Source organism: Deltaproteobacteria bacterium (assembly GCA_016874755.1).
In the GTDB taxonomy this organism is placed as follows: domain Bacteria; phylum Desulfobacterota; class Binatia; order UBA9968; family UBA9968; genus DP-20.
Genome location: VGTH01000003.1, coordinates 114,344 through 227,507, shown reverse-complemented (window position 1 = coordinate 227,507; position 113,164 = coordinate 114,344). Strand labels below are relative to the sequence as shown.

Below are 113,164 nucleotides of genomic sequence, written 5' to 3'. Positions count from 1 at the left end.
GCCTTCCTTCTTCGCCGCCTCAACGGTGGCTTCCCACTCGCTCTGCCAATTGGCCGCGGGAACCGCCGCCGTCGCATCACCGAGCCATGACGCAAACAGGAAAGAGCCGATTAGCAACCTAAGACGACCGGAGTTAGCCATCGCGCCTCCGCGAGCGTAAGACGATGAATCAATGGTTCATAGAATCGAAATTTGTTTAGCTTTGAGCCGATTTCGGAACTTTAGAGCCGCGCAGCGGCGCTATTCCCAAGACGCCGTTTGGTGCTTCATCATGATTTCTTTGCCGGTCTTGCCCGACTCGACGATGGCCAGGCAGACCTCTAAGGTCGCTTGGCCCCAGCGGCCGTCGTGTGACACCGGGCGATTGTTTTTTACAGCTTCATAGAGCTCAGTCACTTCCGCTTGCCGCCCGCGCATGACTTTTTCCAGCGACACTTCCCATTTCGTGTCCTCGCCGTAGACGTAAATGCCGTCTTGGGATTGCCGCATGTCGCCCTTTTCGCAGGAAACCACGGTTAAGCCGAAAAACGATTGGTGATGCACCGGGGCGTCATGTCCGGCGCCCCAGATTTGCCAGATCGACGGCCATTTGTCAGAGCGTTGGCCATAACGCATCTGTTCTTTTTGTTCTTCGAGCACCTTGTCGACATTAGGTCCGCCAATCTTGGTCAGGTTAGCGCGCATCTTAACGTTCGTGTCCGGGTTGCGCGGTTGTCCGCCTTCGCCAGTCCACCACATCAACTCCGCGGTGTCGAAGAAGCCGTAGCCGTTGTAGACCAACGTCGCCGGTACGCCGCCGTCAAATTCCATGAAGCAGGAATAGGCGCCAACGCCGGGTCGGATCTTGTCCCAGGCTCCGGTCCAGGCTCTGACCGACTTCACTTTGCCTCCGCCGATCAAGCGTACGACGTCGACCTGGTGCGGCGTTTGGTTGAAGATCAAGCCATTGCTGGTTACCAGCTCTGGCGTCGGCCAGGGGCGGTACATGAACTCATTGTAGTTCCAGGTGTTGATCATGCGCAGCGGGCCTAGCTCGCCGCTCTTGACGATCTCGCGCATCTTACGCACCGGCGCATCGAAGCTATGGGTGTGGCCGCAGAGAAGCTTGATCTTGTATCTGTCCGCGGTCTCGTTCATGCGCTCAGCATCGTCGATGGTGAGCGCCATTGGTTTTTCAACGATGACATGTTTGCCGTGCTTGGCGGCGATCAGCGTATGCTCGGCGTGCATCTCCGGCGGCGTAGCGATATAGACCGCGTCGATGTTCTTGCTCTTACAGAGATCTTCGATGTTGTTGTAGGTCTCGGCATTGAACTCCTTCTCGAAAACGTCGAGCGCTTGGCTACGCGGGTCAGCGGCGCCCGAGCGACGAGCCTTGCAAGATCCTTTTCGGCACCAACATGCCCCAGGCGATCAACCAGTATCACAATCTGGAATTCGTTTTTGATAGTAAGTTTCAGTTCAAAGACCGCTACTCGTATTATATGGATGATTTCTTCGCCAGCGAAGGCAAGGCTTGGAGCCTGCGCGTTTATGAGACAAACTTCATTCCCAACATCAAGACTCTCAAGCTCGATCCTTACCCGGAGCGGGGCAACCGCACCGCGATCATGCGTTTGTCCATGGCGAGCTGCTCGGTGGGCATGCATGTCATGGAAGCATCGGAGGGCACTTATGTGACGGCGCACCGCCATGGCCCCGGCGCTCATGTCATCGTCATCGACGGCGATGGCTATGAGCTGTTGTTCTGGCCTGGCGACGAGAAAAACCGGCGCAAGGTGCCGGCCAAGCCCTACGCAGTCGTGTCGCCCTGTCTCAACGAGTTTCATCAGCATTTCAACACTGGCAAGGGCGGCTATCGCATGCTCGCCTTTCGCGGCGGCGGCATCCGCTACGGCAGCGGCCTCAAGCACGACCCGGCGCGAACGGCGCAGAGCAAAGATCCGTTCGCGCAATGGTACAAGATTCCCTACGAGCAAGAGGATTCATTGATACGCGAAGAGTATTACAAAGAGCTGGAGAAAAACGGCATATCGCTGCGCCTCGCGCCGCTGGACCAAGGGCGGGGGTGACCTCGCTTACGCTCGGAATCTCGGAGTGCAAATTTCAGATTTCAAAGACTAGGGCATCTGCGACTTGCGATTTGAGACGCCAAAGACAGGGCTAGGCCTGCATAGAAAAATTCAATGAGACTAAGGAGGAACTCAGTATGGCACGCCGCGAAGTCGTTAAAGTTACCAACGCGCCGAAGCATGGAGACAACCCGATCCCCATCTGCACGAAGCTCGGCAATCTGATATTACCCTCGGTGATCTCGGGTCGAGCGCCCGATCAAACCGAGCAGTCCGCTGATCCGGAGAAGCAGATCGCCCAGGCTTTCATCAACATGAAAAACATCATCGAAGCCGCCGGCGGCAAAACGGAGAACATCGGTAAGATCACCGTGTATTTGAGCGATATCAAATACCGCAGCTTGGTTAATAAAGAATGGGTGAAAATGTTCCCCAATGAAAACGATCGCCCCTCGCGCCATGTCGTCGACATGCCGCTGCGTGGCAAGACCGTGATTCAACTCGATGTGGTCGCGATGGTATGAGCCGATGTTCGAGGTTGCCTTCCGTTCCTCTGTCAAGATTTTTGGCGTCGCGGATACCGTATTACGGTTGGCTGGTATCAGCCGAGTGAGACGAGAAGTAACTTGCTTGGCGTTGCCACTGAAATCCTTTCACGGCGGTCAGTCGCAAGGACTACTTTCCTTACCTCGCGCAGGGAAAGTCAGTAAAGATAACGAGCATGGATCTCTTTGGACTCAGTGGGACATCCTTGACCTGGTTGACGAGCCCATTTGGGAATTAGGCCCTATTTTGGGCACGGTGTTTTCCTAGCTTGACTAACTCGCCTTCGGCCCAATTAGGCTATGCGCGATGACTATATTACCATGCGGGACGGCGGGTACTGGATTGGGGAGAGCCGCATCGCCCTCGATGCCGTCGTCTATCGCTTTCTGGAAGGTCTCTCCCCCGAGAGCATGGCGGAGAGTTTTCCCGTGCTCACATTAGAGCAGGTTTATGGCGCCATTACGTATTACCTGGTCCATCGAGCGGCCATTGATGCGTATCTCTAAGCCCAAGACGCGGACTATGCCACTTTCCGGCAGCAGCTCCGCGCGAGCTATCCGCGCCCGAGTCAGCGGCTGGATGCGCTGCTGTTAACGGAGCTGAATCTTTAACCTGGAACTCGAAACCCGCAACTGATGCGACACACCAAACAACCACGACAAAGTACATGCGGGCGGTGGAAGAACGTATGCGTCACGCCCGCCGTTAAAACCTTGGAGGCCAATCTGGAGGCCAATCAAAGGCGGTCAAAGGCCAGGAGATGCTCGATCTGGCCAACTTGGAAAAAATCCGAGAAGCTGCGAAAGTCCTCGAAAGTCTCGGATTTTTAAGAGAAAAAGTTGGTGGCGATCAAGACCATTCGGCGAGCGTTCGAGCTCGCGCGCGAGAAAGTGGGTGTTAAGGACCTGCACTTACACGACCTGCGCCACACCGCGATTACTCGGTGGGCCATGGCGGGCGTACCGGTCGGGGAGATCATGGCCGCCGCTGGTCACCACTCAATCGAGATGCACAATCGCTACGTCAATTTGAACGAAAATCACCTCAAAGAGGCCTTCAAATTGTTCCCGAGGTGTTCCCAAGACACTTTTTCGACCCCTTCTGTTGACTCCGTAATCAATGTAAGTCATTGATATTCCTCACGGAGAGGTGGCCGAGCCCGGCTGAAGGCGCTTGACTCGAAATCAAGTTCACGGGGAACCGTGACGGGGGTTCAAATCCCTCCCTCTCCGCCAAATCTTTTTTGAATCAGTCCTCCTTCTTGCGGTGTATTCTCAAGTTTATCCCCCCGCCCAGGTGTCAACCTAGTTGGCAAGCTAGCGAGCCTGCGTTGCCAAATCGATTCGTCCACCCAAGCGAAAAGCGCTGTTAAAGCTCTGGTAGCAGCTCACTTTCGGCGAAATTCGGTGGCTGGGGTCACTGACTTGGGGGGCTGGCGTCATGAGATTGCGCCAGCGGTGCGCTAGCGTTCATGGTCCGTGTTTTGCGTTTTAGAGAACTCAACGTAGCGTTTCTTCGCAGGCAACTGGAAATGGAGGTTCTTCATGAGCGCAGAACGGAATCGTCATCGGACTTTGAGCACCTGGCAGCTGATCTTTAGCCAAAGCAAAGTCAACGGTGCTCCCTACGACGAAAATCAAATGCCAGTTCATAAATGGCATTGGCCGACGGGCACGTATTTGCAACGGCGTCGATCTGAACGATCGCGATTTCCCATGGGCTTCTCGCGCAACCGGGAGGTTGGCCAAGCGTGATCGCTGGCGTGGTGAAGAAACAAAGACTCACGGACATCGGCCAAGCTAAGCCTTTGCAAATGAAATAGCGACGGTGCCGAGCACAACCAGAACCGCGCCGATGACGATGCGAGTGGTGATCTTCTCCACGTCGTTGAGAAAAAGCTTGCTGCCGATCACCACCCAGAGAGGCAGCGTCGCTGTCAGGGGCGTGATCATTACCACCGGTCCATAGGTGAGCGCGTAGAGCACCAGCAGGAGACCGAGCGATTCGAAAGCGCCGCCGGCGATGAAATACCGCAAAGATTCGCGATTCCAGATGAGCTTTTCTTTGGTGGTGGGCAGCGCCAAATAGGCAGCGGTGCAAGCCCATCCGACAATGCCGACCACGGCGCCGAAGAAAATCGGCTCGTCGGAAAAGCGCAGCGCATAGCGGCGAATCGGATACACCACGCCGCCCAGAATCGACGCGAGCAACGGCGCGATGATGTACCAACGGCGAAAGTCTTTGACATGCTCGTCGGCGCGCCACGAGATCAGCAAAATCCCTACAACGACGAGAACGGTCCCCAGGGCGATGGCCGTTGTCATCTCTTCGCCAAGAAAAAAGATCGCAATCGCCGCGCTCCAGAAAGGCACCGAAGCGCGGATCGGCCCGCTGCGCGCGGCGCCGATCTTTTCGATGCCGATGTAAGTCAACTGGCGCACCACGGCCTGCAACACCCCGGCAATGGCGAACAGCATGAACACGAAAGGCGTCACCGAGGGAATGCCGGTGATCGTCAGCGCGATGGAAAACAGCGTCACCGTTTGGATCAGCAAGGAGATGAAGGTGATCGTGATCGGCGAAGAATATTTGAAACCGCGCTTGGACAGAATGAAACTCAGGGCGTAGGCGACGGCCGCGCTAAGGGCGATGATCTGGGGCATGTAGGAAAAGACTCACCGCACAGACGCGGAGCACGCAGTGTTCGGGCTGATTCGTATACTCATTCTGAACATCTCTCCTCGGAGCTCTGTGTTCTTCGCGCCTTAGGTGGATTTTCGGTGTAGGTTGGTTCAGTGAGGCGTAACCGAGCGATTCTCTGGCCGCGTTGTGAATTCCGTCGGGTTACGCTGCGCTAACTCGACCTACGGGTTTGCGATCTTCCTTCACAAACAGCAGCAACAGCATGCCGGCGATGTAGGTGCCGCCGGCGATGTAGAAAGCCGGCGTGAAACCATGGTGCTGCATGACGTAGCCGATGATCAGCGTCCAGATGGGTCCCGAGATGAAGCCGACGAAGTAATAGATCGAAAACGCCGCGTCGGTCAACTCCGGCGTGGCGAAGTCGCCGATCATGGTTTGGGTCAGCGAGCCGCGCGCCTGGACGACCGCGCCGTAGAGCAGAAGATTGGCGTAGAACCATATCGTCAGCGACGAATGCTGCACCAGAAAAAACGTCATGATCGCCGAGAGCAAAAGCGTCAGCTGAGTGATGCCTTTGCGCTTCCCGGTGCGATCCGAATACCAGGCGATCGCCAAGGGCCCGACCAAACCAGCGGCCTGCATCAAGGTTAAAATAAATCCGCCGGTGGAAGCGGTGACGCCGAACTTGTCCATGAAAAACGGCACGAGATACGTCATGTTGACGCCGGTGCCGCGGCCGGCGGCGCCGACCATCAAGACGAGCGACGTAAACAGGATGTTGCGATTTTTCAAACACTGCACGTAGGCATCCAAGCCGACTTTGGCTTTCTTTCGGCCGCTCGCCGCAGCCTCGGCGCCGCGCGAATGGTCCTGCACCCAAAATAGAGTGAGTCCCATGACCAAGCTGAACGCGCCGAAGATCACAAAGGCGGTCTGCCAGCTAAAATAAAGTAGCGCCAGCGATGCCGCCGCCGGGCCGATGAACGATCCCAAATTGCCCGCCGAATGGTGAAACGTCAGCGCCCAGCCGCGCGACTGCGGATAGTAGCGCGAAAGAATACTCGATCCCAAGGGATGCTGCGGGCTCGAGCCCGCGTCGATGGCGACGCGCGCGGCGACAAGCTGCGGATAGCTGCTGACGAAGTATTGCGACATCGCTGTTAGCCCCACGACCACGTTGCCGACCGCGAGCATGGTGGTGCGGCGAAAAAAATTCGACAAGAACCCGTAGATCACCTGCAGCCCCTGGCCGACGAAGCTCGACAGCGCCGAGATGAATCCCAGGCCCACCAGACCGAAGCCCAGCTCGGTCATCATCACCGGAAACATGACCGAGGTGATGCTGTATTGCAGATGATTCAAGACATGGCAGCCGCTGATTAGCCCAAGCGCCATACGCTTCTGCTGGATCGACGCTTCGAGGGTGGGTGTCTCCGATGACGGAGTATTTGAATTGAGGGTCGTCGCCTGATCGCTCATGAAACAAGTCCTTGGAGTCAGGGAGTGTTGGAGTAATGGTGTATTAGGATCATCTGTTTTGTGTATAGCAACTCGTGTTTCGAGTCTAGCGTTGAGCGCCAGACTTGGGCCCGACGCCCAACGCTAGGCCCTAAACGCTAGACGTTTTGCCGGGTCTCGCCGTATCCGCCGGGGCGTAGTTGCCCATCTTTAGACTCGCGATCACGCCGACGAGCATCAATAGAAATCCGGTGAGAAAGGCGAACCATAAGGAGTCAGCCAGGCTGGCAATCAATTTGGGCAATAGGTCGCTGGGAATCTGTGCTCGCGTCGTCGGCTCCAAAAGATTTTGCGGATTGGCGAGTTTGTTCCAGAGCTCGTTGCTGATCGATGTGTTGCTCGCTTTGATTGTGTTCACCGCGCGTTGCATGTGGCTCAACATGACCGTTCCCATCAGGCTGACGACGAACGCCGCGCCGAACGTGCGAAATAACATGATTGTTGAAGTCGCCACGCCGATGCGCTGTTGCGCCACGGTGGATTGGGCGGCGACCAGCGTCGTCAGGTTGGCCAGGCCCATGCCGACGCCGATCACCAGCGCGCTGACGACGATGGCGGCGATGCCCAGGTTTACGTGCGGCAGCACGAAGATCGCATAGCCGAGCGCCAACAGCGTCATGCCGGCGCATGCGACCCAGCGGTAGCCGATGCGGTTGATGCCTTTGCCGGCCAGCAAGCTGCCGCCGGTCCAGGCGACGCTCAAGACGAGCAGCGTGAGTCCCGCGCGCGAGGCGGCGATGCCGCTGACACCCTGCAAATATAGCGGCATGTAGCTGATGGCGCCGAAGACGCCCATGGCGCTGAGTGTCGCCACAGCGGCGGCCGATCGATAGAGCGGCACGTGGAAAAGATCGAGCGGAATGATCGGTTCGGCGGCGCGCTTCTCGATGAAAAAAAACAGGATCATGACCGCGACGCCGGCGCCGACGTAGACCAGCGATTCGGCGTTGAGCGGATGGTGCGCATGGGCGCTGCGCGACAGGGCGTAGAAAATCAACAAAAGGCCGATCAGCAGCGCCGCGCCGCCGGCAAGGTCGAGTTGGGGTTTGCGCCTCTCGCTCGGTTGCTCTTTTAAGCCGATGACGATGAGCGCGGTTGCGATGGCGATCAGCGGCAGGTTGACGAAAAAAATCCAGCGCCAGCTCCAGTTCTCGACGATGATGCCGCCAGCTACGGGGCCGAGGATCGACGCCAACCCCCAAATGCCGCTGATAAACCCCTGGACTTTGGCGCGCATCTCCGCCGGATAGAGCACGCCGACGACGATGAACGACAGCGCATATATAGCGCCGCCGCCGAGGCCTTGGATGGCGCGGTAAAGCACCATCGCTTCCATGCTTTGGGCAATGCCGCACAGGATCGAGCCGAGCAAGAACACGCCGATGCCGATTAGCATCAGGCGCCGCTTGCTGAACAGGTCGGCGAGTTTGCCGAACACCGGCGTGGTTAGCGCCGAGGCCAACATATAAATCGAAAACACCCAGCTGTAGAGCTCCAAACCGCCGAGCTGAGCGACGATGGTCGGCATGGACGTCGCAACAATCGTCGCGTCAATGGCGAAAAGAAAGATCACCAGCATGACGCCGACGGCGGCAAGGGTGCGTTTCGATGTGTCGGTAGAACGATCGGAAGAAATATTCATGAAGAGCAGCGCGTGTCTAAAGGCATCCTTCTTGAGTCGCCCAGATCGCTAACAGAGTCAAGCTTGGGCACCGTTATTGACCCTCCGCCTTGCGGCAGCTAAAGAGTATGTACTTTGAGGAGGGGGGCTACGATGGCTTGGCGAAGACGGGTCTGCCGATTGGCTTTCTTAGCGGCATTGTTACCGCAATTGGCGCTGGCGCAAATCACAGCGGCGATGCCACCGAACTGATCAATCGTAGCTTGGCCGAGGCGCGCGCCGGCAAACCGGCCTTCGACATGACCCTTGGCAACGAAGTGGTGATGACAGCGCTCGATGAGAAGGGCTTGCTCACGGTGTTCGAGCCGCCGGCTGCCAAAGCCTAGCCGAAGCAGTTTCTCGATCGACCAGATCGCGGTCATAAAGCTGCCGAGCAATGAAGAGTTGAATCAGTGGAGCCGAAAATTTCGCGAAATGTTTAGATAATAGCGGATCATCAAAAATGGAGAATGGAAGGTTGAAAACTTTGGTCATGAAATGCCTTGTCTCGCCGATCGCTTTGGCATTTGTTTTCGCGGCCGTGGATGCCGGTGATGCACAGGAATCGTTCTTCAAGGGCAAACAAGTCCGTATCGTCGTCGGACTCAGTGCTGGGGGCGGTTACGACCGCGCGGCGCGGATCGTTAGCCGGCACATTGGCAAGCATATTCCCGGCAATCCGGACGTGCTGGTGCAGAACATGCCGGGAGCGAGCTCGGCGATCGCCGCCAACTACGTCTGGGGTGTTGCCAAGCCGGACGGTCTGACGATCTTGGCGTCGCACAACAATCTCTATCTCAGTCAGATTGCGGGTTACAAAGAAGTGAAGTTAGATTTGACCAGATTCAATTGGATCGGTTCGCTGGAAAACGACGACATGATGATCTTCGTGCGCGGCGACTCGCCGTTCAAGTCCATGGGCGACGTCGTGCGCGCCAGCGAGCTGCCGAAGTGCGGCTCCACGGGGGCAGGCAGCGCCGATTATGTGATGTCGAAAATTCTGGCCGAAACCATCGGCGTCAAGGTCGAGCATGTGCTGGGTTATCCAGGCAGCAATGAGATTGGCCTGGCGCTGGAGCGCGGCGAGATCAATTGCATGGGGCTTACCATCGCCAACTATTTTGCCAGTGACCGCTACGTCGGCTGGCACAAGAATAAGTTCGTGCGCATGCTGGCGCAGGGCGGACACAAGCGCGACCCGCGTATTCCTGATGCGCCGACTATCTATGAGTTGATGGATGAATTTAAAACGCCGCCGACCAAGCGGCGCGTCGCCGAAGCGATGAACCAGGGCGCGGAATGGGCGCGGCCGTTCTTGGTGGCACCAGCCGTGCCAACGGATCGGGTTGCCACTTTGCGTAGCGCGTTTGAAAAAGCGACCAAAGATCCAGATCTGCTTGCCGAAGCGAAGCGGCTGCGCGTTGAAGTCACGCCAGTGCGCGGTGAACAACTGCAGAAGTTGGCTAAAGAAGTGTTGAGCCAACCGCCGGAAGTGACTGAGCAGATCAAGAAGCTTTTCGTGCAATAGTTCTCGCGCAGGGACGCTGAGCACGCAGAGTTCGGAACTTGTAGGGTGCGCCGTGCGCACCAACCCGGCGCTTGTAGGAACAGATCGCGACCAGCCCCTACGGTTGTGCTGAGAGAATCTTCCACGCGATCCACGTCAACCATGCGGCGGCTCCTAGCCAAATTGCAATGATTGCGATCGCAGCTGTCCGGCTACGTGGCAGCTTGGTTGAAAGCGTCGCGGCTGCTCGTGTTTTGCATTCGCACCAAATGTCGTCTGGGATCAGCTTGATCGCCAAGGCAATTCCCAACGGAATTAGAAGCAGGTCATCCAAGTAGCCTAACACTGGAATGGAATCGGGAATCAAATCGATTGGGCTGAACGCGTAGGCCAGGACGATAGCGGCCATGATCTTTGCCGCCCGGGGCACGCGCGGGTCGCGCGAGGCTAAATAGAGCGCAAAGGTGTCGTGCTTGAGTTGGACGACGCGGGTTTTCCATTGCCGCCACATATGATCCGGAAAAGCTACCGAGATTGCGTACGAGCTGTCTCGACCCGTTGCAGCAGGCGATCGAGCCGCTCTGCGGCAAGTGATTCCATCCGATAGTCGGCGTGATCGAGGCGTAAACGTTCTGTGATGGGATTTGGTACCGCTACGGTGAATATCCCCGCCGCTTTAGCGGAAGTGACGCCGTTCGGAGAGTCTTCGAACGCCACGGCTTCAGGCGGCGCGACACAGAATTCTTCAAGTACCGCCAGGTAAGGTGTTGGATCAGGCTTGTGCGCGGCCGTGTCCTCGAAACATTTAGTCGTATGGAAATAGTCAAGTAATTCGAGCCGCGCGAGATGGCCGTGAACATGGTGGCGCGATGAGCTTGACGCCAAGCCGATCTTCATGCCGAGCTCGGATGCCCCGCGCAAATAATCATGCACGCCGGGCAACACCGGCTGTTGCTGCGTCAACGCTACGACGCGTGCACGCCTTTGCAAGCGAAACTGTTCTAGATCGACGGATGGATTCACGTGTTCTTGGTAGTACGCGTAGAGATCGACATGCGTATGGGGCCGGCCAACGATGTCAGCCCAAAAGTCCATGTGCAGCTCACGCCCATGCTCGGCAAACACTTCGCGCCAAACTTGGTACTCGGGGCTTTCGCTGTCGATGATCAGTCCGTCGAAGTCGAAGATCAGGGCTTTGATGAGCATAGGTGAAAAAGAGCCCTCACCTCTAACGCTCTCCCGCAAAGCGGGCGAGGGGACCGGATCCCTTTCCTTCCGACTCCCTCGCCCATGCCTGTGGGAGAGGGCAGGGGTGAGGGCAACGTTTTGAGTATTGCAAGTCGATTATCCTCGTATCAAGGCACAAGTGTTTCCCGCCGAGCCCAAACGTTGAACGTTGAACCTTGAACCGCCAGCTACGGCTCGCCCCGCAACCGCCCAAACGCTTTCGGCGGCCGGCGATGTTTGGTTCCCGCTTCGTAGGCCGACGCGATTTCGAAGAGGTTCGCTTCATCGAACGGGCGGCCGAGGAATTCCATGTTCACCGGCAATTGTTTCGCGATCGGACCGACCAAAATACTGCCGTTGGGATCTTTCGTGTCGGCGACGCGGTCGTAAATCTCGCGGGTGAATCCGGCGGGCACCACGATGGTCGGGAAGCCGCTCAGCGGGCTAATATTGACACCCCAGCTGCCGCCGGCGCCGCGATTGAGATCGATGTCGGTTTTTAACGTTTGCTCACCTGGAAGAAAATCAGCATTCGATAGTGTCGTCCCGGCTTTTAGGTTGCGCGGCTCGGTGCGGGTGTTGTAGTTGGCCGGTTCGCGGCTGACCAACACCGGATGCGCCGGAATCGTGCTGTAGGGAAAAATCAGCGCGTCGAGTTTGTTGTCGGCCATGACTTTGAGAAGAATCTGCTGCAGCGTGTAGCGGCGCAGCGTGTGGTTGGTGTGCGCCGCTGTGTCGAGGGTCTTGGCGTCGGGGCTAAACTGATTGCGCAAGTTGGCCTGGTTGCCGGCAAAGGTCGGCGCGGCAAACATGTCGACGGCGTTTTTGAATTTCGCATCGCCGCGCTCACGCAGGTAGCGGTTGATGCCGTACTTGCCTTCGTCGCCGCGGCGCGGGCCGGCGACTACGCGCAAGTTGACGCCGCGCGGGCCGCCGGGCATGAGCTTCGGGTTGGCGGCAATGGCAACGGCATGATCGATCGGGTTTACGCCTTCAGGCACCAAGGATTTAAAGTTCTGAGTCAACAAACTGGGCTCGATGTAAGGGACTAGCTCGGCGATGGCGTCGTGAAAATTGACCGGATCGACGATGGTCGCGCCGAGTTTCTTAAGATCGGCAATCGCTTCGTTGGCGACGCGGATACTGTCGCGATCGGCCAGTGTCGCTTCGGCCATGAGCTCGCGCACGACGCCCAAGCGTTTACCGGCGAGGGATTTTTTGTTGGCGTGACGGCTATAAGCGACCTGCTCGCGATTGTACGCCGGCGTGGTGATTTGGTCGCGCGGGTCATAGCCGGTGATGACTTCGATGATGCGCGCCGTATCCTCGACGGTGCGGCACAATGGACCGCCGCGGTCGCGCGAAAACGAAAGCGGCATGATGCCGGCGCGGCTGATAAGGCCCTGGGTTCCGAGCATGCCGACGACGTTGTTGGCCGACGCGGGGCTGCGCACCGAGCCGGACGTGTCGGTGCCCATGGCGCACATGGCGAGGTTTGCCGCCACGGCAGCGCCGGAACCGCCGCTCGATCCCCCTGGCGCACGCGTGGTGTCGTAGGGGTTGCAGGTTTGGCCGCCAAAGCCGCTGCGACCGATGCTCGCGGCGGCGTATTCGTCGGTGTTGGCCTTGCCAAGAATGATCGCGCCGGCGGCGCGTAGCTTGGCAACAATGGTTGCGTCGGCGGGCGCCTTGTCGTTGGCGTAGGGCGCTGCGGCGCCGCCCGTGGTGCGCAGATCGACGGTGTCGAACACATCTTTGATCGCCAGTGGAATGCCGTGCAGCGGCCCGATGAATCTACCGGTGCGGGCGAAATGTTCGTCCTGCGCTTTGGCGACTTCCAAGGCGTCGGGGAATCTTGGATCGTTGTCTGTGGTGTCGGTCTGGGAGCGCCTGCCGCGGATGTTGAGCGTGATGAAGGCGTTCAACTGCCCGGCGTTTTCAATCGGCGTGATGGCGCCGAGCATCGATCCGGTTGCCGGATCGACGTCGCCTTTGACGCAAGTGCCGTTATAAGCTTCGATGCGCTTGAAGTAGAGCTGCACGAGCTGCGTTGCGGTGAGCTGGCGCGCGCGGATCGCGCGGTGGACGTCGGCGATGGTCGCCTCTTCGAGATGAAAACGCCACGCCTGCGCGGCAGCGCGGAGCTGGTCGACGCTCAGTACAACGGCGAGAAAGGCAGAGCAAAAAATCACAAGATAATTACGGCGCATGAACGGTGCCTCCATGGACAAAATCAATCTTACATCGTGTCGGGTGGGTTAGCCGTCTGCGGCGTAACCCGCCGTGTCTCGGATCGATAGGTATCGCTGTGCTCAACCCATCCTACGGTTCGCCCCGTAGCGGCCCAAATCCTTTCGGGGCACGGCGATGTTTGGTTCCCGCTTCGTAAGCTGACGCGATTTCGAACAAAGTCGCTTCGTCAAATGGGCGCGCGAGAAATTCCATGCTCACCGGAATCTGATCCGGTTTCGGTCCTTCGAGGCGGCTGCCGTTGGGGTCTTTCGGATCTGGCACGCGGTCGTAGACTTCGCGGGTAAATCCCGCCGGCACGACGATCGCCGGGAAGCCGCTCACCGGACTCAAATTGACGCTCCAACTGCTGCCCGCGCCGCGCCAGAGATCGAGATCGGTTTTCAACACCGGCTCGCCGGGCACCAAGTTGGCATCGGACATCGGCGTGCCGGCTTTCAATAGACGCGGCTCGGTGCGCGGGTTGTAAACCTCCGGAGTGCGATTGGCCAACACCATATGCGGCGGAATCGTGCTGTACGGATAGACCAACGCGTCGAGATTATTATCCGCCATGACTTTGTAGAGAATCCGCTGCAGGTTCTGCATGCGCAGCATGTGGCTGGCGTGGTCGGGTGTATCCAAGGTCTTGGCTTTGGCACCGAAGGCATTCTGCAAAACCGGCAAATCGCCGGCAAATGTTTTGGTCGCGAACATGTCGTCGACGCTGCGAAATTTCGCGTCGCCGCGCTGCTGTAAATAGACGTTCATGCCGTATTTGCCTTCCTCGCCGCGGCGCTGCCCGGCGATTACACGCAGATTGACGCCGCGCATGCCGGTGGGAAGACTTTTGGGATCCATGGTGAGTGTCACCATCCGGTCGATCGGATCGGCACCGGCGGGAATCGCCTCTTTGAAAGTTCGCGTGAAGAAGCTCGGTTCGTAGGACGACATGATCTCGGCGATGGCGCCGTCGAAATTCACCGGGTCGACGATGGTGGCGCCGAGCCGTTTCAAATCGGCGATCGCCTGATGGGCGAGGCGAATGCTGTCACGGTCGGCGATGGTCGCTTCGATCATGAACTCGCGGACGACACCGATGCGTTTGCCGGCGAGCGATTTCTTGTTGGCGAAATTCCGGTAGGCGACAGGCTTCTTGCCGTGGGCGACGGCCGTGACGTGGTCGCGCGTGTCGGTGCCAGTAACTGCTTCGAGCACCAGCGCGGTGTCCTGCACGGTACGGCACATGGGGCCGCCGCGGTCGCGCGAGTAAGACAACGGGATAATCCCGGCGCGGCTGACGAGGCCCTGGGTCGCCACCAAGCCGACCAGCGCGTTGGCCGTCGACGGAAAGCGCACCGACCCAGATGTGTCGGTGCCAAGGCCGCAGATGGCTAAGTTTGCCGCCACCGCGGCGCCGGTTCCGGCGCTCGATCCACCGGGCACGCGTTTGGTGTCGTAGGGGTTGCAGGTCTGGCCGCCGAGCGCGCTGCGCGCGATGCTCGCCGGCGCGTATTCATCCAAGTTGGTTTTGCCAAGAAAAATCGCGCCGGCAGCGCGCAGCTTGGCGATCATGGTCGCGTCCTGCAGCGGCTTGTCGTTGGCATACGCTGCCGCGGCGCCGGCGGTGGTACGCATGTCGACGGTGTCGTAGTTGTCTTTGATCGCGAAGGGGATGCCGTGCAGCGGCCCGACGAAGCGGCCGGTGCGGGCGAAGTGAGCATCCTGCGCACGCGCGACTTCCAAGGCGTCGGGCATCTTCGGATCGTTGTCCGACGCGTCGGTCTTCGAGCGTTTGCCACGAATGTTAAGCGTGGTGTAGGCGTTCAACTGGCCAGCGTTTTCGATCGGCGTCAGATCGCCGAGCATCAAACCGGTGGCCGGATCGAGATCGCCTTTGACGCAGGTGCCGTTGTAAGCCTCGATCCGTTTGAAATAGAGCTGGACGAGCTGTGTTGCGGTAAGTTGATTGGCTCGAATCGCTCGGTGCACATCGGCGATGGTCGCTTCCTCGAGATGGAAGCGCGGTGATTGGGCTCGCGCGTGATAGGGTGCGTGCGCCGACAGCGCTAACATCACGATCATCAACCCCACGGGCGGACGCAGATTTTCAAGGTTCACGGCAGGTCCTCCAAGGTTTGTGATTGGCGTATACTAACTTCGGTGCGAAGGTTTCGTCAACAGAAAATCTCAGAGACTGTGCGACGTTTGTTGTAGGGGCAGGTTGAAACCTGCCCTGGCGGTGGCCGGCGGGCGATCCGAACGGGCGGGTCTGCGGCCCGCCCCTACGAGAAAACACTGATGGACCAATAGGGTTGTGGCCGATTGCGTTGTTGTCGTGTTAGGAAGATGCAAGGGGAGAAAACCATGAAGCGCCTAGCGGAAATACCATTTACCGAGGCTGACGCCCTAGCGAAAACGGGCAAGGCTCTTGTGATTCTGCCGGTCGGGGTCGTCGAAGAACATGGCGCCCATCTGCCGTTGGGTTTGGATTCCTTTGCAGCGGAAGTGTATACCGCGGCCGCGGCGCGACATTTGGAAGCAGCCGGCTACGAAGTGGTGGTCGCACCGACGATCAACTACGGTGTAGCACGCGCTGCGATCGATTTCCCTGGGACATTGTCGCTGGAGCCGGACACGTTGCGGTCTCTAGTTGTCGACATCGGCCGGTCATTGGTGCGCCACGGATTTGAGCGACAAGTTATTCTAAACGGCCATCGCGATCTCCATCACATGAAAGCCTTGGATGACGCGATGAAGACTCTGGTCAATGAAAATGCGGCTAAAGTGCTCTGCGTGGGGTTTGCCAGCGATCCGGCGATCACCGAGGCCAGTTACCGCAAGGACGCCAAACAGCACTACAAAAGCCCGCGCCCCGATGTCGAAGGCCATGGCGGCGAATCGGAAACTTCGGTCGCGCTGCACAGCTTTCCGCAGTTCGTCAGGAAAGAAATCATCGGCTCGCTGGACCCTAACTTCGACTACGACATGAACGCGTTTCGCAACGAAACCAAAGACTACGGCAGCCTGAGCGGTGGCCGTGGGTACTTCGGCTGGCCGCAGGCGGCGACCGCCGCAACGGGTGAGAAGTTGGTGTCGGTGCGGGGCAAGAACATCGCCGAGGTGATCTTGAAAGCGTGGGGACGACCGTGATCGTGCCCGGTGCTCGTGTTCGTGACTCTTTGTTGGTTCGGCGGGCGAAAAGATGAGCACGAGCCACGAACACGAATCACGACCGTACCTGGGAGATGGCGACGATCCCGGCGACGACGCAGATCGTGCCGATGACGCTGGCGGTGTTGAAAGTTTCTAACTCGCGCAGGAAGATCGCGCCCAAGATCAGCGTCCAGATCGGCACGGTCGCAGCGATGGGCGAGACGATGTAGACCGGCCCGGCGGAAAACGCGATCAGCATGAACAGCACGGCCATGGTTTCAAAAAATCCCGAGCCGATGAGCGACCAGGCGGCGCGCCGGTCCCAGACTAGCTTTTCTTTGCAAGCCGGCGAAACGTAGAACAGCGCGAAGGCGATCAACGACACCGGTCCAACCAGGGCGGCGAAAAACAACGGCTCGTTGGATTGCAGCATTGCGTAGCGCCGCAGCGGGTGCACCAGCGTGGTCAGTAGGACCGTGGCGATCGGGTAGAACAAATAGCTCCAGCGAAACTGCGGCACGTTTTTGTCGATGCGCCATGAGATCAGCGCGATGCCGATAACGACCAGAATAGTTCCGAGCATGCCCAGCAAGGTCAGGGGCTCACCGAGAAAAATAATCCCGGCGATGACGGTGAGAAAAGGGTAAGAGTTGCGCAGCGTCACGGCGCGCGAGGTGCCGATCTTATGAATGCCGGTATAGTGAAAATGGCGAATGCCCGGCTGCATGATGCTGGCGACGACGATGGCAACAACCGCCGCGGTGGCCACCGGCGGTATTCCACCTCTGAGAAATACCGCCGCCCAGAGGACGATGCTGTGAATCAGTAATGATACAAAGGTCGCCGTCATCGGCGTAGAGTAGCGGAAGCCAGGTTTTACGGAAACGTTCGAGCAGGCAAACGACAGGGCGGTGAGCAAGGCGAAGAGTTCGGCAGTCATGGCAAACAAATTATGAAAGCGGAAACGCGGAAAACGGAAAGTAAGAACTCCCGTACCATATATTCCCGTTAACTTACATGAGATGGGAGCTGCGTGAAAGGGTAATTGAAGTTACTTGCAACACGGCGGCTTGAGAGAGTAGAAGTCAGCCATTCGAAGAGGAGGACGTCATGGGCTTTCGAATCAATCATCTCCATCTGAAATCTCCCGACCCAAAGAAAACCGCGGACTTCTACGTGCAATACACTGGCGCCAGGGTCGCCAAAGAAACCAAGCGGCCCGATGGCAGCGCGGCGTATCGGCTGGATCTTCACGGCGTCGAGCTCAATGTCACGCAATTTCTCGAAGAGCAAGAACTCGATCAGTTCATGGGTTTAGAGCATGTTGCCATCGACACCAACAACTTCGACGGCGAAGTCGCCAAGATCAAATCCGCCGGTGTGAAGATTCTCGAAGAGCGCACGCTGCCCGACGGACGACGGGTTTGCTTCTTCGAAGGTCCGCAAGGGGTGCGCTTGGAGTTTTTGGAGTGGAAATAGTGGACAACGGAAACGCGGAAAACGGAAAGCGAAAATTTCAAAGGTAACGAACGGGCTCGCGATTGCCGCTTTCAGTTTTTCTCGCGCAGCGCGCGTTCCAGCGGACCGTTCTCGCGGAACGGTTCGGGCCAATTGATGTATTCTTTGAAATCGGGGCGAGCCTTGATCAGGTCGAGGACGACGTTCTGAATGCCTTTGTCGGGGACTCGTGGGTTGTTTTTAAATAGCTTACTGTAGGCGCGCACCGTGCTTTTGGTGATCTCTCGATCCTTCTCGCGCATCCACTTGGCAAAGGATGCCTCGGCGAAGTGCGGGTTCTTTTTGATGAGTTGTATGCCCCCCACATAGGCGCGGAGAAAATCTTCGGCGAGTTTCGGCTCGGCTCTGATGAACGCGCGGCTGCTGGTGACGCACGAGGAAGGGTAGACGAGATCGGTGCTGCTCAGGTCGACCAACACCGGCCAGCCGCGCTGCAGGAACGGCAGGGCATAGCGGGTGGTTAGGGCCGCGGCGGCGATGCGACCGGCGTCCAAAGCGGCAACCATTTCCGGGCCCGCGCCAAGCTGCAAAATGATCATATCTTTATCCGGGTTAAGGCCGACGTGGCGCAGCGCGGCGCGCAGATAAAAATGGGTCGTGGAGCCGTAGCGCGTTACCGCCGTTCCCTGGCCCTTGAGTTCAGCCACCGATTTGATCTCCGGACGGGTGATCAAATAGACCGGGTCAGCGTCGACAGGGCATGCGAGCAAGACCACGTCGCCGCCGGCGGCACGCGCCGCGACCACGGACTCGGCGCCGGCGCCGGAAAAAGGCAGATCGCCGGTGATAATCGCCAGCGTGATCAGCGACCCGCCGCGGATCTGCACAGGCTCGACGTTCATGCCGGCTTTTTCAAATAGACCGGCATCTTTCGCGACCCAGACTGGCAGGTGCGAGGGCGACGCCGTGGTGCCGTAAAGGATGCGGCGGAGCTCCTGGGCGCGGACTGGCTCGGGGGATTGGACGGCTCCGACGGATAAGACTGATCCGACCAATAGCGCGCGCACGACGCGCGAGAAACTCGCTCTCATCTGATGACTAATTCTTGAAGTACTTCGCTTCGGCGCCGTCTTGGTCGAACGGCACAAACTTGTTCACGCCGGGGCCGCGCAAATTGGGCGTCTCGCCGTCGTCGAACAGCGCCTCGGCGGCGGAGCCAGCCTGTACACCCAAGAGCGCCGGCGCGTGGGCTTCGGCCACTGTGCAGTCCTGGTCCGATCTGTTGTAGGCCCAGTGCACGGTGTTGGCGGGGATGCGATGAAAGTCGCCCTTTTTGCAGAGAAAGCCGCGGTCTTTGACGAAGAACCAGATCTCGCCATCGAGCACGTAGTTGATCTGCTCGGATTCATGTTCATGGGGCTTGGTGTGATAGCCGGGCTTGCGCGTGGCGATCATCAGGCTGCACTCGTTGCCGTAGCCTTTTTTGACGATCATGCGGCCGGTGCCGGCCTCGCCGGACTGGTCGCGCTGATAGCCCTTGATAGCTTCTGCTTTGACGTGAAGGGGCACGGCTGGGGTCCTCCTGCTGGCGATTGCTGACGCACTCTTACGTACGCTAGCTACGCCAACGCGTCAAGCTCGCCCGGCGTTTGACTTGCTTTTTTCCAGGCGGTAATCCAGAGTCCACACAGTTATGAAGACGCCTAGCGTTCTTGCCGCGCTTCTATTCGTCCTCGTTGCTCAATCCGCCGCCGCACAAAAGTTACTTTTATCCCACGTCGCCATCAATCCCGGCCAGGGGCTACTCTGGGTCGTAAAAGACGGCGGTTTCCTCGCCAAGCATGGTTTCACCGGCGACGTCGTCTACATTCCCGGCAGTCCGCGCACGGTCCAGTCAATGCTCGCCGGCGATATTGACTATGCCGTGGCCGGCGCGCCGGCCTTTCTGCGCGCGCGCATGCAAGGCGCGGATGCAGTGATTCTCACCTCAGTGTCGGGCTTCGTATCGCAGCGACTGGTCCTGCGGCTCGACTCGCCCATGACCAGCATAAAAGAGCTGCGCGGCAAGACCATCGGCGTGACTCAATACGGCTCCGCCGGCGATTCTTTTCTGCGTGCGGCGCTGCGCACGGCGGGCGTCAAAGAATCCGAAGTCGTGATCCTGCAGATGGGCGGCACCACCAACGTCGCCCAAGCGCTGGAGGCCGGCAAAATGGAGGTCGGCGTGCTCGGCGACTCGAGCTCGCTGCTTTTCTATCGCGGCAAGGCCAAGCCGCTCAAAGGCGGCAGCGCGCGCGACTTGGGTTTCATGGGCTTGGATGCGCCGCTCGGCACGACGGAACGAAAGATCAAAACCGACCGTGGCGCCGTGATTCGGTTCATGCAAGCCTATGTCGAGGCGATACACTACGTTAAAACCAATCGGGCGGGCGCCGTGCGCATCTTGCAAAAATACATGCGCGGCTTGAGCGAAGAGCATCTCGGTTTATGGGCTGACGAGCTGCGCGGAAATATCAAGCCACTGCCGTATCCTGACGAAAACGGTTTGCGCGCCGAGCTGGACCTGATCAGCACGACGCGGACGCAGCCGGATAGCTACTTCGTCAATACTTCGATTCTCGACGAGATCAAGAAAAGCGGCTTTGTCGAAAAGCTCTACAGACAGTAAAAAAGAAAAGGGGAGGCCCGTCATGGCAAAGATCAAACACATAGCGATCAAAGTCGAAGACCAGGAAAAAGTCGCGACGTTCTACAAAGAAACCTTTGGCATGACCGAAGCCTGGCGCGGCCCGGTACGCGCCGACGGCAAGCGCGCGATCTATCTGACCGACGGCTACATCAACATGGCGGTGCTGCCGGCCCACGGCGGCCGCGAGGGCATCGACCACTTTGGCTTTCAGGTCGAAGACATGGACGGCACGCTAAAAACCGCCATGACCACCGGCGCCAAGAGCGAGGCTGATAAAAAACCGCGCGATGGCCGCTTTGCCGAAATGGGCGTGCACGACCCGGTGGGGCAGTTGGTGGATGTGTCGGTGCATGGGTGGAAAGCGTAAGTAGGCAATAGGCACGAGGCAACAGGCAACAGTTCTGCAAGTAAACGCGGAGTTCTTAATGCGGAGAACGATTTTCGCTTTGGCGATTTGTTGGTTCGCGCTCAGTACGACAGCGGCAAGGGTGCGCGCCGCCGAGCCGGCCAAGTTGCTGATGGCGCATGGCGCTATCAGCAACAACGTCGCGCCCTGGTGGCTGGCCAAGGAGCAAGGGATTTTTCGCAAGTACGGGATCGATGCGGATTTGGTTTTTATCATCGCCGGGCGGGCGATGCAGTCCATGTTGGCGGGGCAGGTGCTGGTCGGGATGGTCGGCGGCACGCATGTGCTGAACGCCAACAGCGGCGGCGGCGAATTTGCGATGATTCTCAGCGTGGAGAATCGGCTCGACTATTTATTCGTTTCAAAGCCGACCATCAAAAGCGGTGAAGATCTCAAGGGCCGCAAGGTCGCCATCGGCACGCCGGCGGGTTCGGCGTCGATGGCGGCCTATGTTGCACTCGATCATCTCGGTTTGGTGCCGCGGCGCGACAATATCGTTCTGTTGGGCGTCGGCGGCGTGCCCGAGCGCATGGGCTCGTTGCGCGCCGGTAGCGTAGAAGCCACGGTGCTGTCGCCGGAGTTCGGTCAGGTAGTGGTGAGCGAGGGATTTCGAGTGTTGGTGGCCCTCGGCAAAGAGAACGTGCCGTTTCAGTCTTCTGGCATCGTAGTGCCGCGCAGCTTGATCAAGACTAATCCGCAGCTTGTCGAGAACATCGCCAGGGCGACCGTCGAAGGCGTGGCTTTCGTGCACAAGCCGGCGAACAAGGAAGTTGTGGTCAAAAGCTTAGCGCGTAATTTGCGCCTGGCGCAGGATCGTGCTGAGAATGCTTATCAAGGATTGATCGCCGCACTGCCGCGCCGGCCCTGCGTGTCGATGGAGGGGATGAATTCGATGCTCAGGCTCATGGCGCAGCATGGGCTCAATCCCAAAGCGGCGCAGACTAAAGCGGAGGACTTGGCCGACGTGAGTTTTTGCAAAAAAATGGATGAAACCGGTTTCTTCAAGGCTTTTTACCAATAGTGCTGGCACGTTACCGGGGATCGACTCAATACGTTTTTTGTTCGTGGCTTGATCATGCACCAGGGTAAGATCGACGCAACGCTAGTCAGCCCGGACAATCTTTACGAAGCGGAGCAACGATAAATCGATTCTCACCGATCTCGACCGCGAAGGGTTTTTCACGCAGCTCGCCAGCAAGTACGGCAAAGCCCAGTGATACCAAAAGGCGGATTTTCCGCTTTCCGTTTTCCGCGTTTCATCCTTTCCCGGTCCCCCGTTGACGGCGCCGGATTCATCGGATATTTGAAACAGATTGTTTGCGCATAGGAGGAATCAGTAACGGTATGGCGTACTTCGATTTACACCAGCACCTCAAGAACCTTGAGGAGCATGGTTTACTGAGACGCATCACGCGGCTCATCAACAAGGACACCGAACTGCATCCATTGGTTCGTTGGCAGTACCGCGGCTTGCCCGAAGAAGACCGCCGGGCTTGGCTGTTCGAAAATGTCACCGATGCCAAGGGCCAGCGCTACACCATGCCCGTGGTCGTGGGCGCGCTGGCGGGCAAACCGGAAATTTATTATCTCGGCATGGGCTGCAACAGCGCCGAGGAAATGGACGAGCGCTGGAAGAAAGCTTTGGCGGAACCGATTGCGCCGAGAGTTATTACCCAAGCGAAGTGCCAGGACATCGTTATTCAAGGCGACGAGCTGGACAAGGAAGGGGGCGGCCTAGATCGCTTTCCAGTGCCGATCTCAACTCCCGGTTTTGACAACGGGCCGTACACCACTTGTTCACACTGGATCACGGCGGACTTGGACACCGGGATTCAGAACATCGGCAATTACCGCGGCGAGATCAAAGCCGGACGCCGCGTTGGTGTGTTTCCGTCGGGCTTGGGTCAGGATGTTTATTTGCATTGGCAGAAGGCGGTTGAGAAGAAAGTCCATCTTCCCGCGGCACTGGTCATCGGCGCGCCGCCGATCGTTTCTTACGTCTCGGTGCAGAAGATTCCCTACGGCGTCGACGAGATGGGCGTTGCCGGCGGCCTCGCTGGCGAAGCCATCCCGATGGTCAAATGCAAAACCAACAACATCATGGTGCCGGCGGACGCGGAGATCGTCATCGAAGGTTTCTTGAATACCGAATACATCGAGCCCGAGGGGCCCTTCGGCGAATCGCACGGCTACATGCATCCACGCCAGTTGAATCCGTTCATGGACGTCACCGCGATTACCTATCGTAAAGACGCAATCTACACGTCTTGGTTGAGCCAACTGACGCCCAGCGAATCGTCGGTCATTCGCAAGATCGGCTACGATCGTTTGATGCTGGTGCACCTGCGCGACGAGTGCCGCATCACTTCCGTGCTGCGCGTCGAGATGCACGAGCCGCTGACCAACACCTACAAGCTCGTGATCATTCAAATGCGCAAGCCCAACGAAGCCGAAGTATGGCGCGCGCTGCACGCCGCCTGCTCGTTTCATCCCGGTGTCGGCAAGATCGTGGTCGCGGTCGATGAAGACATCGACCCCTCCAACGAAGCAGCAGTCTTTTGGGCCATGTGCTACCGCATGAAGCCGCACAAGGATGTTCACATCGTCCCGGGCATGGAAAAGGGCCATGCTCCACCGTTTCTCTACGAGCACGAAGTCAAAGGCACCGACGTGGTGTCTTATCATTTGCCGGCCGACGAATCGGCGATGCTCTGCAACGCGATTCTCAAAGAACCGTTCCCGCCGGTGTCGCTGCCCAAGCGCGAGTACATGGAAAACGCGCGCAAGATTTGGGAAGAGCTGGAGCTGCCGAAACTGCGGCCGCAGTCGCCATGGTTCGGTTACTCGCTCGGCCAATGGAGCGACGAGCTCGACGAAGAAGCCAAGCTCGCGGTCCAAGGCCGCTATTTTGAAACGGGCGAGAAGTTGAAGAAGGGGCGGGTGAAAGTGCGCTGACCATTAGCTCCGTGGCTGAAAAACCCGCTGTCGCTCTCATGGAGCGCAGCGGGTTTTTTGTTTGACTAGAATGATATATTGTCATAGCGGGCTCTCACATGAAAACCATTGTTCAACACAGCAACCCCTCGGTTACAAATGGCCGAAAGGTTGTGCTGCATAAGAATATCGGCGCAAAAGCCACCGCGGCTGCCCAAGCAGCCTCAATCAAGAAATGGGCACGCAAGATAAGAACCCGTGGGTTTTCGGGACGAGACTATGACAAAATTCTATACTAGGATTCCCAGTACCGAGAGCAAATGATGGCTATTTTGAATAGTCAGGTCGTGCCGAAAAATTCCGGCGCGGCGTTTGAACTTAAGAAAGGGCAGCGCATTCGCATTGCGGGGAAAAGCATTGTCGACTTCGTGGCGTTCAATCTGCACGATTTGACCGAGCGTTTCGATCAGGCGCGCACCAAGACCAATCAAGTGAAAATTTTTATCAGCACCGGCGACGTGCTTTATTCCAAGCGCAACAGTCCGTTGATGACGATTGTCGAAGACACGTTCACAGAGGGGCGGCACGATTTGCAGAAGGGGATGTGCAGCCGCAGGCGCTTCGAGATGGTAGCGCAGGGGCAGTCGAAGAGGGTGTTCGCCGAGGGAGTTGATATCAATCCGAAGAAAGCTGAAGAGATTCCGACCCACGGCTGCTGGGAGAATTTGAGCGCTGCGGTGAAGCCTTGGAACATCGCGCCGGACGATGTGCCAAGCCCGTTCAATATTTTTCAGTGCATGCGCATCGACCCCGACACCGGCGTGATGTACGACACCATGGTACGGCCGCAGAACGAGGCGCATGTGGACTTTCGCGCCGAGATGGATTTGCTCGTCGCGGCGAGCGCGTGTCCGGAGTCGGGGCGCGGGCAGGCGATCCGGGTTGAGATTTATGAAGAGTGAAGAGACTTGAACAAAAAGAGCACAAGGGTTCACAAAGGGCGCTGCACGCCGGGATGCGGAATCGGATGATTTAACCGCAAAGAACGCAGAGAACGCAAAGAAAAGACAAATTTTTCCTCTGCGACCTCCACGTCTCTGCGCGAAGTATATCATCATTGGTGAGATCACATGGCAGGAACTTCATTTATATTTAACAATCCCAGAGTCGAGCGTGTTATCTCGGGCCAAGGCTCGCTCGGAAAATTATCCGAAGAATTGGAACGGCTCGGCGGTAACCGGGCGATGGTGTTGATATCGCCGTCGGTGGCGAAGACGTTTTTGCTTGGCAAGGTCAAAACTGCGTTGGGCGAAAAATGTGTCGTGTTCGATCAGGTGAAGCCGCATTCGCCGACCGATTCGATCGAACAAGCTGTGGCGATGGCGCGCGATGCTAAAGTCGACGTGCTCGTCAGCGTCGGTGGCGGCAGCGCCATCGACACCGGGAAGGGCGTTGCCGCGCTGCTGGCCGAGGGTGGTTCGTTGCCTCGGTTTGGCGTGCGTTTTACGCCACCGAACAAAAAAGAAGTGCCGCCGATGCCGGCGCCGAAAATTCCCCATATCGCGATTCCGACGACGTTGTCGGGCGGCGAGTACAGCTATTCGGCGGGGATCACGGAAGGCGGCAAGAAGTTCATCGTCGCCGATCCCAAGCTCGCGCCGAAGACGGTGCTGCTCGATCCCGAAGCCGCCGCGACCGCACCCGCACGCTTGCTTGCGGCGTCGGGGATGAACTCGCTGGCCCACTGCGTCGAAGCGGTTTATTCCACGGAAACCCAGCCGCTGACCGCGGCCTATTGCTTGACCGGAGTCGGACTCTTGGCGCGCTATTTGCCGCGCGCGGTGGCCAATTCGTCGGACCTCGAAGCATTGAGCCACGTGCAAGTGGCTGCTTGTCTTTCCGGCATGGGTGTTTACAGCGCCTGGACAGGCATCCATCACGCGGTCGTCCACGTGATCGGTGGCCGCTATAGGGCGCCACACGCGGAAATTCACGCGCTGATGCTGCCCTACGGCATGCGCTGGAATCTGGACGTCGTCGAAAAAGATTATCTGCGCATGGCGCGCGAGATCGGCATCGATGGGAAGAGCGAGAAAGAGCTGGCCGCGGCGGTGCCTGAGTACGTCTATGGCATGAATCAAAAAATGGGCTTGCCGCTCAAGCTGCGCGAACTCGGCGTGCCGCGCGATGGCTTGAAGCAGTTGGCGGAAGATGCACTGGGCGATTACAGTATCCACACCAACCCGAAGCCGGTGCGCAGTGCCGAGCAGGTGTTGGAAGTGCTCGAAGCGGCCTGGTAGGGGGAGCGAGATGCCTCGCGCAGAGACCGCAGAGGGCGCAGAGGTGTCTTGTTGTAGGGGCGACCGGTTGGTCGCCCGCCGGTTCTCCAATGACCTCCCAAGAAGCAATTGACCTCGTCAATCGAATCGCCGATGACGGCGAAATCGATCAGCTGCTGATCGATCTGCTGCGTGCCCCGTCGCCGCAGACGTCACTGCAAGAAGCCGATCCTGCTCTCAAGAAATTCATCGCTGACTTTATCGCGCCGCGTCTGCAAAGCTTGACCGGCGACGCCGGTGTGGTCGACGGCATGGGCAATCTTCTCTGGCAGACTCCCGGCGCTGGGCGCGAGCTGGGGTTGTTGTTGATGGGCTACGCGATGACCTTTCCGGCAGGCGGCATGAAGGAGCCGTTTTCGGGAGCGATCGTCGATGGGGCTCCCTTTGGCATCGCCGGCAACTGCGCGGTCGGGCGCGGCGCCTGTGAGCAAAAGGGCGCGTTGGCGGCGATGATGTACACGGCGGCGCTGCTATCGCGCGCGAAGTTGAAGCTGCGTGGGTCGCTCTATTTGGCGGTGAGCTTGGCCGGTGAAACTGGCCGCCATGATGCGGCAAAGTTTATCCTCGAAGACAATTCCATTCGCGCACAGGCCGGTATCGTCGGTTTGGGCACGACCAATCGCATCTGTCTCGGCAACAAAGGGCGCATCGATATTGAAATCACCGTGCGCGGCAAATCGGCGCACAGCAGCATGCCCTGGGACGGCGTCAATGCCGTCGATGGCGCGCGCAAAGTACTGGAGCGGCTCGACACGATCGCTCTTGGTGCCAAGCACGCGGGTCTTGGCGGCGCGACGTTGACAGTGACACAAATTAAAAGCGCGCCGGAGATCAGCCACACCGTGCCGGACGGTTGCAAGATTATTCTCGACCGCCGGCTCTTGCCGGGGGACGATCCGGATTGCGCGTTTGGCGATATTCAAAATGCCGTGAGAGACTTGGCGCCGTGGTCGATCGAAGTCACGCGCGGTGCGTTCATGTATCCGTCCGAGGTGAGCGCCGATTGTGCGGCTGCACGATCTTTGCGTGATTGCAGCCAGGCTTTAAGCGGAACAGCATCCGGCGTATTTTACTCGCCCGCTGCGTTGGACGCCGGCTTTCTCAATCGGTGTGGTCTCGAGACAATCATGTATGGCCCCGGCGACTTGCGCTTTGCCCATACCGACCAGGAGGTTGTGTCATTGCGGGAGCTGCGACAGGCGGCGCGCGTTATGGCCGCGGCGGCCCTGACGATGTTGGTCTAGCCTAGCGGGCTCCTGAAAAGCTCTTCGGAGCCCTTCGACGGGCTCAGAGCCTGCCCTGAGCCTGCCGAAGGGCAGACGAGGTCGATAAAGATAAGAGACGCTCGTTCTAGAATGATGGGCAGGCCGCCAAGCGCGGTGATTTGAATCGTTTGCTTGGCGGCTGCACTTGCGTATGCAGCCGAAAAGCCATAGGGTCTTGCCATCACTTCGAATTATTTCACAATTTTCTCTCTCCCAATCAGGTTCCGCAAAATAGCGACGTCGGTTCGCTAGGAAGGTTTTATGTACAGGATTTTGTGCGACCGCGTGCCGGCTCGTGAGCTCGGCTCGGGGCTGACTTGGTTCAAGCAAGACGGCAAAGTCGTCGAGTTTGCCACTCCGGAGGAAGCTGGCGACATGGTGAAGCAGTTGAACAACGGTCCGAGGGCCGCAACGGTCAAATACTCAGCGATAGAATTTAATCTGGAGTAGATGTAGCTCGGTGGTTGGCTTCTGCCGCGCGCCAGCTAAGGTGATGAGGTCTTTGCCGATTTGCCGGCGAGGTCGTGATAGGACTCGCCCAACAAGCCAAGGCCTTCATGGATGAGTGACACACCCTGGGGCAGCAGGGCGTCGACATGTTTGAAGTGCGGCTTGTTAGGCGTTGCCGGCGACAGGAGCCCCAGCGTAATTGGTCTGCTCGTCGCTATCAGTTGCCTAACGACGCCATCAACCGTCCGAAGCCTGGCACCTCTTGTTTCACCTTGGCTTGTTTCAATGCGTACCAGATATAAGCCTGGCAGCTGGTCACCACCGGCTTGCCGATTTCGCGTTCCAACAAATCCACGTCGGTGATCGTCGGCCAGCGCGGGCAGGGGACGAAGACGCCGTCGGCGTCGGGGGCCTGTTCGTAGAGGCGCTTGGCGATTTTGTAGGCGGCGTGCTCGTCCATGTCGGTGATGTCGGCGTTTTTGCGCACGCCGTAGCCTTGGATTTTTAAGACTTTAAAGCCCGACGCTTCGAGAAACGCTTTCATGCGCTCGTTGAGTGTGTCTTCATGCGGCGTGGCGACCACGACTTTCTTGATGTTGAGCGAGCGCAGCGCCTCCATCTCGCCGGTGATGCCGGGGAAAACCGGCACGCCGAATTTCTTGGTGAGCCGCTTGCCCATTTCGGTGTCGCTGCCAAAGCCCATTTTGGTAAACAGCGGCGAGCCGCCGATGATCACCGAGTCGCATTTGTTGTCGACTAAATCGGCTGCCGCTTCTTCGATGCGCTGCAGCTGCCGGTCGATGTCGGCGTCGACCAATTGACGGATGGTCCCGGTGCTGTTCAGGATCATAAATCCTGATGGCAGCATTTGATAAAACTCATAGACCAAAGTGTCGCCGCGCGACGGCGCGACGTGACCGACTCTAACTCTCCAGCCGTACATGAAACCTCCGTTTAGTGTCTAGCGTTTAGCGTCTGGCGTTTTTGTCGGAGCGTTCTTTCTGCAAACGCCAAACTCTAGACGCTAGACGCTAGACTCTAGACTCTAGACTCTAGACTCTAGACGCCCGATGTTGCTACCAGTTCAACCACGCGCCATTCACATGAACGGTCTGGCCGGTGATGTAGTTGTTTTCATCTTGCACCAAAAAGATCGCTGCGCTGGCGATGTTTTCCGGTTTGCCGGTGCGGCCCATGGGAATTTGCGCTTCGGCGGCGGCCCAGGCTTCGTCGGAGTAGTGGCCGCGCACCGCCGGCGTGGCGATGCGGCCGGGCGCGATGGCGTTGATGTTGATGCCGTCTTTGACGTGTTCGAGCGCGAGTGACTTGGTGAAAACAGCGACGCCGGCTTTCGCTGCGGCGTAGCTGGCGCGGGTGGCATTGCCGGCAAAGCCGTAAATCGACGAGATGCTGACGATCTTGCCGTATTTGGCTTTGAGCATCGTCGGCAGCACGGCTTGCGAGCAGAGGAAGACCGACTTTAAGTTCATGTTGACGATCTTGTCCCACTCTTCAGCAGTGGTGTCGACAACGTTCTTGCGCATGGCGCCGCCGGCGACGTTGACTAAAATATCGATCTTGCCCCAACGGTCGAGCGCCGCTTTGACCATGTCTTGAACCGATTGCTTGTTGGCGACGTCCGCTTTAACCGCAATCGCGTCAGTGCCTCGGTCGGCGATCTCTTTGACACGAGCCTGAGCCGTGTCGGCGTTGATATCTGCGACGGCAATTTTCGCCCCTTCGCGGGCGAAGCGTTGTACGATGGCGCCGCCGATGCCGCCCCCGCCGCCGGTGACGATGGCAATCTTGTTGTCGATGACTCCCATACCGTTACGACCTCCTGGGTTATTAGAAGCCCTAATCTAGGCAAAAGCGTCGACAGCGTCAACATAAATGACTGTCGCGATATTGAGTCAATTCGTTGTGATTGTTAGCTTGGGTGTGCTAGAAAAAAGCCTTAACCCAATTCACCAGAGGAGCTTTTAATGGAACAAGAAGTGTTAGAGCAGGTCGATCGTGAACGGATCGTTGAGTTGGCGTGCAATCTCGCCAACATCGTGAGCATCACCGGCAGCGAAGAGAACGTCGCGCGTTATTTGGGCGGTGAATTCGAAAAGCTCGGCATGGAAGTCGAATATCAGTACGTCGAAGAAGGGCGGCCCAACGTGGTCGGGCGTTTAAAAGGCACGGGTGGCGGCGCCACGTTGATGTTCAACGCGCACATGGATCATTTCGATGCGCCGCAGGAAACGGTGGTCGACGAAGATCGTATCTACGGCCGTGGTCTGGTCAACATGAAGGCAGCATTTCCTTGCTACATCGAAGCGGTTGCAGCGCTGCAAAAAGCCGGTGCGCAGCTCAAAGGCGATCTGATTATTTCCGGTGTGGTCGGCGAGATCGAAAAAGCCCAGATCGGCCGCTTCCAGGGTAAAGAGTACCGCGGCGCCGGCGTCGGCGCGCGTTATTTGATGGACCATGGCGTGATGGCCGACATGTGCATCATCGGCGAGCCCACCGGCCTGCAGCTGCAAATCGGCAACTCGGGCCTGCTCTGGGCGCGCGTCAGCGTCGATGGCAAAGCCACCAAGTTTGTCCTCGCCGCCTGCAAAGTGGCTCAGGCGATCCAAGAATGGGAAAAAGAATATCAACGCAAAAACCCGCACAAGTTCATGCTGCCCACCGTGCAAATAGGGGCTATTGACGGCGGCAACGCATTTAAACCAGGCACGCGGCCCACCACCGATATTTTTGTGATTGTGAAAATGCTGCCAGGCGCGGTGCCGCTGGCGATCAAGCGCGACATCGAAGCCGTCGTCGAAAGAGTCGCCAAGCGCGAAAGCGATATTCTCGGTTACCGCGTCGAGCTTTATCTGACGACGCCGGGCTACGAGATTCCCAAGAATGAGCCGTTGGTCAAGTTCATGGAGAGCTCGCACAAAAAAGTTTTCAACAGTCCTGTGCCCTACGCCAAGCCGATCCGCTACGGCATCACCAGCGACGGCTCACGCATCGCGCAGTACGGCGTGCCGGCCATCACCTATGGCCCTGGCTTCGGCACTCACTTGGTCGACCCGACAGAGACGAAAGCCGGCGCGGAGTGGGATTCGCCCACCGGCGTGCGCCGCGGCGTCGGCATTACCAACATGGTGAATTGCACAAAAGTTTATGCCATGGCGGCGTTGGATATTTGCAATCGGAAGAAGGAAGAAGTGGCGAAAAAATAAAGGATCTCACCACGAAGCACACGAAGTTCGGAAAATAAATTCTTTTCTTACCTTCGTGATCTTCGTGCCTTCGTGGTGAATATTTTGTATGGACTTAACATTTGCTCACTATCGTAATCGCTTTTGCATGTTCCGCACCTACTACGCGCTGGCGATCGGCGCGGTGAAGATGGACGGCATCAACCTCAAAGTCATCGAGATGCCGGACCCGCCGAGCCGCGACCAGGAGGAGGCGTTGATCAAGGGCGACGTGCAGGCGGCCAATCTTTACTTGCCAAATTTTATTCAACGCAAGCTACAGGGCGCACCGATTATTGGGCTGTGCACCGAATGGAAATCGACATTCAAGGGCAACGGCATGTTCGTGCGCCAGGATTCACCGGTGAAAACGCCCAAGGATTTAGCTGGACGCGTGCTGGCCTCGCATCAGGGGCCGCACGCGTTTCACCGCTATCTGTTGCGTCACCAATATGGGGTCGATGACGCAAAACTCACTTGGCAGGCGCATCGCCAGGAGCAGCTTTTGAACGTGCTCAAAGAGGGCAAGGTCGAAGCTTCGGTGCTGCTCGATCAATTTTTCTTTCGCGGCGAGGAAGATAAGGACGTTCGCTGTTTGTACACCGACGGCGAAGTTTGGCAGGCGCTGCGCGGCTTTCCCGAGATGATCAAGCATATGGTTGCCGTGCGCGAGGATTTGCTGCGCGACAATCCCGGCGTTAAAGAGGTCTTGCTCAAGGGGTTCCGTGCATCGATTGCTTGGAGCGACCAGCACCTGCCGGAATGCGCCGATGCGTTTTTAAAAAAATATCCCGGCGATCGCGATGCACTGCTCGCCTCGGCGCGCTACCCAAAGATCGAATTTACTATGACCGAGCAGGAGCAGAAGCTCGCCGACGCTGAAATGGACATGATGGTGGAAGTCGGTTGGATTCCGCGCAAGGCGCCGGTGGACACGCTCTTTGCTTTGTAGCGCGGGCCGCGAGTTTCGCGTCCGACGTTCCGCGTCCGAGTCGGTGACAGACTCACCAAGGTTTTATTGTCCCATTGCGAATTTACACTTGATCATAAGCCGGGTAGTCCAAACCAGGGTTTTAGCGGCAGTCACGATCGGCGTGCTCCTTGCGGTTGTTGGCTGTGCTGCCAATCCCACGACCGAATCAACAGGGACGCAGCGCTTGCAAGAAACTTCGCAGCTAATCAAAGACGTCAAAGCGTTCGGCAAGACGATCGGCATCGAGCCCACCGAAGCGCTCACGCGCACCAGCCAGGAAAGCGCGCCACTATCGATGCTCTGGTTGTGGATGCAGCGGGTCGGCACCTTGGCGCTGCAACAGCCGATGGATATTCACATGGCGATCGGCTTTGGCGCCGAGCGCGAGCGTTTGAAAATCGAGCAGGTTTATCGCGTCGAGGGCTACAGTGTGTACTATCGTCAGGGCAATGAATTTGCCGACGCGCGCTCGGCGGCGACCCTGGCCTTTGCCGAGGAGCCGCTGGTTCGCAGAGTAAAAGTCATTCTGCACGAAGATCTTCACGGCGATCAGAATTTTCCGCAACGTTGGGAGATCGAAGAAGCGCTGGTGACGCCGCTCGGGTCGCTGGCGGCGCTAGATTATTTTCGCTTCACCCAAGACGAGAAAAATTTAGCCAACGCGCTGGCGTCCTTCGAGGAAGAGCGGGCTTTGTCGCGCGAGTTGCTCGACTTGGTCTCTCAAGCGGCGAAAGTCTTTGCGCAGGAACAAGCGGAGAAGGGCAAACAGAGAATCTTGGAGCTGCTGCCGGCGTATCGAATCTACGCGAGCCATTTTGAGAGCCAAGTCGCAGGGCAGCACCGGCCGACTGTGCTGGAAGCGAAGCTGAGCCACGATCTCGCTTACTTCCGCTACTTTGATCGAGTGGCTCGGTTGGCCGAAATGACGCCGCTCAAGACCCTCATCGAAGATTTGCGCCGCTTGCCCGCCGATGCTGACCATCAAAGCACCGATCGCTACCTCGAAAGCCTGGCAGCGAAGTACTCGAAGGGCGCCCTCTAGTTGAGGCGTGCAGTGAGCGCTACGGCAAATCCGCAAGTCACCGTCCGTGGAATTGTCGCCCTTTATGCCAGCTCGTTGTTGTCCGGCTCCTGGACGATGCTGATTCCGACCATTCCGGTTTTAGCTAAGCATTTCGGTATTTCCGCCGGGGCCGCGGCGCAGATCGTTACGGCGATGGCGGTGGGCCGGTTTTGCGGCACGCCGATCAGCGGCGTGCTGCTCGACCGTATGGGCGGGCGCGCCGCCATGCTTGGCGGCGCCGCGTTGGCCAGTGCGGCGGCGCTAGCCGGGGTCTTCGCACCGTGGCTGTCGGTGATTCTCATCTTGGCGTTTGTCATGGGCATGGGCGACAGCGTGTGGGCGCTTGGCCGGGAAGTGGCCGGCGTCGACCTGGCGCGCGAAAATCAGCGCGGCCGAGTCCTTTCGACCTTGCATGGCACGCATAACGCCGGCACGGCGCTCTGTCCCTACATCGGCGGCTTGTTGACCGAAGCGTTTGGTTTTTGGAGCGCCTTTGCCGGCTACGGCATATTGACTGGAATATCGGTGCTAATGGGCTGGTTGGTTCCTGAGGTGAAATCGTCTCACGCGGTGCATTGGCCCGCGGCGGAGAAACCGCGCGGCGCTGTCGGGCTGCGCCAACGGCTGCGCGGCTTTCGTGAGCTGTTTTATCAAATCCATCCCGATCTGCGCTCGACCTACGTCGCCCTTGTGGTTGCGACCTTGGCGAGCCATTCCTATCGCATCACCATGCAGAGCATGCTGCCGCTCTATGCCGGCACGGTGCTCGATTTTTCGCCGTCGCGCATCGGTTTGCTGTTTACTATCTCCGGTGCCTTCGTGTTCGTGATGATCATCCCATCGGGATATTTGATGGACAAAGTCGGGCGCAAGTGGGCGACGGTGCCGAGCACGGGCCTACCGGCGCTGGCGTTCTTGCTGATTCCATTTACAGATAGTTTTGCCCAGCTTGCTGCCTTGGTGGCGCTCACCGGAGTTTGTAACGGGCTGTCGCTGGGCTCGATGTCGGTGTCGACTTTCGACGTCGTGCCGGCGAGCGCGCGCGGCAGATTACAGGCCGCGCGCCGGACGATTGCTGAAATGGGCGGCGCGCTGGCGCCGGCGCTGGGCGGTTTTCTCGCCAACATGTTCAACCCCGGTGTGCCGTTTTTGGTTTACGTGCCGATCTTGATTGCTGCCGCGTGCTTCTTGGGTTTTGTCGGCAAGGAAACGCGGCCGGGCTAGTATCCGAAAACTCATGTCCGATTCCGCAAACGTTCAGGTCAACTTTGGCGCTCTCGCGCCGCTTTACTCGGCCACGTTTCTCTCCGGCGGCTGGGCGATGATCATACCGACCATTCCCGTGCTCTCAAAAGAGTTTGGCGTCAGTGGCGGCGGCGCGGCGCAGGTGATCACCGCTTTTGCCGCGGGTAAGATGCTCGGTACGGTGATCGGCGGTGTGGTCTACGATCGTCAGGGCACGCGCATCGGCCTCGTGCACACGCCCGCTATTGCCGCGCTGGCGGCGTTGGGCGCGGTGGCTGCGCCGTGGTTTTGGCTGCTGTTGCTGATGGCATTGGTGCTCGGCGCGGCCGACACCTTGGGCGCGGTGGCGCGTGAAATGGCCGCCATCGATCAAACCAAGGCGAGCCAGCGCGGTCGGCTGATCAGCAGCCTCCATGGCACGCACACCATCGCCATGGCGCTTTGTCCGTTCCTCGGCGGCTGGCTCACCGAACTGTTCGATTATCGCGCGGCGTTTTTCGGCTACGCCGTGATTAGCGCGTTGGCGGTGGTGCTCGGCTATTGGATTCCCGCCTCGGCGCCGGAAGTGGAGCCGGGCAAGGCCGCCAAACGCGCCGGCAAGAAAACCAGCATGGCCTCGCTGCGCGAAGGTCTGCGCGGATTGAGTGCCGTGTACCGTGAGATCCGACCGGACCTGCGCGCGACCTATCTGTCGCTGGTTTTCGCTACCATGGTCAATCAGTCACAACGGATTGTCGTCCAAAGCATGCTGCCACTTTATGCGACTTTCTTTCTGAACCTGAGCCCATCTCAAGTCGGCATGTTGTTCACGGTTTCGGGTATCGTGGTTTTTTCGATGATGATTCCGGCCGGCTATCTGATGGACCGCGTCGGCCGCAAATGGTGCACCGTGCCGAGCACCGGCGTGCCGGCGCTGGTCTTCTTGTTGATTCCGATGACGACGAGCTTCTATCAGCTTGCCATACTGATCGGCTGCGCCGGTATCGCCCAAGGCTTATCGCTCGGCTCGCTAGCGACGTCGACCTACGACGTCGCGCCGCCGCATGTGCGCGGCCGCTTGCAGGCGATGCGCCGAGTGACCGCTGAACTAGGCAGCGGCGCCGCGCCGATGATCGGCGGCTTTCTCGCCAACGCATTCAACCCCGCCGTGCCGTTTTATGCCTACGTGCCGCTGCTGCTGATTTCCGCCGTGTTGTTAGCGCTGGTGGGGAAGGAAACACTCGAGAAATAATTATGAAAGCGGAATTATGAAAGCGGAAGCCAAATACATGCAGAGTGAAACCGGAAGAATGAAAGGCGACTTACGGGAGCGAACCAAGAAGTTTGCTCTCCGGATAGTTCGGCTGTTTACCGCCTTGCCTCGCAGAACCGAGGCTCAAGTTATCGGCCGTCAACTGCTTCGATCGGGGACTTCGGTCGGCGCGCACTATCGCGAGGCGCAGCGCGCTAAGTCCGTTGCAGACTTCATAAGCAAACTGGAAGGTGCCTTGCAGGAATTGGACGAGACGAGTTATTGGTTGGAATTGCTAGAGGATTCCAAAATCGTGACAGTGGAACGATTGCGAAACCTCCGAAATGAGTGCGATCAGCTGACAGCGATCCTGGTTACGATTGTGAAAAACACAAAGGCCAAGCGCAGATAGTGCAAAGCTTCTGTTTAAGCCGGGTTTGATTTCCGCTTTCATAATTCCGTTTTCATCCTTTTCATGCGGAATTTTGACACGAAGAAATGATTCGCGCTATTTCAACTTCGAGGTGAAGTGTTATGGACCCCACTGAAAACGAACTAATGACGCGCGTCGGCCCGGGAACACCGGCGGGTGGAGCGCTGCGAAAATACTGGCTGCCGGTGGGGTTCTGCCACGAGATTACCTCGGAGGCGCCCAAGCTGGTGCGCTGGTTGGGCGAAGATTTGCTGCTGTTTCGCGATGAGTTTGGCCGCGTCGGTTTGACCGAGCCCAATTGTCCGCACCGCGGCACGTCACTCGACTACGGCTGGATCGAAGGCGGCGGCATTCGCTGCTGTTACCACGGCTGGGTGTTCGACGTGCAGGGCAATTGTTTGGAACAGCCGGGGGAGCCGCCGGGCAGCACGTTCAAAGATAGGATCAAGATCAAAGCGTATCCAGTCCGTGAGTTAGGCGGCATGATCTGGGCCTACATGGGCAAAGGCACGGCGCCGGAATTGCCCAACTATCATTTTCTTGTGCGCGACGACGGTGCGCGGAATTTCACGGGCTACGTGCGCGAATGCAACTACATGCAGCAATTGGAAAACGCCCTCGATCCGGTGCATGCGACGATTCTCCACGGCCGGCCGGTGCACGGTTTTCCCGCTGCGCCGGAGTGGATGGAGACGCCGGACTTCAATGTGACGATGACTGACACGATGGCTTACTATGTCGCGCGCCGAATGGGGCCCAAGCCGGATACTGAATGGCATCGCGAAGTTGCCTACGTGCCGCCGATCATGGCCGTGCACCACGGCGGCACGCTGCCGGGCGATCCCTTGGCTGAGTTCGTCGACGTCGCTTGGCGCATGCCGATCGACGATTTTTCGACGCGGACATTTACGTTGAAGTTTTTTCCCTATACCGACGGCAAACGCGGCAATCCGGAAAAAGAAGTGCGCCCCAAACCGCCGCCGCTCATGCGCGGCACGCGCCGTCAGTGGGACATGGCGACCATCGGCGGCCAAGACAATGCCGCGCAGGTGAGCCAGGGTGCGATCGTCGATCGCAGCCAGGAGCATTTAGGCTTTTCCGATCGCGGCGTGATTTTGGTGCGCAAACTATGGAAGAACATCGTCGAGGCGTCGGAACGCGGCGAAGAGCTGCCGAACTTGATTCGCGACCAAGCGCGGAATCGCTTGGTGCACGTCGATGTCATCGAGAGATTGGTCAAGCCGGGGGAGCTGCGCGAGCATGTGCCGAATATTGTCTATGTTAGTTGAGCCGATTGTAAAATTTGCTCCCTGCCATTCACGAAGCGGTGTCGCGATGGAGAAAACATCCGCGTGTCATCCTGAGCGTAAGCGAAGGATCTGCTGCTTCACATGGGCGCAGAAACAGATTCTTCGCCTTCGGCTCAGAATGACATTTGCGACAATGCTTTTGAAAAGACACATAGCTTTTGCCAGCTTGCTCGTGCTGTTTCTTATAGCTTTGCTGCGTCCGGTTGCCTCGATCACGCACGCTGCCGAAGTAAAAAACCCTTCACAAAACGAATGGGAAAAGACCGTTCAAGCCGCCAAGGGCGAAGGGCAAGTGACGGTTTATGTGCATTCCACTTACGTGCCGGTGCTGCAATCGGGCGCGTTTGAAAAAGCTTTTCCCGGCATCAAACTGACCTATGTCAGCGGCGTCGAGAACGATCTGGAGCGGCGCTTCACCACCGAGCGGCGGGCGGGAAAATTTCTCGCCGATGTCTTCATGGTTGGGGTTTTGCGCAGCTATGATTTTATGCAGGCCAAACATCTCGACCCGATCAAACCGGTGCTTGTGCTGCCGGAGGTCGTGGACGAAAGCAAGTGGTGGCAGGGCAAGCATCATTACAGCGACCCTGAGAAACGCTACTTGTTTCGCTACGTGGCTTCAGCGCAGTACGGCCAGATTTCCTATAACACCAAACTCATTCAGCCCAAGGAGTTCGCCTCTTTCTACGATTTCTTGAATCCCAAGTGGAAAGGCAAAATACTCTCCCGCGACATTCGCACGCCGGGCACCGGCGGCAGCGCGATCCGACTGTTTTTCTATCATCCCGACATGGGGCCGGAGTTTGTCCGGCGATTGTTCGCCGAGACCGACATCACGCTGTTCCGCGACCGGCGCCAGGGTTTGGATTGGTTGGCCAGCGGCAAGTTTCCGATCTGTTTTTGGTGCGAGCACGTGGAAAAAGGCAGCGAACAAGGCCTGCCCGTGGACACCTTTGGGCGCATGAAAGAAGGTGCCGGTCTGAGCGCGGGACAAGCGATCTTGACCCTGGTCAATCAGGCACCCCATCCGAACGCGGCGAAGGTTTTCATCAATTGGTTTCTGTCGCGCGACGGGCAGAGTAACTTTCAGAGCGCGTTGGCCAAAGCCGATGCGGGCGCACCGGATTCGCTGCGCATCGATATCCCAAAAGACGATGTCGACCCGAAGAGCCGGCGCATCGACGGCGTCAAGTATCTCGACACCGAACAATGGCTGGCGATGAAGCCGGTGCTAAAGGTGGTTGAAGATGCGTTGGCGTCGGCGGGTAAGAAGTAAAGGCTAGTAGGCGATACGCGCGCGCCGGACTCTGTCTGGGGGGATCCAACCTTGCCGGGCGAAGAACTCCGATAGATAGCGCACGGCCTGGTCGCCGCTCGAACCGGCCATCGGCACGACTTCGTCGCTGTCGGGCTTGAACCCGGTGCTGGCGGCGTTGGCGGCGCCGAGGGAGATGCTCGCGCCGATGGGCGCGGCGGCGGTGGCCGGGACGGTGAGCGCTGCGCCGGGCATTTTGCTGCTCTCAGAATGGGTGGTGAATTCCAACAGTTTGCGCAGCTGTGCTCCCTGAAAAACTTGCACGCGGGTTTCCACGCGTGAAGTGCCCGAGCCCAATCCGAACACCAACCGTTTGAAGGGGCTGCCTTCGTCGACCTGGAGAAAACGGCCGTCGATGAGCAAATCGGTTTCGGCCGGTTCAACGTCGCGCGCGCTGCGCTCGACGCGCATGCCCAAGCGGCGCAGCCCGCCGACAAGCTCAGCGGTCAGCGCGTTCGATACGACTTTGGCGATCGCGCGTTGTCGCTCGAGCGGTTCTTTGATCGAGGGCTGCTGGCGCAGGATGCCTTGATATTCTTTGACGTCGTTGGCGTCGACGGCGAAATCATAGACTAACACCCGCGCGGGCGCGGGCAACTTAGTCTCGATTGTGTGACCCACTAGCCGCACACCGGTTTGGGCGCAGCCGAAGCACAGGAGGAAAATACCGAGAGTCAAAAGCGCTGAGCGTTGAGTTTTGAGAAGGGAATTCGGATGCATCAGTAGTGATAGATTTGTAGCAAGCGGTGCGACGAAAGAAAAGAAACCGAGATAGAGATTAGCTGTCGGGTAGCGGCTGTCCCTGCGCAGGCGGCTGAAAAAATCGTAGGAATGCTGCGACAAGCTCAGCATGAACGGATTCTTTCCGACGATTTCAACCTCCGGTCCGTTCGCTCCTTCGCCAGGCTCGGGGCAGGCTCTGAGCTTTGTCGAAGGGCTCCGAAAGTGTTTTGAGCCATAGGTTCGATAAATATTCTAGCGCCGCAATAATTCCGCAATGACCCGATCCACCGGCAGCGGCGGATCGGTCATGTCTTTGAAGCCAGCCAGCCGCTCGCACAGGCGCGCGGCGCCCTCGTGAAATCCACCCGGCAGGCCGGCTACTTTGAAGGCGGCTGAAATTTCTTCCATCTCGCCCGTGTAGCGCCACATTTTTGGCGCAGCGGTGGCCGCGGCGCGGACGGTTTTTTGCTCGAGCGACGGCTGGGAAATTTTCCATTCTTCCAAGAGCGCTTGGTCGACGCCCTCGTACTGCGCATAGGCGCGGATCGCCAAGATCAAGGCGTCGGTGCCTTTGGTCCACGCCGCGTAGGCAACTTTCAAAGCCGAGGCTTCGCCGGGAACCTCGCTGATCGCCCGGGCGTCGAGCATGCTCTGGGAAAACAATGCAGCGATGTCCTTGGCGCCGGCGCCGGATAAGTACAGGCGCGTCGTGCCAGCCTTTTTCACCGGCGAGCCGATGATGCCGCCATCGACGAAGCGGGCGCCGGCCTTGGTCACGACGGCGCCGATCTGTTCGGCGGTGGCGCGCGATACGGCGTTGGCGTCGACGTAGATGCCCTGGAAATTTTCCTGGGCGAGTTGCTGGGCGACGCTGAGCGCGGCTTCGGGCGGGCAAACCGACAGCACAATATCGCTCTGGCCGACGGCATCACGGACCGTTTTGGCTTCGTGCAACCCTGCTTGCTCGGCGCGCTGACGCGATGCCGCGCTGCGTCCTGCGGAACACCATAGCACGCGCGCGCCGCTGGTGGCCGCGGCGGCGCCAATGGTGGCGCCCATGTTGCCGGGATGGAGCATGGCGATGGTTTTGTTGGCCATAAAGTGTTCCCTCCAAATATCGATGCTGCTAAAAACCTATTCGGAGTCCTTCGACAGGCTCAGAGCCTGCCCTGAGCCTGCCGAAGGGACGAACGGAATCAGAGTTGGAATTGGCCACAAGAAAGCCCGTTCATGCTGAGCCCGTCGAAGCATTCTTGGTTTTCAGCAGAAGCTTATTCTAGATAGCCGCGCTCGCGATAGAACTTTCTTGCGCCGGGATGGAGCGGCACGTCGAACGGCGCTTCACCGTCGCCGCTGCAGAGCTGTTTCAGGCTTAAAGCTTTGAAGTTGTCGGTGGGGATCACACTCCTGCGCTGCTCGATCGCTTCGCACAGAGCGTAGGGGACGTCGTTGGGCATGTCGGCGTGGACGATCATCGGCCAGCCACTGAAATCGACGGTCGGCACGTCACTTTTCATGCGCCTGAAGCCGCAGTTCGACATTTTGCTGGTTCGATAGCCGAGCGCGGTCATCTGTTTGAGAATTTTTCCCTCGATGGGTAGGTAGCGAAAGCCGTTATCGATGGCGGTCTGGCCCCAGCTCTTGATGCCTTCGTCGAAGATCGCATCGATGCTGCCGTCGACGATGGCGGCCCTTCTAGCCGGGTCGCTGGGGCGCGGCGTCGAGTGAATCTTGCCGCCCCATTTGACGATGTCCTGAAGCGTGAAGCCGGCGGCGCGCAGCACGGCGGCGACGGTGAACATGGTCGCGCTGGCTTCGAGATCGTTGCGCGGCACGAAGCCGCTGGAGACGCGCAGCGGGCGGCGCTCTTTCTTGATCTGTTCTAATGATTCAATGCCGCTGGAGTCGCGCACGGCAAAACCCATGACATCGAAAGAGGGAAAAACCGCGATGGCACGCAGCGGCAGTTTTTTCTTGTACGGCCCGGTGCCGCGATAGGCCATGGTTAACAACACGGAAGGGTTGACCCAGGCCATCGAGTATTCGCCGCGCGCGACGGCGATGATTTCTTTGAAGCTGCCGGTGGCGAACGAAATCGGCACATCGTCTTTGGGCGAAGTATCCCTCACGCCGAGTGAAAGGCGCACGACGCGACCAACGCGCGAATCGGTTTGCAGCACGCCTTCGGCGGCGCGCCGGGTTTCATGAGAGAGCGATGAGTCATAAAGTGCCGCGGCGATTTCCATCAATCCTTTGGCGCGTTGAATGCCGGCGTTATAACGCTTGATTGCCATATGCGATGGGGCCTCCTGGTTTGCCACCGAAGCTAATCGAGGTCTGCCAATATTACAAGTTGGCGAAAAACTTCTTGCTCGTGTGACAAGATTTGCTGTAATAATCGAGCGCAAACCTTCTCCCCCTTTGGAGACTGTATCGCAATTGTCATTCTGAGCCGAAGGCGAAGAATCTGCTGAATGCAACTACGCGAAAAAGCAGATCCTTCGCTTGCGCTCAGGATGACAAAACGGGCGATTTAACCGTTGCGATACGGTTTCTTGGAAAAGGGGATCAAGGCGGATTCGCGGGCTGGGCGAGGAGGTTTTGTCTGTTGAGAGTAAAGTTGCCGAAGCCAGAAAAAATCTCCCCTACCCCTCTTTGCTAAAGAGGGGAATCGGAGGCTCCATGATGCTTTTGCTGTTCGTTGCTTTTGCGCTCTGTGTAACTACCGGAGGCGAGCCAATATGTCGACACGAGCTATCTGCGTGAGGCGTTGAAAGAACTGGAGCGCAAGTAGGGGACAGGTCAAGACCGGGTCCCTATTCTGATCTTACGGGTTTGAACGGCGTGAACCGTTGGAACGGTTGGAACCAAGTCGAGCCGTGAGGCTCAATCTCAGAACGGCGGTCGCACGTTGCCAGTGCCCACCCACAGGGAGCGCGCGAACAGAACGGGCGCCATAATAATATCTTTGGGCAGGTAAAGAACCCGCGGTGTGGGGTCGTCTAAATCTTCTTTGAGCTCGTCGGCGCAGTTTCGATAGTTCTGCGCTTTGGGTCCGATGGACGAGAGCCGGGTGCTGCCCAGGTTCATGCACCAGGTGTACAGGTCATAGGGAGAATGAGTCGATGCACAACCACTCACGAGCAGGAGACACGCCAGCGCCAAGATACTTTTTTTCATAGCAGACCTCTGCTAAAGACATTATATACCGTAACACATTTTAGAGCTCTGCGCAGCAGCTTTGGCGAAATTGGCTCAGGACTTGTGATTTTTTATGATGTTCTGCCCGAGCCGCCAGCGCAGCACCTCGTTGGCGCCTTCGGTGATGCGCGTGCTGCGGATCTGCCGGTACCACCATTCGAGCGGCAGCTCTTTCATTAGCCCCAAGCCGCCGTGGACTTGAATGGAGCGATCGACCACGCGGCTGGCCATTTCCGTCGCCATAATTTTGACCATGTAGGAAAGATCGCGCACGTCTTCGCCGCGGTCGACGCGCCAGGCGCATTCATAAACCATATTGCGCACCGCATGAATCTCCATCGCCGAGTCGGCGATCATGAACTGAATCACCTGACGATTGGCCAGCGGCTGGCCGAAGGTGGTGCGCACTTTGGAATATTCGATCATCATATCCAACGCGCGCGAAGCGATGCCCACCGGGCGCGCGCCGTGGCCGCGGATGCGCCCTTCGCCGATCCATTTCTGCGCGAGAGAGAAACCGCCGCCCACTTGGCCGATGACGTTGGCGGCCGGCACGCGCACGTCTTCAAACAAAAGCTGCCAGGGCGCTTCGCCCATCATCGCCGGCCATTGCCGTTCGAGCGTCACGCCGGGTGTTTTTAAATCGACCGCGAAGCAGGTGATGCCGCCGCGGGCGCGCTTCTCCAAGTCGGTGACCGCCATGAGCTGGACGTAGTCGGAGCGGCCGGCCGCGGTGATAAAGCGCTTGGTGCCGTTGATAATGAAATGATCGCCGTCCAGGATCGCGCGGGTGCGCATCGCCGCTGGGTCGCTGCCGGAGTCGGGTTCGGTCTGGGCAAAACAAAAACGAATTTCGCCTCTTAAGACCGGTTCTAAAAAGCGTTTCTTCTGTTCTGCGTTGCAGTGAAACAACACCGGCCGCACTTCGGGGCCGAATAGCTCCAGGCCGCGAAAGGGCAGGGATGCCGCGCGGGCAATTTCCTCGTGGATAACGCAGCGCGGCAAGAGCCCGAGACCGGCGCCGCCGTATTCCGCCGGCACGTCGAGCATCCACAAGCCCATGCTCCTGGCGGTTTCTTGGAGTGGTTTGAGCAAGTGCTCCGGCATCGGCCCTTCGCTGTCGTGCCGGTAGGTGCGTTCTAAAGGGATCAAATCCTTGTCGACGAATTTGCGCACCGTGTCGCGCAGGATTTGCAGCTCTTCAGGGAGATTGAAGTCCATGGAAATACCTCTGAGAAAAATTTCAGTGCTCCATAACTAGCCCGAATTATTCATCGCTGCGGCGCGATCGAAGTGAAACTCTTCCGGAGCGAAGGCAACAGATATCCGCTTCGACGCCGCCTCGTAGGGGCGACCGGCGGTCGCCCTGCTCCGCGAATCGCAGTGGAAAGGTCGAAGAGATGCCAAGCATCGGCAAATCAAACCGAACGATTTGCGCCGATGCCTTCGCTTCTCCAGAGTTCCACTTCGGATCCCGATAGGGGATTTCACCATGAAGGGCACGAAGCACACGAAGGCAAGCGAAGAAAACAATAAATTCTTTTCCGAACTTGCTGTCCCTTCGTGATCTTCGTGGTGAAAAACATGCGAGCGTGTCACAGCGATAAGCGCGCTTATTAGTGAGCCGCTACACTAGTAGATTTGCTCTCTTGGAGTCAAACCAAACGTTGACGTTTGACGCTAGGATTCGGTGCGGTTAGGTTGTCTGCAAGATTTGCGCGTGAGGTCAGCACATGAAAATTGCCATCGGCTTGCCGAGCCGGATCGCAGACATATCGGCAGAAGTTATCATTGAATGGGCGACGCGTGCGGAGCGCGGGCCGTTCTCAAGCATTGTTGTCACCGATCGAGTGGTTTCGGCGGCGTTGGAGCCGCTCGCGGTGCTTGCGGTTGCGGCGGGCGCGACCAAGCGCATCGGTTTGATGACCAGCGTGGTCATTGGACCGACGCGGGAGACCACGTTACTGGCGCGCCAGGCGGCGACCATCGACGTGCTATCGAACGGACGGCTTTGTTTGGGCGTTGGCATCGGCGTGCGCGAGAACGACTATCTCGCCACCGGCAATGATTTCCATCGGCGCGGCCGGCGCTCGGCGGAGCAGTATGCGACTCTGCGCCGACTTTGGGCTGGGGAAAAGTTGTCGGCGGAAACCGGTGTGATCGCTCCCAAGTCTCCACGCCCCGGTGGACCTGAGTTGCTGATCGGCGGTTACGTGCCGGCGATCGCCGAGCGCATCGCCAAATGGGGCGACGGTTACATGGCGCCGGGCGGCGGTGAGCCCGAAGCGATGGCGAAATTGTGGCAGCGCCTCAATCAATTGTGGCAGCAAGAAAAACGCAGCGGCAAGCCGCGTTGGGTTGGCGCGAGCTATTTTGCCCTCGGTCCCAAAGCGTCGGAGCAGGCGGGGGCGTATATCCAAGCCAACTATGGATACAATCCGCAATTGGCGGCGACACGCTTGAGCACATTGCCGACGACCCGCGCGGCGCTCGAAGAGTCGATCAAGCGCCAGGCTGACATGGGCGTTGACGAGTTTGTTTTACGCCCCTGTGCCGAAGACTTGCAACAGATGGATTTGTTGGCGGAAGTTGCAGATCGGCTCGGATGATTCGGATAGGCGACGGGGTGCGATCATTAGGCAATTAGGCTGGCTTGAAAAAACCTGCGGAGCCCTTCGACTGGACTCAGGGCAAACGGATCAGAGGGTGAAATCGCTAAGAAGAATCCGTTCATGCTGAGCCAGTCGAAGCATTCTTACGAGTTTATCACCAGACTTTCAGTCCGGAATCTGCGGTAAGCTTTCTTGACATAAAAGACCTAAGGAGTCTATATTTAATTACGGTGAATTTGTGGCAAGGGTAAAGCGCAAAGCTGAGCGCAGCTCGCTGATGAATGTCGGACGGCGCGTCGACTACGCTGTGCGCGCGTTGGCATTTCTAGCTGGGCAACCGGCCGGGCGCATCGTCAGCCGCTCCGATATCGAGAAAAGCCAAGACATTCCGTCATTTTACTTATCGAAAATCATGAAAGACTTGGTGGCCGGCGGGCTGGTGCAATCGCACATCGGTTCCAAGGGCGGCTTTGCGCTGGCCAAGCCGGCTGCCGACGTCAGCATCAAAGACATTTACGAAGCAGTCGAACGACCGCTGGCGCTGATGGAATGTTTAGAGCAGGGCGCGAGCTTTTGTTCCTACTGCGCGGTTTGTTCGCAGAAGTCGGTCTGGGAAGAGGCGCAGGGGGTGCTGGTCAAATACCTAGCCGGCGTGTCGATCTCAGACATCGCCGATCGTCAGGGGCTGCGCGGCCGGCTAGTCAAGGCGCCGTTGCAGAAGGCAAGTTAATAGTATCGCTGCTCGTGGTTCGTGCTCGTGTTTATATTCAGACTGACCCGCGTGAGCACGAGCCACGAGCACGAATCACCAAGAATCACAGATGCTTGAGATTAAAAACTTACGAGCCAAGGCCGGGGAGAAAGAGATTCTCCGCGGCATCAACTTAAAAGTCGCGGCCGGCGAAGTGCACGCGATCATGGGCCCCAACGGCTCGGGCAAGAGCACGCTGGCGCATGTGCTTTCCGGACGTGAAAACTACGCGGTCACCGGTGGCGAGGTGATCTACAACGGCAAAGATCTGCTGGCCATGAGCCCAGAAGAGCGGGCGCGCGAGGGCGTGTTCTTAGCCTTTCAGTATCCAGTCGAAATTCCCGGTGTGAGCACGACTTATTTCCTCAAAGCCGCGGTCAATGCGATTCGCAAACACCGCGGTCAAGACGAGCTCGATGCCATGGAATTTCTCGCACTTATCAAAGAAAAGATGAAGTTGGTTGAAATGGATCAAGCGCTGGCCAATCGGCCCTTGAACGAGGGTTTTTCCGGCGGCGAAAAAAAACGCAATGAAGTTTTACAAATGGCGGTGCTCGATCCGCGCCTGGCGATTCTCGATGAAACCGATTCGGGTCTAGACATCGATGCCCTGCGCATCGTCGCCGGCGGGGTGAACGCTTTGCGCTCCAAAGACCGCGCGATGATGGTCATCACGCATTATCAACGGCTGCTCGATTACATCGTGCCCGATGTTATCCACGTGCTCTATCAAGGGCAGATCGTGCGCACGGGCACAAAAGAGCTGGCGCTGGAGCTCGAAGCCAAAGGCTACGATTGGATCAAAACGGCGCCGGCCGCCGCGGCCCACTGATTTCTGTTTTTGTCATGCAATCCCAGCCGAGCATCGACCGCTATACCGCCCTGTTCAAGCAACAGTATGCCAACGGCAGCGCGCGCGGCCCGGAATGGCTGCTGCCGATTCGCGAGGCCGCGCTGGCGAATTTTCGTGAGCGCGGGTTTCCGACGACCCATGACGAGGATTGGAAGTACACGAGCCTCGACCGGATTGCCGCGGGGGATTTTCAGGTTGCCCGCGGCCCGGCATCGGTTTCACTGGACACGGTCTTAGCGCACTCGTTTGTCGCCGCGGTTCACGCACGCATCGTTTTTGTTGATGGTTGTTATGCACCGGAGCTGAGTTCGGTGACCAATTCTGAAGTACGCATCGAGAGCTTGGCGGCAGTGGTTCTGCGCGGCGACGCGGTGTTGCGCGAGCGAGTTAGCTCTTGGCCAGGGGAGCAGAATTCTTTGTTGGCGCTCAACACCGCTTTTGTCAACGATGGCGCGGTGATTCGCGTCGGCCGCGGTTGTCGACTGGGGCAGCCAATTGAGCTGATGTTCGTTGCCACAGATGGCGCCACGCCGCTGGCCAGTCATCCGCGTAATCTGGTCGTTTGTGAAGCGGGTAGCGAAGCGCCGATTGTCGAGAACTACTGTAGTCTGGGCGACGGTAAGTATTTCACCAATAGTGTGACAGATATGTTGGTGGAAGCGGACGCAATCGTCGATCACTACTGCGTCGAGCGCGAGGGAGCCAACGGTTTTCACGTGAACCAGTTGGCCGTTGAAGTCGCGCGCAATGGACGCTTGACGGCCCACACCGTGACCCTCGGCGGCGCGCTGGTGCGCAACGACGTTCACGTCGCGCTCAACGGTGAGGGTGCCGAGTGCACGCTCAATGGGCTTTACCTGCTCGATGGTCAGCAGCATGTCGACAATCATACGGAGATCGACCACGCCCAGCCGCATACCAGTAGCCGGGAATTGTACAAGGGTATTCTCAGCGGCGCCGCCCATGCGGTTTTTAACGGCAAGATCGTGGTTCGTAGGGATGCGCAAAAAACCGACGCGCGCCAGACCAATAAGAACCTGCTGCTGTCGGAAAACGGCGTGGTTAACACCAAGCCGCAGCTGGAAATCTATGCCGACGATGTTAAATGCAGCCACGGCTCGACCATCGGTCAACTCGATCGCGATGCTTTGTTTTACCTGCGCTCGCGCGGTATCGGCAGCGACGACGCGCGCAGTCTTTTGAGCTACGCCTTCGCCAGCGACGTTGTCAGCCGGATCAGGATTGCGTCGATGCGGGAGCGGCTCGATGAATACCTGTTGCAGCGTTTTGGCCGGAACTAGACAAATCCTATGAAAGCCGCCACGGAAATCCCTTCGCAAGTGCGCGCTTTTGATGTCGCGGCGATTCGTCGGGAATTTCCCATTCTCGCGCAGTCGGTGCACGGCAAAGCGCTGGTCTACCTCGACAACGGCGCCACCAGCCAAAAGCCGCAAAGCGTCATCGCCGCGATCGAACACTACTACGCAAAAGAGAATTCCAACATCCACCGCGGCGTGCACTCCTTGAGCGAGCAAGCCACCGCGGCCTATGAGAAGGCGCGCGGCAAGGTGCGAGCGTTTGTCAACGCGCGCAGCGACAAAGAGATCATCTACGTCCGCGGCACCACCGAGGCGATCAATCTGGTGGCACAGAGTTACGGCCGGGGGTTTCTCAAGGCCGGCGACGAAATCATCGTCTCGGCGATGGAGCACCACTCCAACATCGTGCCCTGGCAGATGCTCTGCGAACAGGTGGGGGCGCGTTTGCGGGTGATTCCGATCAGCCACGATGGCGAGTTGGTGGTCGAGGAGTTTCGCCGGCTGCTCAACAACCGCACCAGGTTTGTCTCGATCACCCATGTTTCCAACGCGCTTGGCACGGTTGTTCCCGTCAAAGAAGTGATCGCGGCGGCGCACGATCGCGGCGTGCCAGTTATGCTCGATGGCGCCCAGGCGGTGCCGCATTTAAAAATCGACGTGCAGGATCTGGGTTGTGACTTTTACGCTTTTTCCGGCCACAAGATGTTCGGGCCCACCGGAGTCGGCATCTTGTATGGCCGCGCTGAGCTGCTGGAAAAGATGCCGCCGTGGCAGGGCGGCGGCGATATGATCAGCCTGGTGACTTTCGAAAAAACCCACTACAACGTTTTGCCCTACAAGTTCGAAGCCGGCACGCCGCACATCGCCGGCGGCATCGCCTTGGGTGTCGCGATCGACTATCTAAACGGCTTGGACTGGCCGCAAGTGATGGCGCACGAGCATGAATTGCTCGAGTACGCGACCGAAACGTTGTTGGAAATCCCAGGGCTCAAGATCATCGGCACGGCCAAAGAAAAGGCGGGGGTGCTGTCGTTTGTCTTCGACCATATTCATGCCCATGATGTGGGCACGATTCTCGATCAAGAAGGGGTGGCGGTGCGCGCCGGCCATCACTGCGCCATGCCGGTTATGCAGCGCTTCGGCGTGCCGGCAACGACCCGGGCTTCGTTTGCGTTTTACAACACCAAAGAGGAAATCGATGTACTCGCGCGCGCGGTCAAGCGAGTATTAAAGGTATTCGGCTAATGTCAGATTTGGACGACCTGTATCAAGAAGTCATTCTTGACCACAATAAAAGCCCGCGCAATTTTCGCGTGATCGAGCATGCCGATCATAAAGCGGAAGGCTACAATCCCTTATGCGGCGATCACGTCACGGTTTACGTCGATCTTGAAAACGGCGTCATCAAAGACATCAGTTTCCAGGGCTCGGGTTGCGCCATTTCAAAAGCGTCGGCGTCGTTGATGACCGCGGAGCTCAAAGGCAAGACCGAGGCGCAGGCTGAAATTCTCTTTGAGAACGTGCACAGGATGCTCACTGGGGAAGGGGATGACGACGCATCTGCCAATGTGGGCAAGCTGGCGATTCTTTCGGGTGTCTGCAAGTTCCCGGCGCGGGTGAAGTGCGCCAGTTTGGCCTGGCACACGGTGCATTCCGCATTGAAGGGCAGAAGCGAAGTTGCGTCCACCGAGTCCTAAGAAAGGAGGCTGCGAAATCGATGACCAGTGACAAAGCGATAGTTTTGAGCCGTGATTGCGACGCCGTTATGGTGCCAAGCGGCGAGCCGTTGACGCTGCGCGGCGGCAGCTCGGTTTGGGTTACGCAGACTCTTGGCGGCGCCTACACAGTGATGACCGACCATGGTCACATGGCGCGTATCGACGGTCGTGACGCCGATGCTTTGGGTTTTACGCCGGAAACGCAGGGCGAGGAAAGCGTCGTGCGCTCGCTCGAAGAAGCAGAGCGGCGCGTTTGGGAAAAGCTGAAAACCTGCTTCGACCCGGAAATTCCCGTGAACATCGTCGACCTCGGGCTCATTTACGATTGCGCGGTGGCGCTGGCTTCGGCCGGGCGCTACAACGCGACGGTGCGGTTTACTTTAACAGCCCAAGGCTGCGGTATGGGGCAATTTCTGCGCGACGATATTCGCCGTAAGTTATTGTCGATTCCCGCGATTGAACAGGCCAATGTCGAGCTAGTCTGGGAGCCGCCCTGGAGCCAGAGTCGAATGTCCGGCGCGGCGAAGTCGCAACTGGGTATCGAGTGATCGTTCATGTTTGGCTGGGGTAAAAAGGCAGCGACGAAAATGGAAAGCCTTAACGAAACCGTCATTGAAGCGCAGGTCTATGACGCGCTGCGCACCTGTTTCGATCCGGAAATTCCGGTAAACATCTATGAGCTGGGTTTGATCTACGAAGTGCACGTCAACGAGACGGGTGTTGTCGATATTCGCATGACGCTGACTTCGCCCCATTGTCCAGCCGTGCAATCGATGCCGGCGGAGATCGAGGGCAAAGTCAAAGCCATTCCCGGCGTGACCGAGGTGAAGATCGATCTGGTTTGGGAGCCGCCCTGGGATCAGAGTAAGATGTCCGAGGCGGCGCGGCTGCAGCTCGGCATGATGTAATTCAAGATCATGGAAGAATCACCCGCGCCACAAGAGAGCCTATTCTGTCAGCTCGGCGGTGAAGCCAAGCTGCGCCAGATTGTTGACGTCTTTATCGACCGTGTATTTGCCGACCGCATGATCGGTTTCTTTTTTGCAAAGGCTGATCGCCAGAGGATCAAAGAAATGGAGTATCAGCATGCGGCGCAATTTTTGGGCGCGGAGATCGAGTATCAAGGCAGACCGCTCGACCGAGCCCACGCGAAACATCCCATCATGGGCGGCCACTTCGCGCGCCGCCGGCAAATCTTGAAAGAGACCCTGGAAGAGTTTCAGGTGCCGACACCGATCGTCCAAGCCTGGCTTAGCCATACGGACCGGCTCAGGAGCCTGATTACCGCACAGAGCGGTTCCGGTTGTGACCCCATTGCGGCGCGTAACAGCGCCCAGAGCCACCGCTCCTAGTTGGCATTTGTTGTCGAGCGCCGCTATATTTATTGTTATATGGATAACCCTGTGCTATTAGTTGTGGTACGCCGGGTTGTCGTTAAGGATTGCTTGAGTGAAATTAGCCGACCTCTACGCCCAACCTGGGCTAACCCTCTCGGTTGAATTCTTTCCTCCAAAGACAGACAAAGGCGAAGAAAACCTCTTTAGCGAAATCGGTGTTATAAAGAGGCTCAATCCGTCCTTCTGTTCTGTAACGTACGGAGCTGGCGGAAGCACGCGCGAAAAAACCGTCTACCTAGTCGACCGCATTCACGGGCAGTGTCAAATGGATGTCATGTGTCATTTGACCGTCGTCGGCCAGTCGAAGGACGATGCCCGCGGCGTGCTACGAAGCCTCAAAGAAAAGGGTATCGAAAACGTTTTGGCATTGGGCGGCGATCCGCCGGCGGGGACGACGGATTGGCAGCCGCACCCGGACGGGTTTCACTACGCTGCTGAGCTGGTGCGCGAGGCGTTATCGATGGGCGGCCTCTGTGTCGCGGTGGCGGGTTTCCCGGAAGTGCATCCGCGGGCTGTCAGCCGCGAATCGGATCTCAACTTTCTCAAGGCCAAGTGCGACGCCGGTGCCTCGGCGATTATCACGCAGTTGTTTTTCGACAACGATTTTTTCTACCGCTTCGTAGACGATCTGCGTAAACTTGGAGTCAAGGTGCCGATCATCCCGGGCATATTGCCAGTGCTCTCGGCACCCCAGGTGCGCCGTTTTACCAGCCTGTGCGGTTCGGCGATTCCCGCGGCCTTGGAAAAGCTGATCGCCAAAGTGGAGAATGACGATGACGCGGCGGTGCAGGTCGGTATCGATTACGCGACCAAGCAGTGCGAAGGGCTCATCAAGTTCGGCGTCCCGGGAATCCATCTCTATTCACTCAACAAATCCCATTCGGTTGTGGCCATCCACAAAAATCTCGGTCTTTAAACAAACCGTTCAGGTTGAACGTCCAAAGGTTTTAGGTCGGGACCGGAACCTTCCCTGATCGTGAACAATTGACAGGTCTCTCTAATCTTATGTCCGACAGCGAAAATAAGCCCAGCGAAGATAGCGAACAGGTCGAAGTGCGGCGGCAAAAGTTGGCCAAGCTCAAGGAAGCAGGCGGGCCGGTTTATCCCAACGATTTCAAGCCGTCGCAGACAATTTCTGAGATCCATTTGAAATATGCCGAGCGCGATGACGCAGCACTAGCCGAAGCGCCGCGCGATCTGCGCATTGCCGGGCGCATCATGGCGATCCGGCGCATGGGCAAGGCATCGTTTTTTCACATACAGGATCGGCGCGGCCGGTTGCAGATTTATGTGCAGCAGAATCAACTCGGCGAAGCGGGCTACAATTTGTTTCGCACCTTGGACGTCGGCGATATCGTCGGGTTGACCGGTCATTTGTTTCGCACGCGCACGCGTGAACTGACGCTGGAAGCCGCCTCTCTACGTTTGCTCACCAAATGCCTGCGGCCACTGCCGGAGAAGTGGCATGGCTTGGCCGACGTCGAAGCACGCTACCGCCAACGCTACGTCGACCTGATGGTCAATCCCGAAGTGCGCGATGCCTTCGAAAAACGCTCGAAGATTGTGCGCCGACTGCGGCGATTTTTCGAAGAGCGTGACTTTCTCGAAGTCGAAACACCGATGATGCAAGCCATCCCGGGTGGCGCCGCGGCGCGGCCGTTTATTACCCATCACAATGCGCTCGACATGGAGCTCTACATGCGGGTGGCGCCTGAGTTGTTCTTGAAGCGGCTCCTGGTCGGCGGCTTCGAGCGAGTCTTTGAGCTCAACCGAAATTTTCGCAACGAGGGCATCTCGGTGCGGCACAATCCGGAATTTACCATGGTTGAATTCTACCAGGCCTACGCCACTTTTGAGGATTTGATCGAGCTGACCGAAGAGTTATTCGTAACGTTGGCGCAGGAAGTTGTTGGATCGCCCGAAGTTTCCTATGGCGGCGCGACGATCAATCTGACGCGGCCTTGGCGGCGACTGACCATTCGTCAGGCCGTCATGGAATACGGCGGCGCGAGCCCGGCCGATCTCGCCGACCTCGATAGCCTCAAGCGCTTTGCGATAAGCAAAAATTTAAAGATCGATCTCGATGTGCCCTACGGCAAGCTGTTGGTGGCTGTTTTCGAGGAAATGGCCGAAGCCAAGCTGATTCAGCCAACTTTCATGACCGGATATCCCTTGGAAGTTTCGCCGCTGGCGCGCAAGAACGATACGGATCCAACGCTGGTCGATCGTTTCGAGCTCTACATCGGCGGCCGCGAGCTGGCCAACGCTTTTTCCGAGTTGAACGATCCCGCCGATCAGCACGAGCGGTTTCTCGAACAGATGGAGGCGCGCGCCAAAGGCGACGATGAGGCCAACCCGATCGACGACGACTATGTCCGAGCCCTCGAATACGGCATGCCGCCGGCGGCCGGCGAGGGCATTGGCATCGATCGGTTGGTGATGTTTTTTACCGACTCGCCGTCGATTCGCGATGTGATACTGTTTCCGTTGCTGCGGCCGCAGCGATAGCCTTAAACGTCAAGAATGATTCACCACGAAGGACACAAAGATCACGAACGTATGATGAGGGAATATTCAAATTCCCAACTTCGTGTGCTGCGTGTCCTTCGTGGTGAAAATGCATTTGCGTGAATTACGAGCTCTTCATAGGCATGCGTTACCTGCGCGCGCGGCGCCGGGAAACGTTCATCTCGCTCATTACCGTCATTTCGATTCTGGGTGTGATGCTCGCCGTCATGACGCTTAACGTCGTCATGGCAGTGATGACCGGCTTCGAAGAAACCCTGCGCGACCGCCTGCTTGGCATCAACGCGCACATCGCTTTAGTGAAAGCCGGCGAGCCGTTGCGCGAGCAGGAAAAACTGTTGGCGGAAATTGCCAAACAGCCTGGCGTGGTCGCGGCCTCGCCGACCATTTACGGGCAAGTCATGTTGACCTCCGGGTCGCGGGTTTCGGGAGTGGTGGTGCGCGGTGTCGATCCGGTGCGGGTCAACCAGGTGATCGATTTGCAGCGCTACTTGCAGCAAGGGACGCTGGCCGGGCTGAGCCATCAATACCCATTGCAAGTGGCAGACCGACGCGTGCTGCTGCCGGGCATCATTATCGGTCAACGATTGGCCAATCAGCTTGGTGTCGGTGTCGGCGATCCGGTTCAAGTGGTTTCGCCTTTAGGCAGTCCGACCGCGATCGGCGTGATTCCCAAAGTGCGCCGTTTTGTCGTGATTAGCATGATGAAAACCGGCATGAGCGAGATCGATTCCACGATGGTGTTTATGGGCTTGGCTGAGGCGCAGAAGTTTTTCGATCTCGACGGTGCGGTGACCAATATCGAAGTCCGCGTCAATAACGTCAATCGCGCTAAAGCGGTCGCCGACGATTTGCAAAAACGGTTGGGCTTTCCCTATCTCGCCGAGGATTGGGGCCGGTTGTGGCCGAACTTGTTTACTGCTCTGGAGCTAGAAAAGACCGTTTACTTTCTCGTCCTGTTGCTGATGGTCTTGATCGGCGCCTTTAACATTATTTCGACCTTGGTCATGGTCGTAATGGAAAAGCGCAAGGACGTTGCGATTCTGCTTTCCATGGGGGCGACGCGGGCCAGCATTCGCAAGATTTTCCTTTTGAAGGGCTGTGTGATCGGTGCGGTGGGAACGTTTCTCGGCCTCATTCTCGGTATTCTGGTTTGTTTGCTCATCGCCCAGTATGAATTTCAGTTACCCAAGGACGTGTTCCTGATTTCGACCGTGCCGGTGCGCATGTACGGCAGCAACCTTGCGATCGTCACGCTCGCTTCTCTGGGAGTGTGCCTGTTGGCGAGCATCTATCCGTCGCGCCAGGCGGCCAAACTCGATCCGGTCGAAATTCTCCGCTATGAGTAGCCTGCTTTCGGTGCGCGATCTGCACAAGTCGTTCAACGAAGGCGGCGCAGAGATTCATATTTTGCAGGGGCTCGACCTCGAATTGGCAGCGGGCGAGCGGCTGGCGATCGTCGGTGAATCCGGTGTTGGCAAAAGCACGCTGCTGCACATTCTTGGCACCCTCGATAAACCGACCAAGGGCGAGATACTCTTTAACGGCAATAAGGTGCCGCTGGAAGACGAAAATACGCTGGCAAAGTTCCGCAATCGGGAAATCGGCTTTGTTTTTCAGTTCCATTATCTGCTGCCGGATTTCTCGGCATTGGAAAACGTCATGTTCCCGGCTTTGATCGAGGGCATGGGGCCAGAACGAGCGCGCGAGGAAGCGGAAAAACTATTGGAGTTGGTCGGTTTGAAGAACCGGATGAGCCATCGACCTGGCAAGTTGTCGGGCGGCGAGCAGCAGCGGGTGGCGGTGGCGCGGGCCGTGGTGTTGCAGCCCAAACTGATTCTGGCGGATGAGCCGACTGGCTCGTTGGATCTGCGGATTGGCGAAGAGGTGCAGGATCTGTTGTTTCATTTGAACGAGAAAAATGGTGTGTCACTCGTCATTGCCACGCACAATCGCGAATTCGCCTATAAAATCGGCCGCCAGGAACAGTTGTGCGATGGCCGCCTGAGCCCCATTTAAGCACCAAATTGAGTCCATTCTGCTTTACAAAAGTGTTCGAATTTGTTACAAAAACAGAAATTTTCGATCTTCTAAGCGTCACTGTCACAGAGCCTCAATGAAACCACCATTAAGCTCTCGGTCAAAGCGCGTCCGGTTACTCTTAATCGCTGCGCTCATTCTTGTCCAGGGATCGGCTGCGCTGATCTTTGCCCAATCACGCGGCAAGCTCAAAGACGTCAAGATCGCTGGCAACATCAGAGTCGAAGAAGACGGCATACGGCTACACGTCAAATCCCGTCCGGGTGACGCGCACGAGCCGACGCTGGTCGAGCAGGACGTCAAGGCGATCTTCCGCATGGGTTTCTTTGACGATGTGCGCGCAGAGATATCGCCCGACAATGTGCTGACCTACCAGGTGAAAGAGAAGCCCTATATTCGCGAGGTGCGCATCCAAGGTCATTCCCAAGTGACTCGCGAGAAAATTGAAACCGCATTGGGCGTCAGCGCGCGCACCGTGCTCGATCGTGCCAAGGTAGCCGAAGGCGTTGAGAAAGTTCGCAAGCTCTACGGCGAGCAAGGCTACGTCAACGCGATTATTGATTACGCGGTGTCGGTGGAGTCCAACAACCAGGCCTCGGTGGTGCTAGATGTTAATGAAGGCTCGCGGCTACTGATCAAACGGGTCTCTTTCGAGGGCAATAAGGCTTTCTCCGACAGCGATCTCAAGTCGCTGATCGCAACCAAAGAAGAATGGTTGTTTTCATTCATCACGAACCGCGGCGTGCTCGATCGCGATATGCTCACCAACGATATTGCGATTTTGCAAAATCATTACTTCGATAACGGTTACATCGACCACAAGATCGATGAACCGGTGATCCTGCGCGGGCGCGACGGCTTGGAGGTTGTGATCCGGGTCGAAGAAGGCCAACAGTATCGGGTCGGCAAAGTGGAGATCGGCGGCGATTTGATTCAAGACGGCAAGGTCCTGCTCAAGCAAGTCAAAATCACCTCAGGCCAGATCTTTCGCGGTAGCCGCTTGCGCGCAGACGTCGCGTCTTTATCGGAGCTTTATTCTAACCGCGGCTACGCCTTTGTGCAGGTCGATCCGATCACCAAAGTAAATCCGCGCGATCGCAACGTGGACGTTACTTTAGCAATCACCAAAGGGTCGCCGGTTTACTTCAACCGGGTTTTGGTCGCCGGCAACAACAAGACGCGCGACAACGTCGTGCGCCGCGAGTTGCAGGCCTCCGAGCAGGAGCTTTATTCAGGCACCAAAGTCACCCAAAGCAAAAACGCGCTACAGCGCACCGGCTATTTTGAAGACGTGCAGCTGACAACCAAGAAGACCGACCAACCGGACACGGTCGATCTGTTGGTCGACGTGAAAGAAGCCCCCACCGGCACGTTTACGGTCGGTGGCGGTTATAGCAGTGGCGATGGGTTTGTCTTTAACGCCAATATTTCCGAGAAAAACTTGTTCGGTCGCGGGCAAGGGGTCACCGGCAACTTTAGTTTGGGTTCGAAGCGGCAAGATTATGTGCTGCGCTTCAACGAACCCTACTTCAACAATTCGAGAATGTCTCTAGGTTTCGACGCCTTCAACACCAAACGGGAGTTTAATGACTTCGATGAGCATAAGTTGGGCTTTGGCGTGAGTACGAGCTATCCGTTTAGGGATTTATATATTCCGTTCATTCGCGACCCTAAGCAAAAGACGGCGGTTGGCTCCGATGAATTGGCGGTCGCACACACGCCGAGCCTTTGGGATTATGCGCGCGGTGGCATTACCTATGACTTTACCAGAGAGAATATCAGCGGTGTGAAAGCCGGCGCGTCGCAGGCGATTCGCGACGAAGCAGGCAAGTCGCTTACCAGCAGCATGACACCCGAGATTAGCTACGATAGCCGCGATCACTTCTTCAAGCCGACACAGGGTCTCAAGTCGGCATTTTCCACCAAGTTTGCTGGCTTGGGGGGAGACAATCGATTCCTCAAGGCGGACCTGAGCGGCCGTTGGTACTATCCGCTTATGAAAAACCCTGATTGGGGCGGCAACTATGTTCTGTCCTTAGGTGGCAGCTTAGGCTACGGGTTGGGTATTACTCGGGCCAATGGGGGCGGCGATGATTTGCCCCTATTTGAGCGTTACTTTGTTGGGGGTATCAATTCAGTGCGAGGTTTCACCGACCGCAGCATTGGACCCAGGGCCAAGGATTCTTGCGTCCCGGCGGACTTAAACAAACCCTCCTATGAAAGACCGGCAACCGGCTGTCTCGCCGCGGATGACACAGTCAAAAAAGGCGACGTTATCGGTGGCAACAAGTCAGCCGTGCTGAGCGCCGAGGTGCTGTTCCCGGTGATGGAACAGTACGGTCTGCGCGGTGTGGCTTTCTTCGACATGGGTAACTCCTTTGACAAAGGATTTAGCATTGGTGATTTTCGCCGCTCCGTGGGCTTTGGCGGTCGCTGGATGTCCCCCTTCGGTCCTCTCCGCGTCGAGTTGGGTTTCCCGATTGGCAAGAAGCCCGGCGACGACACATCCGTCTTGGGTTTCTCTGTCGGATCGCAATAGCACGTCGTTTAGCAAGCTCTAGCAAAGTTAGATATTGGAGGATGCAGTGAAATATTGGCTGGTTGTTTTTATGCTGGCCCTGATGCCGGCGTCTGTCTGGGCGCAGGATCGAGTCAAGATAGGTTTTCTCGACGTGCAGAGAGTGCTGCAGGAATCGGCGGCGGGTAAACGAGCGCGAGATCGTTTTCAAGCAGAAATCAAAAAGGCAGAGGCCGACGCGCTGCGCGACAAGAACGAAATAGAACGGCTCAAGAACGATCTCGACAAGAAGGGACCGCTCATGAAAGAAGAGGAGCGGCGCAACATGGAAGCGGATCTCGAAAGACGCTTCGTTAACTACCAGCGCTCGGTAAATGACACCCAGCAATTGCTGCAGAAACGAGATCGTGAGATGACCAACGATATTCTTAAGGACTTGGAAAAGGTCGTTGCCGAAGTCGGCAAAGCCGACAAGTTCACGCTGATTCTCGAACGCTCGCAAATCCTTTACAGCGACCAGGGCATTGACATCACCAACCGGGTAATCGAAGTTTTCAATAGCAGAGTGAAGTGAGCGGCTTGGGAAAATCGCTCGACGAGCTGGCGCGCCATGTGGGGGGGGCGGTGGTCGGCGATGGTGGGGTGGCGATTGCGGCGGTTGCACCCATTGAAGAAGCTGGCCCCGGGTCGATAACTTTTCTCGCCAACCCGAGATATCATACTTTTTTAAGCCAAAGCCGCGCCAGCGCGGTCATTGTCGGCCGCGGCGTCGCGTCGCTGGCCGCCTCGAGCGGCGCGAATGTAGCTTTTCTTGAAGTTGCCGACCCCTACGTTGCCTTCGCCAAGATCCTGCAGCTATTGACGCCGGCCGAGCGTTTCGATCGGTCCGTAAGCCCGCTGGCGGTGATCAGCCCCGATGCCACGGTGGGTGCCGAGGTAACGATTTTTCCGCATGTCTGCGTCAGTGCCGGCGCGCAGATCGGCGCCCGCGCTGTGCTCTATCCCGGGGTTTTCTTAGGAGAGAAGAGCAAAGTGGGCGACGACTCGGTGCTGCACCCCAACGTAGTGGTGCGGCATGACTGCGTTGTCGGCAATCGAGTGGTGCTGCACGCCGGCGTGGTTGTCGGCAGCGATGGCTTTGGCTACGCCGGGCGCGGCGCCGGCCGAGTGAAAATTCCCCAGGTCGGCATCGTGGAAATTCACGATGATGTTGAAATCGGCGCCAACACGACGATTGATCGGGCGACGCTGGGTAAAACCGTCATCGGCCGCGGCAGCAAGATCGACAACCTGGTGCAGATTGCGCACAACGTCACCATCGGCGAAAACTCGGTGATCGCCGCGCAAGCCGGCATCGCTGGCAGTAGCAAAGTCGGCAAAGACGTGACGCTCGCCGGCCAAGTCGGCGTGGTCAATCATATTCAGATCGGTGATGGCGCGACGATTGGACCGCAATCGGGCGTTGCCCAATCGGTGCCCGCCGGCGTGGTGCTTTCCAGCGGTTTGCCGGCGGCGCCGCATCGCGAGTGGCTTAAGGTGATGGCGTTGTTGCCGCAGTTGCCCAAACTCTGGAGCCTGGTGCGCAGTCTGGACAAAAAAGTAGCGGAGCTCGCGCAACGCAGCGCAAAGGAATAGCCGGCGATGATGGACATAAACGAGATCGTCAAACATTTACCCCATCGCTATCCGTTTCTCCTGGTCGACCGCATCGTCGAGATCCAGGGCGAAGAGAAGATCGTTGGTATCAAAAATGTCTCGATGAACGAGAGTTTTTTTCAAGGCCATTTTCCCCATCATCCGGTGATGCCCGGGGTGTTGATTTGCGAGGCGCTGGCTCAGGTGGGCGCGATCTTGGCCCACGTCGCGCGTGGCGGCAACGATGAGAAAAAAGTGTTCGTTCTCACCGGCCTCGACAACGTCAAATTCAAGCGGCCGGTGGAGCCCGGCGATCAATTGCGTTTAGAACTGACGTCGTCGAAGCGGCGCGGTTCCTACTGGAAAATGCAAGGGGTTGCTTCGGTGGACGGCAAGATCGCCGCGCAAGCCGAAATCTCTGCGATGGAAGTTGACCTGGACCCATGAGCGCCACCGCGTGCCTCATACACCCAACCGCGATCGTCGATCCACAGGCCGAGCTGGCGGAAGGGGTTGAGGTCGGCGCCTATGCGATCATCGGCGCGGGTGTGCGCGTCGGCAAAGGCTGCAAGATTCGCGCGCATGCGGTGGTCGAAGGCCGCACCACGCTGGGCGAGGGCAACGAGATCTTTCAATTTGCCAGCGTCGGCTCAAAGCCGCAGGACCTGAAGTTCAGAGGCGAGCCGAGCGAGCTGATCATCGGCAATGGAAACATCATTCGCGAGTACGTGTCGCTCAACCCTGGCACCAGCGGCGGCGGCATGGTGACGCGGGTGGGCGATCAGAATCTCTTAATGATGTACTGCCACATCGCCCACGATTGCATTGTCGGCAATCGCAACATCGTCGCCAACGGCGCAACCCTGGGCGGCCATGTGGTGTTGGAAGATTCCTGCATCGTCGGAGGCTTGGCCGGCATTCATCAGTTCGTTCACGTCGGCACCGGCGCCATTCTCGGCGCCGGCTCGATGGTCTCCAAGGATGTGCCGCCTTTCTGCAACGCCACCGGCGACCGGGCGAAACTCCATGGGCTAAATCTCGAAGGCATGCGGCGGCGCGGTTTTAGCAAGGAGCAAATCGACCAGGTGCGCAAAGCCTATCGCATTATGTTTCAATCCAAGCTCTTGACCAAAGACGCTTTGGCGAAAGTCCGCAGCGAATTGCCGCAGAGCTCGGAAGTTTTACGCTTTATCGATTTCATCGCCCAGTCCAAGCGCGGCATCTGTCGCTAGGCTCATCATTCGATACTGCAATACTCGTGGCTGTTTCTGCCAACGCAAAGAGTGTCGGCCTGATTGCCGGCAACGGCAAATTCCCGCTGATCTTTGCCCAGGAAGCCAAGCGCCAAGGCTACCGAGTCGTGGCTGTCGCGCATCGTGGTGAAACCGCCGAAGAAATTGCAACCGTCGCCGATGCCATTACCTGGATCTACGTCGGCCAGCTGGGCAAGATCATCCGCACGTTTCAGCAAGCCGGCGTCAGGCAGGCCGTCATGGCGGGCGGCATCCGCAAGGTCAAGCTGTTTGGCAATTTCCGTCCGGACCTGCGCGGTGTAAGTTTTTTGGCGCGCATGAAAAGCCGTGAGGATGACGCTCTGCTGCGCGGCATCGCCGGTGAACTGGAGCGCGATGGCATCCAAGTTATCGAATCGACGTTTTGCCTGGCGGACATTATGCCCAAGGTTGGCGCCTTAACGAGTCACGAGCCGACTACGGCGCAACGGCACGATATCGAGATCGGTTTCGCCGCGGCGAAGGAGATTGGCCGTCTTGGGATCGGCCAAACCGTGGTGGTGAAGGATCGCGTTATCGTGGCTGTCGAGGCGATTGAAGGAACGGACGCGGCGATTCTGCGCGGCGGCTCACTCGCCAAGGGTGGCTGTGTCGTCGTCAAAGTCAGTAAGCCGCATCAGGATTTGCGCTTTGATGTGCCCGCGGTGGGAGTGGAGACGATCAAGAGCATGGCCCAGGCCGGCGCCAGCGTCTTGGCCGTGGAAGCTGAAAAGACCATCTTGCTCGAAAAAGAAGCATTGCTGGCGGAAGCGCAGCGCGCCGGCATTGTCGTTGTCGCGGTGAGCAGCTAGCGCTTTATTATGGCGAAGATTCCGGTGGCGGTGATTGGCGTCGGTTATCTCGGCAAATATCACGCCGAGAAGTACGCGGCGTCGCCCAAGGCGGAGCTGGTCGCGGTGGTCGACGTCGATGGCGCGCGGGCCAGTGAAATTGCCGCGCAATTAGGCACTACGGCGTTGCGCGACTACCGGGAGCTGTTCGGCAAGGTGCGCTGCGCCAGCATCGCGGTGCCGACGCGCTACCATCACGAAGTTGCCAAGAAGATACTGGCGCAAGGCATCGATGCGCTGGTGGAGAAGCCACTGGCGATGGATTTCTCCCAGGGCCAGGAACTGGTGGAGGTTGCACGCCAGCACAATAGCATTCTCCAGGTAGGACACTTGGAGCGCTTTAACCCGGCGATTCGGCGTTTGGAAGGCGTCATTCACGACCCCAAGTTCGTTGAGTGCCACCGCTTGGCGCCGTTTATCGAGCGCGGCACTGACGTCGACGTAGTCTTGGACTTGATGATTCACGATATCGATGTGATTGCGAGCTTGGTGCGCTCGCCGGTCAAGCGCGTCGAATCGGTCGGCGTGCCGGTCTTGACCGAGAAGCCCGATATCGCCAACGCGCGCATTACCTTTGCAAACGGCTGCATCGCCAACGTGACCGCGAGCCGCGTCTCACTCAAGCGCGAGCGCAAGGTGCGCTTTTTTCAGCCAGACGCTTACATCTCCATCGATTACGACCAGCGCCGGGCGCAGATCTTTCACAAACCTGCGCCGGGCGCCACCTGGCTCGATATCAAATACGAAACCATCGAAATCAAAGAAGGCGACGCCCTCGCCGACGAGATCGATTCATTTCTTGACTGCGTCGAGAGTCGCGCCACGCCGTTGGTCAGCGGTAGCGAAGGCCTGCTCGCCCTGGAGATTGCGTCGATGATCAGCGCGCAGCTCCAACCCGGCGCGATTGCCTGATGAGCGCAGGCGGTAAACAAGTCATGCTGGTGGTCGGCGAGGCTTCCGGCGATATTCACGGCGCCCATCTCGTGCAAGCGTTGCTGCGGCGCGACCCCTCGCTGAGAATTTTTGGTGTAGCGGGAGAGCAACTGCGGCGCACGCGGTTTGAAAGCTTGTTCGATGTTTCCGAGATCGCCGGCATGGGACTTACTGAGTTGTTCGGCAATCTCAGGCGCCTGTGGGGCGCCTATCAGCTCCTGCGCCGTTCGCTGCGCGAGCGCCGGCCGAATCTATTGGTCTTGATCGATTTTCCGGAGATCAATCTGCGGCTGGCCAAATTGGCTAAAGAGCTGCGCGTGCCGGTCCTATATTATGTCAGCCCGCAGATCTGGGCCTGGCGCCGCGGCCGGGTGCGCCAGATCGCCCGTTGGGTCGATCGCATGGCGGTGATTTTTCCATTTGAAGTGCCGTTCTACGAGCGCCATGGCGTGAAGGTGACTTTCGTCGGTCATCCATTGCTCGACACGATTGGCGTGCCTAAAGATAAAGAGCAGCTGCGCGCCAAGCTCGGATTAGAAGCGGGGAAATTTATAATTGCATTGCTGCCCGGAAGCCGGCGCAAAGAAGTGGCCAACCATCTGCCCGCCATGCTGACCGCGGCGCGGCAGCTTCATCGCGCGGCCGATGTTCAGATTCTCTGCGTGCGTGCCAGCACTATTGGCCAAGAGGAATTAGGCGAACTGTCAGACTTCCAAGAGCCGAAGATCAGGATCGTCAGCGAAGATCGCTACGATGCGATAGGGGCGGCGGATTTGGTTTGGGTGGCTTCCGGTACCGCGACGCTGGAAACCGGCTTACTGTTGAAACCGATGATCATTGTCTACCGCATGTCTTGGCTGACCTATTGGCTCGCCCGTTTGTTAGTGCGGGTCGAGGCCATCGGCATGGTCAATCTAATTGCCGGTGAAAAATTGGCCCCCGAGCTGATTCAGGGTGAGCTGACGCCCGCGCGCATCGTCGCCGAAAGCCAAGCCATCTTAAACGATGACGCAAAACGCGCTTCGATCATCGAGCGCTTGAAAAAGCTGCGGGAAAGACTCGGTGCGCCGGGCGCTTCGGAGCGAGTGGCAGACATCGCCGTGGCGATGATGGCCTAAGATCCAAAACAGAAAGAAACACTGTGCGCACTTATTTTCGGCTGCTACCTTTCCTCAAACCCTACATCTGGCCGTACTTTGTTCTCGCCATGATCTGCATGCTTGCCTATGGCGCCACCGACGGCGCGATTCCCTTTCTCGTGCAGCATGTGATGGACGATGTGTTCGGCAAGAGAGACGCATCCACGCTTTCCTATTTGCCCTTGCTCGTGGTCGGTGTCTTTGCTGTGCGCGGCGTGCTGAACTTCGGTCAGCACTACCTGAGCGACTACGTTGGGTTGCGCATCATCAACGATGTCCGCAACGCCCTCAACGCCCACCTGCAAACCCTTTCGGTGGCGTTCTTTTACCGTCACCCCACCGGCACGTTGATCTCGCGGGTCAACAACGACGTCGGTTTGCTACGCTCGGCGCTCACCGATGCGATCGCCTCCTTCTTAAAAGACTCGACTTCGTTGATTGTGCTGGTGACGGTGGCGTTTCTGAAGGACTGGGTGCTGGCGTCGATTGCATTTGTGGTTTTTCCGTTATCGGTGCTGCCAGTGATTCGACTGAGCAAGAAAATCAAGCGCTTTACCAAACGCGGGCAGATCTCCAGCGGCACGCTGACTTCGGTTTTGCAGGAGACCATCCAAGGCAATCGCATCGTTAAAGCCTTCGGTATGGAAGAGTACGAGAACAAACGCTTCACCGACGAGAACTATCGCTTATTCAAACAGTCGCTGCGCGCCAGCCGCATCAAATCGTCGGTGGCGCCATCGATGGAGTTGTTGGCCTCCTTCGGCATCGGCTCGGTGGTCTGGTACGGTGGTTGGAGCGTCATTGCCGGCGGGCGCAGCCAGGGCGAATTCATGGCATTCATGGCGGCGATGTTTCTGATGTATCAACCGTTCAAGAGCTTGACCAAGACTTACACGCTAGTACAGCAGGGGATTGCCGGTGCTGAGCGGGTTTTTGAAATTCTCGATCAGCGCACGGAGGTCACAGAGAAGGAAGACGCCCGGCCGGCGCAACCGTTTCGCGACGCCATTGTCTTTCACAACGTCGACTTTAGCTACGGCGAGAAGCGGGTTTTGAACAACATCAATTTGACCGTGCGGGCGGGGGAAATGGTTGCCCTGGTGGGCATGAGCGGCGTGGGCAAGAGCACGCTGGCTGACCTGATTCCGCGTTTCTACGACGTGACGGCCGGCAAGATTACCATCGACGGTGTCGACGTCCGCGACTTGACCTTGAGATCGCTGCGGGCGCAGATCGGCATCGTGTCGCAGCACACGTTTTTGTTCAACGACACGGTGCGCAACAACATTGCCTATGGCGACCCGGCGCGGCCGATGGCGGATGTGATCCGGGCGGCGAAAACCGCTCATGCGCATGAATTCATTGAAGGGCTGGCCAACGGTTATGATTCCCAAATCGGCGAAATGGGCATGCAGCTTTCCGGCGGCCAGCGCCAACGTATTGCGATTGCCCGAGCGCTGCTCAAGGATGCGCCGATCTTGATCCTGGACGAAGCGACGTCGTCGCTGGACGTCGAGAGCGAAAGGGTCGTGCAAGATGCCCTGGAGACCTTGATAACGACGCGCACGACACTTGTGATTGCGCACCGCTTATCGACGATTCGCAAAGCCGACCGCATCGTGGTGATCGTCGACGGCCGCGTTGTCGAGGAAGGCAGCCACGACGACTTGATGGCGCGCAAGAGCGAGTATAGCCGGCTCTATTCCATGCAACTTCTTGAAGAGGAGTCGGCCACGACGGTGGAGACCATACACTGAAAATATGCGGCAGCGTGCGCTCTTCGCTCTCTATCAGCTCGGTACCACGGCAGCGCTCGGGCTCGGGTTGCTGCTCGCGCCGCTGCTTGTGCTGGCGGGGCGGCGCTATCGCGCTGGATTCGCGCAGCGGCTTGGGCTTTACCCAGCGCAGGCGCTGCGCGCCGTACAGCCCGGGCGACCGATCTGGGTCCATGCTGCGTCGGTGGGCGAAGTGTTATCGGCGGTGCCCTTGACCCGTGAGCTTAAACGCAGTCATCCAGAGCGGCCGATCCTGTTTTCGACGTTTACCGAACCCGGCCAGCAGATGGCGCAAAAGGCGAGCGCTGCCGACAGCTGCGTGTTCTTGCCGCTCGACCACGCCTGGATCGTGCGCCGAGCCATGGAAAAATTTCAGCCGGCTCTCTTGATCCTCCTCGAAACGGAGATCTGGCCGAATCTGCTACGAGCGGCGAGCCGTCGCGGCATCCCCATCGTTATCTTGAGCGGCCGCATGTCGGCGCGGAGCTTTCGCCGCTACGCGAAGCTGCGCAGTTTTTTTTCGCAAGTGCTCGGTTACGTCACCGCCTTTGGCATGCAGAGCCGCGACGATGCTGAGCGCGTCATCGCTTTAGGGGCGTTGGAAAGCCGAGTTTTTCTTTCAGGCAATCTGAAGCACGCCGTACCGGCACAACCGGCTCAGAATAAAGACGCTGAAGAGTCAGGCGCGCTTTACCTGGTGGTTGGCAGCTCGCATCGCGGTGAAGAGGCTTTGCTGCTGGACGTTTTCAAATTACTCAAGCAGAACTTTCCGCAGATCCGTCTGGTGCTGGCACCGCGCCATCCGCAACGCTTTGCCGAGGTCGAAGATCTCGTGCGTCAGACCGGTTTGTCTTTTGACAAGAAAAGCACCGTCAACGGGAAGAATCACTTCGACAAAGAGATCATGCTGCTCGACACCATTGGCGATTTGCCAGACTTCTACGCCATGGGTGACGTCGCCTTTGTCGGCGGCAGTTTGGTCGACGTCGGCGGCCACAATCTGCTCGAGCCGGCGCGCTTCGGCAAACCCGTGCTATTCGGTCCGCACATAAATAACTTTCGTGAGCTTGCCGCAGAAATGAAGCGGCGCGGCGCTGGCATTCAAGTGGAAAACGGAGTGGAACTGCGCCAAGCGCTGGCTGACTTGTTGGCCGATCCGGCAAAGCGCCGTGAAGTCGGGGCGCGGGCCGCCGAGCTTGCCGCCGATGACCGCGGTGTGCTGCCGGCAAGCATGGCGCTGGCGCAGCGTTACTTGCAATAGATGCCTATGACGCGGGATGGGCCGATATGTTGGTGAAAATCCGATGACAGCGGACTGGCTGCCCGAGGTTTGGGAGCGCAAGGGGATTCGCGGCAAGCTCCTTTGGCTGGTGCTTTTGCCTTGCTCGTATCTCTACCGCCTAGGGGTCGCGATGCGCAACGGCTGCTATGCACTGAAGTTGTTTAAACCCAAGAGCCTCGACCGACCGGTCATCAGCATTGGCAATCTCACCGTCGGTGGCACCGGGAAAACCCCCAGCAGTATCTGGCTCGCCCAGGCGTTGCAGCAGCGGGGCTTCAGAGTTGCCATCTTAAGCCGTGGCTACAAACGCAAACACGAGGGCGTGGTTGTGGTTGCGCCGCTGGTCAGTGGCAGTCTTTATTCCGACGACGCCAAAGAGGTTGCCGCCGCCGGCGACGAGCCGTTCATGATGGCTCGGCTTTACGGCCAAACGGTGGCGGTGGCGCCGGACCGCTATGCGGCCGCGCAGCACTTGGCCACGGAGCGAGAAGTTGATCTGTACATTCTCGACGATGGCTTTCAACACCGCCAGCTCAAGCGCGATTTAGATATTGTATTGTTGGGTAGTGATGTTTCGGGAGTGCTCTTGCCCGCAGGCCCATTTCGCGAGCCGGCGCGCGCCGCGCGCCGCGCCGATTTTGTGGTCGTCACCGGCGGTGATGCACGCTGGGGCGCCACCCTGCACAAGGTCAAAAATGCGGAACCGTTTTACGGTTCCATTCACGCCATCGCGCTGGGTGCCATCGAATCGAACCGCTGGGTGGAGTACCCCTTGAGTCATCTATTCAACAGCAAAATTCTCGCCGTGGTCGGTATCGCTCATCCCGATAGTTTCTTTCGCACGCTCCATGATGCCGGCGGCGAAATCTCGGATACGATCGAATATGAAGATCACCACGATTACTCCTCGCGCGACTGGCAGGATATCAATCGCGCGGCGCGCCAGGTCGATCTCATCGTGACCACCGAGAAAGACCTGGTGAAACTCGCCAAATATCCGTTTCCGCGGGGCAAGCTGATGGCTCTGCGGGTGGTGATGCAGATCGAAGAGGGGGACAGGCTGATCGATTCGGTGGTCGGACGCTTGCCGGCATTGCCGCGCGGCAGCAAAGCAGCGTAAACTCGCGCCAGCTACTCGATCGTCGCAACGGGGTTGCACGTGAAGTCTCTCATCACCGGTGCTGCGGGCTTTGTCGGCTCCCATTTGGCTGAGAAGCTCATTGAGCTGGGTCACCAAGTGGTCGGCTACGACAAGTTTCTCGACAACTATCCACGGCGCTACAAAGAAGCGAATCTGGCCTCTTTGCGCGAGCGGCCACAGTTCGTTTTCCACGAGCAGGATCTCCTCACAGCAGATTTGAAGCAGGCGCTGCGGGGCGTCGATTACTTGTTTCACCTCGCTGGCCAGCCCGGGGTGCGCTCGAGTTGGGGTAGCGAGTTTGGCCGTTACACCGAAAACAATATTCAAGCCACGCAGCTCCTATTGGAAGCGGCCAAGGACGCCAAGCTGCGCAAGTTCGTATACGCGTCGACCTCCTCGGTGTACGGCGATACCAAGGATTTGCCCATGCGCGAGGACGGCCAGACCCGGCCGGTTTCGCCCTATGGTGTCACCAAGCTTGCGGCCGAGCACCTTTGCCATCTCTATTCTAAGGCCTATGGCGTGCCGACGGTGGCGCTGCGGTTTTTTACGGTTTATGGGCCGCGCCAGCGCTCGGATATGTTCTTTCACATATTTCTGCGCGGTCTATTGCGCGGCGAAGAGATTCCTTTGTTTGACGATGGTGAGCAGACGCGCGATTTCACTTTCTGTTTGGATATCCTCGATGGCGTTATCGGCGCAGCGCTCTATCCCGGCGTCGGTGAGGTTTTCAATTTGGGCGGGGGCAGCGAGACCAGCCTGTTGAAGGCGATCGCGTTGGCCGAATCGATTGCCGGCCGCAAGGCCAATCTCAAGCGTCACGATCGCCAGCGCGGCGATGTGCGCCACACCAGCGCGAGCATCGAGGCGGCGCGCCGCAAGCTCGGTTACGCGCCCAAGGTCGATCTGCACGAAGGCTTGACGCGACAGTGGGAGTGGGTTCAAACTTTAGGCTACGAGTAAACGTCCGCGAGAATACTCTTAGGAGGTTCGCCATGGCAGCCTATTCAGAGGAAGATGTCGGCAACATCGTCGCGCTCGAACATGTCAATGTGCAAGTGCCCGATCAGGCGCTGGCGACGCTGTTCTATGTGGTGGGTCTCGGGTTGACGCGCGATCCGTATCTGACCGTGGGCTTGAACAATATGTGGGTCAACGTCGGCGAGCAGCAGTTCCATTTGCCGACGCGCGCTGCCCAAGTGGTGCCTGGCCATATGGTGCTGGTGATGCCCAATCTGGATCTGCTCAAAGCCAACCTGGCGGCGGTGGAAAAAGGCTTAGCCGGAACCAAGTTTGCTTGGTCAGCGCAGGACGGCTTTGTCGCCGTGACTTGCCCCTGGGGCAATCGTTTTCGCTGCTACCAAGCTGGGCGCGAATTCGGCGACATGGCGCTGGGCATGCCGGCGGTGGAGTTTTTGGTGCGGCGGGGTTGTGCCGCTGCCATCGTCAATTTTTACGACAAAGTGTTCGGCGCGCCGGGGGCGGTGGAACGGCAGAACGGTGCGGCCCTCGGCCGCGTCAGGATCGGCCGGCATCAGTCCGTGCTCTTTCGCGAAACCAGCGAAGATCTGCCGGCCTACGATGGTCACCACATCGCCATTTATGTCGCCAATTTTTCCAGCCCCTACGGCTTATTACAGCAGCGCGGTTTGATCTCTGAGGACGTGCGCAACCATCAGTTTCGCTTCAAAAACATCGTCGATCTCGATAGCGGCGAAGCGGTGTTCTTTCTAGAGCATGAAGTGCGCAGCATGCATCACCCGATGTTTCATCGGCCGTTTGTCAATCGCGATCCGGTGCAGAGCCAGCGCGCCTACCGGCGCGGCCGCGATGCGGCGGTGCCATTTCAAGCTTGAGCAACGATTAATGTTTCGTGAGGAGAGGGTGTCAATGGCGATTCAAAAAGATCTGTTGGATATCTTAGCCTGCCCCAAGTGCAAGGGAGATATTCAACTCAACGATAAGAACGACGGCTTGACCTGCAAGGCTTGCAAACTAGTCTACCCGATCAAAGATGACATTCCGGTGATGTTGATCGACGAAGCGCTGGCGCTGTAGCGATGGCCGATGCCCTTTGGCAAAGGGTCTTGCTGGTGCAAACCAGTTTTCTGGGCGATACGGTGCTCACCTTGCCGCTGATCGCTGAAATCAAGCGGCGCTTTCCGGCGGCCCATCTGGCCGTGCTATGCAACCCTGCCGGCTACGATATTCTGCAAAACCATCCCGCCATTGATGAGCTGATCGTCGATGATAAGCGGCGCGCCGACCGCGGCTTATCCGGTCTGCGCCGTCAGGCGCAGCAGCTCAAAGAAAAATCCTTCAGCTTGGCCATGACGCCGCACAAGTCGCTGCGCACCGCGCTGCTCTTGTGGTTGGCGCAGATTCCCCATCGCGTTGGTTTCGCGCAAAGCGCGGGCTGGTTCTTGTTTCACGCCCGCGCGCAGCGCGACCCAGCGCAGCATGACGTCGTGCGCAATCTTGCCGTTTTAACGCCCCTCGGAATCAAACCCGAAGATTGCCGCCAAGCACTGCATCTGCCAGTCGGCGAAAACCTGCGGGAAAAAGTCGCAGCGAAATTGGCCGGGCTTGGTTACGATTCGAGCTTGCCGGCCATTGGCATCAACCCGGGTTCGGTGTGGCCGATGAAGCGCTGGTCAGCCGCAGGCTTTGCCCAGGTGGTCGAGCAAGCCTGCCGGGAATACCACTGCCAGGCGATTATTTTTGGCGGGCCCGAAGACCGCGAAACGGCAACGCATATAGCCGCGCTTTGCCAGGCAAAGCTGATCAACAGCGCCGGCGTATTTTCACTCACTGAGCTGCCGGCGGCGATAAGCTTTTGTAAATTGTTCATAACCAACGATAGCGGCCCGATGCACATTGCCGTCGCTCGAAATATTCCCACAGTGGCGATCTTTTGCGCGACGACGCCGGACCTGGGCTTTTATCCGTACTCTTCCAACGCCATCGTGGTTGAAAAGAGACTCCACTGTCGCCCGTGCAGTGCCCACGGCGGGCGGCGTTGTCCGCTGGGCAGCGCCGATTGCGTGCGGTTGATTGAACCCGCCCTTGTGCTTGCCGCGGTGCGAAAGTTAATGGACCGGCAGGCGCGCGAAGGCGCGGCGCCGGCGCAACCGTTCACACCAGAGTTTCTGTCCGTCTAAAGCACATGACCGCCGACGGTTGGCGTTGGGGCAATGTTCCCGAGGGTTTTGCAAAGATCGAGCGAGGGCGGCAACGATGGCTTGTGCGCGCGGGCTTGGCGGAAGTGTTTTATGCCGATGATCCGGCAGCCGTTTCTTCGCCAAGCGATGGCGCGGCCCTTTATCACGGGCGCGCGCCGCTGCGCGCCATCAAACTACCGGACGGCGGCAACGCCCTCGTGCGCCGCTATCTGCACGGCGGCGCGTTAGGGTTTATCACCGGCGGCTGTTTTTTTACCTGGCCGCCCCGGCCTTTCCGCGAGTTGGCAATCACCGTCGAGCTGCGCCGCCGCGGGCTGCCGACGGTGGAGCCCTGCGGCGCCGGCATCGAGAAGTTGGCCGGGCCCTTTTATCGCGGCTGGCTTGCCACCCGCGAGATCGAAGGGGCGGCAGACCTCTGGGCCGCTCTGCAAAATGGCTTTGCGCGCGCTGAAGGGCTGGACAAAGTGCTGCAAGCCGTCGCGTTGAGTTTGCACGCGCTGCACCGTCAAGGCGTCTGCCACGGCGATCTCAATCTTAAAAATATCTTGATCCGGCGCGAAGCCGAGGGGCTCAAGGCGTATATCATCGATTTCGATAAAGCCGTGCTGTTTCTCGGCCCGGTGCCGCAAAAAATCGCCGCCGGCAATTTGGCGCGTTTGCAACGCTCAGTGCGCAAGTTGGATAGCGCGCGCCGTTATCTGTCGGAGCAGGACTGGAACAAGTTCGTTAGCTGCTACCATGGCGCTGCCGGTTGAGCCGAAAAAGATTCTTTTCGTTTTGCATGGCTCTTTGGGCGACATCACGCGCGCCTTGCCGCTGGCGCAGCTCGTCCGGCGTCGTTTCCCGCGCGCCTTTCTTGCCTGGTCCGTGGAGCCCGCCTGTTTTCCGCTCTTGGAGAATTTTGCCGCCATCGATGAGGTGATCATCTATGATCGCCACCGTCCGATCGCGGCCCTCTGGCCGTTTCTTCGACAGATTCACGCCCGCCGTTTCGATCTCGTGCTGGACCTCCAGCGTCATTTCAAAAGCGGCGTGGTGAGCCGTGCTTCGGGAGCGCCGTGCCGCTTGGGTTTTCATCCCTCGGACGCCAAGGAGGGCAACGGCTTTTTTAACAACTATCACATCGACGCGGTGGGCGACTCGGTGGCCAAGATCGATCACTACATGAAGTTTGCCGAATGGCTAGGCATCGCGCCGCGGCCGATTGAGTGGCAGATCGAATTGACGCCGCAAGACAAGCTCGCTGTGCGCCGCCACCTGAGCGGTGTCGACACCACCTTCGCGGCGTTGTTCGTCGGTTCGCGCTGGCCGAGCAAAGATTGGTTTGCTGAACAGATCGCCGGCTGCGCCAACGCGTTGCTGCGGCACCATGGGCTATCGGTGGTTTTGCTCGGCGGCGGCAGTGAAGCGGCGGTCGCCGAACAAGTTGTCCGCGCCGCCGAGGGTAGGGTTGTGAATCTGGTCGGCCAAACTTCATTGCGCGAAGCGGTGGGCGTCATTCAACACGCTTCTGTCTGTATCGGTCCGGATACGGGGCTGATGCATCTGGCGGCGGCGGTTGGCACGCCGGTGATTTCGTTGTGGGGCGCCACCGATCCAAAGCGCACCGGGCCCTACGGCTTTGGCGAGTTGGTGATTCAAGGCAAGGCCGATTGCGCGCCGTGCTATCGAAAAAATTGCACCATCGGCAAAATATGCATGCGCTCGATAAGCAGCGACGCGATCGTAAACAAAGTGGCCGCTGTGTTGCGCCGGTCGGTGGGGCAAAAAGCTGCCCATGGTCATTGGCAATAGTTACAGCACGCTGCGCGACGGTCCTTGGACTCTGTGGGTTTGCTCAGAATATTGGAGCGGACCGCTGTGGGATGCGGTGCGAGAGCGAATCGCGCAACAAACAGCCGCGAAGCACCCGCAAACAGAGTTGCTGGAAACCGGCGGAGCGGCACAGAGCTTTTATCTGAAAACATTTTACCCTAGCACCACCGGCGGAATGTTGAAGGATCGCTTTCGTCTGTCGAAGGCGCGCCGCGCCCAGCGGGTGGGCGTGGAGTTGGCAGCGGCGGGCTTTAACGTTCCCCTGGCGATAGCGGCGGGGGAGAGACGAACCCGACGCCTGCTCGAGTGCGCCTTCCTGGTGACCGTGCCAGTAGCTGGAGTGTCGCTGATACAGACACTGCAACAAAACCTTCGCCGCTCGAAGCCTACCGTGAGCCGGGCGGACAAATGGACGGGGCTCGAGCAGCTGGCAAGGGAAATCCGGCGGTTTCACGATCTTGGCTTTGTCCACGGCGACTTAGTGGCGACCAATGTATTCATCGGTCCGGCGGAGGATCGGCGCTGGCAATTCTATTTCATGGACAATGACCGCACGCGGCGTTATCCGCAATCGCTGCCGCAGTCGCAATGGAAACGAAACCTCGTGCAGTTGAATCGCATGCCGCTGCCGGGAATCTCGTTGCAGGACCGGATGCGATTTTTGCGCGCCTATCTCGACACCGAGTTGTCGTCGAAGCAGGGCGCCGCTTTGGCGCGTTGGTTGGAAGAGAAGACTCGCCAACGGCGTTGGGAATGCGATCGGGTGATGGACGAGAGTTTTCGCAGCTTGATGCGGTGGAAAAATTCCCTGGACCAGGAAGTGAAGCGTGCCTGAAAATACGCAGTTAGTCATCGGTGCCTCCGGGCTCGTCGGCCAGGAGTTGATGCGCCGTCTGAAGGCCGCGAACCGCCCGGTCGTCGGCACCCACGTCACTCAACCGCGCGCAGGTTTAGAACCGCTCGATATTAGCGACGCCACCCAGGTGCAGCGCTTTTTTGGCGAGTGCGTGCCGGACACGATCTATCTTTGCGCGGCACTGACCCACGTCGACTATTGCGAAGAGCACCCTGAAGAAACCTATAGACAAAATGTCGAGGGGCCGCGGCGGGTGGCGCAGGAAGCCGCCCGCCTCGGCGTAAAGTTGGTTTTTTACTCGACCGAGTATGTTTTCGATGGCCAGAACGGGCCCTACGATGAGCAGGCGCCAACCTCACCGCTGAGCGTTTACGGCAAAAGCAAGCTCGATGCAGAGACTGTCTTGCGCGAGATCTTGCCGGATGTGCTGATTTTGCGCACCACGGTGGTTTACGGTTGGGACCCGCTGTCCAAGAAAAAAAACTTCGCCATGCAGGTTTATGAGCGGGTGCAGACGGGTCAGGAGCTGACGATTCCCTTCGATCAAATCGGCAATCCGACTCTCGCTGACTATCTCGCCGAATGCAGCATCGAGCTGGCCGGCAAGCGCGCCAGCGGCATCGTCAACGTGGTCGGCAAAGATCTACTGCCGCGCACCGATTTTACCCGGGCGTTGGTGCAGTCGCTGGGCGGCGATGTCAGCCGCGTTACGCCGGTGACGACGGCGAGCATGAAGCAGAAGGCCGTCCGACCGTTGCGGGGCGGACTGCGCACCGAAAAACTTGCCGGCTTGCTCGGCCGCGAGGTGCTCGCGCTCGACCAAGCCCTCGATCGTTTCAATCGCCGCCGTCTATCCGGTGAATAGTCGAGAGGCGCGAGTTTGTTGACTACGGATGAGGATTGCGCTCGCACACAAACGGCTTGATCTCAGAGGCGGCACTGAAAAAGATCTTTATCGAACCGCTGAAGGGCTCAGGGATCTGGGCCATGAAGTTCACCTTTTTTGCTGTGAGTTCGATGTGGCAGCACCGGCTGGAGTGCAAAGTCATCAGCTACCGGTGCTGCCCTTGGGGCGAACCGCGCGGCTGGTAAGTCTGGCCGTCCAAGGGCCGAAGGAAATTGCCCGCTTCAAGTGCGACGTGGTGGTTAGCTTCGGGCGCATGCTGCGCCAGGATGTCTTGCGCTGCGGCGGTGGCTCGCACCGCGGTTTCTTGCAGCGGATGGCGCTGAGCGGCGGCGTGCGCCGGCGATTGTGGCAACAGTTGAGCCCGTATCACCGCAGCTTGTTGGCGATTGAAGAGCGCGAATTTTGCTCGGACAGCTACAAAAAAATTCTCGCAGTCTCGGCTGAGGTCAAGCGCGATTTGATGGATCACTATGCCATTGCCGACGAGCGTATCGCCGTGATCTACAACGGTGTTGACACCGAGCGTTTCCACCCCGCCAAGCGGGACGCGATCGGACCATCGGTGCGACGGCGGAATCAGATTCCCCTGGACGCGCCGCTTGTGCTCTTTGTCGGCAACGGTTTTCAACGCAAAGGGCTCGATCGTTTGCTCACGCTCTGGGATGCACAGCCAATGAAGGAAGTCTTTTTGTTGGTTGTCGGCGACGATGCCCGGCTCGGCCATTACAAATCGTGGGCGGAAAGGGTTGCGCCCGGGAGAATCGTGTTTGCCGGACGGCGCGACGACGTGGAAAACTATTACGCTGCCGCCGATCTGGTGGCGCTGCCGTCTTTGCAAGAAGCGTTTGGCAACGTGGTGCTGGAAGCCCTGGCTAGCGGCATGCCAGTGCTGGTTAGCGCGACCGCAGGCGCCGCGGAGATTCTTGCCGGCCGCTTAAAAAAGGGCGCAGTTGCGCGTAGCGAAGACAGCGACGAGCTCGCCAAGGCGCTGACAGATTTGCTGAGCAGCGGCAGCGATGCCTCGCTGCGCCGAGAAGCCCGGCAATTAGCTGAAGAGTACAGTTGGCCCAAACATTTCGTTAAGGTCGACGCGTTGCTCAAAGAGGTGGCGGTCCACTGAGTGGCGGCGCAGCGATTTGCTGATTTTGTCTTTCGTCGGCGCGGCCGCTCGGCGATTTGGGTCGACCCCAGTTTTGCCAGCGAAGCGTTCATCGACCTGATCTCCGACCCCGATCGGCTGCTAGAACTGCCAGACTGTGAAATCATCAAGGACCAATCGAAGATCAAGGTGGGTTGTGTGTTGCTGGGAGCGGCCGACCGGCAAGTGCGGGTTTACATCAAACGCTATGACGCTTTCTCCTGGCGCCATAGGCTGGTTTCGATTTTTTTCGCTTCGGGGGCGATCCGGTCGCTCCGAGGTGCCGTCATCCTAGCCGATACGGGTGTGGCCACGGCACGCCCGATCGCTGCTATCGAACATCGCCAAGGCCGGTTCTTAAGCCGGAGTTTCTACCTCACTGAAGAAGTCGCCGGCAGCAAGATTGTGAATCGTATCTGGCTGGAGGACCTTGCGGCTCTCGGTGGCGCCGCAGGAGTGCACCGACGGCGTGACTTTCTCAGGGGTCTCAGCCAACTGTTTGCCCGGCTGCATGAAAAAAATATCTACCACAATGATCTCAAGGACTTTAACATCCTTGCGGTGCCGCAAGGCCCGGGCGGGGCGTTCGGTTTTTTTGTTCTCGATCTCGAGGGCGTGCGCCGTTTCAGCGCATTGAACCGCCGCCGGCGCATCAAAAATCTCGTGCAGATCAATCGAACGCTGGGCAAATACCTTAGCAGGAGCCAGCGCATGCGCTTTCTAAGATCCTATCTGGGAAGCATCAGCAGCGATGCGCAGCAACGAAAACTCTGGGCGCGCCAAATCGAGCAAGCTAGCCGCGCCTTGGATTTGCAAAAGGTCGCGATTTGACGGCGCTGCTGCCGCTGTTGTCCTAGATTAGTTAGATGGCTGGGACCCACGATAGATCGTCTGCACGGCAAATGCTCATAGGGGCATTGCTGCTTTGTGCGGCGGTTCGGTTTTACTTGCTGTGGCAATATTACTGTATCAGCTCGGACGGCGTGCACTATATCGAAGCGGCCCAAGCCTTCTATGCTGGCCGCTGGTGGGCTGGGCTGGGCTCCTACTATTCTCCAGGCTATCCCATACTCCTTGCATTGGTTTATCCTTTAACCGCAAATTGGGAGCTGAGCGGCCAACTCTTTTCGATCCTCTGTGGCGTTGTTCTGCTCTGGCCCTTGTATCTTTTGGTGCAAGAGGTCTTCGACGACGAACGCATCGCGCTCGTGGCGGTGTATTTGGCGGCGCTGAGTCCATTCTTGGCGCGCTACTCTGCACACGTTAGAAGTGAGAGCCCGTATTTTCTTCTGGTGGTTGTGGCGTTGCTCCTGTTTCAGCGTGGCTATCGATCGCGCCGCGCCTTGGGATTTTTTCTCGGCGGGCTAGTTGCGGGGTTTGCGTACCTGGTGCGCCCGGAAGCGATCGGCTTGTTGGTGGTGATGCCGCTGTTTTTGGCGATCCGTGTGTTTCTGAGCCGGGAGATCGATCTTCGTTGGGCGACTGGCAGCTCGCTGGCGATGATCGGCGGGTTCGTTGTTTTCGCTTTGCCCTACATTGTCTATTTGAGTATAGAGACGGGGCAATGGGGCGCGCTGAGCCGCAAGGCTGGAGTGACGTTGGCAGTGAGCTTGAGTGAATCCGGGCTCCTCGAAGGCGGCGAGCGGGAGGCCCAGTCGCCGGAGGAGGCGAGTGATTTCCTGGGTTTCGTCAAAAATCATCCTCTGTTGTTCGCCAAGAAGGTGCTGTGGGACTTTTTTCCGGCGATCGGCACCTGGTTCGAAGCGATGCATTTTCCATTTGTGCCTTTTATGCTGATCGGACTAACCCTTCTGTGGCGCAATCAATTTTGGCAGCGTCGAGATTTGTTGCTCTTAACCTACGTACTGTTTTTTGTTTTTGGTCTGGCTATCATTCTTGTGCGTCGCCGCTATTCCGTGCAAGTCGTGCCGATCTGTCTCGGCTGGTCTGCGCTGGGCCTTGTTTGGCTGTGGGACTGGCTTAAAGCAAATGTGAACGAGTCGCGCGCCAGGATCGCGGTTGGCCTGACGGTGGCGACTTTTCTGGCGGCCACGTTGCCTAAGACTCTGGCACCGATCTCACGCGAAAAAGGCTTCGTGCGGGAAGCCGGACGTTATCTCAAACAGCGGGGCGGGGCCGAAGCAGTCAAAGTCGCGGTTTTTGACGACCGAGTGACTTTCTATGCCGGAGCCCAAGCATTGCTTCTGAGCGGGGTGAATGAGTCGATGTTTCCCGATTATCTGAAAACAAAAAAGCCGGACTATTTGGCAGCGGAAGCCAAGACTTGGCAGAAGACGTATCCGAAAATAGCCGCAGCGCCGGCGCAACTGGGGCTTATTTTGGAAAAGGAATTCGTTGGCGTGCGGAACGATCGCATGCTGCTTTTCAAAGTAGCTCTGCAAGGTTGAGTGAGGATGTTGGCAGCCGCAACGTTTCGGTGCTAGGTAATGCTTACCGAAAAGTCTCGACGCCTTTAACCCGGAGTGATTCGTGAGTGCTTTTTTGAACATTGATAACGATATGGTCGCGCGCGACGGAGCTGACTGCTATGTGATTGCCGAAATCGGCCACAACCATCAGGGCGATCTTGGCAAAGCCAAAGAGTTCTTTCGCGCCGCGAAGGAATGCGGCGTCAACGCCGTCAAGCTGCAAAAGCGCGACAATCGCACGCTCTATACGCGCACCATGTACGAGTCGCCCTACGAGAATGAGAATAGTTTCGGTCCGACCTACGGCGCCCATCGCGAAGCTTTGGAGTTTGGCCGTAACGAATACGTCGAGCTCAAACGCTACGCCCGCGAGTTGGGCATTACGATGTTTGCCACCGCTTTCGATTTTCGCAGCGCAGACTTTCTCGCCGAGCTGGAGATGCCGGCTTATAAGATCGCCTCCGGCGATCTGAGAAATTTGTCACTGTTAAAGCATGTCGCGCGCATTGGCAAACCGATGATTGTCAGCACCGGTGGCGGAACCCTGGATGACGTGCAACGCGCCTACGATACGATCATGGCGCTGAATCAGAATCTCTGCTTGCTGCAATGCACGGCCAGCTACCCGGTGGATCCCGAGCAGATGAATCTGAAGGTAATCACGACCTTTCGTGAACGGTTTCCAGACATTGTCGTGGGGCTTTCGGATCACCAAAACGGCATCGCGTTGGCGATGGTCGCCTACACGTTGGGCGCGCGGGTGATCGAGAAACATTTCACGTTGAATCGCGCTTGGAAGGGCGCCGATCATGCGTTTTCCTTGGAACCCGGCGGCATGCGCCGACTGGTGCGCGATCTACAGCGGGCTGCGGTGGCGATGGGTGACGGGGTTAAGCGCACCTATCCGTCGGAAGAAAGGCCGCTGGTGAAAATGGCCAAAAAAATTGTTGCGGCGCGAAATTTACCTGCCGGCCACAAAATCACTCTGGAAGACATCGCCCTGAAATCGCCCAACGATGGCTTGCCGCCCAACCAAATCGATCGGGTCCTGGGGCGGCACACGCGGCGCAGTCTCGAAGCGGACGAAAATATCCTCCTCGACGATCTGCGCGACGCCTAGAGGACACTTGAAATCGCCCAGCCCGAGCCTACAAGAACGCATCCGCGCGATCCGTTTGATCGCCTTCGACTTCGACGGAGTGTTCACCGACAATAAGGTTTATGTTTTCGCCGATGGCGCGGAGGCGGTCTGTTGCTACCGCGGCGATGGCATCGGCTTGGAAAAGCTCAAACGGCTCGGCATTGCGACCATGATCATCTCGACGGAAGTCAATCCCATCGTCGGCGTCAGAAGCAAGAAGTTGGGCATTCCTTGTGTGCAGGGCTGCGCCGACAAGCGCGCTGAGCTTGAACGGGCCGCCCAAGAGCGCGGCCTGTCGCTGCAGCAAGTGGCCTTCGTCGGCAACGACTTGAATGACCGGACATGCCTGCAAAACGTTGGTTTTCCAGTCGTCGTGCAGGATGCGCACCCTGACGTTGTTGAGCTGGGGCTGTATCGCACAGAAGCTCACGGCGGCCAGGGCGCCGTGCGCGAAGTTTGCGATCTGTTCGAACGGGTGTTTTCGGCGTCATCGAGTTAGTCGACAATGGCATCTTTGGCTGAGGATGTTTTCGATGTGCAGCATAAGACGGTCATTGTAACCGGAGGTTTAGGCCAGCTAGGGCAGCAGTTTTGCGCCGCGCTGATCGGGCGCGGTGCGCGGGTGGCGATCTTCGATCAGGCACCGGCCGCCGACATTGCGGCGCGGCTCTGTGGCGAGGCCTCCCTCGACCAGCTCATGACTGTGGCGGTTGATGTTGCGTCGCGCAGGTCGCTCGAGGATGGCTTATCCCAGGTGAACGCGAAATGGGGCGTGCCCTTTGGTTTGATCAACGCGGCGGCGCTGGATTCGCCGCCCAACGCGCCCGCAGCGGAGAACGGTCCTTTCGAGGAATACCCCGAAGCATCCTGGGACCAGGTGCTCGACGTCAATTTAAAAGGAGTCTTTCTCTGCTGCCAGGTAATCGGCGGACAGATGGCCCAGTCCGCCGGCGGCTCGATCATCAACATCGGCTCGATCTACGGCGTGGTGTCGCCCGATCAAAGAATCTACCAATATCGCCGGAGGAGCGGCGCGCCGTTTTTCAAGCCGGTAGCCTATTCCGCGTCGAAGTCGGGTTTGGTCAATCTCACGCGCTACCTCGCAACCTATTGGGCGGCGCAGAAAGTGCGAGTGAACATGTTAACCCTCGGCGGTGTTTTCAATCATCAGGACGAGAAATTTCTTGAGGGCTATTGCCAGCGCGTGCCGATGGGCCGGATGGCGCGAGCCGACGAGTACAACGGCGCCATCGTGTTTTTGCTCTCCGAAGCTTCAGCCTACATGACCGGCTCTAACCTTGTCATTGACGGCGGCTGGACCGCGTGGTGAAGCCGTGAGCTCGACGCCAACTCGCATTCCCAACCTCATCGGTGGGACGGATCGCCCTGCGGTAGCCGATAAGTGGTTCGACAAGCTCAATCCAGCGACCGGCGAGCGACTGTGCCAGGTGGCCCGTTCGCGCGCCACGGACGTTGAGTTGGCGGTGGTGGCGGCGCGGCGGGCGCAGCCCCAATGGGCGGCCATGCCCGCTGTGCGCCGCGGCATGCTGCTGCACGCGGTCGCGCTGGCGATGCGCCAGCAGCGCGAAGAGATCGCCGCGATAGTCGCCCTGGAGACCGGCAAGTCCAAGGCTGCGGCGCTAGGGGAAACCGATGGCGCGATCGAGTTAGGTTTATTTTACGCGGGCGAGGGCCAGAGACTGTATGGCCGCACGACCACCAGCGGCACGCCTAATCGCTACGCGCTGACAGTGCGCCAACCGTTGGGGGTCGCCGGATTGATCGTTGCGGCAAATACGCCGATCGCCAACGTCGCTTGGAAAGTGTTTCCGGCTTTGATTTGCGGCAATGCCGCGGTCCTAAAGGCGGCTGAAGATACGCCGATGACGGCGTGGCTATTCGCTCGGATCGCGGGCTCCGCTGGGCTTGCCGATGGAGTGCTAAACGTGATTCACGGCTACGGCGAGGAGGCCGGTGCGCCCCTGGCGGCGCATCCGGATATCGATGTGATCAGCTTCACCGGGTCAACGACGGTGGGGAAAAGAATCGGCGCGGTGACCGGCGAACGCTTGACCAAAGTGTCCCTCGAGCTCGGCGGTAAGAATCCTCTAGTGGTCTGCGATGACGCCGACTTGGACAATGCCGCAAAATGGGTGCTGCTTTCAGCTTTCAGCAACTCGGGGCAGCGCTGCGCGGCGGCCAGCCGCATCATCATTTTCCGGTCCATCTATGAAAAATTTCGTGATTTGCTGATCGAGCGAACGCGGCAGCTCAAGGTTGGCACCGCCGACGAAGACGACTTGGGTCCGGTGATCAACGAGAAGCAGTTGAAAAATATGCTGTGCGCCGTCGCCGACGCCCAGCGGCGCGGTGCCAGAGTCCTGATTGGCGGCGAACGGCTCGTGGATGCGTCGCACAAGAAAGGTTTTTATGTGGCGCCGACGCTGCTCGAAGCCGTCACGGCTGAAGATGAGCTGTCGACGCGTGAATTGTTCGGACCGATCGCTTGTCTGTACCGCGTCAAAGATTTTGCCTCCGCGTTGGCGCTCGCCAACGATTCGCCGTACGGCTTGACGGCGTGTATCCACACGCGCAACCTTGACCGTGCCGTCGAGTTTACGCAGAAAGTGCTGGCCGGTGTGGCGGTCGTCAATGCCGGAACCTATGGCAGCGAGGCCCATATGCCCTTCGGCGGTGTGAAACAGTCGGGGAACGGCTCACGCGAGCCCGGCACCGAGGCGTTGGATGTGTATTCTACGCTCAAAGATGTTTATATGAACGTCAATCCTGGCGGCCTGTAGTTTTCATGAGTGAATTGACCGAAAAGTATCAGAATAAACAACGGCGCAGAGAGCGCAGAAAACTGCGCGCCAAGCCGCTTTTCAAAAAACTTGGCCCCAAGCTAGGGTTGGCGGTCTATCGCTACCGCGACGATTTTCACTACTGCCCGCAAACCTACGGCGCGGGCTACTGGGAAAAAAGTCGCATCCAAGAAATCGGCGGATTCAAAGAACTCGCCGACAGGGTGATCGCCGATAGGCGATCGCTTCTGTACTACGATCGCCTCTATGTCTTGTATCAAGCGCTGTGCAATGTCCGCCATCTGGCTAACGCCGACGTCAGCATTGCAGAAATCGGCGTCTATCGCGGCGGCGGCAGCTACTTCATCGCCGCCACGGCGCAGCAGTTGTTTGGTCGACCCTTAAGAATCCATTCGATCGACACTTTTGAGGGGCATCCCGACGACATCGCCAAGCAGGACGACAGCCACTGGCCGGGAAAGTTCGGCGATACATCCTTCGAAGAAGTGAAAAGATACCTGTCGGTATTCCCCAACGTGATGGTGCAGAAGGGGCGTTTTGAAGATCGCTGCGCCGAGCTCGCGCAGGAAAAGTTTTGCTTCGTTCATGTGGACGTCGACATCTATGCGCCGACCCGCGCCTGCCTGGAGTTTTTCTCAGAACGGTTGCTGGTCGGCGGTGTGATGGTGGCGGACGATTACGGTTTTACCACTTGTGAGGGGAGTAAGCAGGCGGTCGATGAATTTGTCGCGAGTCGCACGAACTACCTCAAGTTTCATTTGGAGACCGGGCAAAGCCTACTGATTCGCGTGGGTTGAGCCGCTTGTCTCTGCACCTCGATAATTGTCCATCAACGGCAAAGCGATTGATTAAGATTCAACTGATACCGGCGGCTGAGTTTGCCCGGGTTCACGCCGCGGCGCTGCCGCAGCACGATAAGCTCGGGATTATTGCCGACATGTGCCGCGCCAATACGCTCGCCACCGTGAAGCGCGCCGGGTCGGGCCATTTGGGCTCGAGCTTTAGCTCGCTGGACATAGTTACCGATCTCTATTATCGCGAATTGAATATTGCCAAGCTCGGCATTCAACACCCCGATCGAGACATTTATTTCTCGTCGAAAGGTCATGACGTTCCCGGTCTCTACGCGGTGATGTTTTCGCTGGGCCTTTTGCCGCAGGAGAAATTCATCAACCTGCGCCGTTTTGGCGGCACCTATGGCCACCCCGATGTGCGCACGCCGGGTATGGAAGCCAACTCTGGCTCGCTCGGCATGGGTATCTCCAAAGGCAAAGGCATGGCGAAAGCCAAAGCGCTGCAAAAGCGCGGTGGCCGAGTGTTTGTCATGACGGGGGATGGCGAGCTGCAGGAAGGGCAGATCTATGAAGCGCTGCAAACTACGGCGCATCAAAAGATCGCCAACCTGACCGTGATCGTCGATCACAATAAGCTGCAATCGGATAAGCCGGTCGCCGAAATTATCGATCTGGGAGATATGGCTGCCAAGTTCCGCGCCTTCGGCTGGCATGTGGCGCGCTGCGACGGCCATGATTTTGCCCAGCTCGAAGCGCGCTTCGCCGAATTCGCAGCGATCAATGACAAGCCGAAGATTCTGATTGCGGACACGATCAAAGGACGCGGCGTTTCTTTCATGGAACATCCCGTAGCGCTGGCCGCCAATCGCGGTCTCTATCGATGGCACGCTGGAGCCCCCGATGACGAGTCTTTTCAAGCGGGGTTTGCCGAAATACTTACGCGCATCTGTGAGCGCTTTGAAGAATTGCACTTGGGTTCCATCGCACTCGAAGATCTCCCCGATCCCGAGCGCAGCTCCGCCAGTGTGTCGCGCGAGTACGTCGCCGATGCCTACGGTCAAGCCTTGGTTGAGTTCGCAGAGACCCGCAAGGATATCGTCGTGCTGGGGGGCGACTTAACCGCCGACTGCCGTCTGCGCGCCTTCGAGCAGAAGTTTTCCAAGCGATTCATCGAAAATGGTATCGCGGAGCAAGACATGGTCTCCATGGCAGGCGGGCTCGCTTCCCAGGGACTGCTGCCCGTAGTGAATACTTTTGCGAGCTTCATGGGGGCGCGGGCGAACGAGCAGATTTACAACAATGCCTGCGAGCAAACCAAGATAATTTATGTCTGCCACTATGCCGGTCTGATCCCAGCCGGGCCGGGGTCGTCCCATCAATCCGTTCGGGATATTTCATTGTTTGCCGCGCTGCCCAACTGCACGATCATTCAGCCGTGCAACGCCAAGGAAGCGCGACTTGCGCTGAAATATTGCCTCGAGGGTGGCACCGGCGTTTACATGCTGCGGCTGATTATCGGCCCGTCGCCGCGGATGATTGAGTTGCCCTCTGAATACGAATTCGCTGTCGGGCGCGGGGTTGCATTGACTATTGGCTCGGATGCAGCCATCCTCGCCTACGGACCGGTGATGTTGCACGAGGCGCTGTGCGCGGAAGAGATTCTGCGGCAGCAGGGGCTGCGCATCAAAGTCATCAACATGCCGTGGCTCAATCGTTGTGACCGCGTTTGGTTGAAACAAGAATTGTCGCCCTGTCGGAATATTTGCGTGATCGAAGATCATGCGCCCATCGGCGGCCTTGGGGATTATCTGATCAACGAGCTGTACGAGACCGGACTCCTTGCCGGACGAAACTATAAAAAATTCGCCGTCGAGGGGCTTTTGGCGTGCGGCACGCCCCAAGAAGCGCTGCGCCATCATGGCCTGGATGGCGCGAGCTTGGCGCGAAGCATCGCGGCATTGACGGACTGACCGTTTCTGATGAAAGTATTGGCGATCATCATCGCCCGCGGCGGCTCGCAGCGGGTGCCGAACAAAAACATCCGGCCGCTGGCCGGCAAGCCACTCTTGGCATACTCCATCGAGGGGGCGAAGCGCTCCCGCTACATCGAGCGGGTCGTGGTATCTACCGATAGCGATGCGATTGCCAATGTTGCGCTTGGGGCGGGAGCGGAGGTGCCGTTTCGCCGGCCTGCCGAGATAGCTCAAGGCCATTCAACCGAACTGCAGGCGATGGAGCATGCGCTGGGCTGGTTTAGAGATCACGAAAAATACGAGCCGGATTTCGTCTGCCTGTTGCGGCCGACGTCACCATTTCGAACGAGCGCTACCATCGACAAAGCTATCGAGCTGTTGCGCGAAGACCCAATGGCACACTGCGTACGCACGGTGCGGCTTTGCTCCGAGCACCCGCACAAAATGTGGGTGATGAACCAGAGCCAGAGCCGAATTCGCTCGCTGATCCCAGTGGAGCAGAAGCTGCCGGAGGCGCATACCTTGTCGTATCAGCTGCTGCCGACCGTTTACATTCAAAACGCGTCGATGGACGTGTTTCGCGCTAGCAACGTCTGGCAGCTCCGTTCGACGACGGGGACCGAGATCATTCCGTTAGTAAATGACGAATATGAATCAGTCGACATCAACAACGAAATTGATTTCTTGCTGGCCGAGACATTGATCGCACGCCAAAGCGCAGCCCGTTAGAAAAAGTTGCCTGTGAAAACAGTTTTTTTATTTCTACGGCAAGGGATTTCTAACCGAAATCTCTTGCGCACCGATTTTCTCAAGACGCTGACGGCGAATCCTAATCTGCGCACCGTGATCATCTCGCCGATCGGCGATGAGCCTGAGTTTCGCAAGGAATTCGAAGCGCCTAACGTTTGTGTGGAAAAATGGCCGCGGACAAAAGTTGGTTTTGTTGAGAAGCGGTTAAAGAACCTCAAAGACTACGTTTGGGTAAATCGAGGCCTTACGCAAGCCATACGGGTACGAAGGTTGGCACAGCGCGGCAAGTGGGGATTGGCGTGGCGCGATACCGCAGGAAGGCTCGCGCGGACGCTCCGTGCCAATGAACAGCGCATTAATCGCTGGGAAATGGCTCTCTATCGCAGTCAAGCCGCGTTGGCACCGCTTTACCAAAAGTATAAACCGGACCTTGCGGTTTTTACGAGAGTCTTTGGCACCAACATGCATATGGTCAAAGAAGCCAGGCTGCGCGGTGTCAAGGTCCTCTGTTTGGTCGAGAGCTGGGACAATTTTATCTGTAAAGGACCCTTGTCAGTTGTGCCAGATTCGATGGCGGTGTGGAATGAAACCATGGTCGACGAAGCTGCCGAGTTGCACTTTTTTCCGCGCGAAAAGGTAGAAGTGGTCGGTGTGCCGCAATTTGATCTCTACACCGACAACAAGAGTTTTTTGCCTCGCGCGGAGTTTTTTCACGCTCACGAGCTTAGCCCCGACCGGAAATTGATCACCTACGCCGCATCCACCGAGGGGTTTATTCCCAATGAGCCCGACATTGTTGAGACCGTCTATCAAACTTTGCAGGGCGGTAATTTGGGGTCGTCGTGCCAACTGATATTGCGCTTGCATCCGATCACAACTCAACGACTGCGCGAGGAGTATTACCGACACTTTACCAATCGTCCTTGGTTGACGATTCAGGAACCGGGCCGTTTGTCCAAGCTGCACGATGGCTGGGATCCCTCGTGGGCCGACATGGTTAACCTAGCGTCGACCATTTTTCATTCCGACGTGATTGTCAATATAGCATCGACTATGGCCATCGATGCGGCGGTTTTGGATAAGCCGGTAATATCCATCGCTTTTGGCCGAGATCGAGGAGCGGAAAACCGCTATTTCGACGATATTTTTCTCAACAGCCACTACAAAAAACTTGTCGATACCCAGGGTCTGCGTTTGGTGTATTCGCCGGAAGAGCTTAGACAAGTCGTCGATGCCTATCTCGACGATCCCTCGATCGATCGTGCAGGGAGGACGCGCTTGCGCACCGAACTATGTTTCCGACTTGACGGCAGCTCGGGCCAGCGCGCTGCGCGCGCAGTGTTGCGAGCGCTCGATGTCAATGTTGCGACGGCTGCGATCAAGGACCCTGAGGTTTCGCTAGCGGCGAGTGCCTGAGCTTCGGCGCCGTAAGACCTGCAAGAGGATGACCGGCCGTGGATGTCGACTGGACTTTAATCAATCGGGCGAAAAATCTGGTCGAAGATCAAATCGACAAACCCATCCTCAAAATCCCCATCATTGCGGACTATCGCGAGCCGCTGGCGAAGTTTTTACGGCCGGGGATGAGTGTTCTGGATATCGGAGCCAATAATGGCTCGCTGGAAAAATACTTGCGGGAAACAGCGGCTGCGGGTTTCGTCTACAAAAGCATGGATGTCGACCGATCCAATCACCATGATTACTACTCATTAGATGAAATTACCGAAAGGTTCGATGCGATCGGCTGCTTTGAAGTAGTCGAACAGATGCCGCCCGGCATGGCCTTGGAATTCTTTAGGCACGCCTATGACCTGCTCAATTCCGGTGGGCAAATTTTCGTTTCAACTCCGAACGTTTATCATCCGATGTCGTTTCGGTCAGACTCAAGCCATGTCACGCCATTTAGAATCCGTCATCTGGCTGGTTGGTTGGCAACCGCGGGATTTACGCGCTTTTACGGCTATCGAGTATGCCGGATGGATTGGAAAAAACGCTGGCGCTCATGGCGCTATCGGGGCGTGCTGCGGTTGTTAAATATTGATTTCGCGCCGGGAATTATCGTCGTGGCGCAAAAGTGATTCCGCACCAACGCTAGATTCGTGAGTCCTACACCCGTACCGCTGCTAGATTTGCGCACCCAATACGGTGCCATCGAAGCGGAGATTCGGGCTGCAATTGATAAGGTCGTGCAGTCGCAGCAGTTTATTCTTGGCCCTGAAGTGGAGCAGCTCGAACGGGAGATTGCAGCCTACTCTGCTTGTCGATTTGGCATCGGGGTCTCCTCTGGCACGGATGCTTTGTTGGTTGCACTTATGAGCTTGGGCATCGGCAGCGGTGATGAAGTTGTCACGACCCCCTACACGTTTTTTGCTACGGTCGGTTGTATTTCCAGAGTCGGCGCGACGCCGGTTTTCGTCGACATCGATCCACTGACTTATAATATCGATGCGACGAAAATTGAGTCGGCGATTACCAGGCGGACTCGAGCGATTATGCCGGTGCATCTTTACGGACAAATGGCGGAGATGGACCTCATCGTAGACCTTGCACGTCGATATCGGCTCCGCGTCATTGAAGATGCGGCGCAAGCGATCGGTTCCGAGGACAACGGCAAACGTGCCGGTTCGATCAGTGATCTGGGTTGCTTTAGCTTCTTTCCGTCGAAGAACCTCGGCGCGTTCGGCGATGGCGGGATGGTGACGACCAACGATGCCGAGCTCGCCGAGCGAGTCGCGATGTTGCGAGGGCACGGATCGAAGGCCAAATATTATCACAAATACATCGGTGGCAACTTTCGGCTCGATGCTATTCAAGCGGCGGTTTTGCGGGTGAAGTTGAAATATCTCGACGGCTGGACCGCGGCGCGGCAGCGCAATGCCGCAACCTATAGACAACTCTTTACCGCGGCAAAACTGACAACGGACAATGGCGCGGGGAGTAGCGGTGCGCCGGTGGCCTTACCGCACGAAGCCGCAGGGGGGAGGCACATCTACAATCAATTTGTCATTCGCGTCGGCACGCGAAGGCGCGATGGGCTGATCGACCACCTCAAAAGGGCAAATATCGGCTGTGAGATCTACTATCCCGTGCCGCTTCACCTGCAGGAGTGTTTTCGAGATTTGGGTCACAAGCCGGGCGATTTTCCTGAGAGTGAAGCAGCGGCTCAACAGACTATCGCGCTGCCGATTTATCCGGAATTGACCGAAGCGATGCAGCGAGCCGTTGTTCAGTCGATCGCTGATTTTTTCACGCGCTAGTTTCGTGGGTCAAGCAGGACAACCGCGATGCATGCAGGAGCCTTGTTAGGGCGTCTTTAAGGTTCAATGCTCAAACCAGATGTGCAGTCGGTTTGATCAACCGAGTGCCGTTACTACTCACGTATAGCGGTAAGGCTTTTAGCCATATGCGACCCAAGCAAAAAACCCTCGACGTGGTTACGTCGCTGGTCAAAACGGCTAGTAAGATCATAGGACCCAAGCGTGCTACGATGATGACGGCTCACTTGGCCGAAGACCTGGCACCGATTATCGTCCAGCCAACTCCTTTTGGTCCGATCAAGTTTCTCTGTCCGGGTAAAATACCGGTCTACCGGGCGCGAACACTGCACACCAAGGAGCCGGATACCTTGCGATGGATAGAGGGCTTCCAAGAAGGCGAGATACTCTGGGATATCGGCGCCAACGTCGGTACGTATTCTGTTTACGCGGCGGTCAAAGGACACCGCGTCTTGGCTTTTGAACCGTCGGCCAGCAACTATCATCTGCTTTGCCGGAACGTGGAATTGAATGGGTTGAGCTCCAAACTTTCCGCCTACTGCTTTGCGTTCACCGACAGCACCAAGCTAGATTGTCTCTACATGACGAGTAGCAAAATCGGCTCCGCGCTAAATAGTTTCGGTGCGGTGATTGCACCGCAAAACAGCGCGGCCGAATCTTTATCGTCGCAGGCAACTTTGGGTTTTTCCGTGGATGATTTCATTGCGACGTTTCATCCGCCGTTTCCAGACCATCTAAAGATTGATGTCGATGGTCTCGAGGGCAAAATTGTCAACGGAGCGCGCAGAACGATGGCAGACAGGCGTCTAAAATCTGTGCTCGTCGAGCTGGATCGAAAGGCGGTTACCACGGATCATAGCCTGATCGACCAATTTGCCGAGTGCGGTTTCGAGTTTGTCAACGAATCGGGCCTCCATAAGCCTCCCGGGCGGCGAGGATTCCAGGTGTACAACGGCATATTTGCTCGACGCTCCTAGGAGCGTGAACTTCCGACCCGTTCGATTCCGCGAATGTCTGTGACCGTACGCCTCAGTATTCTCATCCCATCGTACAACCGCCGCGCCAGCCTCGTGCGATTATTAGAGAGTTTGGTGTCGGGTGAGCGAATGAACTTTGAGGAGATCGAAATTTTGGTCCTGGACAATGGCTCCACCGACGGCACTGCGAGTACGATTGAACAATGGCGCGCGGGCAAGCGGCATTTGGCATTGCGTTATTTGGAAGAGAGGCGGAAGGGCAAAGCGCACGCGCTTAACTTGGGCTTGCGCGAAGCTCATGGTGCCGTGATCATGATTCTTGACGACGATGTGGTCGCCGCGCCAGATTGCCTAGCAAAACACCTGGAGGCCCATCGCACAACTGTGTTCGATGCTTTGCAGGGAAAGATTCTTCCTGGGCGAGATGCGGCGGGAAATAGTGCGGAGATGTCTCGTTTGGCTGAGTATAACATCCCCCACATCGACTACGGGCATGAGATTCATCCGCTGCGCGGTTTAACTGGGACCAACATGTCTTTTAAGCGCGGGGTTTTTGAAAACGTTGGCTTCTTCGACACACGGTTGGGGCCGGGAGCGGCTGGGTTTAGTGAAGACACGGAATATTCTATGCGCATTCGCAAAGCTGGTTTCAAAATCGGTTACACGCCTCACGCTGTCGTCTACCATGAGTTGAATCCGAATCGTTATGGCCGCGCGTACAATCGCATGGTCGAGTACCGCAAGGGCCTGAGCCGCAGCATATATCGCCATGACTCCATCGCCTTTCGGGTGCTGCCCAATTTGTTCGCCAATTGCGCGCGCTACGGGCTTTATCGGCTGCTCGGCAAAACCCAGAAGGCTTACAAGACCGAAGGACGCATCGCCAAATGCTGCGGCTATCTGATGGGCAAAATCCGCGGTGTGAGAAGCCACGATAGACACAGCGAAGTCTAGCTGCCGGCGAGCATGAGCGGAGCGCCTAAAGTCTCGGTGGTGATCGCAACTTACAACCGCGCAAACTTTTTGCCGAAAACGATCCGCAGCGTTTTAAATCAACGTTTCCAAGATCTCGAAACCATCGTGGTCGACGATGGTTCCACGGACAACACAACGCAGGTGCTGGAAGAGTTCCAAGGCCGGATTTGCTATTTTCATCAAGCCAATCGCGGACCCTCGGCGGCTCGCAACTTGGGCGTCAAGAACGCGCGGGCGCCGTGGATTGCGATTCAAGATTCAGACGATCTCTGCGCCCCCAACCATCTGGAAATACTCTACGGCTACGCGCAGCAGCATCCCGATTGCGGCATGGTGTTCGCCAACGGCAGCTATTTGGGCGGCGCAGAGCACAATCGCGAAACCATCATCCCAACGGAAAAATCGCGCCGGCTGGCGGCGCGCGGCGTGCAACTCGAGGACATCTTCGACAAAAGTATCGTACGCTTGCAAGCCGCGTTGATCTCGAAGTCTTGCTATCAAGCCGTCGGCGGACATGACGAAAGCTTGCGAATTTCCATGGATTTAGATCTCGCTTTTCGCCTCATGAACCGCTATCCGGTTGCATATCTCGATGAAGTGGTCTTCTATTACCGCAAGCACGGCGGCAATATTAGCGGCAATCAGGAGCTGCGTCTGCTGGAAAATATTCGGGTGATTGAGAAGCTGCTCGCCGATAATCCAAAAGCGGAGCAGCTTTTAGGCGCGCGCCGAGTGGCGGCGCGGCTGGCCTATCGCTATTACCGGCTGGCTAAAGGCCGATGGCAGGCGGGGCAAAAAGAGCAGGCTCGACAAGCGCTGCGCAGCGCGGTTGCGCTACGGCCGCTGGCTTTGAAATATCGGCTTTACCAGATGCGTTGGGCTTAAAAAGGCAAAAGTGGCACAGAATAAACCAAAACTTTTTTCCGCAAAGCGCGTCCTGGTGACCGGCGGCACCGGTTCGTTCGGTCATCAGATCGCCGACCGGTTGCTCGAAGAAGGTCCCAGCGAAATTCGCATCTTTAGCCGCGACGAAGATAAGCAAGTGCGGATGAGCGAAGAATACGGCATGGGCCATCAGTATCCGCGCAAGGATGCGCTCAATTTCGTGATCGGCGATGTGCGCAACTACAACAGCGTGCGCGAAGCGGTGCGCGGCATCGACATCGTTTTTCACGCCGCGGCTTTGAAGCAAGTTCCGTCCTGTGAGTATCACGTCTGGGAAGCGGTGCAGACCAACGTGATCGGCGCACAAAATGTCATTCAAGCCGCGTTGGAAGAAAACCTCGAAAAAGTCGTCGCCGTCAGCACCGATAAGGCGGTCAAGCCGGTCAACGCCATGGGCATGACCAAGTCGATTCAGGAAAAGCTCTTTACCGCGGCCAATTTCCACAACAGCGGCAAGCGGACAATCTTCACCTGCGTCCGCTACGGCAACGTTGTCGGTTCGCGCGGCTCGGTGATCCCGCTTTTCAAACGGCAGATCGAAGCCGGCGGGCCGGTCACCATCACCGACTCCAGGATGACGCGCTTTGTGCTGACGCTGGCCGAAGCGATCGAGCTCGTGTTCTACGCCGCAACCCACGGCAAGGGCGGCGAGACCTTTGTGCTCAAAATACCCGCGGCGTTGGTGACCGACGTGGCCGAGGTGATGATTGAGGCGTTGACTGCTAAGAAAAAGATTCCCGTCGAAGTGGTAGGCATCCGTCCCGGTGAAAAGATCCACGAAGTGCTGGTTTCGGAGGTCGAAGCGGTGCGCACCATCGAAGACGAAACCAGCTACGTCATCTTGCCGCAGATCGATCTCGAAGCAACCACATCATCTTATCACCGGGCAGATGCCGTCAAGTTTGCCGAGTACAGCTCCGACATGGCGCGCCGTTTAAGTAAAGACGAGATTCGCACGATCTTGGCGCGCACCGGCTGGATCGCTGCGTGAAGATTTTGATTACCGGCGGCAGCGGCATGCTCGGCCATTGTCTGATGCAGCAGGCAGCGGCAAGGCATGAAGTTTGGGGCACTTATCATACCCATCCGGTGATCTTGCCGGGCGGTTCTTTGGTTGCGCTCGATGTCACCGATGAGTTGGCGGTCCGCCGGCTCTTTCAGGCAATCCAGCCGGACGTGGTGATTCACACCGCAGCCTTGACCGATGTAGACGAGTGCGAGCGCCAGCCGGAAAAGGCGAGAACGATCAACAGCGGCGGCACCGCGCTGACCGCAAAGATCGCCGAGGAAATGGGCGCGCATTACATTTATGTCTCGACGGATTATGTTTTTAACGGCGGTGGCGGCGGTTTCGATGAACAGTCCACGCCAGACCCTGTCAACCAGTATGGCGCGAGCAAATTGCTCGGTGAACAATGGGCGGCGGAAAATTGTTCCCGCGTTTTGATTGTGCGCACGACAATCTTCGGTCTCAAGCTGCCGCCGGTCGTCGGGATGATGGAGGGCATGGTGGCGGCGCTGCGCAGCGGCAAGGCGATGACGCGATTCGTCGATCAATATTCCACGCCGCTCTACACTGGCGATTTGAGTGAGATCATCCTGCTACTTATGGAAGGACAAGCGACGGGCGTGATCCATGTCGGCTCGGCGGACAAAGCGAGCCGGTACGAGTTTACGCGGCTCGTCGCAGAAATCTTCGGGCTTGACGGCAAGGGGATTCAAGCCGGGCCGTTTCGCCAGATCGATGGCTTGGCGCGCCGGCCGCAGGATACTTCGTTGATTGGACGAAAAGTCGCGGATCGATTGGGGATTCGGTTGCCGACGGTGCGAGAAGGGTTGGTCCGTGTGAAGAGGGACTGGCAGGAGTTCCCACGAGAGAGGGTGATGGCATAGCATATGGAAGGCCTACGCATCGAAAATTTGGAAGTGAAAAAGGACGAGCGTGGGTGGCTGACCGAGATCTTACGCTCGGGAAGTCTGGCCGACGGCACGCGCCTGGCGCAATTATTCTGTACGGTCGGCAATCCTGGCAAAACCAAGGGCAAACACTATCACACGCGCAAAACCGAGTGGTTTAGCGTCGTCAGCGGCAATGCCAAGCTTTACTTGCGCGATATTCGCACCGGCGAAGAAAAAATCATCGCCATGGGAGAAAACAACATGATCACCGTGACCATCGCGCCGCAGATTGCCCACGCGATCACCTGCGACGGCGATATCCCTTTTTATTTGATCGTGGTCGCGAGCGAGGATTTCGATCCCAGCGATCCGGACACCTACGCCTTCGATTTTCCGGGGCTATGACCACCATGGAGAATTCGATCAGCATCATCATCGCCAGCTCGGGCCGAGTCGAAAAGATTCGCCGGCTCTTGGACTCGCTATGCAGGGTGCACGGACGCGCGCAAATCCGCCACGACATCGTCATTGCCAATAACGCGACCAACGAGGTCGTGGCCGCATCCGTGAAGGCGTTGACCGAGGAGTACGATGGGCGCGACGGCGTGCGCTGCTGGCAAGTACCGGAGCCCATCGCTGGCAAGTGCCGCGCACAGAACAAAACCATCCCGCTAACGGCGGGTAACCTAATCGCTCTTATGGACGACGATGTGGAAGTGCTGCCGGAGTGGCTGGCGGCGATCGACAGCTTTTTCAAGCATAAGCCGCACGACGTCATGCAAGGCGCCATTTTAATGCGCCCGGAAGATCAGCAGAAAACGGATCTGCTCGCCGCGCTGTATCGCTATCGGACCATGGATTTTGTCAACTATGGGGCGCCCGCCGGCGCTGACCTCAAGACTTTGACCGGCGGTAACATGGCAGTGCGGCGCGAAGTATTCGACGCCACCGGGCTCTTCGACGAACGTTTAGGGCCGGGCGGGCACGGCATCTCTGAAGACGTCGAATTCGCCAAACGTGTGCTGCAAGCGGGCAAGCGGATCGGCTGGGAGCCTAAGGCCGCGGTTTACAATGAGCTCGATCCCGCGCGGCTGTGCGAAGAAGAATTTCGCCGGCGCCATGAAGCGCAAGGCCGGAGTCGGCTCGCCTACAAGAACAGCTCCTATTTTTCAATTGTACCGAATATCCTGCGCTCGATTTGCAGGTTTGGCTGGTATTCTATTTTCGGCAACGTCCGCAAAAAATATCGCGCCAAGGGGCGCTACTATCATTACCGTGCGATGCTCGACGAGAAAGCCAAAACCAAGAGCGGCATCCAGGCTTGAGTGGTGAGCTTTCGCAGCAGCCATCGGCCGGCCGGTTTGGAGTAGGGCAGGCTGCTTTTGCGCGCGGCGATATAGATGGCGCGGAAAGCCAGCGTGAGATAGTTGCGCAATCGGCCGATGAGTGAGGCGCGCCGCACCTTGCGCACGGCTGTGATGTTATCGACGATCGCGATCTCTTGAAAACGGCCCGATCGAAAAACGTTTTCCCAAAGCACGCGCTTGGGCCCCTTCTTTCTGATCGTATCGTGCATTGCGAGAATGCCGCCCTCGACCAGGTGCGGCACCCAGAGCGTAAAGTCGAGTTTGGTTGGTTCGTAGCGGTGATCGCCGTCGATCCACAGCAGGCGAATCGGCTGGTTCCAACCGCGCGCCGCTTCTTCCGACGTCATGATCATCGGCACGACGCGATCTTCGACGCCGGCCTTTTTGATGTTGGCGAGAAAATCGGCACGGGTGTCTTCGAAGTATCCTTCTTCCGGCTGTACCGCGTGGGGATCGATGGCGTAGATTTTTTCATTGTGAACTTTGGCGGCGCCGCGCGCCAGGGCGATGGTCGATTTGCCTTTCCAGCTGCCGATCTCGACGATCACCCCTTGGCAGTGGTTGATTTGGCCGAGGCGATACAGGCAATCGACTTCGCCGTAGGTTAACATGCCCGGAGCGTCATATACGTCCTGCAATTCTTTCAACTGCTTGTTCACGTTGGCTGTGGGTATAGCATTTCGAGTCGAAAAGTTGAAGCCAGCGCGGCTGCCTTGCTAGCACCGACCGTTTATGGCGGATAACCCAACTATCGCGCGCGCGCGGCCGACGATCTCTGCTATCGTTGTCTGCTTCAATGAACAGAATAACATAGGCGATTGTTTGGCGAGCCTCGGTTGGTGCGACGAGATCGTGGTTGTCGATTCTTTTAGCACGGATCGAACAGTCGAGATTTCTCGGCAATACACGGACCGCGTGATTCAGCGCCCCTGGGCGGGTTACCGCGACCAGAAAGCCTTTGCCCATTCTCAAGCAACGAAGGACTGGGTGATCCTAGTGGACTCGGACGAACGAGTGACCGATGAGTTGCGCGAGGAAATTCAGCGAGCGCTCACCGCTGACAGCGGACGATATGCCGGATACGAGCTGCCGCGCTTGGTGTACTACTTAAAGCGTTGGTGGCGCCGCGGCGGCTGGTACCCCGACTATGATATTCGTCTGTTTCACCGCGATCAAGCTACCTGGGGCGGCTCAGATCCACATGAAAAAATCATCGTCGACGGGCCGGTACGGCGCTTAAGACATCCGCTACATCATTTCTCTTACCGCAATATCGACGATCATATGCAGCGCATCAATCGCTTTACGACGATCTCGTCGGGGGAGCTCCGTCGTGAGCGGCAGCCCTTTCGCTTAAGCGATGCACTACTGCGGCCAGCGGTGCGGTTTTTTCGCAGCTACATCATCAAGCGCGGGTTCATGGAGGGCTTTGCCGGCTTCTACGTGGCCGTCGCGGCTGCCGTTTACGTTTTTCTCAAGTATGCTAAGCTTTGGGAAATTGAGCTAGAGGAGAACGACGAAGTTGAGCGCAAGCGGTGAGCGCCGCTTGTTGAAGATTCTACACATCGATCCGGAGAGAAATTGGGGTGGCGGTGAGGCGCAGGTCCTCGGATTGCTAACGTATCTCGCCAAGCAGGGACATCGGCAATATCTGCTGGCCCATCCGCAAGGGCAGCTCTGGCCGCGAGCCCAAGACTCGAACGTATCCCTTATTCCCATGATTGCGCGCAATGATCTTGCAGTCCGGCCTGCCTGGGCGATACGTCGGCTGATCCAGCGAGAGAACTTCGATATCGTTCATCTCCACACCAAACGGGCGCACGCCCTCGCCGCCTGGTTTGCCGCCGGTAGCCGGCGCGCCAAGTTTGTCGTCACGCGGCGCATGGACTATCCCGAGAAAAGCAGCGCGCGGGCGCGCTGGCTTTACAATCGGGGCGCGGACGGTGTGGTTGCTATCTCACAAAAGATCGCCGATCTGCTCCGCGACGCAGGTGTCGAGGAGCGCAAGATTCGTGTCGTTTATAGCGGCATCGAGCCGGCGCGGTTTCGCCGGCCGCGCCTTGGGTCAACACCGGTGGGCGCAATCGTCGGCACCGTGGCGGTGCTGGAGGAACGCAAAGGGCTGCGCTACTTGATTGAGGCGGCAGCGCAACTGCGCGAGCAGGGTTTGCCCATCGAGTATCGCATTGCGGGTGCGGGGCCACTCTCGGCAGAGTTGCAAGAGTTGGCGCGCCGTTTGGGGGTCGCCGATCGGGTGCAGTTTTGCGGTTTTGTCTCGGACCCGGCGGCATTTCTAGCCGAGCTCGATATCTTCGTCATGCCGTCACTTTTCGAGGGCCTGGGCGTGGCGGCGCTCGAAGCGATGGCAGCCGGTAAACCGGTAGTCGCGAGCAAAGTCGGCGGCCTCGCCGAGTCGGTGCTCGATGGCGAGACCGGTCTACTCGTCGAGCCGGGTGATGCGGCGGCGCTGGCCGACGCGATTTTGCAGTTGCTCCAAGCCCCCGAGAGGGCCGCTGGGATGGGGCGGCGCGGCGCGGCGCGGGTGGAACAGCGGTTTTCCCTCGACCAGATGGCGCGCACCAATGAAGCCTTTTACTACGAGCTATTGGCCCAATCTTGAAATATTTTGAGAATTCTTCGATGCCGCCGCTGTTAGATCTGCTGAAAAAGTTTCCCGCTGTACATTTGTTAGTGGTCGGCGATCTGATGATCGATCGCTTTATTTGGGGCGACGTGGAGCGCATTTCACCGGAAGCGCCGGTGCCGGTGCTGCGCGTGACCGATGAGAGCATCCGTCTCGGCGGCGCGGCCAACGTGATCCATAACATTCGTTCCCTCGGCGGCCAGGTGACCGCCTGCGGCGTTGTGGGGGTCGATGGCGCGGGCAAGCGGATGCTGCAAGAATTACGGCGTATCGGCGCTTCGACGGCCGGCGTCGTGGTTGACCGCCAGCACCAGACGATCCAGAAGACTCGCGTGATCGCCCGGCCGCGCCATCAGCAGATCGTCCGGCTTGACCGAGAGTCGGTCCATAGCGGGCACGCGGGCAGCCTTAGCCGTGTGTGTAGGTATGTGGCGAAAAGCGCGGAACGTTTCGATGGCATCGTGATATCGGACTACGGCAAAGGGATTGTCAACGACCAACTGCTGCAGTTGGTAGCCGGTTTGAGCCAGAGAAAAAAACTGCCGCTTATCGTCGACCCCAAAAAAGAGAACTACGCGCGTTACCGCGGCGCGACGCTGCTCACGCCGAACAAGGACGAGGCGAGCGACGCGTCCGGGATCAAAATCCGCGATGAAAAAACCCTGCTGGCCGCGGGCGCCCGGCTGGTGCGGCTATGGCGCGCCCAGACGGTGCTGGTGACGCGCGGCCCTGACGGGTCGAGTCTTTTTCGCGCCCGGGGCGCGGTGCAGCACTTTCGCACCGAGCCAAAGGACATGTTCGACGTTACCGGCGCGGGTGACACCGTGGTGGCGGCCTGCGCGCTGGCTCTTGCTTGCGGCGCCGGCTTTGAAGATGCCGCGGTGTTGTCGAATATGGCCGCCGGTTTGGTCGGTGACGAGGTGGGGACTGTGGCGGTGTCGGCGCAGCGATTGGGAAAAATTCTTAAGGACCGCGTATGAAGAGCATGACTGGCTATGGCGAAGCGTCGCAGCAGAGCGGCGCAACCAAAGTTTCCGTGCAGGTGCGCAGCTTGAATCACCGCCACCTCGATCTGCAGCTGCGTGTGCCGCGCGAATACATGGCGCTGGAGGAAGAAATCCGCAAAACCATCCGTGAGAAAATTTCCCGCGGGCGCATCGACCTGTTCGTCAATCGTTTGCCCGGCAAGGCGCAGGCGCACAAGCTGGAGATGGACGAGGCGCTTCTCGGCCAGTACCTGGCATCGATCAAACAGGCGAAGAAAAAACATAAACTTGCGGGAGAGGTGAGCGTTGCGCTGCTGCCGAGCGTGCCCGATCTCTTCCATGTGCGCGAAGTAGAAGTCGACATTGGCCGCGAGCGCAAGGCGCTCTTCAACGCTTTGATTGCGGCGCTCAAGAAACTTGAGCAGTCGCGCGAGCGCGAAGGGCGCCAGCTCAAGGCCGATATGCAAAGCCAGGTGAACCAAATGACGCGCATCACTAGCGCATTGGAAGAACGCGCCGCCGAGCTCGGGGTGCGCCAGCAAAAGGGCCCGGCCGGCCGCGCGGGTGACAACGGCGGCAGAGGCGAGAACCTGGAAGTGGCCAGTGTGGTATTAAAAGGCGATATCAATGAAGAGCTGGTCCGCCTGCGAAGTCACGTCACCAATCTGGGCCAAGTGCTGCGCGAGACCGAACCGGTGGGAAAGAAAATCGATTTTATGCTCCAGGAAGTCAATCGGGAATTGAACACCATCAGCTCCAAAGTGCCGCAGCTGCCGGTGGTGCAGCTCGTGCTCGAAGGCAAAGAACGGGTCGAAAAAATTCGCGAGCAGACGCAAAACATCGAATGAGAGCCAAAACCCCGGCGGCGGCCAAACGCCAAGGCATCATTTTCATACTGTCTGCGCCCTCGGGCGCCGGTAAGACCACGCTGTACAACCAGCTGCGCGAAATTTATCCGGAAATTCGACTGTCGGTTTCCTGCACCACACGCGCCAAACGCGCCGGCGAACATAATGGGCGCGACTACCGCTTTATTAGCGAACGACAATTTGACGCCATGCGCGCGCGCGGCGAATTCGCCGAGTGGGCCAAGGTGCATGACTTTCTCTACGGCACGCCGCGAAAACCGTTGGATAAGAATATCCAGGCCGGGCGTGACATATTGCTCGATATCGACGTGCAGGGCGCGGAAAGCATCAAAGTCGTCTACCCGTGCGCGGTTTCGATATTTCTCTTGCCGCCGTCCATGGGCGAGCTGGAGAAGCGGCTGTCATTGCGCGGCACCGACGACAAGCAGGTGATCCGCCGCCGACTGGCCAACGCGAAGGGTGAAATCCACCGGATAAATCAGTATGATTATTATGTCGTGAACCATGAAGTGAAAGCCGCGGTGGAGGTTCTCAAAGGCATCGTCGAAGCCGAGCGCGCGCGCACGGCACGAGTCACCGAGTGGCGCATTGAACCTCTACACGGCAAGAAACAACCGGATCAGCCATGAGCCGTGACGTCAAAGTCGCCGATTTGATCGAAAAGGTGCAAGGCTACTATCCGAGCGCCGATGCCGAGCTTTTGCGCAAAGCCTATGAATTTTCGGCGCGCGTCCATCAGGGGCAAAAGCGCCTTTCCGGCGAACCCTACCTGATTCACCCGATGGCCGTGGCCGATATTATTGCCGATTTGAAACTCGATGTGCCGAGCGTCGCCAGCGGGTTATTGCACGACACGGTCGAAGATACGCTCACGACTCTCAATGAGCTCAGGCGCGAGTTCGGCAAAGAGATCGCGGCTTTAGTGGACGGCGTTACTAAATTGAGCCGCACTAATTTTATCAGCCGGGAGGAAAAGCAGGCTGAGAACTTTCGCAAGATGCTGCTGGCCATGGGCAAAGATGTGCGGGTGATCTTGATCAAGCTGGCCGACCGGGTGCACAACATGCGCACGCTCGATCACATGCCGCCGGAGAAGCAGATTCTCACCGCGCAAGAAACGCTGGATATCTATGCGCCGCTGTCGCACCGCTTGGGCATCGCCTGGATCAAAACCGAGCTCGAAGATCTGGCTCTCAAGTATTTACATCCGGAAATTTACTACCAGTTGAAGCGCAATGTTGCCAAAAAGAAAACCGATCGAGACAAATACATCGAAGAAGTGATTTCGGTGATGCGCCGCAAGCTGGAAGCCGAAGGCATCGACGCCGAAATATCCGGGCGGCCTAAACATTTTTTTAGTATCTACCAGAAGATGGAGAGCCAGAATCTCCTATACGATCAAATCTACGACCTGGTTGCCTTTCGCATTCTGGTCGACACGCCGCGCGAGTGCTACGAAGCCCTTGGCGTCGTGCATGGCCAATGGCGCCCGGTGCCGGGGCGCTTCAAGGACTATATCGCACTGCCTAAACCCAACATGTATCAGTCGCTGCACACCACCTTGATCGGTCCCTACGGTGAGCGCATCGAAATTCAAATTCGCACCCATGAAATGCACCGAGTGGCGGAGGAAGGCATCGCCGCCCACTGGCGCTACAAGGAAGGCGACGAGTTTCCGGTCAGCGATATTCGGCGCTACTCCTGGCTGCGCCAACTACTCGAATGGCAGGAAAACCTGCAGGATCCCCAGGAGTTCTTGCACAGCCTCAAGGAAGACTTGTTTGCCACGCAGATGTACGTGTTTACGCCCAACGGTGATCTGCTCAATTTCCCGAAAGGCTCCACCGTGGTTGATTTTGCCTACCGCATTCACTCCGAAGTTGGCCATCATTGCTCGGGCGCGCGGGTGAATGGGCAGCTGGTCTCGCTCAAGTATCTTTTGCGTAGCGGCGATACGGTTGAAATCATCACGACACCGCAGCAAACCCCGAGCCGCGACTGGCTCAAGTGGATCAAGACGCCGCGTGCCAAGTCAAAAATCCGCGCCTGGTTAAAGACCCAGCAGCGCGAGCGCAGCTTGGTGCTGGGCCGGGAGATTCTCGATCACGACCTGCATCATTATCAGCTCGACTTTTCCACGCTAAAGAGCCAAGGAAAGATCGATTGGCTGACCCGAGAGTTGGGCCTGAGCGACGAGGAATCGCTGCTCTCGGCCCTCGGCTACGGTCGCATCACGACTCGCAGCCTGCTTGCCAAGCTGGTGCCGCCGGATAAGTTGGAAGTCGGCAGCAAAAAAGCCGACGGGGCGCTGCAGAATTTGTTTCGACTAGTGTCAAAGCAACGCCGCAGTCTGGGCATTCGCGTCAAGGGTGTCGAGGACGTGCTGGTCCGTTTCGCGTTATGTTGCCATCCGCTGCCAGGCGAAAACATCGTCGGGTTTATCACTCGCGGGCGCGGTGTCACAGTCCATACGATCGGCTGCCCGACGGTGTTAGAGAGCGATCCCCATCGCAAGATCGAGGTGAGTTGGGAAGAGGAGAATCAGCAGCCGAGGCCGGTCAAGATCGAGGTCACCTGCATCGATCAGCCGGGCTTGCTCGCCGCCATTAGCGCGGCGATCACCAGCGCCGACGCCAACATCGCGCGGGCGCAGATTCATACTTTTTCCGGCCAGAAAGCGCTCAATACTTTCGAAGTGATGATCAAAAACTCTGAGCACTTAAAAGAAGTGCTCAGGAATGTCTCCAAAGTGAAGGGTGTCTACAAAGCGGTGCGCGGACGTGGCCGCACCGGCGGGAAGGTTGAAAGCGAAGGGGCCAAGGAAGAGCTGCACTGAACAAACCAAGACACTAGACGATGGAGGAGGAAAACGTTGGGCCGCCTATCCATCTTCACGCGACCTTTTGGACTCGCCCCGAATGAATGCAGTCGGTGCACACCAGGGCACGGCGCACGGTGAGCCCAAATTTCGCTTTGACCCTTTTCAAATTGGGCTGCCAGACGCGCTTGGTTTTGTTATTGGCATGGCTAACGTTGTGACCCACCGACCGGCCCTTGCCGCAAATAGTGCATATCCTCGCCATTGTTCTTTAACCTCTTATCCTTTCGATAATAGCGCTGGTCGAAAAACCCTGCACGAACGGAACCACGGCAACTTCGCCCCCGTAGCGGCGCACAACGTCGGCACCGACAACTCGATCGATGCCGTAATCGCCGCCCTTGACCAAGACGTCCGGCTCAAGCTCGGCGATCAAGCCGGTGGGTTCCAATTCGTCAAATAGAATCACGTAATCTACCATCTCCAACGCAGCGATCAACTCGGCGCGGTCGCTTTCCGCTACCACCGGGCGTGACGGCCCTTTGATGCTGCGCACCGAACGGTCGGTGTTGAGGGCGACGATTAGGATGTCGCCGTAACTTTTCGCTCCGCGCAAGATTTCCAGGTGACCACGGTGCAGAATGTCGAAGCAGCCGTTGGTAAAGACAACTTTGCGGCCGTTTCGCTTCGCCTGCCTAACGATTTCGCGCAGCTCGTCGGTTTGCTTCAACTTCTCCGACACAGACGATGGGTAACATGACGGTGCGCGATTTTCAATTGAAACTTCGCGGACTTCGAGAAATTCGCCGTCTTGATTGTAACTTCGAGATCGGCTAAGTTCGGGCATTGTTTCAGCTCAGTTTGTCGCCACAAATTTAGGAGGAAAGATGGAATATCAGGATCTCAGAGACTGGATCCAGATCGCCGAAGAAATGGGGGAGTTAAAAACCCTCAAAGGCTGCGACTGGAATCTGGAAATCGGCGCGATCACCGAAATCGTCGCGCACAAAGAAGACGGCCCGGCGGTTTTGTTTGAAGATATCAAAGGCTATCCCAAGGGCTACCGCGTGCTGTCCAATTCGTTGTCTTCGCGTAAACGCCTCGCTCTCACTTTGGGCTTGCCGGCCGGCGACACCAAAATGGATTTCGTCAAAATCTGGAAGGACCACTACAAAAAGATCAAACCGCTGCCGGCCAAGTTCGTCAAGAAAAGCCCGCTCTTCGATAACGTCTACAAAGAAGGCGATATCGACATGTTCAAGTTCCCGACGCCTAAGTGGCACGACAAAGACGGCGGCCGCTACATCGGCACCGGCAGCGTCGACATCACCCGCGACCCGGATGAAGGCTGGGTCAACTACGGCACCTACCGCGTCATGATCCATGACAAGAACAAAGTCGGTTTCTACATTTCGCCCGGCAAGCATGGCCGCATTCAGCGCGAAAAATATCAAGCCAGCGGCCAGCCCTTCAAAATGGCGATGTCGTTCGGCCATGACCCGCTGACATTTCTCGCGGGCAGCATCGAAGTGCCCTACGGTATTCCCGAATACGAATTCATCGGCGGCATGCGCAATGAGCCCTTCGAAATGGTCGAAGGCCCATACTCAGGCTTGCCGATCCCCGCCAACGCAGAAATCGTTATCGAAGGCGACGTTCATTTCGACCACCCGACCACCGAAGGCCCCTTCGGTGAATGGACCGGTTATTATGCCAGCGCGGAGCGCGCCGAGCCCTGGGTCGAAGTGAAAGCGCTGTATCATCGCAACGATCCGATTATCTTGGGCTCCCCTCCAGGGCGCCCGCCGGCGGAGTTGGGCTGGTACCGCTCTTATATGCGCTCTGCTTTGATCTGGGATGAAATGGAAAAGGCCGGCGTGCCGGACGTCAAAGGCGTATGGCTCACGGTTTCCGGCGGCAGCCGCTTGATGATGATCGTGTCGATCAAACAACGCTATCCAGGCCATGCCAAGCAGGCCGCGGTGATCGCCTCGCAATGCCACGCCGGCGCTTACTTAGGCCGCTTCGTGGTGGTTGTCGACGACGATATCGATCCGTCCAACACCGATGATGTCATCTGGGCGATGTCCTCCCGCTGTGAACCCGAGGCCGACATCGACATCCTGCGCCGCTGCTGGAGCGGCCCGCTCGACCCGGTCATCCATCCGACCAAGAAGGGCTTCAACTCGCGCGCCATTATCGATGCGACCCGTCCCTACGAGTGGATGAAGGACTTCCCGCCGGTCGCCGAGTCGAGCCGCGAAGTGCTCGACGCCACGGCGAAGAAGTGGGGTGCGGAGTTGTTTGGCAACGGCAAGAAGTAGTCGTTAGAAAATAGCATCAACTGAAAGGGGCAAGCCGAGATGATCGGCCTGCCCCTTTTTATTGGTGCTGCGACGACCCAGGCGCCTAAGAATCGTGAGAATCGTTGTTTTGACTGCGCTGCTCGGTCTTAGTATGATCTCGTTGTGCCAACCTTCCCGCTGAAACCATCGAGAAGCATTCGGAGCCTGTCAATGGTGTTTACCGGAAGGTTGAAACGTTTCGGCGCGGTGATGTGATCAGGTCGAGTAGCGTCGCCGAGCTGGCGGTCGAGGTCGTGAAGATTCTTGGGGAATAAGCTGGCACAGTTGATTCTTACCCAGTCTTGGTCAGGTGCTCTCGGTGCCCCAAGAATTTTAGCGCGGTAATCGGTCAAGAAGGGCGCGCTCTGCCAGCGTCAATTCTTCAAGCAGTGCAGGAGTCGAAAGCCTGTTTCTAGGCTTTGTTGCGACATAGTCAAAGAGTAACACGTCGCTTAGCTATTCACTAGCCGCAATCTCAGCGGCTTAAACGGCGGAGAATGAAGTCCGTTCATGCTCAGCAGCCTGTAGAAGCGCTCTTAAGAGTTCCTTCAGCCTAAGAAGAAACGGCGCGGCAAAGTTAACTTCGCCGCGCCGTTGTTTTCATCGCTCAAGCAGTAAGGTTATTTCTTCGCCGCCGGTGCTACGCCCGCGGGCCGGGTCTTCTCGTCGTAATATTCTTGGTCGAATTGCGGTTTACGCCGTTGCGCGAACGCGGCGGAGCCTTCGTCGTAGGCTTTGCTGTCGCGCAGGTGGGCGTAGAACTCGCGGTGGATCTGGAAGGCTTTTTCCCAGCCCTGGATCTCGTAGAATAACTTGTCTTCGACGAATTCCATCGTGTGTTGGGCGATCAAGCGGCCGTTGTTGTTGATCGTCGTGGCCAAGGCGACGCACTCGTCGATTAATTTGTCGGGCTCGCAAATCTTCTGCACTAACCCGAGACGAAAAGCGGTTTCAGCGTCGATCATCTGGCCGGTGAGGGCGAACCAGTAGCCCCAGCCGGTGGGGAGTTGGCAGAGGTAGTGGGGCCAGGCGGCTAAATGCGACCAGCGCACTTCCGAGCAGCCGAACTTGGACTGCGGCACGCAATAGCGGATGTGGCAAGCCAAAGACAGGCTGAACCCACCGCCGACGGCGTAGCCGTTGATCGCGCCGATCACCGGCTTGTGCATTTTCAAGCTGCGGATATCGGAGTAGCCCCGTGGCCCCGAACGCGGCCCTTTCATTTCGCCGCGGGCGAAGGCCAGGTTTTCTTTCAAATCGCCGCCGGAGCAGAACGAGTCGGCGGTGCCGGTCAAAATGATACTCCAAACATCGTCGTCGTTCTTGGCCTTTTGCCAACACTCATCGAGCGCCCAATAAAGGTCGCGGCTGATGGAATTTTTCTTCTCCGGCCGGTTGAGCCGAATGATCGCGATATGGGGATCGCGCTTCTCGAAAACACAAAGGGGTCCTGGTTCTGCCATCGTTCCTCCCGGGGTAATTCAAATTAAAAATTCAAAGTTACAAAAGTCGGATTCGGAGGGTTCTTTTTTGAACTTTTAATTTCTACTTTTTAATTAATAGAGCACTTTCTCCTCGTCCAACTTTTTGATCTCGTCCTCGCTCAAGCCCAGCAAGTTTTTCGCAATCTCTTGGGTGTGTTCGCCCATGAGCGGCGCCAGGCCGCGCACTTTGCCCGGTGTAAGCGACATGCGCATCGGCACGTTTTCGGTGACCACCGGGCCGGCTTCGGGCTCGGTCAGGTTTACCAGAAAGCCCGTCGCGGCGTATTGCTTGTCGTTTTTGAACTGGTCCTCAACGTCTTGCACCACAGCCGCGCAGACATCGACGCTTTGGACCAATTCCATGATTTCATAGGGGTCGTGCTGCACGGTCCACGCGGTCACCCATTTGTCGAGCGCTTCTTTGTTGCGCACGCGCTGAAAGTGGGTGGCGAACTTCGGATCTCGCTTGGTGCCGGATTTTTCCACTAGACTGGCGAAGCGTTCCCACTCCTCGTCATTATAGACCGCCAGCACACACCAGCGATCGTTGCCTTTGCATTGGTAGGGCCCATAAGGCGCGGCGATGGCGCTGCGGTTGCCCTCGGGTTTGGGCTCGCGCTTGTTGAGCGTGTATTCTAAATACTTTGGGCCGAGCAACGATGCGCCGATTTCCTGCTGAGCGCTGTCGATCCATTGCCCCATGCCGGTCTTCTTGCGTTGCATTAATGCGAGGACAACGCCGAAGGCGCCGGTCACTCCGCCCATGAAGTCGGGATGCTGGGTGCGCGGCTCCGCGGTGGCTGTGTCGGCGCCAGGATAGTTCCACAAGTAAGTCGTCGCCATCGTGTTGCCGACGTTAGGGCCATAGGTGAGATCGGCAGCGTGCGGCCCGGTGCAACCCATGCCCTTGACGCGAATCAAAATCATCTTCGGATTGATCTTTTGCAGATCGGGCCAGTGCAGTCCCCATTTTTCCAATATGCCAAGGCCAAAATTTTCCACCAGCACGTCGGACTTTTTGCACAGCTCTCTGACCAGCTCGCGGCCCTTGGCGGTCTGCATGTTGACCGTGAAAGATTTTTTGCCACGCTGCAGCTTCATAAAGTCGGGCTTCTTGTTCCACAGCTTCGGATCTTCGCCGCGATGCCCGTCGCCGCGCAGCCGGGTCTCGCAGCGAATCACCTCCGCGCCAAACTCACACAAAACCCGCGCCACCGTAGGCCCGGCCGCGCCGGTGGTTAGTTCAATAACGCGGATGCCTTCTAGGGGTAGTTGTGACATATGAGCTTCCTTTGAAATCAGTTGTTCACCACGAAGGACACGAAGGTCACGAAGTTCCGGATTACAGAACGAATCTCTTAATACCCTTTTTCAAAGTAATCGCATTGAAGTTGATTAGTCATCCAACCTGCAGTTTCGCGAGCTTCATATAAGTCAGAAGCTGTGCCTCGTGAATCTTCATCAACTGATCCTGCTCGTAGATCGATTCTAATAGTCCAGGTCCAAGTTCGCGGTGGACTTCCAAGGCACAACCGATCACTTTGCTGGACAACCCATCGAAGTCCACTATCTTAACTTTCTTCCTTCGTGATCTTCGTGTCCTTCGTGGTGAGCCAATCCTCTTCAGATCACTCCGGAAGCCCGTAGCGCGGCGAGATCGTCACCGTTCAAGCCCAGCTCGCCGCGATGAATCTCGGCGTTGTGCTCGCCGAGCAGCGGCGCGGGGCGGAAGATGCCGCCGGGGCTGTCCATCAGGCGCGGCACCGGGCCGAATTGTTTATATGTGCCGATCAATGGGTGCTTTACTTCTTCGAACAGGCCGCGCGCTTTGGTTTGTTCCATTTCGACAAACTCGCCGGCGGTGTTGATAGGCGTGACTGCGATGCGGCGTTTCTGGCCTTCTTCGTAAAGTTCTTCTTTTGTATGCTTGGCGCAGAATTCGGCGATGGCGCCGACGACGATGTCCGGGTGCTTGCGCCGGAAAGCCATCTTTTCGAACTCGGGACCTGAGATCGACGGCGGCTTGCCCATCCATTCGACCAAGCGGCGCCACTGTTCGATGGGAATGATAAAAATGCGCGCGTAGCCGTTCTTGGTTTTGTATGGATCGTAGAGATCGGTCTCTTCGCCCTTGCGCGAAGCGCGCGCGGGCTTGTCGCCGGTGTAGCCATAGTTGGGAATGAAGTAGCCGGCGATGTGGCCGCCGCATTCGTGCATGGAGACATCGATGTGTTGTCCTTTGCCGCTGTCCAGTCGGTGGTAGAGGGCGACGGCGATGCCGAAGGCGCCGTAGGTCGACGCCATGCCGTAGGCGATCTCACCCGGTGGCTGCAGCGGCGGCTCGCCCGGCTCGCCGGCCAGATAGAGCAAATTGCCCAGTGCGATGCCGGCCATGTCATTGGCCTTGTACTCCTTCCACGGGCCGTTCTGGCCAAACGGTGTAATCGAAGCGACGATCAGTTTCGGGTTGCCGGCGCTCAAGTCGGCGTAGGTTAAGCGCAGTTCTTTGGCGCGCGATGGCCGGAAAGTCTCGATGACGACATCGGCTTTGCTGCACAACTCAAGCAAAATCGCCCGGCCGTCAGGCTTTTCGATATCGAGCGTGATGCTGCGCTTGTTGGTGTTGAAATGCAGATGATAGAGGCTCGTCTCCGGGTGCGGCACGTCGTCTTTAAACGGCGGCACCCGCCGCGACTCGTCGCCCTTGGGCGACTCGACTTTGATCACGTCCGCGCCCATGTCCGCCAAAAGTTTTGTGCAGTGTAAACTCAGCGGCCCGCCGAGATCGAGCACGCGATAACCGACTAGCGGTCCGGATGGATTGGCCATGAAAAATCCCTCAGTGAAGCTTGATTCGTCGCGATTCTTACGCGGATGGTTGAATGGTGTCAAGCAAACCTATGCCGCACATCGAGGCAGCGCATGGGCAATTTTCCGATTTACAAGGTTCAGCAAGATTAGTAAGTTCACCTCATCATGGCCGAGTACAAGCAGATTCTTTACGAGAAGCAGCGCAAGGGCGTGTTGATCACCTTCAATCGGCCCGAGGCGATGAATGCCTTTAGCCGGCCGTTGATCGCTGAGCTGAGCAATGCGCTGGATAACGCCGTAGCCGATCCGGAAATCCGCGCGGTGGTTTTGACTGGGGCGGGGCGCGGTTTTTCCGCGGGCATGGATCAGGGCGGCGGCGCGGCGCATCGGCGCGATACGGTTTGGCCCTACGGCATGCGCGAAGGGGAGAACGCCGGGCAATTCATCGATGCGTACCGCGGCCATCAGGAAATCTTCTTAAAAATTTGGGAGCTGACCAAGCCGGTGGTCGGCGCGGTCAATGGCTGGGCCATGGGTGTTGGCTCGTGGACGGCGTTGTTTACCCATATCACCTACGCTTCGGAAGATGCCGTGTTCGCCCAGCCGGAAGTGCGGCATGGATCGAATACCGGCTTCATGTGGACCCATCTCGCTGGTTTCAATAATGCGTTGCGCTACTCGCTTACCGGCGATCATATCGATGCGCAGGAAGCCCTGCGGATCGGGCTCGTCAACAAAGTCGTCGCACGCGACCAACTGCTCGATGAATGTTTCTCCCTGGTGGAGCGCATCGCGCTCGTGCCGCCGGAGACGGTGAAGATCAATCTCGGCATCTCAATCAACGGTCTGCAAATGATGGGCTTGCGCGACGCACTCATGCTCGACCAGCAACTGTCAGCGCCGGCGCATACTCTGCTGCGCGAGGATTGGCGCCGGCCGTTGGATGAAAAGCGCAACAACGAAGGGACCAAGGCCTATTTACAGATGCGCGACGGGCCGTTTCAGCCGGAGCCGTTTGGGCCGCGCTCTAAAAAAAGGCAATAGGCAGTAAACAATAGGCAACAGTAAGATAGTAGGCACGGGTACGCGTTTGAGGCACGAGTAGGAGATAGGCGCCGGAATGCCCATTTTTAAGAATTTGCTCTACGAAAAGCGCGACAACGGCGTGCTCATTACGCTCAATCGGCCGGGTGTGCTCAACGCGATGAATGACGCTTTGCGCGATGAGTTGGATGCGGCGTTGGCAGCGGCACGGGTGGATCCGGAGATTCGCGCGGTGGTTTTGACCGGTGCGGCCGGAGTGTTTTCTGCCGGTGAGGATATCAGTGAGATTACCAAGCGTGACATTGCTTGGCCCTATGGGATTCCGGAGAACACGGCGCTGGCGGACGAGTACGATCGCCGGCGCGATGCGGCGCGGCGCGATCAGATCGTGCGCCAGCTTTATCGCTGGGAGTTTCCCAAGCCAATCATCGCCGCGGTGAGCGGCTATTGTCTCGGCGCCGCATCTTGGCTCGCTTTGACTTGCCACATGGTAATCGCGGCCGACGATGCGCTGTTTGGCCAGCCGCAAGTGCGCCATGGAGCGGGCACCGATTTCATGTGGGTGCATCTGGCTGGATTCAAGAATGCGCTGCGCTATGCGCTGACCGGCGACTCAGTCGACGCTCAAGAGGCGCTGCGCATTCGGTTGGTGCATAAGGTCGTGGCCAAAGATAAGCTGCTGGAGGAAACTTTCGCCATCGTCAAACGTATCGCGCTGGTGCCGCCGGAAACGGTCAAGATCAACTTGCAAAAAGCGACGCTCGGTTTGGAGATGATGGGTTTGATGAAGGCGTGGAATCTCAACGCCGAGCTGACTGCGATGGCCGAGTTGTCCAATGAAGAAGAGTTTGGCCGGCGCTTGGAAGAGGCCAAGAAGCAGGGCGGACTAAAAGCATTTTTCACGGCGCGCGATGCGCCGTTCAAAAATAATGGATAATTGAAAATGGATAGTGGAAAATTTCGGAATAGGAGCGCGCGTCCCGTGGCGAGATTGTTGATCACGTTAGCGCGCCGCGCGCCCCATCCCAACGCCGGCAAATTATGGATCGACCATATTCTCTCCAAAGAAGTTCAGGATTATTATGCTAATGAGGTCGGCGTCAGCGTCGGCCGCGCCGGCGTGGTGCTCGCCAACCAGCGGCCGCGCAAGTTGAAATGCGGCGAGATCGATTGGCCGGTTTATCTGGAAAAGCTGCAGCACTATCAGCAAGCGTGGCGCAAGACGATGAACTTGTATTGAGTCTGTCGCAGCGCGTCCGAGTCGGAGAAGAAGATTCAAGCGCAAAGAACGCAAAGGACGCAAAATTCGGAGAAGAAACTTTCACCGCGAAGGGCACGAAGGTCGGAGAAGGGGATGGACCACAAAAAACACGAAATGCACGAAAAAAAGTTGTCGGTTTTTGGTTATTCTTACAACGCACGAAGGAGAGGTCTCTGATGTTAAATAGTTATTTCCGGCGCGTGACTATTCTAGCTGTATTGTTATTCTCACTGGGATGGGACGGCCTCGTCGGCGCGCAAACCAGCGATCCGAAAATTATCGAGGCCGCCAAAAAAGAGGGCGGCGAGATCGAAGCCTACGTCACCCTGCGCACCGACACGGCGCAGCAGATTTGGAAGATGTTCGAGGCGAAGTATCCGTTTCTGAAGGTCAAGCAGTACAAGGCCGACAGCGACAAGATGATGCAGCGGCTGGCGACCGAATACCGCGCCAAGAAATATCTGGTGGACGTGCTTAACTTTGGCGGTGCGTTTCACACGCAGGTGCTGATTGAACAGGGGGTTGCCGGTCCGTATCTCTCCCCGGAAGCGAAGAATTTTGCGCCCGCGTTTAAAGACCCGAAAGGCATGTGGACGACGCTCTATTACAATCCGATGACCATCGTCTATAACACCAAGATGCTGGCGCCCAACGAGCGGCCCAAGGAATGGCAGGATTTGCTGCACCCGCGCTACAAGGGAAAGATGGCAATCGAACACGAGCAAGTTACCTGGCTGGCGGGTATCTTGAAGCGCTTCGGTCAAGAGAAGGGCAGGCAATACTTGCAAGCTCTATCGAAACAAGACTTTCGCCTGGAGTCTTCCGGGCGCGGCAACGCGCTCTTGGCGGCCGGCGAGTTTTCCGTCTACATTGGCCGGGGCCACGTTGCCGAGATGTTCAAGAAAAAGGGCGCGCCGGTGGACTGGATTAAAAATCCCGATCCGCTCGTTGTGCAGCCGGCCACTGTGCAGCTGGCCAAGCAAGCGCCGCATCCCAATTCGGCCAAGCTGTTGATCGATTACATGTTGTCTGAACCAGTGGCGGAGCTCTTGGCCAAGGAA

Annotated in this window: 112 protein-coding genes and 1 tRNA gene (1 of these 113 only partly in view); 88 read left to right on the top strand and 25 right to left on the bottom strand. The window is 57.8% G+C overall.

All coding sequences use genetic code 11. The features are described 5' to 3' along the window. Window positions 1–240 precede the first annotated feature (240 nt). Entirely contained in the window at window positions 241–1,230 is a 990-nt protein-coding gene (locus FJ145_03400) for a Gfo/Idh/MocA family oxidoreductase (GenBank protein ID MBM4260468.1), read from the bottom strand. A 170-nt stretch (window positions 1,231–1,400) separates the two neighbouring features. On the opposite strand from FJ145_03400, the gene FJ145_03395 reads away from it, so the two are divergent. From FJ145_03395 to FJ145_03375, 5 genes are all read left to right on the top strand, one after another. Further along, complete coding sequence (locus tag FJ145_03395) at window positions 1,401–2,072, top strand: hypothetical protein (protein ID MBM4260467.1); 672 nt, start codon at window positions 1,401–1,403, stop codon at window positions 2,070–2,072. Window positions 2,073–2,209: 137 nt separating this feature from the next. Next, the gene (locus tag FJ145_03390) at window positions 2,210–2,596 is read left to right on the top strand and encodes a RidA family protein (protein MBM4260466.1); all 387 of its coding nucleotides are present in this window, start codon (window positions 2,210–2,212) and stop codon (window positions 2,594–2,596) included. Between the two features lie 321 nt (window positions 2,597–2,917). Then, window positions 2,918–3,124 carry a DUF433 domain-containing protein gene (locus FJ145_03385; protein ID MBM4260465.1) on the top strand — a complete coding sequence of 69 codons (207 nt, stop codon included), beginning with the start codon at window positions 2,918–2,920 and terminating at the stop codon, window positions 3,122–3,124. Window positions 3,125–3,457: 333 nt separating this feature from the next. After that, window positions 3,458–3,751, top strand: a complete 294-nt coding sequence (locus FJ145_03380; protein ID MBM4260464.1) for a hypothetical protein — start codon at window positions 3,458–3,460, stop codon at window positions 3,749–3,751. A gap of 10 nt (window positions 3,752–3,761) precedes the next feature. Then, window positions 3,762–3,853 (top strand) — tRNA-Ser (locus FJ145_03375). Between the two features lie 564 nt (window positions 3,854–4,417). Here the strand turns inward: FJ145_03375 and FJ145_03370 are convergent. The 3 genes from FJ145_03370 to FJ145_03360 form a co-directional block, all read right to left on the bottom strand. Continuing rightward, window positions 4,418–5,281, bottom strand: coding sequence for a DMT family transporter (locus FJ145_03370; GenBank protein MBM4260463.1), 864 nt, complete (start codon window positions 5,279–5,281; stop codon window positions 4,418–4,420). 181 nt (window positions 5,282–5,462) lie between these two features. Then, complete coding sequence (locus tag FJ145_03365; protein ID MBM4260462.1) at window positions 5,463–6,740, bottom strand: MFS transporter; 1,278 nt, start codon at window positions 6,738–6,740, stop codon at window positions 5,463–5,465. A gap of 130 nt (window positions 6,741–6,870) precedes the next feature. Further along, complete coding sequence (locus FJ145_03360) at window positions 6,871–8,421, bottom strand: MFS transporter (protein ID MBM4260461.1); 1,551 nt, start codon at window positions 8,419–8,421, stop codon at window positions 6,871–6,873. Between the two features lie 137 nt (window positions 8,422–8,558). On the opposite strand from FJ145_03360, the gene FJ145_03355 reads away from it, so the two are divergent. Both FJ145_03355 and FJ145_03350 read left to right on the top strand, forming a co-directional pair. Beyond that, window positions 8,559–8,786, top strand: coding sequence for a hypothetical protein (locus FJ145_03355; protein ID MBM4260460.1), 228 nt, complete (start codon window positions 8,559–8,561; stop codon window positions 8,784–8,786). Window positions 8,787–8,902: 116 nt separating this feature from the next. Then, complete coding sequence (locus tag FJ145_03350; GenBank protein ID MBM4260459.1) at window positions 8,903–9,967, top strand: tripartite tricarboxylate transporter substrate binding protein; 1,065 nt, start codon at window positions 8,903–8,905, stop codon at window positions 9,965–9,967. 97 nt (window positions 9,968–10,064) lie between these two features. On the opposite strand, the gene FJ145_03345 is transcribed toward FJ145_03350, so the two are convergent. From FJ145_03345 to FJ145_03330, 4 genes are all read right to left on the bottom strand, one after another. Beyond that, the gene (locus FJ145_03345; protein MBM4260458.1) at window positions 10,065–10,457 is read right to left on the bottom strand and encodes a DUF1232 domain-containing protein; all 393 of its coding nucleotides are present in this window, start codon (window positions 10,455–10,457) and stop codon (window positions 10,065–10,067) included. A 14-nt stretch (window positions 10,458–10,471) separates the two neighbouring features. Next, window positions 10,472–11,152 (bottom strand): HAD family phosphatase, encoded by a 681-nt coding sequence (locus tag FJ145_03340; protein ID MBM4260457.1) that lies wholly within the window; start codon window positions 11,150–11,152, stop codon window positions 10,472–10,474. 209 nt (window positions 11,153–11,361) lie between these two features. Next, entirely contained in the window at window positions 11,362–13,398 is a 2,037-nt protein-coding gene (locus tag FJ145_03335; GenBank protein ID MBM4260456.1) for an amidase, read from the bottom strand. Window positions 13,399–13,495: 97 nt separating this feature from the next. Next, window positions 13,496–15,523, bottom strand: coding sequence for an amidase (locus FJ145_03330; GenBank protein ID MBM4260455.1), 2,028 nt, complete (start codon window positions 15,521–15,523; stop codon window positions 13,496–13,498). A 228-nt stretch (window positions 15,524–15,751) separates the two neighbouring features. Between FJ145_03330 and FJ145_03325 the strand changes: the two genes are divergently transcribed. Beyond that, the gene (locus tag FJ145_03325; GenBank protein ID MBM4260454.1) at window positions 15,752–16,555 is read left to right on the top strand and encodes a creatininase family protein; all 804 of its coding nucleotides are present in this window, start codon (window positions 15,752–15,754) and stop codon (window positions 16,553–16,555) included. 76 nt (window positions 16,556–16,631) lie between these two features. Here FJ145_03325 and FJ145_03320 read toward each other — a convergent pair whose 3' ends face one another. After that, window positions 16,632–17,498, bottom strand: a complete 867-nt coding sequence (locus FJ145_03320) for a DMT family transporter (GenBank protein ID MBM4260453.1) — start codon at window positions 17,496–17,498, stop codon at window positions 16,632–16,634. Window positions 17,499–17,668: 170 nt separating this feature from the next. Here FJ145_03320 and FJ145_03315 point away from each other — a divergent pair, with 170 nt between their 5' ends. Next, on the top strand, window positions 17,669–18,037 hold the full coding sequence (locus tag FJ145_03315; protein ID MBM4260452.1) for a VOC family protein: 369 nt from the start codon (window positions 17,669–17,671) through the stop codon (window positions 18,035–18,037). A gap of 71 nt (window positions 18,038–18,108) precedes the next feature. Here the strand turns inward: FJ145_03315 and FJ145_03310 are convergent, their stop codons facing one another. Beyond that, a complete protein-coding gene (locus FJ145_03310) occupies window positions 18,109–19,107 on the bottom strand; it encodes an ABC transporter substrate-binding protein (protein ID MBM4260451.1) in 999 nt (332 codons plus the stop codon). A 7-nt stretch (window positions 19,108–19,114) separates the two neighbouring features. Further along, window positions 19,115–19,585 (bottom strand): cupin domain-containing protein, encoded by a 471-nt coding sequence (locus FJ145_03305; protein ID MBM4260450.1) that lies wholly within the window; start codon window positions 19,583–19,585, stop codon window positions 19,115–19,117. Window positions 19,586–19,709: 124 nt separating this feature from the next. Here FJ145_03305 and FJ145_03300 point away from each other — a divergent pair, with 124 nt between their 5' ends. From FJ145_03300 to FJ145_03265, 8 genes are all read left to right on the top strand, one after another. Next, window positions 19,710–20,684 (top strand): ABC transporter substrate-binding protein, encoded by a 975-nt coding sequence (locus tag FJ145_03300; GenBank protein MBM4260449.1) that lies wholly within the window; start codon window positions 19,710–19,712, stop codon window positions 20,682–20,684. Window positions 20,685–20,706: 22 nt separating this feature from the next. Continuing rightward, window positions 20,707–21,072 carry a hypothetical protein gene (locus tag FJ145_03295; protein MBM4260448.1) on the top strand — a complete coding sequence of 122 codons (366 nt, stop codon included), beginning with the start codon at window positions 20,707–20,709 and terminating at the stop codon, window positions 21,070–21,072. Between the two features lie 58 nt (window positions 21,073–21,130). Beyond that, complete coding sequence (locus FJ145_03290; GenBank protein MBM4260447.1) at window positions 21,131–22,132, top strand: ABC transporter substrate-binding protein; 1,002 nt, start codon at window positions 21,131–21,133, stop codon at window positions 22,130–22,132. Between the two features lie 323 nt (window positions 22,133–22,455). Next, window positions 22,456–24,066, top strand: a complete 1,611-nt coding sequence (locus tag FJ145_03285; protein MBM4260446.1) for a UbiD family decarboxylase — start codon at window positions 22,456–22,458, stop codon at window positions 24,064–24,066. 299 nt (window positions 24,067–24,365) lie between these two features. Continuing rightward, window positions 24,366–25,007 carry an urea carboxylase-associated family protein gene (locus FJ145_03280; GenBank protein ID MBM4260445.1) on the top strand — a complete coding sequence of 214 codons (642 nt, stop codon included), beginning with the start codon at window positions 24,366–24,368 and terminating at the stop codon, window positions 25,005–25,007. Window positions 25,008–25,175: 168 nt separating this feature from the next. After that, a complete protein-coding gene (locus FJ145_03275; protein MBM4260444.1) occupies window positions 25,176–26,345 on the top strand; it encodes an iron-containing alcohol dehydrogenase in 1,170 nt (389 codons plus the stop codon). 89 nt (window positions 26,346–26,434) lie between these two features. Next, window positions 26,435–27,628: a M20 family metallopeptidase gene (locus tag FJ145_03270; GenBank protein MBM4260443.1), complete on the top strand. Its 1,194-nt coding sequence runs from the start codon at window positions 26,435–26,437 to the stop codon at window positions 27,626–27,628. Window positions 27,629–27,910: 282 nt separating this feature from the next. Continuing rightward, window positions 27,911–28,099: a hypothetical protein gene (locus FJ145_03265; GenBank protein ID MBM4260442.1), complete on the top strand. Its 189-nt coding sequence runs from the start codon at window positions 27,911–27,913 to the stop codon at window positions 28,097–28,099. 217 nt (window positions 28,100–28,316) lie between these two features. Here the strand turns inward: FJ145_03265 and FJ145_03260 are convergent, their stop codons facing one another. After that, entirely contained in the window at window positions 28,317–29,042 is a 726-nt protein-coding gene (locus FJ145_03260; GenBank protein MBM4260441.1) for a maleate cis-trans isomerase, read from the bottom strand. A 133-nt stretch (window positions 29,043–29,175) separates the two neighbouring features. After that, window positions 29,176–29,925: an SDR family oxidoreductase gene (locus tag FJ145_03255; protein MBM4260440.1), complete on the bottom strand. Its 750-nt coding sequence runs from the start codon at window positions 29,923–29,925 to the stop codon at window positions 29,176–29,178. Between the two features lie 159 nt (window positions 29,926–30,084). Between FJ145_03255 and FJ145_03250 the strand changes: the two genes are divergently transcribed. The 8 genes from FJ145_03250 (at window position 30,085) to FJ145_03215 (ending at window position 38,872) form a co-directional block, all read left to right on the top strand. Further along, a complete protein-coding gene (locus tag FJ145_03250; protein MBM4260439.1) occupies window positions 30,085–31,323 on the top strand; it encodes a M20/M25/M40 family metallo-hydrolase in 1,239 nt (412 codons plus the stop codon). 88 nt (window positions 31,324–31,411) lie between these two features. Continuing rightward, on the top strand, window positions 31,412–32,293 hold the full coding sequence (locus FJ145_03245; GenBank protein ID MBM4260438.1) for an ABC transporter substrate-binding protein: 882 nt from the start codon (window positions 31,412–31,414) through the stop codon (window positions 32,291–32,293). A gap of 205 nt (window positions 32,294–32,498) precedes the next feature. Continuing rightward, a complete protein-coding gene (locus FJ145_03240; protein MBM4260437.1) occupies window positions 32,499–33,356 on the top strand; it encodes a hypothetical protein in 858 nt (285 codons plus the stop codon). Window positions 33,357–33,368: 12 nt separating this feature from the next. Continuing rightward, window positions 33,369–34,601, top strand: a complete 1,233-nt coding sequence (locus FJ145_03235; GenBank protein ID MBM4260436.1) for an MFS transporter — start codon at window positions 33,369–33,371, stop codon at window positions 34,599–34,601. 13 nt (window positions 34,602–34,614) lie between these two features. Continuing rightward, window positions 34,615–35,853, top strand: a complete 1,239-nt coding sequence (locus tag FJ145_03230) for an MFS transporter (GenBank protein MBM4260435.1) — start codon at window positions 34,615–34,617, stop codon at window positions 35,851–35,853. Window positions 35,854–35,911: 58 nt separating this feature from the next. Further along, a complete protein-coding gene (locus FJ145_03225; GenBank protein ID MBM4260434.1) occupies window positions 35,912–36,265 on the top strand; it encodes a four helix bundle protein in 354 nt (117 codons plus the stop codon). A gap of 122 nt (window positions 36,266–36,387) precedes the next feature. Continuing rightward, the gene (locus FJ145_03220) at window positions 36,388–37,575 is read left to right on the top strand and encodes a Rieske 2Fe-2S domain-containing protein (protein ID MBM4260433.1); all 1,188 of its coding nucleotides are present in this window, start codon (window positions 36,388–36,390) and stop codon (window positions 37,573–37,575) included. Then, on the top strand, window positions 37,505–38,872 hold the full coding sequence (locus FJ145_03215; protein ID MBM4260432.1) for an extracellular solute-binding protein: 1,368 nt from the start codon (window positions 37,505–37,507) through the stop codon (window positions 38,870–38,872). Before FJ145_03220 ends, FJ145_03215 begins: the two co-directional genes overlap by 71 nt. A 3-nt stretch (window positions 38,873–38,875) precedes the next feature. On the opposite strand, the gene FJ145_03210 is transcribed toward FJ145_03215, so the two are convergent. From FJ145_03210 to FJ145_03190, 5 genes are all read right to left on the bottom strand, one after another. Next, entirely contained in the window at window positions 38,876–39,763 is an 888-nt protein-coding gene (locus FJ145_03210) for a DUF4410 domain-containing protein (GenBank protein ID MBM4260431.1), read from the bottom strand. Between the two features lie 123 nt (window positions 39,764–39,886). Beyond that, window positions 39,887–40,732 (bottom strand): NAD(P)-dependent oxidoreductase, encoded by an 846-nt coding sequence (locus FJ145_03205; GenBank protein MBM4260430.1) that lies wholly within the window; start codon window positions 40,730–40,732, stop codon window positions 39,887–39,889. Between the two features lie 173 nt (window positions 40,733–40,905). After that, window positions 40,906–41,928 (bottom strand): hypothetical protein, encoded by a 1,023-nt coding sequence (locus tag FJ145_03200; GenBank protein ID MBM4260429.1) that lies wholly within the window; start codon window positions 41,926–41,928, stop codon window positions 40,906–40,908. A gap of 598 nt (window positions 41,929–42,526) precedes the next feature. After that, window positions 42,527–42,814, bottom strand: coding sequence for a hypothetical protein (locus FJ145_03195; GenBank protein MBM4260428.1), 288 nt, complete (start codon window positions 42,812–42,814; stop codon window positions 42,527–42,529). A 75-nt stretch (window positions 42,815–42,889) separates the two neighbouring features. Beyond that, a complete protein-coding gene (locus FJ145_03190) occupies window positions 42,890–44,056 on the bottom strand; it encodes an acyl-CoA dehydrogenase (GenBank protein MBM4260427.1) in 1,167 nt (388 codons plus the stop codon). Window positions 44,057–44,568: 512 nt separating this feature from the next. On the opposite strand from FJ145_03190, the gene FJ145_03185 reads away from it, so the two are divergent. The 52 genes from FJ145_03185 to FJ145_02930 all read left to right on the top strand — a co-directional run bounded on the left by FJ145_03185 (window position 44,569) and on the right by FJ145_02930 (window position 95,799). After that, window positions 44,569–45,444, top strand: coding sequence for an LLM class flavin-dependent oxidoreductase (locus tag FJ145_03185; GenBank protein ID MBM4260426.1), 876 nt, complete (start codon window positions 44,569–44,571; stop codon window positions 45,442–45,444). A 241-nt stretch (window positions 45,445–45,685) separates the two neighbouring features. Then, window positions 45,686–46,177, top strand: coding sequence for an Rrf2 family transcriptional regulator (locus FJ145_03180; GenBank protein ID MBM4260425.1), 492 nt, complete (start codon window positions 45,686–45,688; stop codon window positions 46,175–46,177). 91 nt (window positions 46,178–46,268) lie between these two features. Then, a complete protein-coding gene (gene sufC / locus FJ145_03175) occupies window positions 46,269–47,030 on the top strand; it encodes a Fe-S cluster assembly ATPase SufC (GenBank protein ID MBM4260424.1) in 762 nt (253 codons plus the stop codon). Further along, window positions 46,994–48,352: a Fe-S cluster assembly protein SufD gene (gene sufD, locus FJ145_03170; protein MBM4260423.1), complete on the top strand. Its 1,359-nt coding sequence runs from the start codon at window positions 46,994–46,996 to the stop codon at window positions 48,350–48,352. Before sufC ends, sufD begins: the two co-directional genes overlap by 37 nt. A 9-nt stretch (window positions 48,353–48,361) precedes the next feature. After that, window positions 48,362–49,615, top strand: a complete 1,254-nt coding sequence (locus tag FJ145_03165; GenBank protein ID MBM4260422.1) for a cysteine desulfurase — start codon at window positions 48,362–48,364, stop codon at window positions 49,613–49,615. Beyond that, entirely contained in the window at window positions 49,615–50,067 is a 453-nt protein-coding gene (locus FJ145_03160; protein ID MBM4260421.1) for an SUF system NifU family Fe-S cluster assembly protein, read from the top strand. Before FJ145_03165 ends, FJ145_03160 begins: the two co-directional genes overlap by 1 nt. A 20-nt stretch (window positions 50,068–50,087) precedes the next feature. Beyond that, window positions 50,088–50,636, top strand: a complete 549-nt coding sequence (gene sufT, locus FJ145_03155; GenBank protein ID MBM4260420.1) for a putative Fe-S cluster assembly protein SufT — start codon at window positions 50,088–50,090, stop codon at window positions 50,634–50,636. A gap of 6 nt (window positions 50,637–50,642) precedes the next feature. After that, a complete protein-coding gene (locus FJ145_03150; protein MBM4260419.1) occupies window positions 50,643–50,996 on the top strand; it encodes an SUF system Fe-S cluster assembly protein in 354 nt (117 codons plus the stop codon). 9 nt (window positions 50,997–51,005) lie between these two features. Further along, a complete protein-coding gene (locus FJ145_03145) occupies window positions 51,006–51,440 on the top strand; it encodes a group 1 truncated hemoglobin (GenBank protein ID MBM4260418.1) in 435 nt (144 codons plus the stop codon). 97 nt (window positions 51,441–51,537) lie between these two features. Next, window positions 51,538–52,401 (top strand): methylenetetrahydrofolate reductase [NAD(P)H], encoded by an 864-nt coding sequence (metF, locus tag FJ145_03140; GenBank protein MBM4260417.1) that lies wholly within the window; start codon window positions 51,538–51,540, stop codon window positions 52,399–52,401. A gap of 89 nt (window positions 52,402–52,490) precedes the next feature. Beyond that, on the top strand, window positions 52,491–53,993 hold the full coding sequence (lysS, locus tag FJ145_03135; GenBank protein MBM4260416.1) for a lysine--tRNA ligase: 1,503 nt from the start codon (window positions 52,491–52,493) through the stop codon (window positions 53,991–53,993). 143 nt (window positions 53,994–54,136) lie between these two features. Beyond that, complete coding sequence (locus tag FJ145_03130) at window positions 54,137–55,360, top strand: lipoprotein-releasing ABC transporter permease subunit (protein MBM4260415.1); 1,224 nt, start codon at window positions 54,137–54,139, stop codon at window positions 55,358–55,360. Next, window positions 55,353–56,030 carry an ABC transporter ATP-binding protein gene (locus FJ145_03125; protein MBM4260414.1) on the top strand — a complete coding sequence of 226 codons (678 nt, stop codon included), beginning with the start codon at window positions 55,353–55,355 and terminating at the stop codon, window positions 56,028–56,030. The genes FJ145_03130 and FJ145_03125 overlap by 8 nt, the downstream gene beginning before the upstream one ends. Window positions 56,031–56,127: 97 nt before the next feature. Further along, window positions 56,128–58,590 (top strand): outer membrane protein assembly factor BamA, encoded by a 2,463-nt coding sequence (bamA, locus tag FJ145_03120; protein MBM4260413.1) that lies wholly within the window; start codon window positions 56,128–56,130, stop codon window positions 58,588–58,590. A 46-nt stretch (window positions 58,591–58,636) separates the two neighbouring features. After that, complete coding sequence (locus tag FJ145_03115) at window positions 58,637–59,143, top strand: OmpH family outer membrane protein (GenBank protein ID MBM4260412.1); 507 nt, start codon at window positions 58,637–58,639, stop codon at window positions 59,141–59,143. Window positions 59,144–59,148: 5 nt separating this feature from the next. After that, the gene (lpxD, locus tag FJ145_03110; protein MBM4260411.1) at window positions 59,149–60,204 is read left to right on the top strand and encodes a UDP-3-O-(3-hydroxymyristoyl)glucosamine N-acyltransferase; all 1,056 of its coding nucleotides are present in this window, start codon (window positions 59,149–59,151) and stop codon (window positions 60,202–60,204) included. 6 nt (window positions 60,205–60,210) lie between these two features. Beyond that, window positions 60,211–60,651, top strand: coding sequence for a 3-hydroxyacyl-ACP dehydratase FabZ (gene fabZ, locus FJ145_03105; protein ID MBM4260410.1), 441 nt, complete (start codon window positions 60,211–60,213; stop codon window positions 60,649–60,651). Then, the gene (gene lpxA, locus FJ145_03100) at window positions 60,648–61,436 is read left to right on the top strand and encodes an acyl-ACP--UDP-N-acetylglucosamine O-acyltransferase (GenBank protein MBM4260409.1); all 789 of its coding nucleotides are present in this window, start codon (window positions 60,648–60,650) and stop codon (window positions 61,434–61,436) included. Before fabZ ends, lpxA begins: the two co-directional genes overlap by 4 nt. A 26-nt stretch (window positions 61,437–61,462) precedes the next feature. After that, window positions 61,463–62,287: an LpxI family protein gene (locus FJ145_03095; protein MBM4260408.1), complete on the top strand. Its 825-nt coding sequence runs from the start codon at window positions 61,463–61,465 to the stop codon at window positions 62,285–62,287. A 6-nt stretch (window positions 62,288–62,293) separates the two neighbouring features. Continuing rightward, the gene (locus tag FJ145_03090) at window positions 62,294–63,238 is read left to right on the top strand and encodes a Gfo/Idh/MocA family oxidoreductase (GenBank protein ID MBM4260407.1); all 945 of its coding nucleotides are present in this window, start codon (window positions 62,294–62,296) and stop codon (window positions 63,236–63,238) included. After that, on the top strand, window positions 63,238–64,377 hold the full coding sequence (locus tag FJ145_03085; protein ID MBM4260406.1) for a lipid-A-disaccharide synthase: 1,140 nt from the start codon (window positions 63,238–63,240) through the stop codon (window positions 64,375–64,377). The genes FJ145_03090 and FJ145_03085 overlap by 1 nt, the downstream gene beginning before the upstream one ends. A gap of 89 nt (window positions 64,378–64,466) precedes the next feature. Further along, a complete protein-coding gene (locus FJ145_03080) occupies window positions 64,467–66,155 on the top strand; it encodes an ATP-binding cassette domain-containing protein (protein MBM4260405.1) in 1,689 nt (562 codons plus the stop codon). Between the two features lie 4 nt (window positions 66,156–66,159). Next, window positions 66,160–67,434 (top strand): 3-deoxy-D-manno-octulosonic acid transferase, encoded by a 1,275-nt coding sequence (locus FJ145_03075; GenBank protein MBM4260404.1) that lies wholly within the window; start codon window positions 66,160–66,162, stop codon window positions 67,432–67,434. 16 nt (window positions 67,435–67,450) lie between these two features. Next, window positions 67,451–68,575, top strand: coding sequence for a tetraacyldisaccharide 4'-kinase (lpxK, locus tag FJ145_03070; GenBank protein ID MBM4260403.1), 1,125 nt, complete (start codon window positions 67,451–67,453; stop codon window positions 68,573–68,575). Window positions 68,576–68,614: 39 nt separating this feature from the next. After that, window positions 68,615–69,559 (top strand): NAD-dependent epimerase/dehydratase family protein, encoded by a 945-nt coding sequence (locus FJ145_03065; protein MBM4260402.1) that lies wholly within the window; start codon window positions 68,615–68,617, stop codon window positions 69,557–69,559. A gap of 32 nt (window positions 69,560–69,591) precedes the next feature. Then, window positions 69,592–70,452 (top strand): hypothetical protein, encoded by an 861-nt coding sequence (locus FJ145_03060; GenBank protein MBM4260401.1) that lies wholly within the window; start codon window positions 69,592–69,594, stop codon window positions 70,450–70,452. A gap of 34 nt (window positions 70,453–70,486) precedes the next feature. Next, window positions 70,487–70,654, top strand: coding sequence for a Trm112 family protein (locus FJ145_03055; GenBank protein ID MBM4260400.1), 168 nt, complete (start codon window positions 70,487–70,489; stop codon window positions 70,652–70,654). A 2-nt stretch (window positions 70,655–70,656) separates the two neighbouring features. Continuing rightward, entirely contained in the window at window positions 70,657–71,757 is a 1,101-nt protein-coding gene (waaF, locus tag FJ145_03050) for a lipopolysaccharide heptosyltransferase II (GenBank protein MBM4260399.1), read from the top strand. 5 nt (window positions 71,758–71,762) lie between these two features. After that, the gene (locus FJ145_03045; GenBank protein ID MBM4260398.1) at window positions 71,763–72,533 is read left to right on the top strand and encodes a hypothetical protein; all 771 of its coding nucleotides are present in this window, start codon (window positions 71,763–71,765) and stop codon (window positions 72,531–72,533) included. Further along, the gene (locus FJ145_03040; protein MBM4260397.1) at window positions 72,517–73,572 is read left to right on the top strand and encodes a glycosyltransferase family 9 protein; all 1,056 of its coding nucleotides are present in this window, start codon (window positions 72,517–72,519) and stop codon (window positions 73,570–73,572) included. The genes FJ145_03045 and FJ145_03040 overlap by 17 nt, the downstream gene beginning before the upstream one ends. After that, the gene (locus FJ145_03035) at window positions 73,556–74,428 is read left to right on the top strand and encodes a hypothetical protein (protein ID MBM4260396.1); all 873 of its coding nucleotides are present in this window, start codon (window positions 73,556–73,558) and stop codon (window positions 74,426–74,428) included. The genes FJ145_03040 and FJ145_03035 overlap by 17 nt, the downstream gene beginning before the upstream one ends. Continuing rightward, a complete protein-coding gene (locus tag FJ145_03030) occupies window positions 74,421–75,314 on the top strand; it encodes an SDR family oxidoreductase (GenBank protein MBM4260395.1) in 894 nt (297 codons plus the stop codon). The genes FJ145_03035 and FJ145_03030 overlap by 8 nt, the downstream gene beginning before the upstream one ends. A gap of 28 nt (window positions 75,315–75,342) precedes the next feature. After that, entirely contained in the window at window positions 75,343–76,476 is a 1,134-nt protein-coding gene (locus FJ145_03025; protein MBM4260394.1) for a glycosyltransferase family 4 protein, read from the top strand. After that, the gene (locus FJ145_03020; protein MBM4260393.1) at window positions 76,477–77,325 is read left to right on the top strand and encodes a hypothetical protein; all 849 of its coding nucleotides are present in this window, start codon (window positions 76,477–76,479) and stop codon (window positions 77,323–77,325) included. Between the two features lie 35 nt (window positions 77,326–77,360). Beyond that, a complete protein-coding gene (locus FJ145_03015; GenBank protein MBM4260392.1) occupies window positions 77,361–78,902 on the top strand; it encodes a glycosyltransferase family 39 protein in 1,542 nt (513 codons plus the stop codon). Between the two features lie 112 nt (window positions 78,903–79,014). Then, window positions 79,015–80,043, top strand: coding sequence for an N-acetylneuraminate synthase (locus FJ145_03010; GenBank protein ID MBM4260391.1), 1,029 nt, complete (start codon window positions 79,015–79,017; stop codon window positions 80,041–80,043). Continuing rightward, complete coding sequence (locus tag FJ145_03005; GenBank protein MBM4260390.1) at window positions 79,940–80,563, top strand: 3-deoxy-D-manno-octulosonate 8-phosphate phosphatase; 624 nt, start codon at window positions 79,940–79,942, stop codon at window positions 80,561–80,563. The genes FJ145_03010 and FJ145_03005 overlap by 104 nt, the downstream gene beginning before the upstream one ends. A gap of 15 nt (window positions 80,564–80,578) precedes the next feature. Continuing rightward, window positions 80,579–81,394 carry an SDR family oxidoreductase gene (locus tag FJ145_03000; protein MBM4260389.1) on the top strand — a complete coding sequence of 272 codons (816 nt, stop codon included), beginning with the start codon at window positions 80,579–80,581 and terminating at the stop codon, window positions 81,392–81,394. A 4-nt stretch (window positions 81,395–81,398) separates the two neighbouring features. After that, window positions 81,399–82,865: an aldehyde dehydrogenase gene (locus FJ145_02995; protein MBM4260388.1), complete on the top strand. Its 1,467-nt coding sequence runs from the start codon at window positions 81,399–81,401 to the stop codon at window positions 82,863–82,865. Between the two features lie 5 nt (window positions 82,866–82,870). Then, complete coding sequence (locus tag FJ145_02990) at window positions 82,871–83,683, top strand: hypothetical protein (GenBank protein MBM4260387.1); 813 nt, start codon at window positions 82,871–82,873, stop codon at window positions 83,681–83,683. 140 nt (window positions 83,684–83,823) lie between these two features. After that, a complete protein-coding gene (locus FJ145_02985; GenBank protein MBM4260386.1) occupies window positions 83,824–85,650 on the top strand; it encodes a 1-deoxy-D-xylulose-5-phosphate synthase in 1,827 nt (608 codons plus the stop codon). Window positions 85,651–85,659: 9 nt separating this feature from the next. Further along, window positions 85,660–86,382 (top strand): acylneuraminate cytidylyltransferase family protein, encoded by a 723-nt coding sequence (locus FJ145_02980; protein ID MBM4260385.1) that lies wholly within the window; start codon window positions 85,660–85,662, stop codon window positions 86,380–86,382. A gap of 63 nt (window positions 86,383–86,445) precedes the next feature. Beyond that, on the top strand, window positions 86,446–87,819 hold the full coding sequence (locus FJ145_02975) for a hypothetical protein (GenBank protein MBM4260384.1): 1,374 nt from the start codon (window positions 86,446–86,448) through the stop codon (window positions 87,817–87,819). A gap of 38 nt (window positions 87,820–87,857) precedes the next feature. Further along, window positions 87,858–88,481 carry a class I SAM-dependent methyltransferase gene (locus FJ145_02970; GenBank protein MBM4260383.1) on the top strand — a complete coding sequence of 208 codons (624 nt, stop codon included), beginning with the start codon at window positions 87,858–87,860 and terminating at the stop codon, window positions 88,479–88,481. Between the two features lie 21 nt (window positions 88,482–88,502). Next, window positions 88,503–89,660: a DegT/DnrJ/EryC1/StrS family aminotransferase gene (locus tag FJ145_02965; GenBank protein ID MBM4260382.1), complete on the top strand. Its 1,158-nt coding sequence runs from the start codon at window positions 88,503–88,505 to the stop codon at window positions 89,658–89,660. Between the two features lie 92 nt (window positions 89,661–89,752). Beyond that, the gene (locus tag FJ145_02960; protein MBM4260381.1) at window positions 89,753–90,655 is read left to right on the top strand and encodes an FkbM family methyltransferase; all 903 of its coding nucleotides are present in this window, start codon (window positions 89,753–89,755) and stop codon (window positions 90,653–90,655) included. A gap of 33 nt (window positions 90,656–90,688) precedes the next feature. Next, complete coding sequence (locus FJ145_02955; protein MBM4260380.1) at window positions 90,689–91,609, top strand: glycosyltransferase family 2 protein; 921 nt, start codon at window positions 90,689–90,691, stop codon at window positions 91,607–91,609. Between the two features lie 12 nt (window positions 91,610–91,621). After that, window positions 91,622–92,515 (top strand): glycosyltransferase, encoded by an 894-nt coding sequence (locus FJ145_02950; GenBank protein ID MBM4260379.1) that lies wholly within the window; start codon window positions 91,622–91,624, stop codon window positions 92,513–92,515. A gap of 52 nt (window positions 92,516–92,567) precedes the next feature. Continuing rightward, a complete protein-coding gene (locus tag FJ145_02945) occupies window positions 92,568–93,566 on the top strand; it encodes a polysaccharide biosynthesis protein (GenBank protein ID MBM4260378.1) in 999 nt (332 codons plus the stop codon). Then, complete coding sequence (locus tag FJ145_02940; protein ID MBM4260377.1) at window positions 93,563–94,468, top strand: SDR family oxidoreductase; 906 nt, start codon at window positions 93,563–93,565, stop codon at window positions 94,466–94,468. The genes FJ145_02945 and FJ145_02940 overlap by 4 nt, the downstream gene beginning before the upstream one ends. A 3-nt stretch (window positions 94,469–94,471) precedes the next feature. Next, entirely contained in the window at window positions 94,472–94,879 is a 408-nt protein-coding gene (locus FJ145_02935; GenBank protein MBM4260376.1) for a hypothetical protein, read from the top strand. Continuing rightward, the gene (locus FJ145_02930; GenBank protein MBM4260375.1) at window positions 94,876–95,799 is read left to right on the top strand and encodes a glycosyltransferase family 2 protein; all 924 of its coding nucleotides are present in this window, start codon (window positions 94,876–94,878) and stop codon (window positions 95,797–95,799) included. The genes FJ145_02935 and FJ145_02930 overlap by 4 nt, the downstream gene beginning before the upstream one ends. Here the strand turns inward: FJ145_02930 and FJ145_02925 are convergent. Further along, window positions 95,745–96,500: a class I SAM-dependent methyltransferase gene (locus FJ145_02925; protein ID MBM4260374.1), complete on the bottom strand. Its 756-nt coding sequence runs from the start codon at window positions 96,498–96,500 to the stop codon at window positions 95,745–95,747. The two genes, FJ145_02930 and FJ145_02925, sit on opposite strands and share 55 nt — an antisense overlap. A 73-nt stretch (window positions 96,501–96,573) precedes the next feature. Between FJ145_02925 and FJ145_02920 the strand changes: the two genes are divergently transcribed. The 6 genes from FJ145_02920 to FJ145_02895 are packed head-to-tail and all read left to right on the top strand — an operon-like array spanning window position 96,574 to window position 103,176. Then, complete coding sequence (locus FJ145_02920; GenBank protein MBM4260373.1) at window positions 96,574–97,380, top strand: glycosyltransferase family 2 protein; 807 nt, start codon at window positions 96,574–96,576, stop codon at window positions 97,378–97,380. Beyond that, on the top strand, window positions 97,364–98,461 hold the full coding sequence (locus FJ145_02915) for a glycosyltransferase (protein MBM4260372.1): 1,098 nt from the start codon (window positions 97,364–97,366) through the stop codon (window positions 98,459–98,461). The genes FJ145_02920 and FJ145_02915 overlap by 17 nt, the downstream gene beginning before the upstream one ends. A 20-nt stretch (window positions 98,462–98,481) precedes the next feature. Next, entirely contained in the window at window positions 98,482–99,465 is a 984-nt protein-coding gene (locus FJ145_02910; protein ID MBM4260371.1) for a D-glycero-beta-D-manno-heptose-7-phosphate kinase, read from the top strand. Beyond that, window positions 99,462–100,319, top strand: a complete 858-nt coding sequence (locus tag FJ145_02905) for a YicC family protein (GenBank protein ID MBM4260370.1) — start codon at window positions 99,462–99,464, stop codon at window positions 100,317–100,319. Before FJ145_02910 ends, FJ145_02905 begins: the two co-directional genes overlap by 4 nt. Then, the gene (locus FJ145_02900) at window positions 100,316–100,969 is read left to right on the top strand and encodes a guanylate kinase (protein ID MBM4260369.1); all 654 of its coding nucleotides are present in this window, start codon (window positions 100,316–100,318) and stop codon (window positions 100,967–100,969) included. The genes FJ145_02905 and FJ145_02900 overlap by 4 nt, the downstream gene beginning before the upstream one ends. Further along, complete coding sequence (locus FJ145_02895; GenBank protein ID MBM4260368.1) at window positions 100,966–103,176, top strand: bifunctional (p)ppGpp synthetase/guanosine-3',5'-bis(diphosphate) 3'-pyrophosphohydrolase; 2,211 nt, start codon at window positions 100,966–100,968, stop codon at window positions 103,174–103,176. The genes FJ145_02900 and FJ145_02895 overlap by 4 nt, the downstream gene beginning before the upstream one ends. 55 nt (window positions 103,177–103,231) lie before the next feature. Here FJ145_02895 and rpmB read toward each other — a convergent pair whose 3' ends face one another. Next, complete coding sequence (rpmB, locus tag FJ145_02890) at window positions 103,232–103,423, bottom strand: 50S ribosomal protein L28 (protein ID MBM4260367.1); 192 nt, start codon at window positions 103,421–103,423, stop codon at window positions 103,232–103,234. A 6-nt stretch (window positions 103,424–103,429) separates the two neighbouring features. After that, window positions 103,430–104,005 (bottom strand): D-glycero-beta-D-manno-heptose 1-phosphate adenylyltransferase, encoded by a 576-nt coding sequence (gene rfaE2 / locus FJ145_02885; protein ID MBM4260366.1) that lies wholly within the window; start codon window positions 104,003–104,005, stop codon window positions 103,430–103,432. A 40-nt stretch (window positions 104,006–104,045) separates the two neighbouring features. Here rfaE2 and FJ145_02880 point away from each other — a divergent pair, with 40 nt between their 5' ends. Then, on the top strand, window positions 104,046–105,482 hold the full coding sequence (locus FJ145_02880) for a UbiD family decarboxylase (protein ID MBM4260365.1): 1,437 nt from the start codon (window positions 104,046–104,048) through the stop codon (window positions 105,480–105,482). A gap of 641 nt (window positions 105,483–106,123) precedes the next feature. Here the strand turns inward: FJ145_02880 and FJ145_02875 are convergent. The 4 genes from FJ145_02875 to FJ145_02860 all read right to left on the bottom strand — a co-directional run bounded on the left by FJ145_02875 (window position 106,124) and on the right by FJ145_02860 (window position 109,816). Next, window positions 106,124–106,966: an enoyl-CoA hydratase/isomerase family protein gene (locus tag FJ145_02875; protein ID MBM4260364.1), complete on the bottom strand. Its 843-nt coding sequence runs from the start codon at window positions 106,964–106,966 to the stop codon at window positions 106,124–106,126. 93 nt (window positions 106,967–107,059) lie between these two features. Continuing rightward, window positions 107,060–108,268 (bottom strand): CoA transferase, encoded by a 1,209-nt coding sequence (locus FJ145_02870; GenBank protein MBM4260363.1) that lies wholly within the window; start codon window positions 108,266–108,268, stop codon window positions 107,060–107,062. A gap of 118 nt (window positions 108,269–108,386) precedes the next feature. Continuing rightward, the gene (locus FJ145_02865; protein ID MBM4260362.1) at window positions 108,387–108,554 is read right to left on the bottom strand and encodes a hypothetical protein; all 168 of its coding nucleotides are present in this window, start codon (window positions 108,552–108,554) and stop codon (window positions 108,387–108,389) included. A 56-nt stretch (window positions 108,555–108,610) separates the two neighbouring features. After that, entirely contained in the window at window positions 108,611–109,816 is a 1,206-nt protein-coding gene (locus FJ145_02860; GenBank protein MBM4260361.1) for a CoA transferase, read from the bottom strand. A 147-nt stretch (window positions 109,817–109,963) separates the two neighbouring features. Here FJ145_02860 and FJ145_02855 point away from each other — a divergent pair, with 147 nt between their 5' ends. From FJ145_02855 to FJ145_02840, 4 genes are all read left to right on the top strand, one after another. Next, window positions 109,964–110,842, top strand: a complete 879-nt coding sequence (locus tag FJ145_02855; protein MBM4260360.1) for an enoyl-CoA hydratase/isomerase family protein — start codon at window positions 109,964–109,966, stop codon at window positions 110,840–110,842. Between the two features lie 76 nt (window positions 110,843–110,918). Beyond that, entirely contained in the window at window positions 110,919–111,779 is an 861-nt protein-coding gene (locus tag FJ145_02850; protein MBM4260359.1) for an enoyl-CoA hydratase/isomerase family protein, read from the top strand. A gap of 45 nt (window positions 111,780–111,824) precedes the next feature. After that, window positions 111,825–112,082 carry a hypothetical protein gene (locus FJ145_02845; protein ID MBM4260358.1) on the top strand — a complete coding sequence of 86 codons (258 nt, stop codon included), beginning with the start codon at window positions 111,825–111,827 and terminating at the stop codon, window positions 112,080–112,082. Further along, window positions 111,998–113,164, top strand: the 5' portion of a protein-coding gene (locus FJ145_02840; GenBank protein ID MBM4260357.1) for an extracellular solute-binding protein. It continues 150 nt past the right edge of the window; only the first 1,167 of its 1,317 coding nucleotides appear in the window; it begins with the start codon at window positions 111,998–112,000; the stop codon falls past the right edge of the window. Before FJ145_02845 ends, FJ145_02840 begins: the two co-directional genes overlap by 85 nt.

Coding starts and splice junctions, on each gene's coding strand:
- FJ145_03400 (MBM4260468.1), bottom strand. CDS start 1,230: ATGCACGCCGAGCATACGCTGATCGCCGCCAAGCACGGCAAACATGTC.
- FJ145_03395 (MBM4260467.1), top strand. CDS start 1,401: ATGCCCCAGGCGATCAACCAGTATCACAATCTGGAATTCGTTTTTGAT.
- FJ145_03390 (MBM4260466.1), top strand. CDS start 2,210: ATGGCACGCCGCGAAGTCGTTAAAGTTACCAACGCGCCGAAGCATGGA.
- FJ145_03385 (MBM4260465.1), top strand. CDS start 2,918: ATGCGCGATGACTATATTACCATGCGGGACGGCGGGTACTGGATTGGG.
- FJ145_03370 (MBM4260463.1), bottom strand. CDS start 5,281: ATGCCCCAGATCATCGCCCTTAGCGCGGCCGTCGCCTACGCCCTGAGT.
- FJ145_03365 (MBM4260462.1), bottom strand. CDS start 6,740: ATGAGCGATCAGGCGACGACCCTCAATTCAAATACTCCGTCATCGGAG.
- FJ145_03360 (MBM4260461.1), bottom strand. CDS start 8,421: ATGAATATTTCTTCCGATCGTTCTACCGACACATCGAAACGCACCCTT.
- FJ145_03350 (MBM4260459.1), top strand. CDS start 8,903: ATGGAGAATGGAAGGTTGAAAACTTTGGTCATGAAATGCCTTGTCTCG.
- FJ145_03345 (MBM4260458.1), bottom strand. CDS start 10,457: ATGTGGCGGCAATGGAAAACCCGCGTCGTCCAACTCAAGCACGACACC.
- FJ145_03340 (MBM4260457.1), bottom strand. CDS start 11,152: ATGCTCATCAAAGCCCTGATCTTCGACTTCGACGGACTGATCATCGAC.
- FJ145_03335 (MBM4260456.1), bottom strand. CDS start 13,398: ATGGAGGCACCGTTCATGCGCCGTAATTATCTTGTGATTTTTTGCTCT.
- FJ145_03325 (MBM4260454.1), top strand. CDS start 15,752: ATGCAAGGGGAGAAAACCATGAAGCGCCTAGCGGAAATACCATTTACC.
- FJ145_03320 (MBM4260453.1), bottom strand. CDS start 17,498: ATGACTGCCGAACTCTTCGCCTTGCTCACCGCCCTGTCGTTTGCCTGC.
- FJ145_03315 (MBM4260452.1), top strand. CDS start 17,669: ATGGGCTTTCGAATCAATCATCTCCATCTGAAATCTCCCGACCCAAAG.
- FJ145_03310 (MBM4260451.1), bottom strand. CDS start 19,107: ATGAGAGCGAGTTTCTCGCGCGTCGTGCGCGCGCTATTGGTCGGATCA.
- FJ145_03300 (MBM4260449.1), top strand. CDS start 19,710: ATGAAGACGCCTAGCGTTCTTGCCGCGCTTCTATTCGTCCTCGTTGCT.
- FJ145_03295 (MBM4260448.1), top strand. CDS start 20,707: ATGGCAAAGATCAAACACATAGCGATCAAAGTCGAAGACCAGGAAAAA.
- FJ145_03290 (MBM4260447.1), top strand. CDS start 21,131: ATGCGGAGAACGATTTTCGCTTTGGCGATTTGTTGGTTCGCGCTCAGT.
- FJ145_03285 (MBM4260446.1), top strand. CDS start 22,456: ATGGCGTACTTCGATTTACACCAGCACCTCAAGAACCTTGAGGAGCAT.
- FJ145_03280 (MBM4260445.1), top strand. CDS start 24,366: ATGATGGCTATTTTGAATAGTCAGGTCGTGCCGAAAAATTCCGGCGCG.
- FJ145_03275 (MBM4260444.1), top strand. CDS start 25,176: ATGGCAGGAACTTCATTTATATTTAACAATCCCAGAGTCGAGCGTGTT.
- FJ145_03270 (MBM4260443.1), top strand. CDS start 26,435: ATGACCTCCCAAGAAGCAATTGACCTCGTCAATCGAATCGCCGATGAC.
- FJ145_03265 (MBM4260442.1), top strand. CDS start 27,911: ATGTACAGGATTTTGTGCGACCGCGTGCCGGCTCGTGAGCTCGGCTCG.
- FJ145_03260 (MBM4260441.1), bottom strand. CDS start 29,042: ATGTACGGCTGGAGAGTTAGAGTCGGTCACGTCGCGCCGTCGCGCGGC.
- FJ145_03255 (MBM4260440.1), bottom strand. CDS start 29,925: ATGGGAGTCATCGACAACAAGATTGCCATCGTCACCGGCGGCGGGGGC.
- FJ145_03250 (MBM4260439.1), top strand. CDS start 30,085: ATGGAACAAGAAGTGTTAGAGCAGGTCGATCGTGAACGGATCGTTGAG.
- FJ145_03245 (MBM4260438.1), top strand. CDS start 31,412: ATGGACTTAACATTTGCTCACTATCGTAATCGCTTTTGCATGTTCCGC.
- FJ145_03230 (MBM4260435.1), top strand. CDS start 34,615: ATGTCCGATTCCGCAAACGTTCAGGTCAACTTTGGCGCTCTCGCGCCG.
- FJ145_03225 (MBM4260434.1), top strand. CDS start 35,912: ATGAAAGGCGACTTACGGGAGCGAACCAAGAAGTTTGCTCTCCGGATA.
- FJ145_03220 (MBM4260433.1), top strand. CDS start 36,388: ATGGACCCCACTGAAAACGAACTAATGACGCGCGTCGGCCCGGGAACA.
- FJ145_03215 (MBM4260432.1), top strand. CDS start 37,505: ATGTCATCGAGAGATTGGTCAAGCCGGGGGAGCTGCGCGAGCATGTGC.
- FJ145_03210 (MBM4260431.1), bottom strand. CDS start 39,763: ATGCTGAGCTTGTCGCAGCATTCCTACGATTTTTTCAGCCGCCTGCGC.
- FJ145_03205 (MBM4260430.1), bottom strand. CDS start 40,732: ATGGCCAACAAAACCATCGCCATGCTCCATCCCGGCAACATGGGCGCC.
- FJ145_03200 (MBM4260429.1), bottom strand. CDS start 41,928: ATGGCAATCAAGCGTTATAACGCCGGCATTCAACGCGCCAAAGGATTG.
- FJ145_03195 (MBM4260428.1), bottom strand. CDS start 42,814: ATGAAAAAAAGTATCTTGGCGCTGGCGTGTCTCCTGCTCGTGAGTGGT.
- FJ145_03190 (MBM4260427.1), bottom strand. CDS start 44,056: ATGGACTTCAATCTCCCTGAAGAGCTGCAAATCCTGCGCGACACGGTG.
- FJ145_03185 (MBM4260426.1), top strand. CDS start 44,569: ATGAAAATTGCCATCGGCTTGCCGAGCCGGATCGCAGACATATCGGCA.
- sufC (MBM4260424.1), top strand. CDS start 46,269: ATGCTTGAGATTAAAAACTTACGAGCCAAGGCCGGGGAGAAAGAGATT.
- FJ145_03165 (MBM4260422.1), top strand. CDS start 48,362: ATGAAAGCCGCCACGGAAATCCCTTCGCAAGTGCGCGCTTTTGATGTC.
- FJ145_03160 (MBM4260421.1), top strand. CDS start 49,615: ATGTCAGATTTGGACGACCTGTATCAAGAAGTCATTCTTGACCACAAT.
- sufT (MBM4260420.1), top strand. CDS start 50,088: ATGACCAGTGACAAAGCGATAGTTTTGAGCCGTGATTGCGACGCCGTT.
- FJ145_03150 (MBM4260419.1), top strand. CDS start 50,643: ATGTTTGGCTGGGGTAAAAAGGCAGCGACGAAAATGGAAAGCCTTAAC.
- FJ145_03145 (MBM4260418.1), top strand. CDS start 51,006: ATGGAAGAATCACCCGCGCCACAAGAGAGCCTATTCTGTCAGCTCGGC.
- lysS (MBM4260416.1), top strand. CDS start 52,491: ATGTCCGACAGCGAAAATAAGCCCAGCGAAGATAGCGAACAGGTCGAA.
- FJ145_03130 (MBM4260415.1), top strand. CDS start 54,137: ATGCGTTACCTGCGCGCGCGGCGCCGGGAAACGTTCATCTCGCTCATT.
- FJ145_03125 (MBM4260414.1), top strand. CDS start 55,353: ATGAGTAGCCTGCTTTCGGTGCGCGATCTGCACAAGTCGTTCAACGAA.
- bamA (MBM4260413.1), top strand. CDS start 56,128: ATGAAACCACCATTAAGCTCTCGGTCAAAGCGCGTCCGGTTACTCTTA.
- fabZ (MBM4260410.1), top strand. CDS start 60,211: ATGATGGACATAAACGAGATCGTCAAACATTTACCCCATCGCTATCCG.
- lpxA (MBM4260409.1), top strand. CDS start 60,648: ATGAGCGCCACCGCGTGCCTCATACACCCAACCGCGATCGTCGATCCA.
- FJ145_03085 (MBM4260406.1), top strand. CDS start 63,238: ATGAGCGCAGGCGGTAAACAAGTCATGCTGGTGGTCGGCGAGGCTTCC.
- FJ145_03080 (MBM4260405.1), top strand. CDS start 64,467: ATGATCTGCATGCTTGCCTATGGCGCCACCGACGGCGCGATTCCCTTT.
- FJ145_03075 (MBM4260404.1), top strand. CDS start 66,160: ATGCGGCAGCGTGCGCTCTTCGCTCTCTATCAGCTCGGTACCACGGCA.
- lpxK (MBM4260403.1), top strand. CDS start 67,451: ATGGGCCGATATGTTGGTGAAAATCCGATGACAGCGGACTGGCTGCCC.
- FJ145_03060 (MBM4260401.1), top strand. CDS start 69,592: ATGGCAGCCTATTCAGAGGAAGATGTCGGCAACATCGTCGCGCTCGAA.
- FJ145_03055 (MBM4260400.1), top strand. CDS start 70,487: ATGGCGATTCAAAAAGATCTGTTGGATATCTTAGCCTGCCCCAAGTGC.
- waaF (MBM4260399.1), top strand. CDS start 70,657: ATGGCCGATGCCCTTTGGCAAAGGGTCTTGCTGGTGCAAACCAGTTTT.
- FJ145_03045 (MBM4260398.1), top strand. CDS start 71,763: ATGACCGCCGACGGTTGGCGTTGGGGCAATGTTCCCGAGGGTTTTGCA.
- FJ145_03040 (MBM4260397.1), top strand. CDS start 72,517: ATGGCGCTGCCGGTTGAGCCGAAAAAGATTCTTTTCGTTTTGCATGGC.
- FJ145_03035 (MBM4260396.1), top strand. CDS start 73,556: ATGGTCATTGGCAATAGTTACAGCACGCTGCGCGACGGTCCTTGGACT.
- FJ145_03025 (MBM4260394.1), top strand. CDS start 75,343: ATGAGGATTGCGCTCGCACACAAACGGCTTGATCTCAGAGGCGGCACT.
- FJ145_03015 (MBM4260392.1), top strand. CDS start 77,361: ATGGCTGGGACCCACGATAGATCGTCTGCACGGCAAATGCTCATAGGG.
- FJ145_03010 (MBM4260391.1), top strand. CDS start 79,015: ATGGTCGCGCGCGACGGAGCTGACTGCTATGTGATTGCCGAAATCGGC.
- FJ145_03005 (MBM4260390.1), top strand. CDS start 79,940: ATGGCTTGCCGCCCAACCAAATCGATCGGGTCCTGGGGCGGCACACGC.
- FJ145_02990 (MBM4260387.1), top strand. CDS start 82,871: ATGAGTGAATTGACCGAAAAGTATCAGAATAAACAACGGCGCAGAGAG.
- FJ145_02985 (MBM4260386.1), top strand. CDS start 83,824: ATGTGCCGCGCCAATACGCTCGCCACCGTGAAGCGCGCCGGGTCGGGC.
- FJ145_02980 (MBM4260385.1), top strand. CDS start 85,660: ATGAAAGTATTGGCGATCATCATCGCCCGCGGCGGCTCGCAGCGGGTG.
- FJ145_02955 (MBM4260380.1), top strand. CDS start 90,689: ATGTCTGTGACCGTACGCCTCAGTATTCTCATCCCATCGTACAACCGC.
- FJ145_02950 (MBM4260379.1), top strand. CDS start 91,622: ATGAGCGGAGCGCCTAAAGTCTCGGTGGTGATCGCAACTTACAACCGC.
- FJ145_02935 (MBM4260376.1), top strand. CDS start 94,472: ATGGAAGGCCTACGCATCGAAAATTTGGAAGTGAAAAAGGACGAGCGT.
- FJ145_02930 (MBM4260375.1), top strand. CDS start 94,876: ATGACCACCATGGAGAATTCGATCAGCATCATCATCGCCAGCTCGGGC.
- FJ145_02920 (MBM4260373.1), top strand. CDS start 96,574: ATGGCGGATAACCCAACTATCGCGCGCGCGCGGCCGACGATCTCTGCT.
- FJ145_02910 (MBM4260371.1), top strand. CDS start 98,482: ATGCCGCCGCTGTTAGATCTGCTGAAAAAGTTTCCCGCTGTACATTTG.
- FJ145_02905 (MBM4260370.1), top strand. CDS start 99,462: ATGAAGAGCATGACTGGCTATGGCGAAGCGTCGCAGCAGAGCGGCGCA.
- FJ145_02900 (MBM4260369.1), top strand. CDS start 100,316: ATGAGAGCCAAAACCCCGGCGGCGGCCAAACGCCAAGGCATCATTTTC.
- FJ145_02895 (MBM4260368.1), top strand. CDS start 100,966: ATGAGCCGTGACGTCAAAGTCGCCGATTTGATCGAAAAGGTGCAAGGC.
- rpmB (MBM4260367.1), bottom strand. CDS start 103,423: ATGGCGAGGATATGCACTATTTGCGGCAAGGGCCGGTCGGTGGGTCAC.
- rfaE2 (MBM4260366.1), bottom strand. CDS start 104,005: ATGCCCGAACTTAGCCGATCTCGAAGTTACAATCAAGACGGCGAATTT.
- FJ145_02880 (MBM4260365.1), top strand. CDS start 104,046: ATGGAATATCAGGATCTCAGAGACTGGATCCAGATCGCCGAAGAAATG.
- FJ145_02875 (MBM4260364.1), bottom strand. CDS start 106,966: ATGGCAGAACCAGGACCCCTTTGTGTTTTCGAGAAGCGCGATCCCCAT.
- FJ145_02870 (MBM4260363.1), bottom strand. CDS start 108,268: ATGTCACAACTACCCCTAGAAGGCATCCGCGTTATTGAACTAACCACC.
- FJ145_02860 (MBM4260361.1), bottom strand. CDS start 109,816: ATGGCCAATCCATCCGGACCGCTAGTCGGTTATCGCGTGCTCGATCTC.
- FJ145_02855 (MBM4260360.1), top strand. CDS start 109,964: ATGGCCGAGTACAAGCAGATTCTTTACGAGAAGCAGCGCAAGGGCGTG.
- FJ145_02850 (MBM4260359.1), top strand. CDS start 110,919: ATGCCCATTTTTAAGAATTTGCTCTACGAAAAGCGCGACAACGGCGTG.